This is a genomic window from Kitasatospora sp. NPDC048715 (genome assembly GCF_043198905.1).
In the GTDB taxonomy this organism is placed as follows: Bacteria; Actinomycetota; Actinomycetes; order Streptomycetales; family Streptomycetaceae; genus Kitasatospora; species Kitasatospora lactacystinica.
This window is the reverse complement of sequence record NZ_JBICVH010000028.1, coordinates 1-113,317: the sequence shown is the minus strand read 5'-3', so window position 1 is coordinate 113,317 and position 113,317 is coordinate 1. Positions and strand designations below refer to the sequence as shown.

General features: G+C 73.7%; 99 protein-coding genes, 4 tRNA genes and 1 rRNA gene (1 of these 104 cut by a window edge). 36 read left to right on the top strand and 68 right to left on the bottom strand.

Annotated elements, in window-relative coordinates; all coding sequences use genetic code 11:
• The 5 genes from ACGFSC_RS39730 to ACGFSC_RS39710 all read right to left on the bottom strand — a co-directional run.
• A protein-coding gene (locus ACGFSC_RS39730) for a hypothetical protein (RefSeq protein WP_359910031.1) crosses the window boundary here: on the bottom strand, positions 1–66 show its 5' portion. Its footprint begins 1,392 nt before the window's first position; the window shows 66 of its 1,458 coding nt (coding positions 1–66); its start codon is at positions 64–66; its stop codon lies off the left edge, out of view.
• 265 nt (positions 67–331) lie between these two features.
• On the bottom strand, positions 332–3,067 hold the full coding sequence (locus ACGFSC_RS39725; protein ID WP_359910034.1) for an SUKH-4 family immunity protein: 2,736 nt from the start codon (positions 3,065–3,067) through the stop codon (positions 332–334).
• 85 nt (positions 3,068–3,152) lie between these two features.
• Positions 3,153–4,154, bottom strand: a complete 1,002-nt coding sequence (locus ACGFSC_RS39720; protein WP_359910037.1) for an SMI1/KNR4 family protein — start codon at positions 4,152–4,154, stop codon at positions 3,153–3,155.
• A 226-nt stretch (positions 4,155–4,380) separates the two neighbouring features.
• Positions 4,381–5,544 (bottom strand): DegT/DnrJ/EryC1/StrS family aminotransferase, encoded by a 1,164-nt coding sequence (locus ACGFSC_RS39715; protein ID WP_359910040.1) that lies wholly within the window; start codon positions 5,542–5,544, stop codon positions 4,381–4,383.
• The gene (locus ACGFSC_RS39710; RefSeq protein WP_359910042.1) at positions 5,541–6,704 is read right to left on the bottom strand and encodes a Gfo/Idh/MocA family oxidoreductase; all 1,164 of its coding nucleotides are present in this window, start codon (positions 6,702–6,704) and stop codon (positions 5,541–5,543) included. Before ACGFSC_RS39710 ends, ACGFSC_RS39715 begins: the two co-directional genes overlap by 4 nt.
• Positions 6,705–7,070: 366 nt before the next feature.
• Between ACGFSC_RS39710 and ACGFSC_RS39705 the strand changes: the two genes are divergently transcribed.
• Positions 7,071–7,532, top strand: a complete 462-nt coding sequence (locus ACGFSC_RS39705; RefSeq protein WP_359910045.1) for a YwqJ-related putative deaminase — start codon at positions 7,071–7,073, stop codon at positions 7,530–7,532.
• A gap of 60 nt (positions 7,533–7,592) precedes the next feature.
• The gene (locus tag ACGFSC_RS39700) at positions 7,593–8,120 is read left to right on the top strand and encodes an SUKH-3 domain-containing protein (RefSeq protein ID WP_359910060.1); all 528 of its coding nucleotides are present in this window, start codon (positions 7,593–7,595) and stop codon (positions 8,118–8,120) included.
• Between the two features lie 21 nt (positions 8,121–8,141).
• Here the strand turns inward: ACGFSC_RS39700 and ACGFSC_RS39695 are convergent, their stop codons facing one another.
• Positions 8,142–9,407, bottom strand: coding sequence for a histidine kinase (locus ACGFSC_RS39695; RefSeq protein ID WP_359910048.1), 1,266 nt, complete (start codon positions 9,405–9,407; stop codon positions 8,142–8,144).
• A 259-nt stretch (positions 9,408–9,666) separates the two neighbouring features.
• On the opposite strand from ACGFSC_RS39695, the gene ppc reads away from it, so the two are divergent.
• Entirely contained in the window at positions 9,667–12,465 is a 2,799-nt protein-coding gene (ppc, locus tag ACGFSC_RS39690) for a phosphoenolpyruvate carboxylase (protein WP_359910051.1), read from the top strand.
• 142 nt (positions 12,466–12,607) lie between these two features.
• Here the strand turns inward: ppc and ACGFSC_RS39685 are convergent, their stop codons facing one another.
• The 6 genes from ACGFSC_RS39685 to ACGFSC_RS39660 form a co-directional block, all read right to left on the bottom strand.
• Positions 12,608–12,889 (bottom strand): hypothetical protein, encoded by a 282-nt coding sequence (locus ACGFSC_RS39685; RefSeq protein WP_359910054.1) that lies wholly within the window; start codon positions 12,887–12,889, stop codon positions 12,608–12,610.
• 187 nt (positions 12,890–13,076) lie between these two features.
• Positions 13,077–13,655, bottom strand: coding sequence for an aminoacyl-tRNA hydrolase (gene pth / locus ACGFSC_RS39680; protein WP_359910057.1), 579 nt, complete (start codon positions 13,653–13,655; stop codon positions 13,077–13,079).
• Between the two features lie 189 nt (positions 13,656–13,844).
• Positions 13,845–14,432, bottom strand: a complete 588-nt coding sequence (locus tag ACGFSC_RS39675; protein WP_380539347.1) for a 50S ribosomal protein L25/general stress protein Ctc — start codon at positions 14,430–14,432, stop codon at positions 13,845–13,847.
• A 280-nt stretch (positions 14,433–14,712) separates the two neighbouring features.
• Positions 14,713–15,690: a ribose-phosphate diphosphokinase gene (locus ACGFSC_RS39670; protein WP_359899724.1), complete on the bottom strand. Its 978-nt coding sequence runs from the start codon at positions 15,688–15,690 to the stop codon at positions 14,713–14,715.
• Positions 15,691–15,893: 203 nt separating this feature from the next.
• Positions 15,894–17,348, bottom strand: a complete 1,455-nt coding sequence (gene glmU / locus ACGFSC_RS39665) for a bifunctional UDP-N-acetylglucosamine diphosphorylase/glucosamine-1-phosphate N-acetyltransferase GlmU (RefSeq protein ID WP_359899726.1) — start codon at positions 17,346–17,348, stop codon at positions 15,894–15,896.
• Between the two features lie 143 nt (positions 17,349–17,491).
• Positions 17,492–17,562, bottom strand: a tRNA-Gln gene (locus ACGFSC_RS39660).
• A 248-nt stretch (positions 17,563–17,810) separates the two neighbouring features.
• Here ACGFSC_RS39660 and ACGFSC_RS39655 point away from each other — a divergent pair.
• Positions 17,811–18,878 (top strand): fatty acid desaturase, encoded by a 1,068-nt coding sequence (locus ACGFSC_RS39655; RefSeq protein ID WP_359899728.1) that lies wholly within the window; start codon positions 17,811–17,813, stop codon positions 18,876–18,878.
• 212 nt (positions 18,879–19,090) lie between these two features.
• Positions 19,091–19,693, top strand: coding sequence for a TetR/AcrR family transcriptional regulator (locus tag ACGFSC_RS39650; RefSeq protein ID WP_359899730.1), 603 nt, complete (start codon positions 19,091–19,093; stop codon positions 19,691–19,693).
• A 55-nt stretch (positions 19,694–19,748) separates the two neighbouring features.
• Here the strand turns inward: ACGFSC_RS39650 and ACGFSC_RS39645 are convergent, their stop codons facing one another.
• Entirely contained in the window at positions 19,749–20,546 is a 798-nt protein-coding gene (locus ACGFSC_RS39645) for a methyltransferase domain-containing protein (protein WP_359899731.1), read from the bottom strand.
• 111 nt (positions 20,547–20,657) lie between these two features.
• On the opposite strand from ACGFSC_RS39645, the gene ACGFSC_RS39640 reads away from it, so the two are divergent.
• On the top strand, positions 20,658–21,155 hold the full coding sequence (locus ACGFSC_RS39640) for a MarR family winged helix-turn-helix transcriptional regulator (protein ID WP_049660288.1): 498 nt from the start codon (positions 20,658–20,660) through the stop codon (positions 21,153–21,155).
• 75 nt (positions 21,156–21,230) lie between these two features.
• On the opposite strand, the gene ACGFSC_RS39635 is transcribed toward ACGFSC_RS39640, so the two are convergent.
• The 5 genes from ACGFSC_RS39635 to ACGFSC_RS39615 all read right to left on the bottom strand — a co-directional run bounded on the left by ACGFSC_RS39635 (position 21,231) and on the right by ACGFSC_RS39615 (position 25,356).
• Positions 21,231–22,226, bottom strand: a complete 996-nt coding sequence (locus ACGFSC_RS39635; protein ID WP_392865042.1) for a LuxR C-terminal-related transcriptional regulator — start codon at positions 22,224–22,226, stop codon at positions 21,231–21,233.
• 444 nt (positions 22,227–22,670) lie between these two features.
• Entirely contained in the window at positions 22,671–23,648 is a 978-nt protein-coding gene (gene galE, locus ACGFSC_RS39630; protein WP_359899733.1) for a UDP-glucose 4-epimerase GalE, read from the bottom strand.
• 141 nt (positions 23,649–23,789) lie between these two features.
• Positions 23,790–24,458: a response regulator transcription factor gene (locus ACGFSC_RS39625; protein WP_359899735.1), complete on the bottom strand. Its 669-nt coding sequence runs from the start codon at positions 24,456–24,458 to the stop codon at positions 23,790–23,792.
• Positions 24,459–24,628: 170 nt separating this feature from the next.
• A tRNA-Thr gene (locus ACGFSC_RS39620) sits at positions 24,629–24,704 on the bottom strand.
• A gap of 172 nt (positions 24,705–24,876) precedes the next feature.
• Positions 24,877–25,356, bottom strand: a complete 480-nt coding sequence (locus tag ACGFSC_RS39615; protein WP_359899737.1) for a helix-turn-helix domain-containing protein — start codon at positions 25,354–25,356, stop codon at positions 24,877–24,879.
• A gap of 182 nt (positions 25,357–25,538) precedes the next feature.
• On the opposite strand from ACGFSC_RS39615, the gene ACGFSC_RS39610 reads away from it, so the two are divergent.
• Complete coding sequence (locus ACGFSC_RS39610; RefSeq protein ID WP_359899739.1) at positions 25,539–26,135, top strand: flavodoxin family protein; 597 nt, start codon at positions 25,539–25,541, stop codon at positions 26,133–26,135.
• A gap of 31 nt (positions 26,136–26,166) precedes the next feature.
• Here the strand turns inward: ACGFSC_RS39610 and ACGFSC_RS39605 are convergent, their stop codons facing one another.
• The 5 genes from ACGFSC_RS39605 to ACGFSC_RS39585 all read right to left on the bottom strand — a co-directional run bounded on the left by ACGFSC_RS39605 (position 26,167) and on the right by ACGFSC_RS39585 (position 32,749).
• Positions 26,167–27,537, bottom strand: a complete 1,371-nt coding sequence (locus ACGFSC_RS39605) for an MFS transporter (RefSeq protein ID WP_359899741.1) — start codon at positions 27,535–27,537, stop codon at positions 26,167–26,169.
• A gap of 147 nt (positions 27,538–27,684) precedes the next feature.
• Complete coding sequence (locus tag ACGFSC_RS39600; RefSeq protein ID WP_359899743.1) at positions 27,685–28,974, bottom strand: S8 family serine peptidase; 1,290 nt, start codon at positions 28,972–28,974, stop codon at positions 27,685–27,687.
• A gap of 69 nt (positions 28,975–29,043) precedes the next feature.
• Positions 29,044–30,285: a S8 family serine peptidase gene (locus tag ACGFSC_RS39595; protein ID WP_359899745.1), complete on the bottom strand. Its 1,242-nt coding sequence runs from the start codon at positions 30,283–30,285 to the stop codon at positions 29,044–29,046.
• A 252-nt stretch (positions 30,286–30,537) separates the two neighbouring features.
• Positions 30,538–32,196 (bottom strand): hypothetical protein, encoded by a 1,659-nt coding sequence (locus ACGFSC_RS39590; RefSeq protein WP_359899746.1) that lies wholly within the window; start codon positions 32,194–32,196, stop codon positions 30,538–30,540.
• Positions 32,197–32,239: 43 nt separating this feature from the next.
• The gene (locus ACGFSC_RS39585; protein WP_359899748.1) at positions 32,240–32,749 is read right to left on the bottom strand and encodes a hypothetical protein; all 510 of its coding nucleotides are present in this window, start codon (positions 32,747–32,749) and stop codon (positions 32,240–32,242) included.
• Positions 32,750–33,315: 566 nt separating this feature from the next.
• Here ACGFSC_RS39585 and ACGFSC_RS39580 point away from each other — a divergent pair.
• On the top strand, positions 33,316–35,322 hold the full coding sequence (locus ACGFSC_RS39580) for an FUSC family protein (RefSeq protein WP_359899750.1): 2,007 nt from the start codon (positions 33,316–33,318) through the stop codon (positions 35,320–35,322).
• Positions 35,323–35,379: 57 nt separating this feature from the next.
• Here the strand turns inward: ACGFSC_RS39580 and ACGFSC_RS39575 are convergent, their stop codons facing one another.
• The 7 genes from ACGFSC_RS39575 to rsmI form a co-directional block, all read right to left on the bottom strand.
• Positions 35,380–37,254, bottom strand: a complete 1,875-nt coding sequence (locus tag ACGFSC_RS39575; RefSeq protein ID WP_359899752.1) for an ABC-F family ATP-binding cassette domain-containing protein — start codon at positions 37,252–37,254, stop codon at positions 35,380–35,382.
• A gap of 120 nt (positions 37,255–37,374) precedes the next feature.
• On the bottom strand, positions 37,375–38,292 hold the full coding sequence (locus tag ACGFSC_RS39570; protein WP_359899754.1) for a 4-(cytidine 5'-diphospho)-2-C-methyl-D-erythritol kinase: 918 nt from the start codon (positions 38,290–38,292) through the stop codon (positions 37,375–37,377).
• On the bottom strand, positions 38,289–39,170 hold the full coding sequence (rsmA, locus tag ACGFSC_RS39565; protein ID WP_359899756.1) for a 16S rRNA (adenine(1518)-N(6)/adenine(1519)-N(6))-dimethyltransferase RsmA: 882 nt from the start codon (positions 39,168–39,170) through the stop codon (positions 38,289–38,291). Before rsmA ends, ACGFSC_RS39570 begins: the two co-directional genes overlap by 4 nt.
• A gap of 69 nt (positions 39,171–39,239) precedes the next feature.
• Positions 39,240–40,118, bottom strand: a complete 879-nt coding sequence (locus ACGFSC_RS39560; protein WP_359899758.1) for a TatD family hydrolase — start codon at positions 40,116–40,118, stop codon at positions 39,240–39,242.
• 1 nt (position 40,119) lies between these two features.
• A complete protein-coding gene (metG, locus tag ACGFSC_RS39555; protein WP_359899760.1) occupies positions 40,120–41,742 on the bottom strand; it encodes a methionine--tRNA ligase in 1,623 nt (540 codons plus the stop codon).
• Positions 41,743–41,826: 84 nt separating this feature from the next.
• Complete coding sequence (locus ACGFSC_RS39550) at positions 41,827–42,252, bottom strand: hypothetical protein (protein WP_359899761.1); 426 nt, start codon at positions 42,250–42,252, stop codon at positions 41,827–41,829.
• A gap of 235 nt (positions 42,253–42,487) precedes the next feature.
• Positions 42,488–43,357, bottom strand: a complete 870-nt coding sequence (gene rsmI / locus ACGFSC_RS39545) for a 16S rRNA (cytidine(1402)-2'-O)-methyltransferase (protein WP_359899763.1) — start codon at positions 43,355–43,357, stop codon at positions 42,488–42,490.
• A gap of 106 nt (positions 43,358–43,463) precedes the next feature.
• Between rsmI and ACGFSC_RS39540 the strand changes: the two genes are divergently transcribed.
• Positions 43,464–45,263 (top strand): dolichyl-phosphate-mannose--protein mannosyltransferase, encoded by a 1,800-nt coding sequence (locus tag ACGFSC_RS39540; RefSeq protein ID WP_392865010.1) that lies wholly within the window; start codon positions 43,464–43,466, stop codon positions 45,261–45,263.
• 184 nt (positions 45,264–45,447) lie between these two features.
• Positions 45,448–47,196 carry a penicillin-binding transpeptidase domain-containing protein gene (locus tag ACGFSC_RS39535; protein ID WP_359899765.1) on the top strand — a complete coding sequence of 583 codons (1,749 nt, stop codon included), beginning with the start codon at positions 45,448–45,450 and terminating at the stop codon, positions 47,194–47,196.
• A gap of 82 nt (positions 47,197–47,278) precedes the next feature.
• On the opposite strand, the gene ACGFSC_RS39530 is transcribed toward ACGFSC_RS39535, so the two are convergent.
• From ACGFSC_RS39530 to ACGFSC_RS39500, 7 genes are all read right to left on the bottom strand, one after another.
• Entirely contained in the window at positions 47,279–48,712 is a 1,434-nt protein-coding gene (locus ACGFSC_RS39530) for a glycosyltransferase 87 family protein (RefSeq protein WP_359899767.1), read from the bottom strand.
• Positions 48,713–48,840: 128 nt separating this feature from the next.
• Positions 48,841–50,400: an amino acid permease gene (locus ACGFSC_RS39525; protein WP_380354743.1), complete on the bottom strand. Its 1,560-nt coding sequence runs from the start codon at positions 50,398–50,400 to the stop codon at positions 48,841–48,843.
• A gap of 177 nt (positions 50,401–50,577) precedes the next feature.
• Positions 50,578–52,032 carry a penicillin-binding transpeptidase domain-containing protein gene (locus tag ACGFSC_RS39520; RefSeq protein ID WP_392865039.1) on the bottom strand — a complete coding sequence of 485 codons (1,455 nt, stop codon included), beginning with the start codon at positions 52,030–52,032 and terminating at the stop codon, positions 50,578–50,580.
• A 50-nt stretch (positions 52,033–52,082) separates the two neighbouring features.
• Positions 52,083–53,417, bottom strand: coding sequence for an FtsW/RodA/SpoVE family cell cycle protein (locus ACGFSC_RS39515; protein WP_359899771.1), 1,335 nt, complete (start codon positions 53,415–53,417; stop codon positions 52,083–52,085).
• Positions 53,418–53,548: 131 nt separating this feature from the next.
• Entirely contained in the window at positions 53,549–54,052 is a 504-nt protein-coding gene (locus ACGFSC_RS39510; RefSeq protein WP_359899773.1) for a DUF1269 domain-containing protein, read from the bottom strand.
• A gap of 173 nt (positions 54,053–54,225) precedes the next feature.
• A complete protein-coding gene (locus ACGFSC_RS39505; RefSeq protein ID WP_359899775.1) occupies positions 54,226–54,912 on the bottom strand; it encodes an ABC transporter in 687 nt (228 codons plus the stop codon).
• Positions 54,909–55,760 carry an ABC transporter ATP-binding protein gene (locus tag ACGFSC_RS39500; RefSeq protein ID WP_359899777.1) on the bottom strand — a complete coding sequence of 284 codons (852 nt, stop codon included), beginning with the start codon at positions 55,758–55,760 and terminating at the stop codon, positions 54,909–54,911. The genes ACGFSC_RS39505 and ACGFSC_RS39500 overlap by 4 nt, the downstream gene beginning before the upstream one ends.
• Before the next feature lie 164 nt (positions 55,761–55,924).
• Here ACGFSC_RS39500 and ACGFSC_RS39495 point away from each other — a divergent pair, with 164 nt between their 5' ends.
• Positions 55,925–57,253, top strand: a complete 1,329-nt coding sequence (locus tag ACGFSC_RS39495) for a VWA domain-containing protein (RefSeq protein WP_359899779.1) — start codon at positions 55,925–55,927, stop codon at positions 57,251–57,253.
• A 2-nt stretch (positions 57,254–57,255) separates the two neighbouring features.
• Complete coding sequence (locus ACGFSC_RS39490) at positions 57,256–58,137, top strand: peptidase (RefSeq protein WP_359899781.1); 882 nt, start codon at positions 57,256–57,258, stop codon at positions 58,135–58,137.
• A 66-nt stretch (positions 58,138–58,203) separates the two neighbouring features.
• Here ACGFSC_RS39490 and ACGFSC_RS39485 read toward each other — a convergent pair whose 3' ends face one another.
• From ACGFSC_RS39485 to ACGFSC_RS39440, 10 genes are all read right to left on the bottom strand, one after another.
• The gene (locus ACGFSC_RS39485) at positions 58,204–59,820 is read right to left on the bottom strand and encodes a DUF2079 domain-containing protein (protein WP_359899783.1); all 1,617 of its coding nucleotides are present in this window, start codon (positions 59,818–59,820) and stop codon (positions 58,204–58,206) included.
• Positions 59,821–59,862: 42 nt separating this feature from the next.
• Positions 59,863–61,056, bottom strand: coding sequence for a glycosyltransferase 87 family protein (locus ACGFSC_RS39480; protein WP_359899785.1), 1,194 nt, complete (start codon positions 61,054–61,056; stop codon positions 59,863–59,865).
• 359 nt (positions 61,057–61,415) lie between these two features.
• Positions 61,416–61,489, bottom strand: a tRNA-Ala gene (locus tag ACGFSC_RS39475).
• Positions 61,490–61,571: 82 nt separating this feature from the next.
• Positions 61,572–62,573 (bottom strand): hypothetical protein, encoded by a 1,002-nt coding sequence (locus ACGFSC_RS39470; protein ID WP_359899787.1) that lies wholly within the window; start codon positions 62,571–62,573, stop codon positions 61,572–61,574.
• A gap of 150 nt (positions 62,574–62,723) precedes the next feature.
• Positions 62,724–63,350, bottom strand: coding sequence for a GNAT family protein (locus tag ACGFSC_RS39465; RefSeq protein ID WP_359899884.1), 627 nt, complete (start codon positions 63,348–63,350; stop codon positions 62,724–62,726).
• Complete coding sequence (locus ACGFSC_RS39460; RefSeq protein WP_359899788.1) at positions 63,347–63,895, bottom strand: MogA/MoaB family molybdenum cofactor biosynthesis protein; 549 nt, start codon at positions 63,893–63,895, stop codon at positions 63,347–63,349. Before ACGFSC_RS39460 ends, ACGFSC_RS39465 begins: the two co-directional genes overlap by 4 nt.
• Positions 63,892–64,332, bottom strand: a complete 441-nt coding sequence (moaC, locus tag ACGFSC_RS39455) for a cyclic pyranopterin monophosphate synthase MoaC (RefSeq protein ID WP_380635337.1) — start codon at positions 64,330–64,332, stop codon at positions 63,892–63,894. The genes ACGFSC_RS39460 and moaC overlap by 4 nt, the downstream gene beginning before the upstream one ends.
• 127 nt (positions 64,333–64,459) lie before the next feature.
• Positions 64,460–65,797, bottom strand: coding sequence for a gephyrin-like molybdotransferase Glp (gene glp, locus ACGFSC_RS39450; RefSeq protein WP_359899792.1), 1,338 nt, complete (start codon positions 65,795–65,797; stop codon positions 64,460–64,462).
• Between the two features lie 34 nt (positions 65,798–65,831).
• Complete coding sequence (gene galU / locus ACGFSC_RS39445) at positions 65,832–66,752, bottom strand: UTP--glucose-1-phosphate uridylyltransferase GalU (RefSeq protein WP_359899794.1); 921 nt, start codon at positions 66,750–66,752, stop codon at positions 65,832–65,834.
• Positions 66,753–66,802: 50 nt separating this feature from the next.
• Positions 66,803–67,738, bottom strand: a complete 936-nt coding sequence (locus ACGFSC_RS39440) for a GGDEF domain-containing protein (protein ID WP_359899796.1) — start codon at positions 67,736–67,738, stop codon at positions 66,803–66,805.
• Between the two features lie 63 nt (positions 67,739–67,801).
• On the opposite strand from ACGFSC_RS39440, the gene ACGFSC_RS39435 reads away from it, so the two are divergent.
• Entirely contained in the window at positions 67,802–68,392 is a 591-nt protein-coding gene (locus ACGFSC_RS39435; protein ID WP_359899798.1) for a 5-formyltetrahydrofolate cyclo-ligase, read from the top strand.
• 62 nt (positions 68,393–68,454) lie between these two features.
• Here the strand turns inward: ACGFSC_RS39435 and ACGFSC_RS39430 are convergent, their stop codons facing one another.
• Positions 68,455–71,175 (bottom strand): penicillin acylase family protein, encoded by a 2,721-nt coding sequence (locus ACGFSC_RS39430; protein WP_359899800.1) that lies wholly within the window; start codon positions 71,173–71,175, stop codon positions 68,455–68,457.
• 239 nt (positions 71,176–71,414) lie between these two features.
• Between ACGFSC_RS39430 and ACGFSC_RS39425 the strand changes: the two genes are divergently transcribed.
• The 5 genes from ACGFSC_RS39425 (at position 71,415) to mscL (ending at position 76,214) form a co-directional block, all read left to right on the top strand.
• On the top strand, positions 71,415–72,899 hold the full coding sequence (locus tag ACGFSC_RS39425) for a potassium/proton antiporter (protein WP_359899802.1): 1,485 nt from the start codon (positions 71,415–71,417) through the stop codon (positions 72,897–72,899).
• A gap of 395 nt (positions 72,900–73,294) precedes the next feature.
• Complete coding sequence (locus ACGFSC_RS39420) at positions 73,295–74,668, top strand: MFS transporter (protein WP_380635332.1); 1,374 nt, start codon at positions 73,295–73,297, stop codon at positions 74,666–74,668.
• 126 nt (positions 74,669–74,794) lie between these two features.
• On the top strand, positions 74,795–75,112 hold the full coding sequence (locus tag ACGFSC_RS39415; protein WP_359899804.1) for an FmdB family zinc ribbon protein: 318 nt from the start codon (positions 74,795–74,797) through the stop codon (positions 75,110–75,112).
• Positions 75,113–75,479: 367 nt separating this feature from the next.
• Entirely contained in the window at positions 75,480–75,764 is a 285-nt protein-coding gene (locus ACGFSC_RS39410; RefSeq protein ID WP_359899806.1) for a hypothetical protein, read from the top strand.
• A 30-nt stretch (positions 75,765–75,794) separates the two neighbouring features.
• On the top strand, positions 75,795–76,214 hold the full coding sequence (gene mscL / locus ACGFSC_RS39405) for a large conductance mechanosensitive channel protein MscL (protein WP_359899808.1): 420 nt from the start codon (positions 75,795–75,797) through the stop codon (positions 76,212–76,214).
• A gap of 35 nt (positions 76,215–76,249) precedes the next feature.
• Here the strand turns inward: mscL and ACGFSC_RS39400 are convergent, their stop codons facing one another.
• Positions 76,250–76,471, bottom strand: coding sequence for a hypothetical protein (locus tag ACGFSC_RS39400; protein WP_359899810.1), 222 nt, complete (start codon positions 76,469–76,471; stop codon positions 76,250–76,252).
• Between the two features lie 189 nt (positions 76,472–76,660).
• Positions 76,661–77,632 (bottom strand): sigma-70 family RNA polymerase sigma factor, encoded by a 972-nt coding sequence (locus tag ACGFSC_RS39395; protein ID WP_359899812.1) that lies wholly within the window; start codon positions 77,630–77,632, stop codon positions 76,661–76,663.
• 424 nt (positions 77,633–78,056) lie between these two features.
• Here ACGFSC_RS39395 and ACGFSC_RS39390 point away from each other — a divergent pair, with 424 nt between their 5' ends.
• Positions 78,057–78,905, top strand: coding sequence for a phosphatase PAP2 family protein (locus ACGFSC_RS39390; protein WP_359899814.1), 849 nt, complete (start codon positions 78,057–78,059; stop codon positions 78,903–78,905).
• 101 nt (positions 78,906–79,006) lie between these two features.
• Positions 79,007–79,897 (top strand): carbon-nitrogen hydrolase family protein, encoded by an 891-nt coding sequence (locus tag ACGFSC_RS39385; protein WP_359899816.1) that lies wholly within the window; start codon positions 79,007–79,009, stop codon positions 79,895–79,897.
• Between the two features lie 91 nt (positions 79,898–79,988).
• Here the strand turns inward: ACGFSC_RS39385 and ACGFSC_RS39380 are convergent, their stop codons facing one another.
• Both ACGFSC_RS39380 and ACGFSC_RS39375 read right to left on the bottom strand, forming a co-directional pair.
• On the bottom strand, positions 79,989–82,457 hold the full coding sequence (locus ACGFSC_RS39380) for an ABC transporter permease (protein WP_359899818.1): 2,469 nt from the start codon (positions 82,455–82,457) through the stop codon (positions 79,989–79,991).
• 313 nt (positions 82,458–82,770) lie between these two features.
• Positions 82,771–82,843 (bottom strand) — tRNA-Arg (locus ACGFSC_RS39375).
• A gap of 188 nt (positions 82,844–83,031) precedes the next feature.
• On the opposite strand from ACGFSC_RS39375, the gene ACGFSC_RS39370 reads away from it, so the two are divergent.
• Positions 83,032–84,570: a glycosyltransferase family 39 protein gene (locus tag ACGFSC_RS39370; RefSeq protein WP_359899820.1), complete on the top strand. Its 1,539-nt coding sequence runs from the start codon at positions 83,032–83,034 to the stop codon at positions 84,568–84,570.
• 151 nt (positions 84,571–84,721) lie between these two features.
• Here ACGFSC_RS39370 and ACGFSC_RS39365 read toward each other — a convergent pair whose 3' ends face one another.
• Complete coding sequence (locus ACGFSC_RS39365) at positions 84,722–87,214, bottom strand: hypothetical protein (protein WP_359899822.1); 2,493 nt, start codon at positions 87,212–87,214, stop codon at positions 84,722–84,724.
• A 298-nt stretch (positions 87,215–87,512) separates the two neighbouring features.
• On the opposite strand from ACGFSC_RS39365, the gene ACGFSC_RS39360 reads away from it, so the two are divergent.
• The 3 genes from ACGFSC_RS39360 to ACGFSC_RS39350 all read left to right on the top strand — a co-directional run bounded on the left by ACGFSC_RS39360 (position 87,513) and on the right by ACGFSC_RS39350 (position 89,974).
• A complete protein-coding gene (locus tag ACGFSC_RS39360) occupies positions 87,513–88,253 on the top strand; it encodes a GPP34 family phosphoprotein (protein WP_355268249.1) in 741 nt (246 codons plus the stop codon).
• A gap of 645 nt (positions 88,254–88,898) precedes the next feature.
• Positions 88,899–89,762, top strand: coding sequence for a helix-turn-helix transcriptional regulator (locus ACGFSC_RS39355; protein WP_359899824.1), 864 nt, complete (start codon positions 88,899–88,901; stop codon positions 89,760–89,762).
• Positions 89,759–89,974, top strand: coding sequence for a DUF397 domain-containing protein (locus tag ACGFSC_RS39350; RefSeq protein ID WP_359899826.1), 216 nt, complete (start codon positions 89,759–89,761; stop codon positions 89,972–89,974). Before ACGFSC_RS39355 ends, ACGFSC_RS39350 begins: the two co-directional genes overlap by 4 nt.
• A 106-nt stretch (positions 89,975–90,080) precedes the next feature.
• Here ACGFSC_RS39350 and ACGFSC_RS39345 read toward each other — a convergent pair whose 3' ends face one another.
• Together ACGFSC_RS39345 and ACGFSC_RS39340 are read right to left on the bottom strand one after the other, a co-directional pair.
• Positions 90,081–91,196, bottom strand: a complete 1,116-nt coding sequence (locus ACGFSC_RS39345) for an ADP-ribosylglycohydrolase family protein (RefSeq protein WP_359899828.1) — start codon at positions 91,194–91,196, stop codon at positions 90,081–90,083.
• Positions 91,197–91,357: 161 nt separating this feature from the next.
• Positions 91,358–93,946, bottom strand: coding sequence for a bifunctional FO biosynthesis protein CofGH (locus ACGFSC_RS39340; RefSeq protein WP_359899830.1), 2,589 nt, complete (start codon positions 93,944–93,946; stop codon positions 91,358–91,360).
• Between the two features lie 183 nt (positions 93,947–94,129).
• On the opposite strand from ACGFSC_RS39340, the gene ACGFSC_RS39335 reads away from it, so the two are divergent.
• Genes ACGFSC_RS39335 through ACGFSC_RS39325 form a run of 3 tightly spaced genes read left to right on the top strand, consistent with a single transcriptional unit; the run spans position 94,130 to position 97,358 of the window.
• Positions 94,130–95,380, top strand: a complete 1,251-nt coding sequence (locus ACGFSC_RS39335) for a DUF2092 domain-containing protein (RefSeq protein ID WP_359899832.1) — start codon at positions 94,130–94,132, stop codon at positions 95,378–95,380.
• A 3-nt stretch (positions 95,381–95,383) separates the two neighbouring features.
• The gene (locus tag ACGFSC_RS39330) at positions 95,384–96,478 is read left to right on the top strand and encodes an ABC transporter ATP-binding protein (protein ID WP_380354000.1); all 1,095 of its coding nucleotides are present in this window, start codon (positions 95,384–95,386) and stop codon (positions 96,476–96,478) included.
• Positions 96,465–97,358 carry an ABC transporter permease gene (locus ACGFSC_RS39325; RefSeq protein ID WP_359899836.1) on the top strand — a complete coding sequence of 298 codons (894 nt, stop codon included), beginning with the start codon at positions 96,465–96,467 and terminating at the stop codon, positions 97,356–97,358. Before ACGFSC_RS39330 ends, ACGFSC_RS39325 begins: the two co-directional genes overlap by 14 nt.
• Here the strand turns inward: ACGFSC_RS39325 and rarD are convergent.
• Together rarD and ACGFSC_RS39315 are read right to left on the bottom strand one after the other, a co-directional pair.
• Complete coding sequence (rarD, locus tag ACGFSC_RS39320) at positions 97,348–98,316, bottom strand: EamA family transporter RarD (RefSeq protein ID WP_359899838.1); 969 nt, start codon at positions 98,314–98,316, stop codon at positions 97,348–97,350. The two genes, ACGFSC_RS39325 and rarD, sit on opposite strands and share 11 nt — an antisense overlap.
• 218 nt (positions 98,317–98,534) lie before the next feature.
• Positions 98,535–99,383 carry an SDR family oxidoreductase gene (locus ACGFSC_RS39315; protein ID WP_359899840.1) on the bottom strand — a complete coding sequence of 283 codons (849 nt, stop codon included), beginning with the start codon at positions 99,381–99,383 and terminating at the stop codon, positions 98,535–98,537.
• A 101-nt stretch (positions 99,384–99,484) separates the two neighbouring features.
• Between ACGFSC_RS39315 and ACGFSC_RS39310 the strand changes: the two genes are divergently transcribed.
• On the top strand, positions 99,485–99,886 hold the full coding sequence (locus ACGFSC_RS39310) for a helix-turn-helix domain-containing protein (RefSeq protein ID WP_359899842.1): 402 nt from the start codon (positions 99,485–99,487) through the stop codon (positions 99,884–99,886).
• Here the strand turns inward: ACGFSC_RS39310 and ACGFSC_RS39305 are convergent.
• Positions 99,870–100,637: a TetR/AcrR family transcriptional regulator gene (locus ACGFSC_RS39305; RefSeq protein WP_359899844.1), complete on the bottom strand. Its 768-nt coding sequence runs from the start codon at positions 100,635–100,637 to the stop codon at positions 99,870–99,872. The two genes, ACGFSC_RS39310 and ACGFSC_RS39305, sit on opposite strands and share 17 nt — an antisense overlap.
• A 60-nt stretch (positions 100,638–100,697) precedes the next feature.
• Here ACGFSC_RS39305 and ACGFSC_RS39300 point away from each other — a divergent pair, with 60 nt between their 5' ends.
• Complete coding sequence (locus tag ACGFSC_RS39300) at positions 100,698–100,964, top strand: DUF6011 domain-containing protein (RefSeq protein WP_359899846.1); 267 nt, start codon at positions 100,698–100,700, stop codon at positions 100,962–100,964.
• A gap of 74 nt (positions 100,965–101,038) precedes the next feature.
• Here ACGFSC_RS39300 and ACGFSC_RS39295 read toward each other — a convergent pair whose 3' ends face one another.
• Positions 101,039–103,012, bottom strand: coding sequence for a tetratricopeptide repeat protein (locus tag ACGFSC_RS39295; RefSeq protein ID WP_359899848.1), 1,974 nt, complete (start codon positions 103,010–103,012; stop codon positions 101,039–101,041).
• Positions 103,013–103,248: 236 nt separating this feature from the next.
• On the opposite strand from ACGFSC_RS39295, the gene ACGFSC_RS39290 reads away from it, so the two are divergent.
• Together ACGFSC_RS39290 and ACGFSC_RS39285 are read left to right on the top strand one after the other, a co-directional pair.
• The gene (locus tag ACGFSC_RS39290) at positions 103,249–103,965 is read left to right on the top strand and encodes a chitinase (RefSeq protein ID WP_359899850.1); all 717 of its coding nucleotides are present in this window, start codon (positions 103,249–103,251) and stop codon (positions 103,963–103,965) included.
• A gap of 133 nt (positions 103,966–104,098) precedes the next feature.
• A complete protein-coding gene (locus ACGFSC_RS39285) occupies positions 104,099–104,326 on the top strand; it encodes a hypothetical protein (RefSeq protein WP_359899852.1) in 228 nt (75 codons plus the stop codon).
• 19 nt (positions 104,327–104,345) lie between these two features.
• On the opposite strand, the gene ACGFSC_RS39280 is transcribed toward ACGFSC_RS39285, so the two are convergent.
• Positions 104,346–105,335, bottom strand: a complete 990-nt coding sequence (locus ACGFSC_RS39280; protein ID WP_359899854.1) for an SDR family NAD(P)-dependent oxidoreductase — start codon at positions 105,333–105,335, stop codon at positions 104,346–104,348.
• Between the two features lie 70 nt (positions 105,336–105,405).
• Between ACGFSC_RS39280 and ACGFSC_RS39275 the strand changes: the two genes are divergently transcribed.
• Positions 105,406–105,855 (top strand): MerR family transcriptional regulator, encoded by a 450-nt coding sequence (locus ACGFSC_RS39275; protein WP_359899856.1) that lies wholly within the window; start codon positions 105,406–105,408, stop codon positions 105,853–105,855.
• On the opposite strand, the gene ACGFSC_RS39270 is transcribed toward ACGFSC_RS39275, so the two are convergent.
• Positions 105,825–106,694, bottom strand: a complete 870-nt coding sequence (locus ACGFSC_RS39270; RefSeq protein ID WP_359899858.1) for a hypothetical protein — start codon at positions 106,692–106,694, stop codon at positions 105,825–105,827. The two genes, ACGFSC_RS39275 and ACGFSC_RS39270, sit on opposite strands and share 31 nt — an antisense overlap.
• Before the next feature lie 51 nt (positions 106,695–106,745).
• Between ACGFSC_RS39270 and ACGFSC_RS39265 the strand changes: the two genes are divergently transcribed.
• Together ACGFSC_RS39265 and ACGFSC_RS39260 are read left to right on the top strand one after the other, a co-directional pair.
• Positions 106,746–108,092: a tetratricopeptide repeat protein gene (locus ACGFSC_RS39265; protein WP_359899860.1), complete on the top strand. Its 1,347-nt coding sequence runs from the start codon at positions 106,746–106,748 to the stop codon at positions 108,090–108,092.
• Positions 108,093–108,212: 120 nt separating this feature from the next.
• The gene (locus tag ACGFSC_RS39260) at positions 108,213–108,884 is read left to right on the top strand and encodes a DsbA family oxidoreductase (RefSeq protein ID WP_359899862.1); all 672 of its coding nucleotides are present in this window, start codon (positions 108,213–108,215) and stop codon (positions 108,882–108,884) included.
• Between the two features lie 134 nt (positions 108,885–109,018).
• On the opposite strand, the gene ACGFSC_RS39255 is transcribed toward ACGFSC_RS39260, so the two are convergent.
• The 6 genes from ACGFSC_RS39255 to ACGFSC_RS39230 form a co-directional block, all read right to left on the bottom strand.
• A complete protein-coding gene (locus ACGFSC_RS39255) occupies positions 109,019–109,276 on the bottom strand; it encodes a hypothetical protein (protein WP_359899864.1) in 258 nt (85 codons plus the stop codon).
• Positions 109,277–109,341: 65 nt separating this feature from the next.
• Positions 109,342–109,677, bottom strand: a complete 336-nt coding sequence (locus tag ACGFSC_RS39250) for an antibiotic biosynthesis monooxygenase family protein (protein ID WP_380354016.1) — start codon at positions 109,675–109,677, stop codon at positions 109,342–109,344.
• 156 nt (positions 109,678–109,833) lie between these two features.
• Positions 109,834–110,790: a GNAT family N-acetyltransferase gene (locus ACGFSC_RS39245; RefSeq protein WP_359899868.1), complete on the bottom strand. Its 957-nt coding sequence runs from the start codon at positions 110,788–110,790 to the stop codon at positions 109,834–109,836.
• A 43-nt stretch (positions 110,791–110,833) separates the two neighbouring features.
• Complete coding sequence (locus ACGFSC_RS39240) at positions 110,834–111,166, bottom strand: hypothetical protein (protein ID WP_359899870.1); 333 nt, start codon at positions 111,164–111,166, stop codon at positions 110,834–110,836.
• A 44-nt stretch (positions 111,167–111,210) separates the two neighbouring features.
• A complete protein-coding gene (locus ACGFSC_RS39235) occupies positions 111,211–111,462 on the bottom strand; it encodes a hypothetical protein (protein WP_359899872.1) in 252 nt (83 codons plus the stop codon).
• Positions 111,459–111,824, bottom strand: coding sequence for an ATP-binding protein (locus tag ACGFSC_RS39230; RefSeq protein ID WP_359899874.1), 366 nt, complete (start codon positions 111,822–111,824; stop codon positions 111,459–111,461). The genes ACGFSC_RS39235 and ACGFSC_RS39230 overlap by 4 nt, the downstream gene beginning before the upstream one ends.
• Positions 111,825–112,006: 182 nt before the next feature.
• On the opposite strand from ACGFSC_RS39230, the gene ACGFSC_RS39225 reads away from it, so the two are divergent.
• Positions 112,007–112,888, top strand: a complete 882-nt coding sequence (locus tag ACGFSC_RS39225; RefSeq protein ID WP_359899876.1) for a helix-turn-helix transcriptional regulator — start codon at positions 112,007–112,009, stop codon at positions 112,886–112,888.
• A gap of 12 nt (positions 112,889–112,900) precedes the next feature.
• The gene (locus ACGFSC_RS39220) at positions 112,901–113,101 is read left to right on the top strand and encodes a DUF397 domain-containing protein (protein ID WP_359899878.1); all 201 of its coding nucleotides are present in this window, start codon (positions 112,901–112,903) and stop codon (positions 113,099–113,101) included.
• Between the two features lie 133 nt (positions 113,102–113,234).
• On the opposite strand, the gene rrf is transcribed toward ACGFSC_RS39220, so the two are convergent.
• Positions 113,235–113,317, bottom strand: a 5S ribosomal RNA gene (gene rrf / locus ACGFSC_RS39215); the annotation flags it as partial.

The window sequence follows — 113,317 nt, the reverse complement described above, 5'->3', positions numbered from 1 at the left end:
GACCTGCTCGGGCACGTAGCCACGGCGGGCCTGGGTGAAGCCGTACTGGGGGACGGCGTCGCTCATGGGCTCTTCCCCTCGTTTCGCGGGCTGCGGAGCCCATGATCGGACGGAACGGACGGATCCGGAACCGGTTCGGTGCCCCGGGCCGGATTCCGTCGTCGTGCGGACCGGAATATGTCGAGGACGAGACGAATAGACCCATCCTCTTGACCTATTTTGCGCAGATCTGGGCGAAACCCCAACGAGGCACAGCTGTGGAGACATGCCGGAAGGGCCGTTCCGGACACCGGAACGACCCCTCCCACCTGCGAGGACCTGCGACGGTCCGCTACAGCAGGCCGTCCCAGAACTGCTCCAGCAGCACGGCCCACCAGGTGTCCGCGTTCTGCAGGGCCGCCGGGTCGATCGCGGCGAGCTGGGCCTGGAAGTCGGTCGTCCAGCGACCGGCCTGGTCCGGGGTCAGCCCGTACCGCAGCCGCCACATCCGGCCCAGCAGGGCCATCGAGCGGACGAACTCCGGTACACCGCTGTTGACGAACCGGGGCGGCTGACCGGTTCCATCGATGTCCACGGCCACCACGTGCGCGGTGCCGTACTGGACGCACAGCTGCCGTCCGTAGTCGTTGCCCAGCACCAGGTAGCCGCCGAAGTCCGGGCCCGCGGCCAGGCCGCGCTCGGCGGCCAGCTCGGCGAGCGTCGGAATCGGGCGGCCCTCCTGCGCCTGCGCCCAGAAGAACGGCCCGAAGTCGCGCGGCAGCCCGGCCCACATCAGGGTCTGGGACACCGGCTCGGGCACGCCCTGGCGGGAGACGGCGCGCTGCTCGTACCGGAACAGGTTCTGCCCGAAGGCGGCGCCGGTCTCCTGGGCGAGCTGCTGCGGCGGGAGCGGCGGCAGCGCCTGGACCGTCCCGGGCGCGGGCGGCGGCACCCGGAACGGGCGGACCCGCTGGGCGCCCGACGCCAGCTGGTGCAGCTCGTCCAGGTGGTCGAGCAGCTCGGCCATCCCGGCCTGCCGGGACGCGTGGTCGCGGCCGTACGGGGCGGTGTGGGTGAGCCGGACGTTCGGCCAGGACGCGGCGATCATGCGGTTGCAGTAGCCGCCCGGCAGGTCGCACGACTCCAGCTCGGTGTAGAGCTCCAGCACCTGCTCCGGCGGCACGTTGAGCCGGCGCAGGTCCTGCAGGATCTTCCACTCCGGGTGCGGGGTGCCGGGCTCGCTGCGGTGCAGCAGCTTCTGCTCCGAGCCGTCCGGGCCCCGGTAGCTGAGCGCGGCGAAGTACCCCGGGCCGACCGCGGGCACCCCCGGGGGCACCGGCGCGGCCTGCGGCGCACCGGGCACCACCGGCGGGACGACCCCCGCGGCACCGCCCGTGTTCGGGTAGCCGTAGCCGGCCGCGGGCGCGGCGGGGGCCGCCGGGCCGCCGGGCGGCGGCGGGACGGCGGGACCGCCGGACGGCGGGGTGCCCGGGTCCGCCGGACCGCCCAGCAGCGCCGGGTCGATCGCGCCCGCCAGCTGGGTCGCCTCGTACGCCGTACCGGAGGCGGGCGGGCCGGCGGACGGCGCGCCCTGCGGGGCCGGCGGGGCCTCGCCACCGCGCAGGCCCGCCGGCGGCGGAGGCGGCGGGGCGGAGGCGGCGCCGCGGCCGCCGGAACCGGCCGGGGCGGCGACGGGCGTACCGGAGCCCGGAGTGTGCTTCAGCCCGGCCGGCGGGGGCGGCGGCGGGCCCGAACCCGCACCGCGTCCGAGTCCGGCGGGGGCGGCGCCCGCACCGGGGGCACCGGCGGGGCCACCGCGCAGCGCGGCCGGCGGGGGCGGCGGCGGGACCGAGCCGGCACCGCGTCCGAGTCCGCCCTGCGGCGCGGCGCCCTCCAGGGCGCCGGGGACCGGGGCACCGGGCAGGCCGGCGAGGCCGGGCATGCCGCCCGGCGGGGCCAGCATCGTCGGGGCGTGCTCCGCCTGCGGGACGGCGGCGGGCGGGGCGGCCGGGGCACCCGGCAGGCCCATCAGCCCGGGCATGGCGTCCGGCGAGGCGAGCAGGGTCGGCGCCGGCTCGGCGGCCGGGGCGGGTGCCGGGGCCGGCGGGGCGACCGGGGCAGCCGGAGCGGGCGGGGCGGCCGGGGCAGCCGGAGCGGGCGGGGCAACCGGCGGCTCGGCGAACGGCGGGACCGGGGGCATGCCGTGGCCGCCGCTCGTCGGCGGCATCAGCATGGTCGCGGCCTCGGCACCCGCCGGCGCGGCGGGCTCGGGCAGGTCCGAGCCGGTGATCCGCAGCCCTTCGGGCATCAGGACGGTGGCGGCGTCGGCCCCGTCCGACGGGCCCGGCACACCGGGAACACCAGGCACACCGGGCGCGACCGGAGCCACGGGCGGCGGCACCGGCGCGACGGCCTGCGGCTGCGGCGAGGGCTGCGGAGCGACGACCGGCTCCTCGTGCCCGGGCGGCGGCGCGAGCATGGTGGGCGCGTCCCCGGCGGGCCGGCCGGAGACCGGCGGCTCGGTCAGCACGGCCGGGGCGGGCAGCGGCGCGGGAACGGGCTGCGGCGCGGGAACGGGCTGCGGCGCCGGAACGGGCAGTTCCTCGACGGGCGTGGCAGCGGCAGCAGCGGCCGCGACCGGGGCCTCGGCACCCTGCGGCCCGGCCGGGGCCGTCCCGAGCCGCTCCGCCTCCGCCGCGAGCGCCGCCGCCCCCGCCTCCTGGAGCCACTGCGGCGGGCTGAGCAGGAAGGAGGTGGCCTCCACCGGTCCGGGCGCGGGCTTCGCCGCCCCGGCCGGGTTGGCCGCCACCGGCCGCCCGTAGACCTCCTCGTACTGCCGGACCACCTCGTTGACGGGCAGCGCGGGCCACAGCGTGCTGGCGCCCGAGTCCCGGGCGATCACCAGCCGTGCCTCCCCCGTGCCGCCGCCCGCACCACCCGTGCCCTCGGCCGGGCCCGCGGGCGCCACCGCCCAGCAGACGAAGCCCAGGTCGAACTCCCGGACCCGCACCTCGCGCTGCTGCGAGCGCGGCACCCCGCCGTTGATCCACTCCTCGGCGAGCTCCTGCGCCTGCGCGTACGTCACCACGCCCGGTTCACCCCTGTCCGCATCCTCTTCGTCCCCCGTTCCACCGACACCACCGCGACCACCGAGACCACCGCGACCACGCGCCTCAGCCCACCGGGACGGCTCGGGCGAACCCGCCGTCCACCATCAGCGCCGCGACCGTCTCCAGCTCCGGCGGGCTGCCCGCCAGCCTCAGCAGGAAGGCGTCGAAGTCCTCGCCGCAGGGCAGCAGCAGCCGGGCGCAGCGGTCCTCCGGGGCCTCCGGGGCGCCGGTGTCGCGGGCGTCGTCGTGCAGGTGGAACCAGACCGAGCCGGTCCGCTCGCCGCGCACCTTGAGCGCGACCAGGCCGCCCTGGGCGTAGGCGACGGCCAGGTAGTCCTTGGTGAGGTGGTCGCGCAGGCACTTGTTGGCGTACACGACGTCCGCGGTGCCGTACTCCTCGGTGAGCGTCAGGAAGGGCTGGTCGAGCAGCAGTCCGAGCTCGGTGTCCAGCGCCACGCCGACCGGGGTGCGGCCGCCGCCCAGCTTGAGGAAGGTGCGGTAGGCGTCGGGCAGCCGGTAGCCGAGGCGCTGCTCGGCGCGCTGCACCAGGTCCTCGGGGACGCCGATCGGGTCGCCGCCGTCCCCGGCCAGCGAGAAGTGCACCGCCCGGCGCTCCTGCAGGGGGCGGGTGCCGCGGCGGGTGTGGTCGGCGGCGGAGGTGGCCAGGCCGCCGTGGTGCCGCAGCAGCGCCTTGACCTCGACCGGCACGAGCTCCATCCGCCGCCAGCCGGGGGCGGCCCGGCCGACCGCGTGGTGCCAGGTCCAGCCGGGCGGGGTGGCGACGGCGGTCGAGAGGTCGGCCCAGAGCGGGTGGCCCTGGGTGTAGAGCGCGGCGTTGGCCGACACGTAGTCGGTCAGCCGCAGCTCGTCCACGCCGAAGCCCTCCGGCGGGTCGGCCACCTCGGCCGCGGCGGCGGCGTACGGGCCGAAGTCCGGAAAGCCGTACTCGTCCACCCTGACCCCGGCGGGGTGCCGCTCCGCGCGGACCGGGTCCGGGAACTGCACCACCTGACCTGCGTACGCCGCGTTCGGTGCGGCGGCGACGCCGGGCCGACCTGTCGTCATCTGGGAGCCCCCACTGGCTGCTGCAAATACGGTGCCTGCTGGGCACCAGCCTAGGGCCTGCCTTCAACCCCCCGTCCGTCAGGCGGACGACGGGGGAGCGACGGCGGGTCCCGGGGGCGGCGCACGGCCGGGACCTCGCCCGGAGCCCTGCCCGGACCACGCCCGAAGCCTTGCCCGGCCCCCGCCCGGCCCCCGCCCGGAGCCGCGCCGGGGAGCGTCCCCGAGGTCACAACCGCACGCCCAGCGCCCGCGCCAGCGCCTCGGCCACCCGCAGCTGCCCGGCCTCGGTGAGGTGGGGGTGCAGCGGCAGGCTGAGCAGTTCGCGGGCGGCCCGCTCGGCGACCGGGAACGTCCCTTCGCGGTGCCCGAGGTGATGGAACGCGGGTTGCCGGTGGACCGGCACCGGGTAGTGCACCCCGGCGCCGATCCCGGCCGCGTGCAGTTCGGCCAGCACCGCGTCGCGGTCCCGGCCGGGGCCGATCCGTACCGGGTACAGGTGCCGGACGTGCTCGTTGCCGGGCGCGGTGCGGGGCAGGGCGATCCCGTCCAGCCCGCCCAGCAGCTCGTCGTAGCGGGCGGCGGCGGCCCGGCGGGCGGCGTTCCAGGCGGGCAGCCGGCGCAGCTTGGCGCGCAGCACGACGGCCTGCAGCGCGTCCAGCCGGGAGTTGAAGCCGAACCGTTCGTGCCGGTACCGGCCGCGGGCGCCGTGGTCGCCGATCAGCCGGACGGCGTCGGCCAGGGCGTCGTCGTCGGTGAGCACCGCCCCGGCGTCGCCGTAGGCGCCGAGGTTCTTGCCCGGGTAGAAGCTGGTGGCCGCGATCCGCCCGTACCGGCTCCGCCCGTGCTGGCGGGCGCCCTGGGACTGCGCCGCGTCCTCCACCACCGGCCGTCCGTCGGCCGCCGCCAGCAGCGGCCCCATCGGGGCGAGTTGGCCGAAGAGGTGGACGGGCAGCAGCGCGGCCGCGCCGGGCAGCGCGGCGGCGGCCCGCTCCGGGTCCATCAGCAGGTACTCCGGGTCGGCGTCGACCAGCACCGGGCGCAGCCCGGCCCGCAGCACGGCCTCGGCGGTGGCGACGAAGGTGTTGGCGGGCAGCACCACCCCGCTGCCGGGCGGCAGGCCCAGGGCGCGCAGGGCCAGTTCGAGGGCGTCGGTGCCGTTGGCGGCGCCCACGCAGTGCCGGACACCGGCGAAGGCCGCGTACTCACGCTCGAAGGCGGCCACCTCGGGGCCCTTGACGAAGGCTCCGGAGGCGAGCACCCGGTCGAAGCCGGCCCGCACCTCGTCCGCCACCTCGGCGTGCGCCGCCGCCAGATCGACCAGCGGGACGCCCTCCCGCACCGGATCCCGCACCGGATCCCGCGCCGCGCCCCGGCGCACCGGCCCGCTCACCGGGCGACCTCCGCCCCGGTCCGGGCCGCCGCGCCCACCGGGACGGTGGCGCCGCCGAGTTCGAGGCTGAGCGAGGCCGCCTCCAGCAGCTGCAGCACCCGCACCCCGGCCCGGCCGTCGGTGAGCGGGGCCCGGCCCTCGGTGATGGCGGCCGCGAACTCGGCCATCACGTTGCGCAGCGCCTCCTGCTCGACCAGCGCGGGCGCGACCATCTCGCCGACCCGGTAGGAGATCAGCGCCCGGTGCCGGATCGCGTCGGTCAACCGGTCGGGCGGGGTGAGGTCGACCCCGCGGTCGTGCACGGCCAGCCGGGCCTGCGGGTTGAGGTCGTCCCAGACCAGGGTGCGCCGCGAGCCGCCGATCAGCGTGGTGCGGACCTTGGTCGGGGAGAGCCAGTTGACGTGGCAGTGCGCCAGCGCGCCGTTGCTGAGCCGGACCGTCAGGTAGGCGACGCAGGCGCGGCCGGCCCCGATCGGGTCGGCGCCCTGGGCGGACACCCCGACCGGCTCGACCCCGGGCGGCAGCACGAAGTCCAGGATCGACAGGTCGTGCGGGGCGAGGTCCCACAGCACGTCCACGTCCGGCTGCACCAGGCCGAGGTTGATCCGCACCGAGTCGAAGAACTGGACGTCCCCGATGTCCCCGCCGTGGACCAGTTCGCGGATCCGCCGCACCGCCGGGGTGTAGCAGAAGGTGTGGTCGCACATCAGCACCAGCCCGCGCCGCTCGGCCAGGTCGACCAGTTCCTCGGCCTCGGCGGCGGAGGTGGTGATCGGCTTCTCCACCAGGACGTGCTTGCCGGCCTCCAGGGCCGCCCGCACCAGCGCGTAGTGGGCGCCCGCCGGCGTCGCCACCGCGACCGCGCCGACCCGCCCGTCCGCCAGTACCCGCCGGTAGCTGTCGGTCACCCCGACGGTGCTGTACTCCCCCAGCACCGCCCGGGCCTTGGCCTCGTCCAGGTCGCACAGCCAGTGCAGCCGCAGCGCCGGGGTGTGCTGCGCGTTGCGGACCAGCTTCGGGCCCCAGTAGCCGGCCCCGACCACGGCCAGCCCCACCGGGTGTTCGGGCACCGGCCGGGGCGGCTCGTCCGGTGCGGGCACGTGTCCGCCGGGTGCCTGGTTGGCGGTCTGCCAGTGCTCGTCCTGCGGTTCCGACGTCATCGCACGAGCCCCTTCGCTCAGCGCCGGGGCGGGCGACAGGCCTTCCCCGGCGGCCTCAACGTCCGGCGCGGGCACCGGAGTCGGGCTGCCGGCGGCTGTCCGCACGGTCGGCCGCGTCCCCTTCGGCTCGCTGCCGGAACGGTACCGGCCGGGCACCGGGCCCGGGGGCCGTTTCGGTAGATCGGCGGACAAGTCGTGACGGGCGGGTGCGCGTTCGGCCGGCATCGGGCGACCGCCGGCCGGCCGGCCGCGGCACCGGACGCCGCCGCACCCCGGTTGTGCGGTTGTCAGTACCGTTTGACAGGCTTGCCCCGGACCGGCCCGGTCACTCCGGCCGATGCCGGGTTACGAGGAGGAGGACGACGGATGACCACCGGTGAGCCGGCGGGCCCGCCCGTGCTGCGCCACCACCGCGACAGCCTGCTGCCCGCCGTCGCCGCCGCGCTGTCGCTCAAGGGCGGCGAGGTGCACACCCTGGCGGGCGACAAGGACCCGCGCCGCCCGGTGCTGCACCACCTGGTCGCCGACTTCCTGGACACCCTGCCGGCGGAGGCCCGCGAGCGGTTCACCGGCCGCTGCCCGGAGGCCGTCCTGCTCTCCCAGCACCTGGCCGCGGTCGACGGCCGGCGCTCCAAGCGCGCCGCCCGCAAGCCGATGACCCTGCAGGAGGCCCGGAAGTCGCTCAAGGGCGCCCGGATGACGACCGTGCGCATCCGCGAGGAGGACGACCCGGCGCACGGCAGCCACGCCCCGCCGTGCCGCTCCTGCGCTCCGATGCTGGAGCACTTCACCGTACGCAGCGTCGCCGTCGGGCCGCCCGCGCACTGACCGGCCGAGCGCCGGCACGTCCCCCGTCCCCCAGCCCTGGAGTCCGTCCTGAACCCGCCGATCCCGTCCCCACCGGCCACCCTCTCCCCCGCCGGCACCCGGACCCGCCCGCGCTTCCCCGCCGACGTCGCCGCCGAGCTCAAGGCGGCCGGCTGGCACCCCGGCCGCTGGGAGATCCGGCAGGCCGAGGAGTGGGCCGACGCCCTGGCCGGGTACGGCGCGCCCGCCGGCGTACGGCACGCGGTGTTCCCGGCGGCGGTGGAGGCCTGGGCCGAGTTCGGCGGCCTCGCCTTCGACCTGTCCGGCCCGGGCCGCCAGCTGGCCCGCACCCCGTTCCTGATCGACCCGCTGTGCGGGCTGCACCAGCCGCGCACCCTGCTCGACCTGGGCCGGGCGCTGGGCACCCGGCTGGCCCCGCTCGGCGAGGAGGCGTACGGGCAGGCGCTGCTGGCCGTCGACGAGGAGGGCCGGGTCTACAGCCTGGACCACACCGGCGAGTGGTTCCTCGGCCACGGCATCGACCAGGCGATCTCCACCCTCGTCCTGGGCACCGCCCCCGAGCGGCTGCGCACCGCCGAGGAGTACTGACGGCCGGGGGCCGGGGACGGCTCAGCGCAGCCGCTCGGCCCGCACCGCCAGCCGGGACGGCAGCACCGCCTCGATCCGGAACCCGCCGTCCGCCTCCGGCCCGGAGGAGAAGGTGCCGCCCAGCGCGATCACCCGCTCCCGCATCCCGACCAGCCCGTTGCCGCCGCTGGGCAGCTTCGCCGCGCCCCGCTCCCCGCCCGGGCAGGCGTTCACCACGGCCACCCGCACCCCGTTCGGCGCGTACGAGAGCAGGACGGACACCTGGGCGCCGCCCGCGTGCTTGTGCGCGTTGGTCAGGCCCTCCTGGACGACCCGGTAGGCGGTCTGCTCGGCCTCGCCGGTGAACTCCTGCCGGCTGCCGCTGACCGTCAGGGTCACCGCCATCCCGGCCGCGCGGGACTGGTCGACCAGCCGCGGCAGCCCGGCCAGCGAGTCCGGCTCCGGCTGCCGTTCGTCGTCCATCCGCAGCACCCCGAGGATCTCGCGCAGTTCGTTCAGCGCCTGCCGGCCCACCTCACCCATCAGCTTGGCGCTCTGCGCCGCCCTGTCCGGGTCCTTGCCGGCGATCCGCTCCAGCGCCCCTGCGTGCACCACCATCAGGGACACCCGGTGCGCCACCACGTCGTGCATCTCCCGGGCGATCCGGGTGCGCTCCTCCAACCGGGCCCGGCGGGCGCGCTCCTGCGCCTGCTCGGCCAGCAGGTCCAGCTCGGTCTCCAGGCCGTGGGCGCGGTCCTTGAGCGACTCGATCAGCCGCCGCCGCGCGCCGACGTACAGTCCGGTCACCACCGGGGCGACGGTCAGCCCGACCGACACCAGCAGCGACAGCAGGATCTGACCCCACAGCGGCGGCGGGTCCACCATGTCGCCGGGCGTCATCAGCGACACCGCCATCACCGCGGCCGCCTCGGCGAAGGCCAGCCCGGACAGCGCCACCACCCGGCGCCGGCGCGAGGGCCACTCCCAGGTCGAGGCCAGCGTGTACAGCGCCACCACCAGCAGCACCACGCCCAGCATGCCGGGCATCACCAGCAGCGTCACCAGTACCGGGACGGCCGGCCAGCGCCGGCGCACCACCAGCGAGCCGCCGGCCAGCGTGCCGAGCACGGCTATGCCGACCGCTCCCGCGGTGCTGACGTGTATCCGGGCGGAGAGGAAGGCGATCGTGCTGGCCGCGCACTCCACCGCGGCGAGCAGCCCCAGCCCGACGTCCAGGAAGGCGCTGCGCGGCCGCTTCCACCACCAGAACCACCGGACCGGCATGCGCTCCCCAGGCGACTTGCTCATGCCCCACAGCGTAAGCGGCAACCCCCTCCCCTCCCCACCGGGATCTCCCGGCACACCCCCCGAAGCCGTCAAGTGGTCCAGACCACAGGTGGTTTTCGGCAGCCCTGTCCGCCATCCGGCCACCTCGCGGACAGCACCCGCCCCGACACCTATGCTGGTCGCGTCGGACAGCGCGGTCCGCACGCGTCACACCCGCCACACCCGTGTGGACCTGTGACGATGAGCCGTTGCCGAACCCCACCACCAGAGGGAGCCAGCCGTGACCGCTCCGGTCCCCACCCCGGCGGACAGCCCCACGCCCGTCGTCGCCGACAATGCCGCCCTGCGTGCGGACATCCGACGCCTCGGCGACCTGCTGGGCGAGACGCTGGTCCGCCAGGAGGGTCCCCAGCTGCTGGGCCTGGTCGAACAGGTCCGCCTGCTGAGCCGCACCGACGGCGAGGCCACCGCCGAACTCCTCTCCGACATCGACCTGGACACCGCCGCCAAGCTGGTCCGGGCGTTCTCCACCTACTTCCACCTCGCCAACGTCACCGAGCAGGTGCACCGCGGCCGCGAGCTCGCCACCCGCCGCGCCCGGGAGGGCTCGCTGCTCGCGCAGACCGCCGACCAGCTCGCCGAGGCCGACCCCAAGCAGCTCCAGGACACCCTGGCCCACCTCGCGGTCCGCCCGGTCTTCACCGCGCACCCCACCGAGGCCGCCCGCCGCAGCGTCCTCAACAAGCTGCGCCGGATCGGCGAGCTCCTCGACCGCATCCACCGCGACGAGGTCACCTCCGGCCTGGCCGCCGCCGACCAGGCCCGCACCAGCAGCGCCAAGCGCTCCGCCGACCGCCGCCTGGCCGAGGTCATCGACCTGCTCTGGCAGACCGACGAGCTGCGCATCGCCCGCCCCGAGCCCACAGACGAGGCCCGCAACGCCGTCTACTACCTGGACGAGCTCTACCGCGAGGCCGTCCCCGAGGTCCTGGAGGAGCTGCACGAGGAGCTCGCCCGGGTCGGCCTGGGCCTGCCCGACGGCGTGCGGCCGCTCACCTTCGGCACCTGGATCGGCGGCGACCGCGACGGCAACCCCAACGTCACCCCGCAGGTCACCTGGGACGTCCTCAACCTCCAGCACGAGTACGGCATCAAGGACGCGCTCTCCGCGATCGACGACCTGCGCAACACGCTCTCCACCTCCGAGCGGCTGGCCGGCGCCTCGGTCGAACTGCTCGCCTCGCTCAACACCGATCTGCACCTGCTCCCCGAACTCAGCCCGCGCTACAAGCGGATGAACGCCGAGGAGCCCTACCGCCTCAAGGCCACCTGCATCCGGCTCAAGCTGGAGAACACCCGCGAGCGGCTGGCCGGCGGCACCCCGCACGTCGAGGGCCGCGACTACCTCGGCACCCGCGAGCTGATCGCCGACCTGCGGCTGATCCAGGACTCGCTGCGCGCCCACCGCGGCGAGCTCATCGCCGACGGCCGCCTCGCCCGCGCCATCCGCACCGTCGAGGCCTTCGGACTGCAGCTCGCCACCATGGACGTGCGCGAGCACGCCGAGGCCCACCACCACGCCCTCGGCCAGCTCTTCGACCGGCTCGGCGAGGAGGCGTGGCGCTACGCCGACATGCCCCGCGAGTACCGGCAGAAGCTGCTCGCCAAGGAGCTCCGCTCGCGCCGCCCGCTCGCCCCCACCCCGGCCCCGCTGGACGAGGCCGGCACCAAGACCCTCGGCGTGTTCAACACGATCCGCCAGGGCTTCGAGCGCTTCGGCGACGAGATCGTCGAGAGCTACATCATCTCCATGTGCCAGGGTGCCGACGACGTCTTCGCGGCCACCGTGCTGGCCCGCGAGGCCGGTCTGATCGACCTGCACGCCGGCATCGCCAAGATCGGCATCGTGCCGCTGCTGGAGACCACCGACGAACTCCAGCAGGCCGACCGCATCCTCGACGAGATGCTCTCCGACCCGTCCTACCGCCTGCTCGTCTCGCTGCGCGGCGACGTCCAGGAGGTCATGCTCGGCTACTCCGACTCCTCCAAGTTCGGCGGCATCACCACCTCCCAGTGGGAGATCCACCGCGCCCAGCGCCGCCTGCGCGACGTCGCCCACCGCTACGGCATCCGGCTGCGCCTGTTCCACGGCCGCGGCGGCACCGTCGGCCGCGGCGGCGGCCCCTCGCACGAGGCCATCCTGGCCCAGCCCTGGGGCACCCTGGAGGGCGAGATCAAGGTCACCGAGCAGGGCGAGGTCATCTCCGACAAGTACCTGCTCCCCTCGCTGGCCCGGGAGAACCTGGAGCTGACCATCTCCGCCACGCTCTCCGCCTCCGCGCTGCACACCGCCCCGCGCCAGGCCCCCGAGTCGCTGGCCCGCTGGGACGCCGCGATGGACCAGGTCTCCGAGGCCGCCCACACCGCCTACCGCGGCCTGGTCGAGCAGGAGGACCTGCCGAAGTACTTCTTCGCCGCCACCCCGGTCGACCAGCTCGCCTCGCTGCACCTGGGCTCCCGCCCGTCCCGCCGCCCCGACTCCGGCGCCGGCCTGGACGGCCTGCGGGCCATCCCGTGGGTGTTCGGCTGGACCCAGTCCCGGCAGATCGTCCCCGGCTGGTTCGGCGTCGGCTCCGGCCTCGCGGCCGCCCGCGCGGCGGGCCTCGGCGGCGTGCTGGACGAGATGTACGGCGAGTGGCACTTCTTCCGCAACTTCCTGTCCAACGTCGCCATGACACTGGCCAAGACCGACCTGCGGATCGCCCAGCACTACGTCGAGCAGCTGGTGCCCGGCGAACTGCGCCACGTCTTCGACGAGATCAAGGCCGAGCACGCGCTCACCCTGCGCGAGGTGCTGCGGCTCACCGGCGAGAACGAACTGCTGGAGCACAACCCGGTGCTGAAGCAGACCTTCGCCGTCCGCGACGCCTACCTCGACCCGATCTCCTACCTCCAGGTCGCGCTGCTGCGCCGCCAGCGCGAGGAGCTCTCGGCCGGGCGCCAGGACGACCCGCTGCGCGCCCGCGCGCTGCTGCTGACCGTCAACGGCATCGCCGCCGGCCTGCGCAACACCGGCTGACGGCCGCCCGAGAACGGCCGATGGGCCGGTGTCCCGTCCGGGACACCGGCCCATCGCCGTGAGGCTCCCGCTCCGCACGGAGGGGGTGCTGCCCAGTGCGGAACTCCCGCTCCGCGCAGGGCTCCTGCTCCGCGCGGGGGTGCTACTCCGCCACCTCGCCCGCGCGCCTGCGCTTCAGCCACAGCGCCGCGCCGCCGGCCGCCACCACCAGGCCGCCGCCGACCGCCAGCAACCCGGCGTCGGGGCCCATCGAATCGCCGAGCACCGGGCCGAACTGCGCCGCCGCCGGCTCCGGGGAGACCGCCGGGTCCGACTCGGCCACCGGCTCCGCGTGCGCCAGCGCACCGCTCGACAGCAGGACGCCGGCCGCCCCCAGCGCGCCGGCCGTACCGACCCGCCGCCCGAGCCGCTTCAGCTCGACCACCCGGCTCCGCCGCACTCGGCGGACCGGACGCAATCCCCGCATCGAGAACTCCCCAGGACTCGTTCGCGTACCCGGCCGACGCTATCCGATCCCGCACGGGGTTCTCACACCGATTCAGGTGTGGACGGGCAAGCGTTGTACGACCGTTGCGTACCCGCGCACGGTCCTGACGGACGGTCAGTGGCGATCAGGAGTTGTACGTGCCCTGGGCCCGCTCCAGCCCTTCGGACAGCAGCGCCTCCACCGCGTCCGCCGAGCGGTCCACGAACCACTCCAGCTCCTTGCGCTCGGTCGAGGAGAAGTCCTTCAGCACGAAGTCCGCGACCTCCATCCGGCCCGGCGGACGGCCGATCCCGCAGCGCACCCGGTGGTAGTCCGGGCCCAGCGACTTGGTGATCGACTTCAGGCCGTTGTGGCCGTTGTCCCCGCCGCCCAGCTTCAGCCGCAGCGCCGCGTAGTCGATGTCCAGCTCGTCGTGGACCGCGATCAGCGCCGAGGCCGGCACCTTGTAGAAGTCGCGCAGCGCCGTCACCGGCCCGCCGGAGAGGTTCATGAAGGACATCGGCTTGGCCAGCACCACCCGCTTGCCCGACAGCCGTCCCTCGGCCACCTGCGCCCGGCTCTTGTGCGCCTTGAACCTGGCACCCATCCGCTGCGCCAGCAGGTCCACCACCATGAAGCCGATGTTGTGCCGGTTCCGGGCGTACTGCTCCCCGGGGTTGCCCAGCCCCACCACCAGCCAGGGGCCGTCGTAGTCCTCGCTCATGCGCCCACCTCGCTGCGCTCGGCGGCCGCTTCGCGGACCGCGCACCTCTCCATGGCTCGCTCGCTGCGCTCGCTCACGCTTCTCTCCTCGACTTCGCGCTCGACGTCATCATCCCGGACACACCGCTGCCCCGGTCGCTCCAGCGGGAGCGACCGGGGCAGCGGTCTCAGCAATTGGGCGTCAGGAGGCTCAGGCCTCGGTGCCCTCGGCCTCGGCGGCCTCGTCCTCGACCGGGGCGGCCTGGGCGGCGATGACCTGCAGCACGACGGCGTCGGCCTCGACGGCCAGCGAGACGTTGGCCGGCAGGACGATGTCCTTGGCGTGGATGGAGGCGCCGGCCTCCAGGCCCTCGACGGAGACGGTGACCGACTCGGGCAGGTGGGTGGCCTCGGCCTCGATCGGCAGGGACTGCAGGACGTGCTCCACCAGGTTGCCGCCCGGGGCCAGCTCGCCCTCGGTGTGGACCGGGATCTCGACGGTGACCTTCTCGCCGCGCTTGACCAGCAGCAGGTCGACGTGCTCGATGGTGCGCTTGATGGCCTCGCGCTGGACGGCCTTCGGCAGCACGTACTCGTCCTTGCCCTCGATCGGCACGACCAGCAGGGCGTTCGGGGTCTTCAGGGCCATCATCAGGTCGTGGCCGGGCAGGTTCAGGTGAACCGGGGCGTGGCCGTGGCCGTAGACGACACCGGGGACGAAGCCGGCGCGGCGGGCACGACGGGCGGCACCCTTGCCGAACTCGGAACGGGTCTCAGCGGCAATACGGATCTCGGACACGACTGCACTCCTCGTGGAAATGGCGCGGGGGTGCAGGCAACGCGAAAAACCGCCGGGACCACACCCTCAGTACGTTCGGGGGTCACTCGGCGGCAACGGCCTGCCGGGCGGACGGGAATCCGGCACCGGCAGCGCGTCGATCACGGATCGGGCACCCGTCGAACGGGCGCACGGCATCCCTCGCCGAGCAGTTTCACGAGTCTAACCGCACCTGCGGCCTCCCGCGAAATCGGCGGCGGCCCCGGTCCGTCCGGACCGGGGCCGCCTGCACGGGCCTTCGTCAGTGCACGCCCTCGAAGAGGCTGGTCACCGAGCCCTCCTCGAACACCTCGCGGATCGCGGCGGCGATCGACGGGGCGATGGAGAGGGTGGTGATCTTGTCCAGCTGGAGCTCCGCCGGGGTGGGCAGCGTGTTGGTGAACACGAACTCGCTGACCCGCGAGTTCTTCAGCCGGTCCGCGGCCGGGCCGGAGAGGACACCGTGGGTGGCCGCGACCACGACGTCCGCGGCGCCGTTGTCGAACAGCGCGTCGGCCGCGGCGCAGATGGTGCCGGCGGTGTCGATCATGTCGTCGACCAGCACGCAGACCCGGCCCTTGACGTCACCGACGACGTCGGCCGACAGGATGGTGTTGGCCTGGGTGATGTCGCGGCGCTTGTGGATGATCGCCAGCGGGGCGTCCAGCCGGTCGCACCACTGGTCGGCGACCTTCACCCGGCCGGCGTCCGGCGAGACGACGGTCAGCTTGGAGCGGTCGACCTTCCCGCCGATGTAGTCGGCCAGCAGCGGCAGCGCGAACAGGTGGTCCACCGGGCCGTCGAAGAAGCCCTGGATCTGCGCGGTGTGCAGGTCCACGGCCATCAGGCGGTCCGCACCGGCCTGGCGCAGCAGGTCGGCGATCAGCCGGGCCGAGATGGGCTCGCGGCCGAGGTGCTTCTTGTCCTGGCGGGCGTAGCCGTAGAACGGCAGGATCGCGGTGATGCTCTTGGCGGAGGCCCGCTTCAGCGCATCGATCATGATCAGCTGTTCCATGATCCACTGGTTGATGGGAGCCGTGTGGCTCTGCATCACGAAGCAGTCCGCGCCGCGCGCGGAGTCCAGGAAGCGGACGTAGATCTCGCCGTTGGCGAAGTCCAGGGCCTTGGTGGGGACCAGCTCGGTCCCGAGCGCCTCGGCCACCTCCTTCGCCAGCTCCGGGTGGGCACGGCCGGAGAAGAGCTTCAGCTTCTTCTCACCCGACGTCGTGATCCCGCTCACTGCACCGTCTCCTCGCGTTGCGAACGCTGAACCCTCGACCCGGTGGCGGGCAGGCAGGGCCCGCTCGTGGCACGGGTAGGGGGAATTGTCGGTACGCCCGGACACGGGCGGTAAGCCCAGTGGCGCACGTATGTCCCCAAGGTTACGCGCCCGCGCAGAAACCGTCCGCCTCGGGACCGCCCCCGGCCCCCGGGCCCGCCCGCTCAGGCCTGCTCGGCCCCGTCCGCCGCAGCCTTCGCGGCCTGCGCGGATGCCGTCCCGGGGCGCTTGCGCTCGACCCAGCCGTCGATGTTGCGCTGCGTGGCCCGGCTCACACCGAGTGCCCCGGCCGGGACGTCACCGGTGATCACCGAACCGGCGGCGGTGTAGGCGCCGTCACCGATGGTGACCGGGGCGATGAACATGTTGTCCGAGCCGGTGCGGCAGTGCGCGCCGATGACCGTGCGGTGCTTGTTCACGCCGTCGTAGTTCACGGTGACCGAGGCCGCGCCGACGTTGGTGCCCTCGCCGATCGTCGCGTCGCCGATGTAGGACAGGTGCGGCACCTTGGCGCCCTCGCCCAGCTCGGAGTTCTTCACCTCGACGTAGGTGCCGACCTTCGCCTTGCGGGCCAGCCTGGCGCCGGGCCGCAGGTAGGCGTACGGACCGGCGGTGGCCAGCTCGCCCACCTCGGCGCGGTCGGCCGTGGTGTTGCTCACCCGGGCGCCGGCGCCGACCAGGGTGTCCTTGAGGGTCGAGTTCGGGCCGACCTCGCAGCCCTCGCCCAGGTGCGTGGCGCCCTGGAGCTGGGTGTTCGGCAGCACCACGGCGTCCGGCTCGTAGCTGACCTGCACGTCGAACCAGGTGGTCGCCGGGTCCACCACGGTGACGCCCTCGCGCATCGCCCGCTCCAGCAGGCGGTCGTTCAGCAGCCGGCGGGCCTGCGCCAGCTGGACCCGGTCGTTGATGCCCAGGATGTCCCGGTGGTCCTCGGCCACCACGGCGCCGACCCGGTGGCCCGCCTTGCGCAGGATCTCCAGGGTGTCGGTCAGGTACTCCTCGCCCTGCGAGTTGTCCGTGGTGAGCTCGCCCAGCGCCGCGGTGAGCAGCTTGGCGTCGAAGGCGAAGACGCCGGAGTTGATCTCGGTGATCGCGCGCTGGGTGGCGCTGGCGTCCCGCTCCTCGACGATCGCGGCGACGGTGCCGTCCTCGTCCCGCAGGATGCGGCCGTAGCCGAAGGGCTCCGGGACGACGGCGGTCAGCACGGTGACGCCGTTCTGCTGGGCGATGTGCGCGTCGGCCAGCCGGCGCAGGGTCTCCCCGGTCAGCAGCGGCGAGTCGCCGGCGGTGACGATGACCGTGCCGTCCAGCGCCACGCCGTCGGCGGCCAGCGACTCCAGCGCGGTGCGCACCGCGTGCCCGGTGCCGTTCTGCTCCACCTGCACCGCGGTGCGGGTGGCCGGGTAGTGCTCCGCCAGGTGCGCCTCGACCTGCTCGCGCTGGTGGCCGACCACCACGACCAGCTGGCCGGGCGTCAGCTCCCGGGCCGCCGAGACCGCGTGACCCACCAGCGAGCGCCCGCACACCTCGTGCAGCACCTTGGGCAGCTTGTTCGACTTCATCCGGGTCCCGCCACCGGCGGCGAGCACGACAACGGCGGCAAGCGAATTGGCACCCATGCGGGGAGGCTCCTCGGTAAGTTCACAGAGAGGGCAGAGCAGGCCCGGCCCGGACCCAGGCCGGTCGCCATTCGCACAGTCCGCCGAGCAGCACCGACAATACCGGCGCGAGGGAAAACGCCCGAACCCGAGGCGTGCAGAGGCTCCGCCGCTAGGATTCGAACCCAGACAAAGGCCTCCAAAGGGCCCTGTGCTGCCATTACACCACGGCGGACAGTCGTGTCAGACCCTACCGGAGAGGGCCCTGCCGTGGGTATCGGCTTGCGTCGATCCGCGGGCCCGATTCCGCCCCCGGCGGCCGAACGCGCCGGGCCCCCGGTTCATCCATCCAGTCGGGTGAATTCACTCAAGCGCCGCGCGGCGGAGTGTTCCCCTGGACACGGAGCGCAACCTACGATGCCGTAGGTTACGCCAACGTAGCTCCGCTTCTCTCCCGCTCCGGGACGCCGCAAAGGGACCCCCATGACCATCCAGGCCGGCGAGGCGCGCGCGGGGAACGCCGCGTCCCGCACCCCGTCTTCCGACTCCGATCCCGCCGATCCCACCGGCCCGGCCGAACCGGCTGATTCGGCCCTGATCACCGAGACCGCCGGGACCACCGACGCCGACGCCGCGGCCACCCGGCTGTCCGCCACCCGTGGCGGGGAGAAGCAGGGCCTGGCCGAGCGGATCGCGCTCTCCCTGTTCATCCTCGTGCCGTTCACCGCCCTGGTCGCCGCCGTCCCGGTGGCCTGGGGGTGGGGACTGGGCTGGACGGACCTCGCGATCACCGTCGCGATGTACTACCTCACCTGCCACGGCATCACCATCGGCTACCACCGCTACTTCACCCACGGCGCCTTCAAGGCCAACCGCCCGATGCGCCTGGCGCTGGCGATCGCCGGGAGCCTCGCGGTCGAGGGCCCGCTGGTGCGCTGGGTGGCCGACCACCGCAAGCACCACCGGTTCAGCGACAAGGACGGCGACCCGCACTCGCCGTGGCGCTACGGGGAGAGCGTCCCGGCGCTGATGAAGGGCCTGTGGTGGGCCCACATGGGCTGGATGTTCGACGAGGAGCAGACCTCGCAGGCCACGTACGCCCCCGACCTGGTGCGCGACCCGGCCATAAGGCGGATCTCCCGGCTGTTCTGGCTCTGGACCACCATCTCGCTGCTGCTCCCCGCGCTGATCGGCGGCCTGGTGAGCCTGTCCTGGGAGGGGGCGCTGTCCGCCTTCTTCTGGGGTTCGCTGGTCCGGGTGGCGCTGCTGCACCACGTCACCTGGTCGATCAACTCGATCTGCCACGCCGTCGGCCGCCGCCCGTTCCGCTCCCGGGACCGCTCCGGCAACGTCTGGTGGCTCGCCGTGCTCTCCTGCGGGGAGTCCTGGCACAACCTGCACCACGCCGACCCGACCGCGGCCCGGCACGGGGTGCTGCGCGGGCAGATCGACTCCTCGGCCCGGCTGATCCGCTGGTTCGAGCTGGCCGGCTGGGTCCGGGACGTCCGCTGGCCGGACGCGCAGCGGATCGCCGCCCGCCGCGCCGCATGAGGCGGCGCTTCCAGCATGATGTAGGGGTGAACGGGAGCAGCGCAGACAGCACAGGCGGTCACCACGGCACGCGGACGGACGCGGCGCCCGCCACGGCGCCGGCCCGTCCGCGGGCCGCTGCACCGGCGGCCGGCACCGGCGACGGGGGTCCGGACCGGGGCGCCGGCGGCGGCTCGACCGCGGCCCCGCGCCGCCGGGGCGGCCGGGTCAGGATGACCGGCAAGCAGCGGCGCGAGCAGCTGCTGGAGATCGGCCGGACGGTCTTCGCCGAACGCGGCTACGACGGCACCTCGGTGGAGGAGATCGCCGAGCGCGCCGGGGTGTCCAAGCCCGTGGTGTACGAGCACTTCGGCGGCAAGGAGGGGCTGTACGCGGTGGTCGTCGACCGCGAGATGCAGCTGCTGCTGGACATGGTGACCGGGGCCCTGACCGGCGGGCACTCGCGCGAGCTGCTGGAGCAGGCGGCCTTCGCCCTGATGGACTACATCGACACCTCGACGGACGGCTTCCGGATCCTGGTCCGGGACTCCCCGGTCGCCCAGTCGACCGGCACCTTCGCCTCGCTGATCAGCGACATCGCCACGCAGGTCGAGGACATCCTGGGCCTGGAGTTCAAGTCCCGCGGCTTCGACGCCCGGCTGGCCCCGATGTACTCGCAGATGCTGGTCGGGATGGTCGCGCTGACCGGGCAGTGGTGGCTGGAGGTCCGCAAGCCGGACAAGGCGACGGTGGCGGCGCACCTGGTGAACCTCGCCTGGCACGGGCTGGAGGGCCTGGAGCGGCACCCGCGGCTGGTCGGCGAGCGCACGGCCTGACCGGCCGGGGCCGGAACGCCCCGGCCCGGCCACGGCCCGCCCGGATCAGCCCGGATCAGCCCGACCGCCCGGTCCCCACGGCGAAGATCCGCCGGAACGGGAACACCGTCCCGTGCGGCCCGGCCGGATAGGCCTCGCGCAGCAGCCGCCCGTACTCGGCGAGGAAGGCCGCCCGGTCCGCCGGGTCGGCGAGCCGGGTGAGGACCGGGCGCAGCGCGGTGCCCTTGACCCATTCCAGGACCGGGTCCGGCCCCGGCAGAAGGGTCAGGTAGGTGGTCTCCCAGACGTCCGGGCGGCAGCCGGCGGCGGCCAGGGCGTCGAGGTAGCGCTCGGGCGGATGGACGCCGGCCCGTACGGCCTCCTCGCCGAGCGCGTCCCGCCAGCGGGCGCTGCGGCGCAGGTCGGCGAGCAGGGTGTGGCTGGGGGCGTCGAAGTTGCCGGGCACCTGGAAGGCGAGCACCCCGCCGGGTTCGAGGGCGTCCGCCCAGCGCGGCAGCAGCGCCAGGTGTCCGTCCACCCACTGGAGGGTGGCGTTGGAGACGATCAGGTCGGGCCCGGCCGGGGCCGGGTCGTAGTCGCGGGCGTCGGCGAGCAGGTACTCGGCGTCGGGCTCGCCCTCACTGCGGGCGGCGGCCAGCATCGGGGCGGAGTTGTCGACGCCGGTGAGGCGGGCCCGCGGCCAGCGCTCGCGCAGCACGGCGGTGGAGTTGCCGGGGCCGCATCCGATGTCCAGGATCACCTCGGCACCGGGGTGCGGGAGGGCGGGGACGCGGGCGAGCAGGTCGCGCAGCGGGCGGGTGCGTTCGTCGGCGAAGCGCAGGTACTGCGCCGGGTCCCAGACGGGGGTGGTCACGGTTCACCTCGCAGGTATCTCGACATCAAGATATCTCGCGTTAGCCTCACTGGCACATTTCTCGATGTCAAGAGACTTCACATCGACACATCCACCGATACACTGATCGTCATGGAGGACGAGGTCGACAGGCTGGTCGCAGCGTGGCGCCGGGAGCGCCCCGACCTCGACGTGGAGCCGCTGGAGGTGCTCAGCCGGGTCAGCCGGCTCGCCCGGCACCTGGACCGCGCCCGCCGCACCGCCTTCGCCGAGCACGGCCTGGAGCCCTGGGAGTTCGACGTCCTGACCGCCCTTCGGCGGGCCGGCTCCCCCTACCAGCTCTCCCCCGGCCAACTGCTCACCCAGACCCTGGTCACCTCCGGCACCATGACCAACCGGATCGACCGGCTCACCGGCAAGGGCCTGGTCAAGCGCCTGCCCGACCCGGACGACCGGCGCGGCGTACTGGTCCGGCTCACCGACGACGGCCGCGACCGCGCCGACCAGGCGCTCGCCGGACTGCTCGCGCACGAGCGCGAACTGCTCGCCCAGCTCACCTCCGGCCAGCAGACCGAACTCGCCGCGCTGCTGCGGGTGCTGGTCGCCCCGTTCGACAACATCCCGGGCTGACGACGGCTCCCGCCTCCCGACCTGTGGGCCCGCCTCGCGGGTCCCGGCCCGTGGGGCCGCCTCGCGGGTCCCGGCTCAGGGCCGTTCGACGGTGCCGACCACCGAGGGCGGCGCGGGCACGGCCGGCTCGGCCGGACTGACCCCGGCCCGGCGGGCGACCGCGACGGCCGCCAGCGTGGAGTGCACCCCGAGCTTGCCCAGCACGTTCTGCATGTGCGTCCGGACGGTGTGCGGCGACAGGTAGAGCCGCTCCGCGACGGCCTGCCGGCCGAGGCCCGCGACCATGCAGCGCAGGATCTGCTTCTCCCGCGGGGTCAGGGTGTCCACCAGCCGCTCGCTCTCGGTGCGGTCCCGCCGGGCGGTGGTGAGCTCGCGGATCACCCCGGTGAGCAGCGCGGGCGGCAGGTGCGTCTCGTCCCGCAGCACCCCCCGGACCACCGCGAGCAGCCGGGCCAGCGAACTCTCCTTCGCCACCCAGCCGGTGGCGCCCGCGTGCAGGGCGCGGGCGGCGCGGTGCGGGTCGTCGGCGGTGGCCAGGACGATCGCGCGCAGTCCGGGATGGGCGCGGCGGAGGCGGGCCAGCAGGGTGATGCCGTCGGGCGGCTGGGCGGAGGGTCTGAGCTGGTCGCCCCGCAGCGGGTCCACCGCGGACCGGGCGACCGGCGGCAGGCCGCCCGACAGCGGAACCGGCGGCCCCGGCGGTACGGCCGCCCGGCGCGGCTGCGGCACGGGCGGGGCGGCACGACCGCGCCGGGCCTCGTCGCCGTGCTCCGCGGCGGGCCGGCGGCGGGCGTGCGCTCCGACTCCCGATACCCCCGGTGCTCCCGGCGCTCCCAGTACTCCCGACGCACCGTGCGGACCGGGGCCTCCGTACGGACCGGCGGCACCGTACGGACCGGAGCCTCCGTACGGACCGGCCGCTCCGGGCCCGCCGGGTAATCCGGCCGGGCCCGCTGTTCCGATCGGCCCGGCCGCACCCGCGGCGGCGCCGGCACCCGACGCCTCGACGCCGAGGTCGGCGTCGATCAGTGCCACGTCGTAGGCCCGGCCCTCGCCGGCCGCACGCTCCAAGGCCCGCTCGGCGGCGGCCGCGCTGCCCGCCGCCCCCACCTCCACGTCCGGCTCGGCGGCCAGTGCCGCGGCCAGCGCCTCGGCGAAGATCCGATGGTCGTCGACCACCAGGACGCGAATCCGCCCCATAGTCCCTCCCCCTGCTCAGACCGCCCGAGCCCGGGGACGGGGACCGGCCCGGCATCCGCGTTCCGGACCCGCCGTTCCGCCCGCCCACCGGTGGCCGGTGAGGCCGAACGGTCGCCGGCCCCCACCGGTACCGCACTCAGCCTACGGGGCGGGAAACGCGCTCGTGGCGATTCGGTGAAGTTTCGTCAGAAGATGCGTGAGTGACCGGACTTGGACCACCCGAGGGCCGTTCCGGGCGCCGCTCCCGGAGGCCCGGGAGACCCCGGGAGCGGCGGCCCGCGGCGGCCGGTCCGGCCGTCGCCCGCCGGCCGTCACTCACCGGCCGTTCTTCGTCAGGGTGAACTTCCAGGCGTCGGCGACGATCTCGTCCAGGTTCGGGCGGCGCGGGGTCCAGCCCAGCGCCTCGTGGGCACGGGCGGCCGAGGCCACCAGCACCGCCGGGTCACCGGCCCGGCGGCCCTCGACCCGCACCGGGATCTCCCGGCCGGTGACGCGCTGGACCGACTCGATCACCTCGTGCACCGAGAAGCCGCTGCCGTTGCCCAGGTTGCAGATCAGGTGCTCGCCCGGCTCGGCCGCGTCCAGCGCCAGCAGGTGCGCCTCGGCCAGGTCTGCGACGTGGATGTAGTCGCGGATGCAGGTGCCGTCCGGGGTCGGGTAGTCGTCGCCGTACACCGCGATGTGCGGACGCTGCCCCAGCGCGGCCTGGAAGACCAGCGGGATCAGGTGCGACTCGGGGTCGTGCCGCTCACCGAAGGCGACACCGGACGAACTGCCGTACGCACCGGCCACGTTGAAGTACCGCAGCGAGACGGCGGCCAGGCCGTGGGCGACGGCCTCACCGGTGATCAGGTGGTCCACGGCGAGCTTGGTGGCGCCGTAGGTGTTGGTCGGCGCGGTGCGGGCGGTCTCGGCGATCGGCACGGCCTCCGGCTCGCCGTAGGTGGCGGCGGTGGAGGAGAACACCAGCTTGCGCACACCCGACGCGCGCATCGCGCTGATCAGCTCCAGCGAGCCGGCCACGTTGTTGCGCCAGTACTTCTCCGGGTCCGCGACCGACTCGCCGACCTGCGAGGAGGCGGCGAAGTGCAGCACGCCGTCGAAGGAGCCGTCCAGCACCTTGCCGGCCTCCTGGATCCGGCCCTCGACGAACTCGGCACCGGCCGGGACACCCTCGCGGAAACCGGTGGAGAGGTCGTCCAGGACGGTCACTTGGTGACCCGCCTCCAGCAGGTGGGCGGCGACCACACTGCCGACGTAGCCGGCGCCACCCGTGACCAGGTACTTACTCATGTTGCGACCTCCAGCGAACGACGGTCCGCCCGTTCGGGCGGAAGCCATCGACGGAATGCGTACGACTGGGGTCATTCTCCCAATGCCACCGGGGTGCTCCGCGCCACACGGGCGACTGCTTCCAGCCTTCTCACCAAGTCCTCAGCCGCCGGCCATCCGCTCCAGCAGGCCGGTGCGCGCCGCCACCGCGGCCGCCTCCAGGCGGGTCCGCGCACCGAGCTTCATCAGCACCCGCTGGACGTGCGTCCGGGCGGTGCTCGCGGCGATCCGCATCCCGGAGGCGATCGCCGCGGTGTCCTCGCCGTCCGCGATCCGGGCCAGCACCTGCACCTCACGGCGGGTCAGCAGCCGCAGCAGCCGGACGGCCTCGTCGTCCGGCTCGACCGCCGGGCGCAGCAGTTGGTCGAAGGCCCCGCGCAGGATGTCCACCGCGACCGCGGCCTCGCCCGCGCGCGCCCGCCCGATGGCCCGCTCGACCACCTCGATCCGCTCGTCACTGGGCACGTACCCGGCCGCACCGGCCGCGAACGCCCCTGCCACTCCGCGCAGTTCACCCACCGGACCGAGCACGATCACGGCCACCTCGGGCCGCTCCCGGCGGATCCGGCGCAACCCGTCGAAGGCCCCCGACTCCCCCGGCGCGGCCACCCCCAGCAGACAGACCTCGGGCCGCCGTCCGACCACCAGATCGGCGGCGACGCCGGCCGGGGAACCGACCGCGAGCACCCGGTGGCCGCGCAGTTGAAGTGCGGTGGCCAGCGCCTCGGCCAGCAGCCGGTGGTCGTCCACCACCACGAGTCGAACACCCATGACGCCCTCCAGGTCGGGGTCCGGCTCGCGCCCGCACCCCTCGGGCGGGCGGCCGATGACGCACCATCACAGCGCATTCCGTACCCGACCCGCTAGGCCGGGGCGCATCGGCGGTACGGAACCGGCCGGAGAACGCGAAAGACCCCCGCCGCCAGGCGAGGGTCTTTCAGTGGAGCCCCCATGCGGAATCGAACCGCAGACCTTCTCCTTACCATGGAGACGCTCTACCGACTGAGCTATAGGGGCTTGCTCGCTTGTCCGGGTGTTTCTCCCGGCCGCTCGAACAAGGAAGACATTACACGGCTCCGGGCCGGGAAGGGAAATCGGCCTCCGCCCGGAGCGCTCCGCCGGTCCGGCCCTCGCCATCGGCCGATCCGACCCCACGGCGCGGGGCGGTCCTGCCCTCGCCGCGGCCGGCTCAGTCCTCGCCGTGGGCCGCGTCGAACTCCTCGCGGGCCACCACCATCCGCCCGGCGCGGTGCTCCGCCCACCGGCCGACCGGCGCGAGCAGCTCGGCCAGTTCACGGCCGAGCGGCAGCAGGTCGTAGACCACCCGCGGCGGCGTCTCCGGGAAGACCGTACGGAGCACCAGTCCGCTGCGCTCCAGGTTGCGCAGGGACTGGGTGAGCATCTTGCGGCTGACCCCGCCGACCCCGCGCTGGAGTTCGGAGAAGCGCTGCGGCCCGCAGCCGAGGAGGCTCATCAGGATCAGCATCGACCACTTGTCGGCCAGCTCCGCGAACACGTCGCGGCTGGGACAGAGCCGGGCGAACACGTCGTACTCCTGCCCGCCCTGCTCGTCCCGCTCGTCCCGACCTTCCTGCCCGTTCCGCTCGTCCTGCTCGTCCCGCTCCGCGGGGTGGCCGGGCCGGACCCGGGCCGCTTCCTCCGTCGTCATGCTTCCAGGGTAGTCCCGAGGTCTCCAATCCACCCTTGGTAACCAATAGAGACCTGGTCTATATTGGAGACCAGCCGAGGCCGGGGCTGCGGACCACCTCGGTGCGCCCGGCCCCGCCCTGCCCCGTCCCGTCCCGTTCCCACGCTGGCCGCCGGCCCGCGCCCGTCCCCCTGGAGTGCCGCATGACCGCCGTCCGTCCGACCGTCGCCCTCGCCTACCACTCCGGCTACGGCCACACCGCCGTGATCGCCGAGGCCGTCGCCCGCGGCGCCGCCGCCGCAGGTGCCGAGGTCGTCCCGATCGCCGTCGACACCATCACCGAGGAGCAGTGGGCGCAGCTGGACGCCGCCGACGCGATCGTCTTCGGCTCCCCCACCTACATGGGCACCGCCTCCGGCGCCTTCCACGTCTTCGCCGAGGCCACCAGCAAGCGCTGGTTCACCGACGCCTGGAAGGACAAGGTCGCGGCCGGCTTCACCAACTCCGCCTCCAAGAGCGGCGACAAGGCGGGCACCCTCGCCTTCTTCCAGACCCTCGCCGCCCAACACGGCATGAGCTGGGTCAACCTCGGCCTCAAGCCCGGCTGGAACGCCACCACCGCCTCCGAGAACGACCTCAACCGGCTCGGCTTCTTCAACGGCGCCGCCGCCTCCTCCCCGTCCGACGCCGGCCCGGAGGCCGTCCACAAGGCCGACATCGCCACCGCCGAGCACCTCGGTGAGCGCGTCGCCCGGCACACCGCCGTCGTGCTGGCCGGCCGCGCCGCCCTGGCCGGCTGAGCACCGGGCTACCGCGTCCGCCCACGGGCGACTACGCCGCCGGGTCCGCCCCCAACCGGGGCGCCCGGCGGCGTTCGCCGTCCGCGGACCCGTCCACCGGGCCATCCACCGAACCGCCTACCGACCCGAGCTCCGCACCGGTGTTCTCCGGCAGCATCCGCAGACACCCCAGGGCCAGCACACCCAGCACCGCCAGGTACCAGCCCACCGGCTGCGCCGTCCCGTACGCCCCGGTCAGCCGGGTGGCCACCAGCGGCGTCGTCGCCCCGCCGACCACCCCGCCCAGGTTGTACGTCAACGCCGCGCCCGTGTAGCGCACCCGGGTCGGGAACAGCTCCGGCAGGAACGCCGCCAACGGCCCGAACATGGCGCCCAGCACCACCATCGCCCCCGCCAGCGCCACGAACATCAGCGGCCGGCTCACCGTCTCCAGCAGCGGGAACAGCACCAGCGACCAGACCGCGGCCAGGCCCGTCGCCCACCGCAGCGTCCGCCGCCGCCCCCACCGGTCACTGCACGAGGCACTCAGCCACACCGTCGCGGCCATGCCCGCCGCGCCCACCAGCAGCATCGACAGCACCAGCGTGCTCGCCACCCCGAGCCCGGTGGTCGCGTACGCCAGGGCGTACGTCGTGGTCAGGTAGAACAGCGCGTACCCCACCGTGATCGCCCCACCGCCCGCCAACACCGGGCGCCAGTGCTCGCGCAGCACCTCCAGCACCGGCAGCCGCTCCCGCCGCACCCCCGTCCGGAACAGCGGCGACTCCTCGACCCGCAGCCGGACGAACAACCCCACCGCGACCATGACGAACGAGGCCAGGAACGGCACCCGCCAACCCCACGCGCGGAACTCCCCCTCGTCCAGGACGAGTTGCAACGCCAGGAACACCCCGTTCGCCAGCACGAACCCGATCGTCGGCCCCAGCTGCAGGAACCCCCCGTACCGCCCCCGCCGCCCGGCCGGCGCGTTCTCCGCGATCAACAGCGCCGCCCCGCCCCACTCCCCGCCCAAGCCGACGCCCTGACACACCCGCAGCACCACCAGCACCGCCGGCGCCCACCACCCCCACATCCCGAACCCCGGCAAAAGCCCCACCCCCGCCGTCGCCAGCCCCATCAGCAGCAACGACACCACCAACGTCGCCCGCCGCCCCACCCGGTCCCCGAAGTGCCCGAACACCACCGCCCCCACCGGCCGGGCCAAGAACGCCACCGCGTACACCGAGAACGCCGCCAGCAACGCCCCCACCGTGCCCAGCCCGGGAAAGAACACCGGCCCGAACACCAACGCGGCCGCCGTCCCGTAAAGGAAGAAGTCGTAGAACTCGATCGCCGTCCCGATCAGCGCCGCAGCCGCCGCCCGCCGCACCTGCCCGACCCGCCCAGCATCCTCCGCATCCATACCACCACCCTCACCACCCCCGCCCCACCCCACCATCCGCCACCCGAGTGACCCCGGCGCACCCCACCGCCCCCGCGCCCCCACCACGCGCGAAGGGCGCCAGGCTTCCCTGGCGCCCTTCGCGCACGGCCCTGCTCACGCAGGCGACTACCTCGCGTACGGATTGTCCTCCGGCGGCACCGGCGGCTGGTACGACGGCAGGGGCGGCGGCGGAACCTGCGCCAACTCCGGCTGCGTGACCGGCTTCCGACGCCGCATCACTGCGAACACCACGCCCGCCACCAGCACCAACCCGGCCGCCACACCCCCCACGATCGGCAGCGCGCTGCTCGAACCCGACGACTTCCCCGCCCCCGGCTGCGCCGACGGCGCACCAGCGGCCACATCGGTCGGACTCTCCAGCGGAACCGGCACCGCCGAAGCCGGCGCACTCGCCGCGGGGGACAGGGCCTCCGAAGGCGTAGCCGCGTCAGCCGGCAGCGGCGAAACATTCGCCGGGCCCGGATCCCCCGGATCCGTCAGCGCGATACGAGGCCGCACCGCACCGAACCCGATGAGGTCGTTGCGACCAGCCCCATCATTCGCCTTGCCCGCGGTGTTGATGAGGACTCGGAGGATCTGATGCGCCGTCCAATCCGGGTGCACCGACCACAGCAGAGCCGCCGAGGCCGACACAATGGCGGTCGCATCCGATGTGCCATGGCCCTTGCAGTACCCGGTAGCGCCCGTGCAGGCCCCGATCATGTCCACACCGGGAGCGATGAACACCACTTGCGGCCCGCGCTCGGACTCGGCGGTGACCGTACCGTTCCGGTCCGAAGCGCCCACCCCGACCACATTGGGCAGAGCTCCCGGGTATTCGACGACGTTCCCCTGATCTCCCGAGTTTCCAACGCTGGAGACCACCAGCGATCCCTTTGCCCGGGCCCACGCCAAGACCTTGTTCAACTTCACCACATCGGCCGGCGAAGTCGTGACGGCAGCCATTCCTTGCGAAATATTGATGACCTTGGCGCCCTGCTCGACCGCATACGTCACCGCCTGCCCGATCTGGTCCAGGAAATCAGCCGAAACCACTGCCCGCTCGGACCCATTGGAAATCTTCAACGGGAGAATCCTGGCTCCCGGGGCGAGGCCATAGGCCCCCTTGCCCCCATCTGATTTCCCGGTTCCCGCAATGAGGCTGACCATCTGCGTGGCATGACCGTCCGCAAAGGATCCGACCCCGCCCGGACTTCCGCTGAAATCCTTGCCGGGTAGAAATTGTCCGACCAGATCCGGGTGATCCAGCTTGAAGCCTCCATCGATCACGGCAACCGTGACATTCGCCCCTTTGGAGACCTTCCACATCTCCGGAGCGTGCATCGCGTCCAAATGCCACTGAGCGGCGCGAATCGAGTCATCGGCGGTGGCCGGTGTCGCCGCGATCCCCACCACGCACAGGCCCACAGCTCCAAGAGCCACAAGCCGACGAGCCCACATCCCGCGTTCCCCCAACAACGTGAACTACCTCGCGTACGGGTTGTCCTCCGGCGGCACCGGCGGCTGGTACGACGGTGGAACCGGAGGCATCGCCCCCAACGGCTGCTGCGACGGCACCGGCGGCACCTGGGCCGGCTCGGGCTGCGTGGCCGGCTTCCGACGCCGCATCACCACGAACACCACGCCCGCCACCAGCACCAACCCGGCCGCCACACCCCCCACGATCGGCAGCGCGCTGCTCGAACCCGACGACTTCCCCGCCTCCGGCTGCGCCGACGGCGCACCAGCGGCCACACCGGTCGGACTCTCCAGCGGAACCGGCACCGCCGACGCAGGAGCGGACGCACTCGCCGTCGGCTGCGGAACCGCCGACGGCGTAGCCGCATCGGCCGGCAGCGGCGAAACGTTCGCCGGGCCCGGATCCCCCGGATCCGTCAACGCGATACGCGGCCGCACCGCACCCCAGCCGGCGTCATCCGTACGGACCGTTCCCCCGTTCGGCCTGCTCGCCGTGTTGATGAGGACCCGCAGAACCTGATTCGCCGTCCAGTCCTTGTGGACCGACCAGACCAGTGCCGCCGAGGCGGAGACCAGAGCTGCCGCATCCGACGTCCCGTGACTCTTGCAGTACTCCGTCTCCGAGGTGCAAGCCGCGAGGATTTCCGCACCTGGGGCGACCAGTGCGACGTGCGGACCGGTTTCCGACTCGTCCGTAACGGTCCCTTGGCGGTCGATGGCCCCCACGCCCACGACGTTCGGCAATCCGCCCGGGTAGGACACCAGGTTTCCGGATTTCGCCTCGTTCCCGACACTGGAGACCACAAGGACACCCTTGGAGCGCGCAGTGGCCAGAATCCCGTCCAGCTTGGCCACAGCATCCCGCGAAGCCGTCACGGCTGGAATCCCCTGCGAGATGTTGACGACCTTTGCCCCTTGGTCGACCGCGTAGTTGACGGCTTGCCCGATCTGATCCAGGAAATCCGCCGAGACAACGGACTCGGCCGTCCCGTTGTTGATCTTGAGTGGCAGGATCTTGACGCCGGGTGCCAAACCGGACGCGCCAGTCCCTCCCACGCCCTTTCCGGTACCGGCGATCAAACTGGACATCTCCGTGCCGTGGCCGTTCTTGAACGACCCCACCCCGCCGGGAATTCCGCTGAAATCCTTTCCTGGCAGGAACTGCCCCACCAGGTCAGGATGGTCCAGCCTGAATCCTCCGTCGATCACCGCAACGGTGACTCCCTGCCCCGTGGAGACCTTCCACATCTCCGGAGCGTGCATCGCATCCAGGTGCCACTGCCGCGCGCGGACCGTATCGTCCGCGACTGCGGGTGCTGCGACCGGGCCGACCACGATTCCCGCTGCCAGAAGTGCCGCAGCAGCAGCCCGCCAACGCCCTCGCGCGTTCGTCCGCCCCATCACAACTCCTCGTCAATCTCTCCGTCGACCGGGAAGCGTGCCCCGAACAAGCCTGCCCGGCCACTGGGGATGCCCAGTGGCCGGGCAGTCGTTGCCGTCCTACTCAATCACGTCCGGGTTGCTGTGCGGCGTACCGCTCGTCCAGGTCTCCTCGTCCTCGTGCAGGTAGTCGGCCCGCTTGCGGCGGTCGCGCTCGTTCCGGCTGCCGTGGCCCGAGGACCCGGGGGCCATCATGCCGTTCTGCCTGGACTGCGCACCGCCCTCGGCAGCGCCCGCCGCGCGATTGCGCAGGCCGGTACCGCCGGGCGTGAACTCCCCGCCCGCGCTCGGCCCCTTGCGACCGCCGACCGTCCCGCCGGTGGTCGAGGACAGGCCCCGGCCACGCGAACCGCCGCCGGCCCCGACCGCGCCGCCGTGGGCACCGCCCATGCCGGGGTGCATGCCGCCCGCACCGCCGGGCCCACCGACCCGGCCGCCGCCCGGACCCGCCTCGCGGGCGCCGAAGACCGTCCCGCTGGGCAGTCCCGGAGTACCGCTCCTCCCCTGCCCCGGGCCGCCGCCGAACGGGGTCGTCCGCGGCTGGATCTGGCCGCCGCCCTTGCCGGGGACGTACCCGCTGCCGCCGCCCTTGGTCGGGACGGTGCCGCCGCCCGGTCCGCCCGGGAAGCCCGTGATCGGGCCGCCGCCGCCGGGGACGCCGGGCCCGTTGTTCGGGCCGCCCGTCCCGTTCGGGTAGCCGGGGAGAGTGGTCGGCCCGTCCGTGGGCAGCTGGCCGCCGCCCGGACCGTACGGGCCGGTCTGGGTCGGGAGGGTCGGCAGGGTGGGCACGCTGTTGAGATCGGTGCCCGGACGGTTGACCGGGTCGGACGGGTAGGACGGCGGGATCGAGGTCCCCGGGTCCTGCGGCGCGGGCGGCACCTGACCGCCGCCGTGCGGCGGGGGCGGGGTGTTGCCCGGGTTGCCCGGGCCGGGACCGCCCGAACCCGGGTCACGGGGCTGGACCGTGCCGCCCCCGTAGTTTCCGCCACCGGGCGGGCCGTAGCCCCCGCCGCCTCCACCGCTCATTCGGGGACTACGGACGGTGCCACCACCGCCACCAGCGCCTCCGCCGCTCCCGTTGGATGCCGAGCTGGAGTCGTTCTGGTCCTTCCCGTTCCCCGGCGTCCCCGGCAGCGAGACGTTGTCGTCGATCCCGTTCAGCGTCGTCGTCGCCGCACTGTACGCCTGCGCCAGCTTCTCCAGCTGGAGAATGGCTTCCTGCCGTTCCTTCTCGATCTTCGCCTTGGCCTGCTTGGCCGCGTCCGCGGTCACCCAGTTCTTGTCGACGGAAGCCATGTACGAGTCGACCGACTGGCCGACGATGTTCTGTGCCGCAGCCGGCGGGATGTACACCGTCTGCGAGTTGTGCCTGGCAACCGCGTCGATCTCCGTCTGGGGAAGTACCGGCACAGCGGCCCTGGCCGTGCTGAGCGCCTCACCGGCCTGGGTCATCGCACTGCCCGCGGTCGTGGAGTGCTGGGCGATGATCGCCGCGGACTTGTACAGGTTTCCGACCCAGGTCTTGAAGTTCTCGGCTGCCGGCCCTTCCCAGCTGACCTGGCCCAGGTGTGCCTGGAGAGCCTTGCTGAGCTCCGACAGGACGCGGCCGGCGTCCTGGAGCTGCGCTGCCCGCTTCAGCACCTCTGCCGGCTTCGCGCCGTCGACCATTCCCTTGAGGACGGCATGGTCGATGCCGTCGAAGTCTGTCGTTCCTGCCATGATTCGCTCCCCGTCTCCCCGTAGGTCTCGCCCCGCACCGCTGTCAGAGGTTCAGCCCCGTGGACTTCGGTGCCGTCCCGTTCGACCCCGCCGACGGCGAGGCGACGCCTGCTTGCTTCGCTACCGCGTTCTGATTCGCCGTCGTCTGCTCTTCGTTGTTCGCGTACTGGGTGGCGGTCTTCGAGACCGCCTCCGTCATCGCCTCGATCTGAGCCACGAAGTCCTTGTGGAGCTTGACGAGCTGCCCGTGCACCTTGCCGTAGGCGGTGTTCAGCGCCACGGCCTCCGGGAACTTCCCGGCGTCCGCCCCGTTGACGAAGCTGCCCTGGGAGACCTTCTGCTCCTCCAGCTTGTACGGCGCGGCCGCCGACCCTTCCATCGCGGCGAGCAGCGCCTCGATCTTCGCGGCGAATGCCGACAGGGTCTGCAGCTCGACCTTGACGTTCTGCTGGCCGAAGGCCGACACCAGGTCACTGGCAGTGAAGTTCGTCTGTGCCGTGCTGACAATGCGATTGATCCCGAACCCGAAGGGACCGAACGGATCGCTCAGCATGAACGGCGTCGCGTCGCCGGAAGGCGCCTGACCGTTCGGGTCGGTGCCCGACGCGCTGGGCGCGGGGTTGGACGACGCGCTGGGCGCGGGACTCGCCGATGGGTTGGGCGTAGCGCTCGGCGAAGGATTCGCCGACGGACTGGGCGTAGCGCTCGGCGAAGGGTTCGCCGACGGCGTCAGCGTGGGACTGGGTGACGGACTCACCGAAGGAGTCGGCGTCCCCGGACTTGTTGCACCATTGCCTGCCACAGCAGTTCACCTCTCCCCCGTACGGCCCGCCGCGCCCGGGCCTCCCGGGCTTCCGCGTGCCGCAACACACCGTCAACTTCTGGTTCGTACCGTCCTGGTCGGAGCACCGACCGCCCTGTGGACGGTTTTCGCCTCCGTCATGGTAGCCACCACCTCTGTCGGCCCGGCAGGGACCTTGGCCCGCCCGTACGCGATCGGTACGAACTTGACACGTACGAGGCTGCCGCGGCGGCCCTGGGTAGACTGACCCGGTACGCCCCATCTGCCGCGCAATGTCGCACAGCAGCGACCCAAGGCCGCAGAACGGACGTGACCGCGTGAGCTCTTCCGACGTCTCTCCTTCCCCCTGGTGGGCCCGTGCCGCGCGGCCCGCGCGGCCGCCGGTGCCGGTGGCGCTGATGGTGCGGGCGGCGGTGGGCATGGCGGTGCCGTTGACGGTGGGGCTGCTGACGCACCGGCTGGATCTGGGGGTGTTCGCCGGGCTCGGGGCGATGCACGCGACGATGAACGACCGGGTCGAGCCGGGCAGGCTGCGGGCCGCCCGGATCGGGACGGCGGTCCTCGCCTCGGCGCTCGGCTTGCTGATCGGCACCGCGCTTCAGCACGCGGACGTGGACGGTCTCGTCCTGGGTGTCGCGCTGACGCTGACCGCCTTCGTCTCCGGCGCGCTGAGTGCGACGGGTCCGCGCGGTTCGGCGGCCGGGATGCTGTTGCTGGTGTCGGCCGCGCTGGGCAGCGGGATGCCGCTGCCGGGGCCGTGGTGGGCGGCGGCGCCGATGCTGCTGGTCGGGGCGGCGTTCGTGGTGCTGCTGGGGCTGCCGGCGGGTGCGCCGAACCGGCCCGCCGCGGATCCGCGCAACCGGGCGCTGGCCGCCGCGTACGACGCGCTCGGCCGTACGCTCGCCGATCTGGGCGGGCCGCGGGCGGGGGTCTCGCGCCAGGTGCTGACGGCCCGTCTGAACCAGCTCCAGGACCTCCTCGGCACGAACCGGCGGAGCCGACAGAACCGGCGGAGCCAGCGGGCCAGAAAGGACGGCCGGACCGCACAGGACGACCACCGGACCGCACAGGACCGCCGCGGCCGGATGTACGAGGCCGCCCTCGCCGCCACCGAGGCGGCGACCGGTCTGGTGTGGGCCCGCCGTCCGGTCCCGCCGGAGGTGGCCGAGGTGCCGAACCGGCTGGCGGCCGCCGTGCGGCAGGGCGGCGGCGAGGTCGCCGTACCCGACTGGCGGCCGGACACCCCGTCGCGGCAGGCCCTGGACGTGGCCCTGCGCGCCGCCGCCGACACGGTGGCCGGCCGCGATACCCGGCTCGGTACGGCGCCCGCGCCGCCGCCGGACCCGTGGCGGCTGCGGGTGCGGCTGCTGTCGCGGGGTTCGGTGCGGTACGGGCTGCGCGTCGCGCTGTGCATCGCGGTCGGTTCGGCGGTCACGGCCAACTACCCGCTCAGCAAGAGCTACTGGGTGCCGATGACGATCGCCTTCGTGCTCAAGCCGGATCTCGGGTCGGTGTTCCTGCGCGCGGTGAGCCGTTCGGTCGGCACGGTGCTCGGGGTGGCCGTGACCGCGGCGCTGCTCACGGCCGCCACCGACGAGTGGGCGCTGACCGCGATGGCCGCGGGCTGCGTGGCCCTGCTCCCGTACGCGACGGCGGCGCACTACGGGTTGAACACCGTGGTGATGACGCCGATGGCGCTGGTCCTGCTCCAGCTCGGCGGGCAGAGCGGCGCCGCGGAGTTCTGGCCGCGGGTCCTGGACACCGTGCTGGCCAGCGCGATCGTCCTGCTCTTCGGCTACCTGCTGTGGCCGGAGCGCCCGCGCCATCGGATCGAGCCCAGGCTGGTCGACGCGACGACGGCGCTGCGGGCCTACCTCGACGCCGTGGTCCAGGACGCCACCACCGGCGCCGACCACGGCGGCGACTCCACCGCCCGGAACGGCAACGCCCAGGTGTGGCTGCGCCGCTCGGCCTACCGGTCGCTGGCGGACGCCCGCCGGGAGGTCCAGCAGGGCCTGGCGGAGCCGCCGCCCACCGGCCGGCTGGCCGAGCGGTGGCTGCCGGCCACGGCGGCGCTGGAGCGGCTGGGCGGCGCGGTGGCGGCCTTCGCCGCGCAGATCCGGTACGGCGGCCGGCTGCCGGACCCGGGCGAGGTGGGCCGGGTGCGGCGCGCGCTGGACGAACTGACCGCCGCCGCCCGGGCGCACCGCCCGCCGACGACCCCGGCGGCCCGTCCGACCGCCCCGCACGACCCGGCGCGCAGTGCGCTGGGCCGTGCGGCGGAGGAGCTCGAAACGCTCCTCGGCGGCCACCCCGGCAGGTGATCCGGCGCGGGCCGCCCCGACCGGCAGCCGGACCAGCAGCCCGACCGGCGACCCGCCTCAGACCTGCTCGGCCAGCTCCAGCCAGCCCATCTCCAGCTCCTCCTTCTCCTCCCGGACGGCGCGCAGCTGCGCGTCCAGCTCCGCGACCTTGGAGAAGTCGGCGGCGTGCTCGGCGAGTTGGGAGTGCAGCTTGGACTCCTTCTGGTCCAGCTTGGCGATCTGCCGCTCCAGCTTCTGCATCTCCTTCTTCGCCGCCCGCAGGTCCCCGCCGGACAGCGCGGGGGCACCGCCCTCGGCACCCGGGCCACCTGCGGCACCCGCGCCGGCCGAAGCCGCACCGGCCGCGCCACCCGAGCCCGCACCCGAGCCCGCCGGAGCGGCAGCGGGAGCCGCGGCGGCCATCCTGGCCCGGCGCTCCAGGTACTCGTCCACGCCGTTCGGCAGCATCCGCATCTTCCGGTCGCCGAGCAGCGCGTGGACGGTGTCCGTGGTGCGCTCGATGAAGAAGCGGTCGTGGCTGATGACGATCATCGAGCCGGGCCAGCCGTCGAGCAGGTCCTCCAGCTGGTTGAGCGTCTCGATGTCCAGGTCGTTGGTGGGCTCGTCCAGGAACAGCACGTTGGGCTCGTCCATCAGCAGCCGCAGCAGCTGGAGCCGGCGCCGCTCGCCGCCGGACAGGTCGCCGACCGGCGTCCACTGCTTGTCCTTGCCGAAGCCGAACTGCTCGCACAGCTGGCCGGCGCTCATCTCCCGGCCCTTGCCGAGGTCGACCCGCGAGCGGACCTGCTCGACGGCCTGGAGCACCCGGGTCGCCGGGTCCAGCTCGGCGACCTCCTGCGACAGGTAGGCCAGCCGCACGGTCTTGCCGACCTTGATGACGCCCGACGCCGGCTGGACGTCGCCCTCGGAGGTGTACGCGTCGCGCAGCGCGCGCAGCAGCGAGGTCTTGCCGGCGCCGTTGACGCCGAGCAGGCCGATCCGCTCGCCGGGGCCGAGCTGCCAGGTGATGTTCTCCAGGAGCAGCTTCGGGCCGGCGGTGACGGTCACGCCCTCCAGGTCGAAGACCGTCTTGCCGAGCCGCGCGTTGGCGAACTTCATCAGCTCGGACGTGTCGCGCGGGTCCGGCACGTCCGCGATCAGGGCGTTGGCGGCCTCGATCCGGTAGCGCGGCTTGGAGGTGCGGGCGGGGGCGCCGCGGCGCAGCCAGGCCAGCTCCTTGCGGGCCATGTTCTGGCGCTTCTGCTCCTCGACGGCCTCGATCCGGGAGCGCTCGGCGCGGGCGAAGACGTAGTCGGAGTAGCCGCCCTCGTACTCGTGCACCTCACCGCTCTGGACGTCCCACATGCGGGTGCAGACCTGGTCGAGGAACCACCGGTCGTGGGTGACGCAGACGAGCGCGGAGCGGCGCTTCTGGAGGTGCTCGGCGAGCCAGTTGATGCCCTCGACGTCGAGGTGGTTGGTGGGCTCGTCGAGGACGATCAGGTCGGGCGAGCCGAGCAGCAGCTTGGCGAGCGCGATCCGGCGGCGCTCGCCGCCGGAGAGCGGGCCGATGACGGTGTCCAGGCCGTCGGCGAAGCCGGGCAGGTCGAGGCCGCCGAAGAGGCCCTCGATGATGTCGCGGATGCGGGCGTCGCCGAGCCACTCGTGGTCGGCCCGGTCGGCGATCACCTCGTGCCGGATGGTCGCCGTCGGGTCGAGCGAGTCGTGCTGGGTGAGGACGGCCATCTGGAGGCCGCCGGAGTGGGTGATCCGGCCGCTGTCGGGTTCCTCCAGCTTGGCGAGCATCCGGATCAGGGTGGTCTTGCCGTCGCCGTTGCGGCCGACGACGCCGATCCGGTCGCCCTCGCTGACGCCCAGGCTGACCGCGTCCAGCAGGGCGCGGGTGCCGTAGACCTTCGTGACGGACTCGATGGTGGCGAGGTTGACGGCCACGTGTGCTGCGCTCCTGGGTTCGGCGGTCGCGGGGCGGTCCGCCGCTCAACGGCCGGGTGCCCCTGTCGGGACACCCCGATCTCTCCAGCCTAATGGGCCCGCCGGAGCGCCCTCACCGCGTCAGTCCGCCAGGGAGGCCCCCGGCACCGGTCCGTGGGTGGCGTGGGCGGTCCGGCAGGTGCCGGAGGCCCGCAGCGCCCCGGCCACCGCGGCGGCGGCCTCGGCGTCCTTGACCAGGAAGGCGCAGGTCGGCCCGGAGCCGGAGACCAGGGCCCCGAGCGCGCCCGCCTCGGTGCCGGCGCGCAGGGTGGCGGCGAGTGCGGGGCGCAGCGAGAGCGCGGCGGGCTGGAGGTCGTTGGCGAGCGCGTCGGCCAGGGCGACGGCGTCGCCGTGGGCGAGGGCGGCGAGCAGCGCCGGGTCGGCGTCCGGGGTGGGGACGTCGGTGTCGCTGGAGCCGGTGCCGGCTTCCTCGCGCAGCCGGTCGCACTCGCGGAACACGGCGGGGGTGGACAGGCCGCCCTCGGCGACCGCGAAGACCCAGTGGAAGGTGCCCCCGGTGGTCAGCGGCTCCAGGATCTCGCCCCGGCCGCGGCCGAGCGCGACGCCGCCGAGCAGGGCGAACGGCACGTCGGAGCCGAGTTCGGCGGCCAGTTCCAGCAGCACCGGCAGCGGGGTGTCCAGCTGCCAGAGCGCGTCGCAGGCGACGAGCGCCGCCGCGCCGTCGGCGCTGCCGCCGGCCATGCCGCCGGCCACCGGGATGGCCTTGGCGATGTGCAGGTGCACGCCCGGGTCGGCGATGCCGTGGTGGGCGGCGAGCAGCCGGGCGGCGCGGGCGGCGAGGTTGCTGTCGTCGAGGGGGACGACGGCGGCGTCCGGGCCGGTGCAGCTCAGTGTCACGCCTTCCCCGGCGGTGGCGGTGACCTCGTCCCCGAGGGCGACCGCGAAGAAGACGTTGGCCAGGTCGTGGAAGCCGTCGGCGCGCAGGCCGCCGACTCCCAGCTGGACGTTGACCTTGGCCGGTACCCGTACGGTGATCACACGGCGTCCTTGGCGGGCTTGTGCTCGGCGATCGCGGCGAACTGCTCGACCGTCAGCATCTCGCCGCGCAGCTTGTGGTCGATGCCGGCCGCCGCGAGCGCCTGCTCGGCCCCGGCGGCGGAGCCCGCCCAGCCGGCCAGCGCGGCGCGCAGGGTCTTGCGCCGCTGGGCGAACGCGGCGTCGACGACCGCGAACACCTCCTCGCGGCTGGCGGTGGTCCTCGGCGGCTCGCGGCGGATCAGCGAGACCAGCCCGGAGTCGACGTTGGGGGCGGGCCAGAAGACGTTCCGCCCGATGGCGCCGGCCCGCTTCACGTCGGCGTACCAGTTGGCCTTGACCGACGGGACGCCGTACACCTTGTTGCCCGGCTTGGCGGCGAGCCGGTCGGCGACCTCGCTCTGCACCATCACCAGGGTCCGCTCGATGCTGGGGAAGGTCGCCAGCATGTGCAGCAGGACGGGCACGGCGACGTTGTACGGGAGGTTGGCGACCAGCGCGGTGGGCGCGGGCCCGGGCAGCTCGGTGACCTCCATGGCGTCGCTGAACACCAGGTCGAAGGAGTCCGCCTTGCCCGGCATCCGGGCGGCGACGGTGTCCGGCAGGTGCCGCGCCAGCACCGGGTCGATCTCGACCGCGGTGACGTGCCGCGCCACTTCCAGCAGTGCCAGGGTGAGCGAGCCGAGCCCGGGCCCGACCTCCACCACCGTGTCCTGCTCCGTCACGTCGGCGGCCCGGACGATCCGCCGCACGGTGTTGCCGTCGATGACGAAGTTCTGCCCGCGCTGCTTGGTCGGCTTCACGCCGAAGGCGGCGGCCAGCTCCCGGATGTCGGCGGCGCCCAGAAGGTGGCTGTCAGGGGTGGGGTCGGTGGTGCTCACGCGCCAAGGATACGGGCGCGGGGGCCGCCGTCCGGACGCGCCGATCCGGACGGGGCCCCGGCCTCGGGCTCAGTACCCGAAGGCCCTGGCGGTGTTCGCCGCGACGGCCGTGCACAGCTCGTCCTCGGCCAGGCCCAGGGTGGCGGCCATCGAGCGGACCGTGACCGGGATCAGGTACGGGGCGTTCGGGCGGCCGCGGTAGGGGTGCGGGGTGAGGAAGGGGGCGTCGGTCTCGACCAGGATCCGGTCCAGCGGGGTGGCGAGCAGGGCGTCGCGCAGCGGCTGGTTGGCCTTGAAGGTGACCGGGCCGGCGAAGGAGAGGTACCAGCCGTGCTCGGCACAGGTCTTGGCCATCCCGGCGTCGCCGGAGTAGCAGTGGAAGACCGTCCGCTCCGGGGCGCCTTCGGCCAGCAGGACGGCGATGACGTCCTCGTGGGCGTCGCGGTCGTGGATGACCAGGGCCTTGCCGTGCCGCTTGGCCATCTCGATGTGGCGGCGGAACGACTCCTTCTGGATCTCCACGCCCTCCGGCCCGGTGCGGAAGTAGTCCAGGCCGGTCTCGCCGACCGCCACCACCTGCGGGAGGGCGGCGAGCCGGTCGATCTCGGCGAGCGCCTCGTCCAGCGCGGCGGCGCCGCCGGCCTTCCGCTGCTGCCCGGACCAGCCGTCGGCGTCGCCGAGGAAGATCCGCGGCGCCTCGTTCGGGTGCAGGGCGACGGCCGCGTGCACCTGCTCGTACTGGGCCGCCAGTTCGGCGGCCCAGCGCGAGCCGGGCACGTCGCAGCCCACCTGGACCACCGTGGTGACGCCGACCGAGGCGGCCTTGGCCAGGCCCTCGGCCGGGGTGCCGGACTGCATGTCGAGGTGGGTGTGCGAGTCGGCCACCGCCACGGCCAGGGGTTCCGGCAGCGGCGGCGGGGTCGACCGGGCGTCGTCCTTGGCGGCCATGTCAGGCGGTCGGCTTCTCTTCGAGGCGCGGGAAGAGGATCTCGCCCTTGGTGACGGTGGCGCCGACGGGCAGCCGGCCCCAGTCGGCCGCGGTGGCGACGGTCTGCGCGCCGAGCGCGCCCAGCCCGGCGGCCTCGGCGCCCAGCGAGGCCCACAGCTTCTCGGCGGTGGACGGCATCACCGGGTTGAGCAGCACGGCGGTGGCGCGCAGCGCCTCGGCGGCGGTGTAGAGGATGGTGGCCAGGCGGGCCTGCCCCTCCTCGGACTCGTCCTTGGCGACCTTCCACGGCTCCTGGGTGGTGAGGTAGCCGTTGACCTGCTTGACGAACTCGAAGATCGCCGCGAGGCCGCCGGCGAAGTCCAGCTCCTCGCCGATCTTCAGGTCGGCGGCGGCGACCGCCGCGGTCAGCCCGTCCGCGACGGCCTGCTCGGCGTCACCGGCGGCGGTGGCGGCGGGCAGCACCCCGTCGAAGTACTTGCCGACCATCGCGGCGACCCGGGAGGCCAGGTTGCCGAAGTCGTTGGCCAGCTCGGAGGTGTACCGGGCGGTGAAGTCCTCCCAGGAGAACGAGCCGTCGGTGCCGAACGGGATCGCCCGCAGGAAGTAGTAGCGGTACGCGTCCACGCCGAAGTGCGAGGTCAGGTCGGTGGGCGCGATGCCGGTCAGGTTGGACTTGGACATCTTCTCGCCGCCGACCATCAGCCAGCCGTTGGCGACGACCCGCTTGGGCAGCGGCAGCCCGGCGGCCATCAGCATGGCGGGCCAGATGACGGCGTGGAAGCGGAGGATGTCCTTGCCGACCAGGTGGACCGAGGCGGGCCACAGCTCGGCGAAGCGCTCCGGATCGCTGCCGTAGCCGGCCGCGGTGATGTAGTTCTGCAGCGCGTCGACCCACACGTACAGGACGTGCTTCTCGTCCCAGGGCAGCGGGACGCCCCAGTCGAAGGTGGAGCGGGAGATCGAGAGGTCCTTGAGGTCCTGCTCGACGAAGCGCAGCACCTCGTTGCGGGCCGAGGCGGGCTGGATGAAGTCCGGGTTCGCCGCGTAGAACTCCAGCAGCCGCGGGCCGTAGGCGGAGAGGCGGAAGAAGTAGTTCTCCTCCTCCAGCCACTCGACCGGCCGCTTGTGCACGGCGCAGAGCTTCTCGTCCGCGGTCGCGCCGTCGAGCAGCTCGGCCGGGAGCTTGAACTCCTCGCAGCCGACGCAGTACGGGCCGGAGTAGCCGCCCTTGTAGATCTCGCCCTTGTCGAACAGGTCCTGGACGAACTCCTGCACCCGGGCGGTGTGCCGCTCCTCGGTGGTGCGGATGAAGTCGTCGTTGGCGATCTCCAGGTGCTCCCAGAGCGGCTTCCAGGCCTCCTCGACCAGCTTGTCGCACCACTGCTGCGGGCTGACGCCGTTCGCCTCGGCGGTCCGCATGATCTTCTGACCGTGCTCGTCGGTGCCGGTCAGGTACCACACCTTCTCGCCGCGCTGGCGGTGCCAGCGGGTGAGGACGTCGCCCGCCACGGTGGTGTACGCGTGGCCCAGGTGCGGGCGATCGTTGACGTAGTAGATCGGGGTGGAAACGTAGTACGCCGGGGCGGTCGCCCCGGTGGTGCTGTGGTCTGCAGTGGCCGCCATGGTCGGAAAGCTTAGTCGGGCGCGCGGACCGCCCTCGACCGAGTTGTTCCCGGCCGGGGGCGGTCCCTCCTCGTCGCCCCGGTGTCAGCCCAGCAGCCGCGACCAGAACCGGGCCCAGCGTCCGCGCGGCCGGACGGGCTCGGCCACCGGGGGCGGCCCGGCCGGCTCGGCGTGCGCCGGGTAGCCGGGGGCGTGCTGCCACTGCTGGTCGGCGGTGGCCACCCGGCCCTCGCGCATGATCCGCACGGTGTGGCCGCCGCACCCCGGGCAGGTCGGCTTGAGCAGCGGGGACGGCACCCGGACGCCGTTGGCGTGGTACTCGAACACGACGTGGCCGTCCTTGCCCACGTGGTGCTCGATGTCGTACGCCTGCTCCCATCCGTACCCGCAGCGCAGGCACGCGAAGGAGTAGGCCTCCCGTACGGTTTCGACGGGAGTGTGCGGCCGGCCGGCCAGACCGGCGGTGCTCAGTGCGTTGCCACTGCGCGGGCTACCGACAACATCGCTCATGGCCGTCTCCCAGCGCCCGCCGGACGCTCGCCCGGCTGGGTCTTTCCCTTCCAGGAAATGCCCGGACATCCCCGGGTGACGCCCCACTTGTGAAGACTTGGATGCCGGTTGGGGAGCCCTATACGAAGGGCCTCCCCGGGACCGAAAACCGCGACCGAAGCTTCAGCTCAGCGGGTGTTTACCGGGGCCTTCCCTCCACGGTACGACTCCCCGTGAGCAACGCAACCCCCGGTATTCACCCCTGTCCCGGGGCTCCTCCCAGGCCTTCCCGCTTCGCCGCCACGACCGCGTCGAAGACCTCCCGCTTGGGCAGCGAGAGCTCCACCGCGACGGCCGCGATGGCCTCCTTGCGGCGCTCCCCGGCCTCCTCGCGGACGGCGACCAGCCGGGCCAGCTCGGCCGGGGTCAGCTCCTGGGGCGCGGCCGGCGGGGCGCCGGCGACCACGACGGTGATCTCGCCCTTGACGCCCTCGGCCGCCCAGGCCGCCAGTTCGCCGATCGGCCCGCGCTTGACCTCCTCGTAGGTCTTGGTGAGCTCGCGGCAGACGGCGGCCGGACGCTCGGGCCCGAACGCCTCGGCCATCGCCGTGAGCGCTTCGGCGATCCGGTGCGGCGCCTCGAAGAAGACCATGGTGCGCGGCTCGGCGGCGATCGTGGCGAGCTGCCGGGCGCGGTCGCCGTTCTTGCGCGGCAGGAATCCCTCGAAGGTGAAGCGGTCCACCGGCAGGCCGGACAGCGCGAGCGCGGTGAGCACCGCCGAGGGCCCGGGCACCGCGGTGACCTTGACGTCGGCGGCGACGGCGGCGGCGACCAGCCGGTAGCCGGGGTCGGAGACCGAGGGCATGCCGGCGTCGGTGACCAGCAGCACCCGGGCGCCGCCGAGCAGCGCCTCGACCAGTTCGGGGGTGCGGCCGACCTCGTTGCCCTCGAAGTAGGAGACCACCCGCCCGGCCGGGGTCACCCCCAGGGCCTGGGTGAGCCGGCGCAGCCGCCGGGTGTCCTCGGCCGCGATCACGTCCGCCGTGGCCAGTTCGTTGACGAGCCGGGGCGGGGCGTCCGAGACGTCGCCGATGGGGGTGCCTGCGAGAACGAGTACTCCTGTCACGGTCCCCATCCTTGCAGCTGTCGCGCGCCCGGGGCTTTTGGTGACGATTCGGTCAGCTTCCGAGGGAGCGGACACGCGTACGAAGAGCGCCCCTACGATGTGGCGGATGAACGGCGACACGGCGGCCCAGACGCCCACTGGTACGGACCACTCCGCGTACGGCGGTGTCGGCCTGCCGTCCCCCCGCTCGCCCCAGGCCGGGACCGCGCCGCGGTCCGGGCCGGCCGGCTGGCGCGAGCACCTGGCCGGGCACGGCTGGACCGCCCGCGCCGCGGCGACGCTCACCGAGCGCCTGGCGCCGCCGATGCCGGACGGCCCCCGGGTGACGCCCCGGGACGTGCCGCAGTCGCCGCTGCTGCTGCGGATGGGCGTCTCGCTGCCGCAGGGCCTGTGGTTCTTCCTCTGCCGCTGGGCCGGCTGGCTCGGCCCGGTCGCGGTGGCGGTGTTCGCCGGCCTGCTGCGGTTCACGAACCTCGGGCAGCCGCACGCGATCATCTTCGACGAGACGTACTACGCCAAGGACGCGTACGCGCTCTGGCACGGCGGCTACGAGATCAGCTGGCCGGAGGACGCCAACGCCACGATCATGACGCCGGGCGCGGCCGTCCCGTACCGGGCGACGCCCTCGTACGTGGTGCACCCGCCGGTGGGCAAGTGGATCATCGGTGCGGGCGAGCAGTTGTTCGGCATGAACCCCTTCGGGTGGCGGTTCGCGGTGGCCCTGCTCGGCACCCTGTCGGTGCTGATGGTGGCCCGGATCGCCCGCCGGATGTTCCGCTCCACCCTGCTGGGCTGCGTGGCGGGCCTGCTGCTCTCGGTGGACGGCCTGCACCTGGTGCTCAGCCGGGCCGCCCTGCTCGACCTGGTGGTGATGTTCTGGACCCTCGCCGCCTTCGGCTTCCTGCTGCTGGACCGCGACCGCACCCGGGCCCTGCTGGCCCGGAGGCTGGGCGGCGTCGAGGACCCGCGGCTCGCCCAGCGGCTGAACCTGGGCTGGCGCCCGTACCGGATCGCGGCCGGCGTCTGCGTCGGCCTGACCTGCGCCACCAAGTGGAGCGGCCTGTACGTGGCGGCGGCCTTCGGCCTGATGACGGTGCTCTGGGACGTCGGCGCCCGCCGTCTGGCCGGCGCCCCGCGCCCGTTCCTGGCGGTGCTCGCCCGGGACGTGGTGCCGGCCTTCGTCTCGGTCGTCGTGGTGTCGGTCGCGGTCTACATCGCGTCCTGGTGGGGCTGGTTCGCCAGCAGCACCGCCCCCGGCCAGGGCGGCTGGGGCCGGGACTGGGCGGTCGGCCGTTCCACCGACTTCCCGTGGATACCCGGGGCCCTGCGCTCGCTGTGGCACTACCACTCGACGGTCTACGACTTCCACGTCGGCCTGAGCGACCCGCACACCTACCAGTCCAACCCGTGGTCCTGGCTGGTGCTGGGCCGGCCGGTGTCCTTCTTCTACGAGTCCCCCAAGTACGGCCAGGCCGGCTGCACCGCCGCCGACTGCGCCCGCGAGGTGCTGGGCATCGGCACCCCGCTGCTGTGGTGGACGGGCCTCGTGGCGCTGGCCTACTGCCTGTGGCGCTGGGCGGCCCGGCGGGACTGGCGGGCCGGCGCGCTGCTCTGCGGCCTGGCCGCCGGCTACCTGCCCTGGTTCGCCTACCAGCAGCGGACGATCTTCCTCTTCTACGCGGTGGTCTTCGTCCCGTTCCTGGTGCTCGCGGTGACCATGCTGATCGGCGCGCTGATCGGGCCGCCCGGCGCCTCCCGGGACCGCCGGATCATCGGTTCCGCGGCGGCCGGCCTGCTGATCCTGCTGATCCTCTGGAACTTCCTCTTCTTCTTCCCGCTGTTCACCGGGCAGACCATCCCGCTGGAGGACTGGCGCCGCCGGATGTGGTTCAACACCTGGATCTGATCCGCCCCGGGCACACCGGGTTCCCGCGATTCGTCCGTATGCGGTGCACAACACGTACCAGATCCGTCACAAGTGCCGGGCGATTCGCCGGCGCACCGATCCGTGCTGCCTAGGGTGGGGGGGTACCGCGTTTCCGGCCCCGGCCGGTTGCGCCCGGCCGCGAGACCCCTGGGGGACCTGCACCATGCGCAGTGGCGCGAAGATCGGCATCATCACCGGCGTGTCCATCGCCGTCCTCGCGGGCGGCGGCTACGGCGCGTACAGCCTGATGAACGACTCGGACGGCGGCCCCGGCGGCAAGAAGCCGCGCACCGTGGTCGCCGAGCCGCCGTCGGCCGAGCAGGCGACAGCCGGTCTGAAGGACTTCCTGACGGCCTGGGCGGCCGGCGACATCGCCAAGGCGGCCTCGCTGACCGACGACCCGGCCGCGGCCACGGCCGGTCTGACCGCCTTCCGCGACCAGGTCAAGCCGAGCGCGCTGACCCTCACGCCGTTCGGCCCGACCACCCAGCAGGTCTTCTCCGCCGCCACCGGCACCCCCGCCCCCGCCGCCAAGCCGTCCGCCGGGGCCTCCGCGACGCCGGGCGCGACCGACACGCCGTCCGCCACCGCCACGCCCGGCCCCACCGGCACCCTGATGTCGTACAAGGCGCGCGCCGAGTTCGCGGGCACCAGCCGGGCCTGGGACTACCAGGGCTTCCTCGGCGTCGTGAAGATGAGCGACAACACCCCGGCCGTGCACTGGGCGCCGTCGGTGATCCACCCGCACCTGTCCGGCAACGAGACCATCGCCGTCCAGCCGGTCTTCGCCCCGCCGTCCACGGTGGTGGACCGCAACGGCAAGCCGGTCCAGGGCGCCTCGCTCACCCAGGCGCTGATGACCACCCTCCAGGAGAACGCCAACAAGCTGCTGCCGCCGGACCCGGCCAAGGACCAGGACGCGGGCAGCGCCGTGGTGATCTCCGACCCGGCCGGCAAGGGCGCCCAGGACAAGCTGTTCACCATCGTCGAGCCGAAGCCCGGCAAGCCGTTCAAGCTGACCATCGACAACACCCTGCAGGCCGCCGCCGAGAAGGCGATGACCGACCTGGGCGGCAAGCCGGCCTCCGTCGTGGCGATCGAGCCGAGCACCGGTCAGGTGCTGGCCTTCGCCAACTCGCCGGCCAACGGACAGAACCGGGCCTTCACCGGGCTGCTCGCGCCGGGCTCGACGATGAAGATCATCACTTCGGCGGCGCTGCTGGAGAACGGGGTCAACCCGGACACCGTGGTGGCCTGCCCGGAGAAGAGCGGCAACGCGCACCCGATCCCGAACTCGTTCCCGGGTGCCTTCCCGAACAACACGCTCCAGCAGGACTTCATGATGTCCTGCAACACCGCCTTCATCAATCAGGGCCTGGCCAGCCTCAAGCCCGAGACGCTGTCCGGCACGGCCAAGGACGTGTTCGGCATCGGCCTGGAGTGGAAGACCGGCCTGCCCAACACCGACGGCAAGGTGCCGGCGACGCCGGGCAGCAAGGACGAGCAGGCCATGAACTACATCGGCCAGGGCAAGGTCCAGATGAACCCGCTGGCCATCGCCTCGGTCGCCGCCACCGTGCAGAGCGGCGAGTTCAAGCAGCCGATCCTGGTGGCGGAGCTGCCGCAGCAGAAGGCCGCCCGCCCGCTCTCCCCCGACGTGGACGCCAAGCTGAAGGCGATGATGGCGGCCACCGCCACCGGCGGCACCGCCAAGGAGGTGATGGCCGGCATCACCGACAACGCGGGCGCCAAGACCGGCTCGGCCGAGGTCGCCGGGGTCGACGTCACCAACAGCTGGTTCACCGCCTACCGGGGCAACCTCGCGGTGGCCGCCGAGGTCCAGGGCGGCGGCCACGGCGTGGACGCGGCCGGCCCGGCCGTCGCCTCCATCCTGAAGGCCGCCGGCCGGTAGGCCCCCGGGCAGACGGCCCCGGGCGAACGGCCCCCGAGCGAACGGCCCGCCCGGCCTCACGGCAGGGCGGGCCGGTGCTTTCTCATCCGCGCGGCAGCGCGGGCTGCGGCCTCCCCCGCACCCGGCCGGGCGGGACCGGGCGCCGGCTGCTCCAGCGGCGGGCCGCCAGCCGGGGCCAGATCATCAGCACCACCGGCAGCGCCAGGTACCCGAACCGCCCGGCCGGGGCCAGCATGAAGGCGATGGCGAGCCCGGCGGCCAGCAGGTCCGCCGCGGCGATCGCGGAGACCGGCGGCCGGGCCAGCAGCCAGATCGCCACCGCGACCAGGGCCACGGTCATCAGCGCCAGCGAGATCGCGTGCCCGGTCGGTCCGAAGCCGGCCAGCACCTTGCCGGGCAGCGGGCTGCCCGCCGGGGTGCGGATCGCCGTCATCCCGAGCGGGAAGCGCACCACCTGTTCGCGCAGCGCGTCCGGCTGGGCCAGCGCGGAGGGCAGGATCACCAGCGTGCTCACCCCGACCCCGATCAGCGCGGTCCGGGCCGCGGGGCGGCGGCCGTACAGCCGCCAGAGCAGCAGGACGGCGACCGGCAGCGCGGGCCAGGCCGTCCACTTCAGGGTGCAGGCGAGGGCGAGCACCAGTCCGGCGCCGACGGTGCGGTCCCGCTCGGCGAGCGCCATGGCCAGGCAGCAGACCCCGATCAGCGGCAGGTCCACCCCGCCGACCGCCAGGGCGAGCGCGATCAGCGGCGAGGCGGTGAGGACGGCCAGCGGCAGCAGCGGCGCGCGCGGGTCGCCGCCGCCGGGGCGGGCGGGCCGCAGCAGCCGCCAGGCGGCCAGCAGGCAGACGAAGAAGGTCAGCGCGAACCAGATCCGGGCGTCCCCGGCGACCCTCGCGAAGGCGGTGGAGTCGCCGAGCAGCTGGCGCGGCATCCCGAACAGGGACATCGCCGGCAGGTACGGGTTGTAGTCGGTGACCACCACCGGGTGCGGCAGGTACGCGGTGCCGGTGGTGAGCAGCAGGTGGGCCGAGCGTTCGACCACCATGACCTCGGACTGGTGGCGACCGTTCAGGGCGAGCAGGGCCAGCGGGACCAGGACGGCCCCGACGAGGGCGACCGAGGCGGCGGCGCGGGCCGCGAAGCGACGCGGCAGGGTCAGGCAGAGCAGTCCGGCCAGGACGTAGGCGGGGGCCGCGATCAGGCCCCACAGCCGCTGGTTGGCCAGGTCGGACACGAGCGGGAAGGCGGCGGCCCAGCCGGCCGCGACCAGGCAGCCGAGCAGTTGGACGGTCCGCATCGAGGCGAGCCCGGCGAGCCGGGCGCCGTTCAGCCGATCGGGCGTGGGCGGAAAGGTGCTCTCGCCACGCTGTCGGGGGAAGGGGCGGACGGAGAAGCCGCGCGGCGGTCGTCCGGGTCCGGACGACGCCTCGGTCGCGGAGGTCTGGGCCGGCGTTCTGCTGCGGCCGGTGAAGCGGCCGCGCGGGCGGAAGTAGCCGGGCGTGCGGGTGCTCACCATGGTGGAAGGTTATGGGTGGGAGCCGGGCCCTGTCGCCATGGCGTTGGACACCGGACGGGCGTTGGCGGGAAAAGGGCCGTCGGCCGCCTCGGCGGCCGGCGGCCCTTCACCCGGGTTTTGCTTCCGGGTCAGTCGGCGGAGCTGTCCGAGGACACGGACGGCTGCCCGGCCTGCTCCAGCCGGGAGTGCCTGATGCTGTAGCCGAAGTAGACGACCAGGGCGACGGCGAGGGCGATCGCCCCGGCCCGGAAGGTGTCGGCGTGCAGACCGGTGATCAGGTAGATGCAGAAGCCGACGCTGATCAGCGGGACGACCGGGTAGCCGGGCACCTTGAAGCCGCGCGGCAGGTCGGGCTGGGTGCGGCGCAGCACGATCACGCCGATCGAGACCACCGAGAAGGCGATGAGCGTGCCCAGGCTGGTGATGTCGGCCAGGACCCGCAGCGGGATGAACGCGGCCAGCGCGCCGACGCCGAGGCCCACCACGATGGTGTTCCAGATCGGGGTGCCGGTGCGCGGGGAGAGCTGGGCGAAGCGCTTGGGCAGCATGCCGTCGCGGCCCATCGAGTACAGGATGCGGGTCTGGCCGTAGATCACCACGAGGGTGATGCTGAAGATCGAGACGATCGCGCCGAAGGCGAAGACCATCGCGGGCCAGCTCTGGCCGGTGATGTCCTGGAGGATCTGGGCGAGGCCGGCCTCCTGGCCGTCGAACTTCTGCCAGGGCTGGGCGCCGATGCCGGCCAGGGCGACCAGGATGTAGAGCAGGGTCACCACGACCAGCGAGATGATGATCGCCATCGGCAGGGTGCGGCGAGGGTTCTTGACCTCCTCACCGGCGGTGGACACGGCGTCCAGGCCGATGAAGGAGAAGAAGATGCTGGACGCGGCGATCTGGACGCCGCTGAAGCCGAGCGGCATGAACGGGCTCAGGTTGCCGGAGTGGAAGCCGGTGAGCGCCACGCCGATGAACATCAGCAGGATCAGGATCTTGATCGCGACCATCACCGCGTTGACCTTGACCGACTCGCTGACGCCGCGGATCAGCAGGACGCAGACCATGGCGACCAGCAGCAGCGCCGGCAGGTTGAACCAGTGGGTGCTGTCCGGCGCGCCGGAGAGCTCCTCGGGGATCGTGAACCCGAAGGCCAGGTCGAAGAACTTGTTCAGGTACTCGGCCCAGGTCACCGCGATCGCGGAGGCGGAGACGCCGTACTCCATCAGCAGGCAGATGCCGACGCCGAAGGCGACGCCCTCGCCGAGGGTGGCGTAGGCGTAGGAGTACGAGGAGCCGGAGACCGGGATCGCGGAGGCCATCTCGGCGTAGCAGAGCGCGGTGAGTCCGGCGGTGACCGCGGCGATCACGAAGGACAGGATGACGGCCGGGCCGGCCGAGGGCACCGCGGTGTTCAGCACGAAGAAGATGCCGGTGCCGATGGTGGCGCCGATGCCGATCGAGGACAGCTGCCACAGCCCGATCGAGCGGCGCAGGTGGATGCCGGAGCGCCCGCCCTCCTCGGGCGCACCGGCCGGGAGGGAGTTCTTGCCTTCGGTCTCGGCGATCAGTGTCGAGACGGGCTTGCGTCGCAGCAGACGCGCACCAAGGGTGTTGCTGGCCAAAACTGCGGTCCTTCTGGGCGGGGGAGGGTGTCCTGGTGGCTGGTCACCCGAAACACCCTGGGGTGTCATCGGGGATCAACCGAACAAACATGGGACAGTACCCGGCGAAAGCACCAGTGTCGCAAACGAACAGTCCCAACCGGCGCATTGTCCGAATTGGCGCACAGTGATGTACAAACCGGACACTTCGTAAACGGCGCTTCTACCTCCCGGCGATTAAAGCAGCAGGCCGGCGCCCTGCGGCGATCACCCGCCGAGCACCGCCCGCATCACCGACCGGGCGATCGGCGCGGCCAGGGCACCACCCGTCACATCGGTGGCCCCGCTGTCCGCGACCACCACGGCCACCGCCACCGGCGGCACCGCGTCCGAGCCGGCCGGCCCGGCCCAGGCGATGAACCAGGCGTACGGCGTCCCACTGTTGTCCACCCCGTGCTGGGCCGTCCCGGTCTTGCCGCCGACCACCGCCCCGGCGATCCGGGCGTTGCCGCCGGTGCCGTTCTCCACCACGTCCGTCATCAGCCCGCGCACCTGCTCGGCCACCGCCGGGGTCATCGCCCGCTTGTACACGGACGGCCGCATCAGCTGCACCGTGGTGCCGTCGCTCCTGGTCAGCCTGTCCACAAGCTGTGGACGCATCACCGTCCCGTCGTTGGCGACCCCCGCCGCGACCATCGCCATCGTCAGCGGGGTGGCCGCCGTGTCGAACTGCCCGATCGAGGAGAGCGCCAGCTGCGACTCGTCCATCCGGGTGTCGAAGTTCGACCGGGCCGCGCGCACCGGGACGTCCAGCCCCGGGTCGTTGAAGCCGAAGTTCGCGGCCATCCCGGCCATCCGGTCCAGCCCGGTCCGCACCCCCAGGTAGCCGAGCACGCTGTTGCAGCTGGCGGTCATCGCGGCGGCCAGCGACAGGCCCGGCCGGTCGCAGACCGGGGTGTCGTTGACCAGCGGCGTGGTCGTGCCGGGCAGCACGTACGGGAAGGGCGCCCCGGTCGGCGCGTCCGGGTCGGTGACCACCCCGTCGGCCAGCGCGGCCGCGGCCGTGACCACCTTGAAGGTCGAGCCCGGCGGGTACGTCTGGCGCAGTGCCCGGTTGAGCATCGGCTCGTCGGCGTCGGCCTGCAGGCGGTTCCAGGCCTCCTGGTCGTCGGCGCCGTGCCCGGCGAAGGCGCCCGGGTCGTAGGAGGGCGTGCTGGCCAGCGCCAGGATCCGCCCGGTGGCCGGCTCGATCGCGGCGACCGCGCCCTTCCGGTCGCCGAGCCCGCGCATCGCGGCCTGCTGGGCGGCCCGGTTCAGCGTGGTGCGGACGTCCCCGCCGGGGTTCTGCCGACGGGCCACGGCGTCCAGGAGCGACCAGCCCGCCAGCCGGCCGTCGGTGCCGGTCAGCAGCTCGTCCTCGGTCCCCTCCAGCTGGGTGGTGCCGTACGCCTGCGAGGCGAAGCCGGTGACGGCCGCGTAGGTCGGGCCGTCGGTGTAGCTGCGCCGGTACGCGTACCGGCCGCCGGTCGGTACGGAGCCGGTCACCGGGTCCGCGCCGACCAGGATGTCGCCGCGCGGCCGGGCGTACCGCTCGATGGTGAGCCGCTGGTTGGCGCTGTTGCGGTCGAGCTCCTTCGCCTGGAACACCTGCACCCGGGTGGCCTGGGCGCACAGCGCCGCGACCAGCAGCAGGCAGAAGGTGCCCGCCCGCCGCCCGGTCACCGAGATGCCCGGCAGCCCCTGCGGGCCGTTGCCCCGGGGGCGGGCGCGCGTCACCGGACCTCCCGGGGCCCGGGCCCGCGCGCGGTGTCACTCATCCGCACGAGCAGCGCCACGATGATCCAGTTGGTGACCACGGAGGAACCCCCCTGGGCGATGAACGGCATGGTCATCCCGGTCAGCGGGATCAGCGCGAGCACCCCGCCCGCCACCACGAACACCTGGAGGCCGACGATCGCGGCCAGCCCGATCGCCAGCAGCCGCCCGAACGGGTCGCGCAGCGCGATGCCGGTCCGGAAGCCCCGCGAGACCAGCACCGCGTACAGCAGGAACACCGCGATCAGCCCGGTCAGCCCGAGCTCCTCGCCGATGGTGGCGAGGATGAAGTCCGACTTGGCGGCGAAGCCGATCAGCACCGAGTGCCCGTTGCCGAGCCCGGTGCCCAGCTCACCGCCCCAGGCGAAGGCGAACAGCGACTGGGCGATCTGGTTGGCGCCCCGGCCCGCCTCGATCGAGCCCAGCGGGTCCAGCCAGTCCGCGACCCGGCTGTGCACGTGCGGCGACAGCCGTCCCACCGTCACCGCCCCGACCGCGGCCAGGCCCAGGCCGATGGCGATCCAGCCGGTGCGCGCGGTGGCCACGTAGAGCATCACCACGAACAGGCCGAAGAACAGCAGCGAGGTGCCGAGGTCGGTCTCCAGCATCAGGACGCCGACGAACGCCGCCCAGATCAGCAGCACCGGCCCGAGCACCCGCCCCGGCGGCAGCCGCAGGCGCCGGATCCGGCGGCCGGTGAGCGCCAGCGCGTCCCGGTGCACCGCCAGGTAGGCGGCGAAGAAGACCGCCAGCAGGATCTTGGCGAACTCCCCGGGCTGGAAGGAGAGCGGCCCGATCACGATCCAGATCCGGGAGCCGTACACCGGCGGGAAGAAGATCGGCAGCACCAGCAGGACCAGGGCCACCAGCGCCCCGATGTGGGCGTAGCGCTGCAGCCGCCGGTGATCGCGCACCAGCAGCACCACGGCGATGAACAGCGCCACCCCCAGGGCCGACCAGAGCAGCTGGGTGGGGGCGGCGGCGCGTCCCGGGGTGGCCCGGTCGAGCCGGTGGATCACCACCAGCCCGATCCCGTTCAGCAGCACCGCGATCGGCAGCAGCAGCGGGTCCGCGTACCGGGCCCGCCACCGGACCACGGCGTGCGCCGCCAGGGCGAGCACGCCGAGCGCGGCACCGTACTCGGCCGCGTCGGCCGGGACGCGGCCGTCCAGGTCGACGCCGACCTCGACGTAGCCGAACACGGCGATCAGGACGGCGCCGACCACCAGGACGAGCTCGGTGGTGCGTCTGGGCGGCACCGGCCGGCTCGGCCCGGCGGCGGATCTCGACACGGCGGAGGGTGTCGCCACGGACCGTCCTGGGGATCGGGAAGGGCCCGGTGCCGCCGGCCGGGGGATGCCGATCGGGGCGGACCGGCGCCGGGGCCGGTCCGCCCCGACGGGAGCGGCGGTCGGGCAGAGGGTCAGACGGCGGCCTGGGCCCGGGAGGCCTCGACGGTCGCCTTCAGCTCGGCCTCGGCCTCGGCCGAGAGCGAGGTCTGGATGATCCGGCCGCCGAACCGGGCCAGCGCCGGGACGACCTTGTCGGCGGTCGCCTTGCGCACCAGCAGGAAGACCGCGGCGGTGCCGGGCTGGAGGTGCTCGCCGACCTGGCGCATGAAGTCGTCGTCCACCCCGATGTCGGTGGAGGCGCCGACCGCCGCCCCCGTCGCTCCACCGACCGCCGCGCCCACCAGGGGCATGAAGAACAGCAGGCCGATGACCCCGCCCCAGAGCGCGCCGCTCGCGGCGCCCGCCCCGGTCGTGCTGACCTGCTGGTGCAGCTTGATCCTGCCGTCCGCGCGACGCTCGACGACGACCGCGTCCTCCAGCTCGATCAGCTTCTGCTTCTGGAGCCCGATCGCCTCGTCGCGCACCGCCTGGGCGGTGGCGAGGTCCGGGTAGGCGATCGCGAAGAGGTTGCTCACTGCGGGGTCCTTCCAGGGTGTCGGACAGGCCGGCCGGGTCCCGGTGCCACCGCGGTGGCACCGTGTCCCGATTCCGCACCCTAGCGAGGGTTATCCATATTTATGGACTATTCGCTGCGGTGTGTCCGCCATTGGCGGAATCGTCCGGGCCCGCCGGTCCGTCCCCGGGGCCGTCACTCCGGCCGCCGCCCGGCCAGCGCCGCCACCCCCGCCCCCACCGCGGCCAGCAGGACGACGGCGGCCGACAGGCTCGCCCACGGCACCTCGATCCGTCCGGTCCGGGCCGCCGACACCAGACCGCGCACCGCCGTGTTGGCCGGCGAGACCGGCACCACCAGCAGCAGCGTGGCCAGCCCCAGCGCCGTCGGGATGCCGTACTGCGGGCGGAGCAGCACCGGACGGTTCGCCAGCGCCCCGGCCAGCACCCCCAGCAGCGCGCTGACCACCGAGGCCGCAAGACCGGCCGCCACCGCCGCCCCGGCCCCCGGCTCCTGCCGCGCCCCCGGGTCGGCCACCGGCCCACTGGTCCACCAGACCGCCGCCACCTGGCCGGCCGCCAGCACCAGCGACACCGTCAGCGCCGCCAGCAGCGCCCCCAGGTGGACCCGGACCGGGCCCGCCGCCGCCACCAGGCAGGCCCGCGAGGCCGGCGGCTCCGCGCTCAGCACGCTGCGCACGTACCAGGCGCTCACCGGCAGCAGCACCCCCGCGCCGAAGCCGAGGCCGCCCAGCAGCGGATCGCCCGCCGCCACCCCGACCACCAGCAGCAGCGCGTACGCCAGGAACGGCGGCAGCCAGGCGTGCGAGCGCAGCAGCAGCTCCAGGTGGTAGCGGGTCAGCGCCCCGATCCGCGCCGTCACCGCTGCCCCTCCTCGCGCCGCCGCACCGCCAGCACCCGGACGGCCGGGCGGCCCAGCAGCAGCCGGCGCAGCAGCGCGTCCGAGTGCGCGGCCGGCACCGCCAGCCGCACCGCCGTCCCGGCCAGCGCGGTGACCTCCGGCGCCCCCGGCAGCAGCGGAGGAAGCGGGGCACCGTCCGGGACGTCCACCTCGACCTCCATCACCGGCCCGTCCCGCGGCGGCTCCTGGGGACCGTCCTCGACGGGCCGCAGCACGCCGTCCGTGCCGACCCCGTAGGCGGCGCTGGTCAGCCCGGCCAGCCGGGCCGGGTCGTGGTCGACGAACAGCACCGTGCCGCCCGCCGCCGCCCGCTCGGCGGCCGCCTCGTCCAGCACCGCCCGCGCCTGCGGGTCCAGCCCGGTCCAGGCCTCGTCCAGCAGCAGCACCCGCGCCTCGGGGAGCAGCGCCTGGGCGACCGCGACCTTCTGGCAGGTGCCCTTCGACAGCCGGCTCAGCGGCGTGCCCGCCCGGTCCGCGACGCCGAACCGGTCCAGCCACTCCCCCGCCCGCCGCCGCGCCCGCTCCGCCGACAGCCCGTGCACCCGGCCCACCCTCAGCAGGTAGGAGGAGGCGTCGAAGGGCAGCGCCGGCGGGAAGCGCTCGGGCACGTACGCCGCCGGGCCGGGCCTCACCACCCGCCCCGTGCTCGGCCGCTCGATCCCGGCGACCAGCCTCAGCAGCGTCGACTTGCCGCTCCCGTTGCGCCCGGCGATCCGCACCAACTCCCCCGGCCCGAGCGCCAGGTCCACCCCGCGCAGGATCCACCGCCCGCGCCGCCCGTACCGCTTGCCGACCGCCGCCAGCTCCATCGCGCCCCCTCCGCCGTCCGATGCGTACGGAAGGCTATCCACGACGCGTAAGCCCGGCGTCAGCGAATTGCGCACCGATGCGCCGGAGTTCGCGCCGGAGCTGGTTGAGGCACGATCCGGACTCGTTTCGCCACGATGAACTGATGATCCCTAGGATCGGCCGGGTGACTACCGGACGACGACCACAGACCAGGCTCGGCAGCCTGCTGGCGGCCCTGGCGATAACGGGCGCCTCGCTGCTCCTCGGCCTGCCCGCCCACGCCGACGAACCATCAGCCGGGGCCGCCCCCGCATCCAAGGAGGCCCCCCGGGTCGACCTCGTCCTGGACGTCAGCGGCTCCATGACCGCCACGGACATCCAGGGCAAGAGCCGCATCGCGGTGGCCCAGCAGTCGCTGAACGAGGTGATCGACGCACTGCCCTCGGAGACCGAGTTCGGCATCCGCACCCTGGGCGCGAACTACCCCGGCAACGACAAGGCCCAGGGCTGCCAGGACACCAAGCAGCTCTTCCCGGTCGGCAGGACCAACAAGGTCGAGGCCAAGACCGCCGTCGCCACCCTGCGGCCCACCGGCTGGACCCCGATCGGTCTGGCCCTGCGCGGCGCCGCCCAGGACCTCGGCAAGGGCGAGACCACCCGCCGCGTGGTGCTGATCACCGACGGCGAGGACACCTGCACCCCGCCCGACCCGTGCGACGTCGCCCGCGAGCTCGCCTCCCAGGGCATCCACCTGGTGGTCGACACCCTGGGCCTGGCCCACGACGACAAGACCCGCCAGCAGCTGCTCTGCATCGCCAACGCGACCGGCGGCACCTACACCGACGTCCGCACCCAGGAGCAGCTCACCGACAAGGTGAAGCAGCTGGTCGACCGCTCCAACGACACCTACACCGTGGCCCCGGTCAAGACCGCCGGCACCGACAAGTGCGAGAGCGCCCCCGTGCTCGCCCCGGGCGTCTACACCGACCGCGAGAAGTTCTCCGAGCACCGCGTCTACAAGGTCCCGGTCAAGTCCGGCCAGGAACTGCGCGCCTCGGTCAGCGTCGCCCTCGACCGCCCGGTCGCCCGGGACTACGGGGTGCTGCTCCAGGCCACCAGCGCGGCCGGCCAGGAGCTGGTCCGCGGCACCGACGCCGGCAGCGGCCGCACCGACGTGGTCTCCACCGGCCTGCGCTGGTCCACCGACGACTCCAAGGGCTACGTCACCGCGAGCCCCACCGCCTCGAAGGGCTCCAAGGAGAAGCCGGAGACCACCGTCTGCCTGGTCGTCAGCAACTCGCTGGCCCCGCAGAACGGCGTCCTGGCCGACCCCGGCATGCCGCTGGAGCTGACCGTCGACCTGGCCTCCGCCTCGCCCGCCCCGGAGGGCGCCGCGATGGGCCTCGGCCGCGGCTGGATCCTGCTGCTCACCCTCACCCTGGCCGGCCTGGCCTTCGGTCTGGTCTTCGGCTGGATCGCGCGCTGGCGGATCGCCGTCTGGCGGGAGAACTGACCATGCGTACGACGATTCGCGGCGCCCTCGCCGCCCTCGCCCTGCTGCCCGCCCTGGCCCTGAGCGCCCTGGGCGCCCCGGCGGCCTCGGCCGCCTCGCCGTCCCCCTCGGCGAGTGCCAACGGCACCCCCGCCCCGGCGACCAAGGCCGGCACCTCGTTCCTGACCGCGGTCAACCTCTCCCCCGGCCAGGACGCCAACGTCTCCGTCTCCACCGGTGACTACCTGTACTGGGCGTTCGGTGCCTCCGAGGGCCAGACCCCGACGGTCGACCTGACCGTCAACCTGGCCCCCACGGCCGACCGGCACGGCCCGCAGACCTGGTCCGTCGAGGTCTTCGACGGGCTGCGCCGGCGGCAGTCGTGCACCGCCGGCACCCAGAACGCCACCGCCGAGCAGAGCACGGCCGCCCTGGCGCTGAACTGCACCCTGCGCGAGGTCCGCACCTGGGCCGAGCCGTGGTCCGGCGACCCGCTGCCCGGCACCTACTACGTGCGGCTGTCGGTCAGCGACGTCCCGCAGCCGGACCTCGGCCTGGCCTCCTCGGTCCAGCTGCACGTCGCCGCCAAGGGCGACGCCGACAACGCCCAGCCGGAGGGCGGCGAGCTGAAGGCCCCGCTGGTCCCGCCGGTCGGCGGCGGCGCGAGCACGGCCAAGGCGGCCGCCCCGGTCGCCCAGGAGGAGCACTGGTACACCGGCTGGTTCTCCGGCTGGAACAGCCGCTGGTACTGGACGATCGCCGGCGGCTTCCTGGCCGCGCTGGCCGGCGTCCTCGGCTACAAGCTGACCCGGCACCCGCGCGGCCACCGGCCCGGCCACTACGGCGCCGTCCCGGCCCAGGGCTCCCACCACAGCGGCAGCTACAACGGCTCCGACCGCCCCTGAGGCAACCCCGCGGGGCCGGCCGGACGTCGTTCCGGCCGGCCCCGCGGCGTGTTCGGGCGGCGGCCGTCAGCCGCGGAAGAGGTTGTGCCCCACGTCGGACGGGACCTCGTCCTGGACCGGCTCGCTGCCCGGCCCCGGCACGTGCTCGCCGGGGATCGGCTCGTCGCCCTCCCGGTGCAGCAGCACCACCCCGTCCTCGGCCCACAGCTGCCGGTAGCCGTGCGCCAGCAGCAACCGGATCCGCTCGGCCTGCTCCTTGTCCGCCTTGAACGGGAAGGACCGCTTGTCGCCCCGGGTGAGCACGTACTCGCGCCCGCGCGGCGTGCCGTCGACCAGCACCACGTCCGCCCGGGCGGTCAGCCGCGGCGCGATCTGGTTGTCCGCCTCGACGGACGCCCCGTCCGGGATCAGCGCGGCCGCCCGCACCAGCGCCGCCTCGCTCGTCTTCGGCGCCCAGGACGACGGTACGGCCAGCGGCAGCAGCCCGATCGGCACCGCGGCGACCAGCGCGATCCCGGCCGCGCCGAGGCCGAGCCGGCGGGCCCGCCGCACGCTCCGCTCCGGCCGCCCGGCGGCGCTCAGCCGGCCCAGCACCTCGATCGCGGCGGTGAGCAGGATCGGCCACAGCAGCGAGTCGTAGTGCCGGGCGATCGACCAGTGGTTGGGGTTGCTGGACAGGATCCGCTCGGCCAGCAGCGGCAGCGCGCACAGCACGGTGGCCGAGCGCAGCGGCAGCAGCAGCGTGGTGCCGAACAGCCACAGCAGCAGCAGCGGCTTGAGCGGCTGGTCGAAGGCGGCCTGCACCAGCAGGAACGGGTCGTGCAGCAGGTTGCGCAGCGCGTCCCCGCCGTCCGTGCCGAGCGAGCCGTAGTTCCAGTAGTAGCCCGGCTGCCCGCCCATCGCCGGGATCAGCCAAGTGATGGCGACGGCCGAGGCGACCGGCCCGCCGAGCAGCAGCCCCAGGCCGGTGAAGCGGCCCGCCCGGTCCTCCGTACGGCGGGTGCGCAGCAGCAGCACCAGCCCGTACGCCCCGACCATCAGGCCGAGGTCCTCCTTGGTGCAGCACAGCAGTACGGCGGCGAGCACCACCGTGCCGTACCGGCGGGCCAGCCCGCGCTCCAGCATCAGCAGGGTCAGCGGCACCGCGAAGGCGACCTCGTGGAAGCCCACCCGGGCGGCGACCAGCAGCGGCCAGCCGAGGCCGTACACCAGGCCGGCCAGGTCGGCGGCCCGGCGGCCGGTGCGCGGCTCGGCGGCGGCGAAGGCGTACCCGGCGATCCGCCGGACCAGTGGCACCCCGGCCGCGAACAGCAGCGACTGCCCGATGATCAGCGAGCGCGGGTCGTCCCAGATCCAGTACAGCGGGGCGAGCAGTGCCAGCACCGGCGAGAAGTGGTCGCCGAGCAGCGAGAAGCCGGGCGGGAACTCGTGGTGGAAGCTCTTCAGCGTCGAGACGGGCAGCCCGAAGTGGGCGTAGCCGCGCACGCCCTGGTCGAAGATGCCGAGGTCGAAGCCGCCGAGCGACACGGACGTCCAGCCCTGCAGGCCGATGGCGCAGGTCACCGCGAAGCAGAGCGCGGTGAGCAGCAGGGTTCGCCGGGCCGGGCCGAGCAGGACGGCCTCGGCCAGCCGGCGGGCGGCGGGCACGGCGGCCGGCGGCGGGGGTGCGGTCTGGGTGGTCACGTCGGGTCCGATCCGTCCGGTCTGGGTCCGTGGGTCCGGCCGTCAGGTCCGGTTCGTCAGTGCGGGATCGCGGTCCAGCCTGGCGCCCAGCAGGGCCCGGACCCCTCCGCCGGCGGCCTCCACGGCCTGCCGCCGGGCGCGGTACAGCCGCACGCCCAGGACGACCAGGACGGCGATGGCGATCGGCGGGTAGATCGCGCCGGGCAGCTGCCAGTACCAGGCGACCCCGCGGCCCCAGCGGTGCGGCACCGTCCACATGACGTGCGAGAGGAAGACCAGCAGGGTCAGGCCGAACAGCACCCTCCGGGCCGTGGTCCTGGCCTCCACCGCCAGCAGGGCGAGGAGCGGGATGCACCAGACCCAGTGGTGGGTCCAGCTGATCGGCGAGACCAGCAGCGCGGTGAGCGCGGCGCAGACCGCGCCCCAGGCGTCGGCCCGGCGCAGCACCCGCGCGGAGCGCCCGGCCAGCACCGCGACGCCGAGCCCGAAGGTCGCGACCAGCGCCGAGGCGATCAGCCCGACCAGGCCCGGGTCGTTGACGTCCAGCAGCCGGCAGACGGCGCCGCGCAGCGACTGGTTGTCCACCAGGACGGTCACGCCGACCCGGCTCGGGTCCCAGAGGTAGGTGGTCCAGAACCCGTACGAGGCGTCGGGCAGCACGGCCCAGCCGATCAGGCCCGCCGCCAGGAAGGTGCCGGCCGAGACCAGGGCGGCCCGGACCCGGCCGGTCAGGAACAGGTAGACGGCGAACAGGCCCGGGGTGATCTTGATGGCGGTGGCCAGGCCGATGCCCACGCCCTTGAGGCGGTGGCGGTCCGGGCGGGTCAGGTCCCACAGGACCAGGCAGAGGATGCCGAGGTTGACCTGCCCGTACTGGAAGGTGGTGAAGACCGGCTCCAGCCAGATGCCCAGGCCGGTCGCCAGGATCACCACGGCCGCCCGGTGCTGCTTCGGCCAGCCGGCCAGCTTGAGCGACAGGTGCACGGCCGCGGCGAGCAGCGCGTAGTTGAGGAGCATCACCAGGACGCGCAGGGTGCTCACGTCGAACCAGGTGCTCGGCACGAAGAGCATCGCCGCGAACGGCGGGTAGGTGGCCGGCAGGTCCCAGCCGGGCAGCCGCATCGCGTAGAGGTCCTCGCCGCGGACGACGGCCTGGCCCTCGGCCCGGTAGACCAGCATGTCGACCATGGTGGCCCCGTGGCTGTGCCGGAACCAGGCGAACACCGCCAGTGACACCGCCGCCACGCAGACTGCCGGGAGGGTCCAGGAATTCGGTCTTCCGGTTTCCGCTGCGCCTCCGGGATTCTCCGGACCCGACCGCCGCACCCACCGTTTCAGACCGAACTCGCGCACCGCGATGGCACCCCGTTGAGATAGACCAGATCGTTCCCTCGTCAGCGTCTGGGCCCACCCACCATAACCGACCCCTCCGAGCCCCAAACCGCGTCAGAAACGGGCCCGGAAGGGTGATGTGATCTCCCCCACAGCGAACCCCGGGTGGCGGCGGCCCCGGACCTGGAGCCCAAAACGCGAAATCCCGCCGGGAGTTGCCTCCCGGCGGGATTTCGTCGACCGGCCTGAGCCGGTCCGTTGGGTGGAGCTGAGGGGATTCGAACCCCTGACCCCCTCGATGCGAACGAGGTGCGCTACCGGACTGCGCCACAGCCCCAACGAGAAGAAACTCTAGCACCTTTCGGAGGGGGTCCGTGACCACCCCCCGGGTCGCGGTGCCGGTCGGGGGGCGGCCGGGGCTATTCGTTGGCCGCGCGCGGGCGCGACTCGGGGGCGTGCGGCTCGGCGTACTGGTCGAACAGCGGGGTCTTGCGGGACTCGGCGGGGCGCCCGGCGGTCCAGGTGCCGGGGGCCGACAGGTCGAGGCCGCGGGAGACCCGGGGGGCGACCGGGGCTGTCACGTAGGTGGGCAGCGGGACGGGCACCGGTTCCCAGGAGTCCGGGCCGGCCGCTCCGCGCTCGCGCATGCCGTCGACCCACTCCTCGTGCTCGGTCGCCTCGGCCACCGCGGAGGCGGAGGACACCGAGACGGTGGCCTGCTCCGGGTCGGCCGCCAGCCGCAGGTGCGGCCGGCGCGCGGCCCGCCCTCCGGCGGGCGCGGCCGGGGCGGGCTCCGCGGCGGCGGGGGCCTCGGCCGGGGCGGCGCCGGGCGCCGCGGCCTCGGCGCGCTGCTGCTCGCGCTTGCGCAGCCGCTCGGCCGCCTGGGCGGCCCGGACCCGGTCGAGCTTCACCTCGTACCGCTGGCGCTCCAGCTTGCGCAGGTGGCCGATGTACACGGTGAGGAGGACCGCCGGGACCGCCGGGACCCAGAGGAAGGCCAGTCCGGCCACCGCGGCGACCACCGCGCCGAGCGCGAAGGAGAAGAAGAGGGCGGTGACCATCCGGCGCCGGCGGGCCAGCAGCCGCGCCCGGCGTTCGGTGCCGGCCCGCGGCTCGGGGGCCGGCCGTTCGGCCGGGCGCCGCACCGGGGGTTCGGGCTCCCGCGCGGGGTCGCCGGAGGAGGTCCCGTCCCGTTCGGGAGGACCGTCGTCGCTCTGTTCGCCGTCACGCGGTTCGTCGCCCAGGGCCCGGGCCGCCCGCCGTTCCAGCCCCGAACGCCCGGCCAGCAGGCGGATGGCGGTGCTGAAGCGTTCCGTCGGGCGCGCCTCGTTGAGTTCGTCCTGCCTGCGGAGCCACATCGGCACCAGATAGGCGGCCCAGGCCCCTACGATGACGGCGTAGATAAGGCCGCTACTGCTCACGATTCACACCGTACGGGCGCCGGGGAAGGCCTGGCAGCAATTTGGCGCGGCGTGTCGTGTGATCAAGCTGATTCTCCGACTATTTTGCCGCTATTTGTGGGGGTCCGGTGCCCCTCCGATGCCATATCGATATTTCTTTCGAACATGTATTCAATTACTGCGCTCGCGCCCGGAACTGAGCGCCCGCCAGCGCTCCAGCATCCCCTCCGGGACCTCCTCGTCGGTCAGCGCGTAGACGAGGTGGTCGCGCCAGTCGCCGTCGATGTGGAGATAGCGCGGCCGGATTCCCTCCGAGCGGAAGCCGAGCTTTTCCACCACGCGCCGGCTCGGGACGTTCTCCGGGCGGATGCAGACCTCGATCCGGTGCAGCCCGAGCGTACGGAAGCAGTGGTTCACCGAAAGCGCCACGGCGGTCGGGATGATGCCGCGGCCGGCCACGTCCTCGTCCACCCAGTACCCGATGTTCGCCGAGCACATCGAGCCCCAGGTGATCCCGCCGACGGTCAACTGGCCGACCAGGCGGCCCTTGTGGAGCACGACGAAGGGCAGCATCCGGCCGGCCGAGGCCTCGCCGCGCAGGAAGCGGACCATCTGCCGGTACGTCGGCCGGGGGCCGCTCACCCGACCCGCCGGGCCGGGCGGCACGGTGGCCTCCCAGCGGCGCAGCCAGTCCCGGTTGCGGCGGCTCACCTCCTGCCACTCGCGCTGGTCGCGCGCCCGGATGGGGCGCAGCACGACGTCCCCCTCGTGGAGTTCTACCGGCCAGCCGGCGTTCAGTGCCCGCTCCTGGATGCTGGAGCCCCGGTCGCTGGGGCGTCGGGCCGGGGGTGGTCCCCGCCGCCGAGCTGGTCGACGGCGTGGGCGAGCAGCGGCTCCAGGACGGCCAGGCCGTCCCTGACGCCGCCGGTCGAGCCCGGCAGGTTGACGATCAGGGTACGTCCGGCGAGCCCGGCGAGCCCGCGGGAGAGCGCCGAGGTCGGCACCTTCTCCCGGCCGTACGCACGGATGGCCTCGGCGATGCCGGGGACCGCCCGGTCGATCACCCGGGCGGTCATCTCGGGGGTGAGGTCCATCGGCGAGATGCCAGTGCCGCCGGTGGTCAGCACCACGTCGTAACCGGCCGCGACGGCCTCCCGCAGCACGGCCTCCACCGGCTCGCCGTCCGGGACGACCCGGGGGCCGTCGGCGGTGAAGCCCATCGCGGTCAGGCCGGCCACCAGCAGCGGGCCGCCGCGGTCCGCGTAGACCCCGGCCGAGGCCCGGTTGGACACCGTGACGGCCAGCGCCCTCCCGGCGGGCACCGCGCCGGCCGGCGCCGTCACGCGTCCACCTCCGGCGCGAACCAGTCGCCGCTCTTGCCGCCGGTCTTGCTCAGCACCCGGACGGACTCGATCGTGGCACCCTTGTCCACCGCCTTGACCATGTCGACGACGGTCAGCCCGGCCACCGCGACGGCGGTCAGCGCCTCCATCTCGACGCCGGTGCGGTCGGCGGTCCGCACGGTGGCGGTGATCTCGACCGCGTCGTCCGCGACGGCGAGGTCGACCTTGACGCCGGAGACCGCGATCGGGTGGCAGAGCGGGATCAGGTCCGGGGTCTTCTTGGCGCCCATGATCCCGGCGATCCGGGCCACCGCGAGGGCGTCGCCCTTGGGCACGCCCTCGCCGCGCAGCAGCTCGACCACCTGCGGGGAGACCCGCACCCGGCCGGCCGCCACCGCGGTGCGCGCGGTGGTGGCCTTCTCGGAGACGTCGACCATCCGGGCGGCGCCCTGGTCGTCGACGTGGGTGAGGCGGTCGCCGGGGAGAGGTGTCGTCACGGGGAACTCCAGGGGCGCGCAGGTCGAATACCGCGCTACCGTACCGTTCCCCGGTCCGGGGAGCCGATCAGGAGTCCAGCAACACCACGTCCACCTCGCTGCCGGCCGGCAGCGCGGTGGTGTCCTCGGGGACGGTGATCAGGCAGTTCGCCCGGGCCAGCGCGCCGACCAGGTGCGACCCGGCGCCGCCCACCGGCTCCACCGTGCCGTCCGCCGCCGAGTAGCGGCCGCGCAGGAACTGCCGCCGGCCGGCCGGGGAGCGCAGCGCCGCCGGGCAGAGCGCGCGGACGACCGGGCGGTGCACCTGCGCGGCGCCGAGCATGGTGCGGATGACCGGACGGACGAAGAGCTCGAAGGAGATGTAGGCGCTCACCGGGTTGCCGGGCAGGGCGAGCAGCGGCACCCCGGCCGCGCCGCCGATCCGGCCGAAGCCCTGCGGCTTGCCGGGCTGCATCCGCAGGCGCCGGAAGTCGACGCCCCCGTAGGACTCGAAGACCTCCTTGACCACGTCGTACGCGCCGACGCTGACCCCACCGCTGGTGACGATCAGGTCGGCCCGGCCGAGCTGGTCCTCCAGGACGGCGCGCAGCCGCTCGGCCTCGTCCGGGACGGCGCCGACCCGGTAGGCGATGGCGCCGGCCTCCTGGGCGGCCGCGGTGAGGGTGAAGCTGTTGGAGTCGGCGATCTGCCCGGGGCCGACCGGCTCGCCGGGCTGGACCAGCTCGCTGCCGGTGGACAGCACCACGACCCGGGGCCGCGGGCGGACCTTCACGGTGGGCCGGCCGATCGCGGCGAGCAGGCCGAGCTGGGCGGGACCGAGCCGGGTGCCGGCCTCCAGCACCCGGGTGCCGGCCGTGACGTCGCTGCCGCGGCGGCGGATGTGCGCGCCCTCGGCGACCGGGCGCAGGACCCGGACCTCCTCGTCCGGGACCGGCGCGGTCATCGCGGCGGCGGCCACCCCGGTGCCGGTGCCGCCGTCGGTCCACTCGACCGGGGCGACGGCCCGGGCGCCGGGCGGCAGCGGGGCTCCGGTCATGATCCGGGCGGCCTGGCCGGGGCCGACCCTGGGCAGTTCGTCGGCGCCGGCCGCGATGTCGCCGACCACCGAGAGCACCGACGGGTAGGTGTCGGTGGCGCCCTCGGTGTCGGCGGTGCGGACCGCGTAACCGTCCATCGAGCTGTTGTCGAAGGGCGGCAGGTCGCCGTCGGCGATCACGTCCTCGTCGAGCCGGCAGCCCTGGGCGTCGAGCAGCTGGAGCTCGATCGCGGGCAGCGGGCCGACCGCGGCCAGCACGTCGGCGAGGTGCTCGTCCACCGTCCAGAGGCGGGGGGCCGCCGGGGCCGGGTCCGCTCCGGCGTCGCAGCAGGCGCTGGGCGTGGTGCTGGGCTCGGTGGACCCGGTCATCGGCGGCTCGCTCTCTGTCGTGGTCGGTCCTGCGTCAGGCCTGCATCTCGGAGCCGACGAACTCCCGCAGCCAGGAGCGGAACTCCGGGCCCAGGTCCTCGCGTTCGGCGGCCAGACGGACGATAGCGCGCAGGTAGTCGGCGCGGTCGCCGGTGTCGTAGCGACGGCCCTTGAAGAGCACGCCGTGCACCTGGCCGCCGTCCGCGGCCTCGCGGTTGGTCAGCTCGCGCAGGGCGTCGGTCAGCTGGATCTCGCCGCCGCGGCCGGGCGGGGTCTCCCGCAGCACGTCGAAGACCAGCGGGTCGAGGACGTAGCGGCCGATCACGGCGTAGGCGGACGGGGCCTCGCCGGGCTCGGGCTTCTCGACCAGGTCGGTCACCTGGAAGACGTCCTCGCCGAAGCCGTTCGCCTTGACGGCGGCGCAGCCGTAGAGGTGGATCTGGGAGGGGTCGACCTCCATCAGGGCGACGACCGAGCCGCCGAGCTGCTGCTGCACCTCGATCATCCGGGAGAGCAGCGGGTCGCGCGGGTCGATCAGGTCGTCGCCGAGCAGGACGGCGAAGGGCTGGCCGGCGACGTGCTGCTCGGCGACCGAGACGGCGTGGCCGAGGCCCTTCGGGTCGCCCTGGCGGACGTAGTGCATGTTGGCCAGCTCGACGGACTCGCGCACCCGGGCCAGGCGCTGCTCGTCGCCCTTGCGGACCAGCAGCTCCTCCAGCTCGTAGGCGCGGTCGAAGTGGTCCTCCAGGGCGCGCTTGTTGCGGCCGGTGACCATCAGTATGTCGGACAGGCCCGCGGCGGAGGCCTCCTCCACGACGTACTGGATCGCCGGCTTGTCGACGACCGGGAGCATCTCCTTCGGGGTGGCCTTGGTCGCCGGGAGGAAGCGGGTGCCCAGTCCGGCCGCGGGTACCACGGCCTTGGTTACCGGAACTCGGGAGTTGGTCGTCGTCATGCGTTTACCTTACTCAGGCACGTTTTCGCCCGGCCGAGCGCAGGCGGCGGCTAGGACAGCACGTCGCGGGGCCCGGCCACAGTGGCTGGCGTATGGGTCGCGACCGGCTGGGCGAGGGGGTCCCGGCCGACACAGGCCGACAGACTACCCGCCTTTCCCGAACGGTCACGTTCGGCATCCGGTCCGTGATCGGACGGGCAACCGGCCTGCTCGGAACGGTCGGTTCGGGGGCCATCGGTTCCCGGGCGGTCGGGTTCCCCGAGTTGCCGGGACGAGAGCCGCCAGCAGTCGCCGCCGGCCGCCCGGGCCGCGGCGAGCGCGGAGTCGGCGGCGCGCAGCAGGACGGCCGCGTGGGTGCCGTCCTCGGGCAGCACGGCGATGCCGGCGGCGGCGGTCAGGCCGTTGCCGGCGGCTTGGCGGGACTCGCGCGGGCCGGAGGACCAGTCCAGCAGCAGGTGCCGGCGGACCGACCAGACCAGCCGCTCGGCGACCTGCGCGGCGCCCTCGGCCCCGGTGTCCGGCAGCACCACCAGGAACTCCTCGCCGCCGTAGCGGCCGAGGGTGTCGGCCCGGCGGATCTCCATCGCGAGCCGCTGGGCGAGGTCGCGCAGCACCGCGCCCGCCCGGCCCCGGCCGTGCTCGGCGACGACCGCGTCGAAGCCGGTGATGGCCAGCATCAGCACGGCGAGCGGGCGCGGGCCGTCGGCCTGCTCGGTGTGCTCGGCGCGGCGGGCCCGTTCGATCTCCCGGTCCAGGGTGAGCTGGAGGTGGCGGTAGTTCCACACACCGGTGAGCGGGTCGCAGGAGGCGGTGCGCTCCAGCTCGGCGCAGCGCTCCTCCAGTTCGGCGATCCGCCCGCGCAGCCGCTGGGCCCCGGCGGCGGCCCCGGCCCGCTCCCGCCGTCCGCGCAGTCCGAGGGCGGTGGCGCCGGCCAGTGCGGGGACGCTCAGTGCGGCCAGGGCCTGGACCAGCAGCGGGGTGGTCAATGGGGGGTGCCCTTTCGCGTGTCAGGCTCTGCGCGTCGACGGTGCGCAGGCCAGGAGGATCGGATGAACGAGGATCGGATGCCCAACGAGAAGAGCGGCCTCAGGACACGGCTGTTGACGCAACGGCGCGAACTGGCCGCCGAGGAGCGCGCGGCGGCCGCTCGCGCGCTGGCCGCGCACGCCGGGGAGCTGGCCGCCGCGGGCGCCACGGTGGCCGCCTACGTCTCGGTGGGCGCCGAGCCCGGGACGCGGCCGCTGCTGGACGCGCTGCGGGCGCGCGGGGTGCGGGTGCTGCTGCCGGTGCTGCTGGCGGACAACGACCTGGACTGGGCCGAGTACGCGGGGCCCGACGCGCTGGCCCCGGCCGGACGCGGGCTGCTGGAGCCGGTCGGCCCGCGGCTCGGGCCGCAGGCGGTGACGGGGGCCGCGGTGGTGCTGCTGCCGGGCCTGGCGGTGGACCGCTCCGGGCTGCGGCTGGGCCGGGGCGGCGGCAGCTACGACCGGGTGCTGGCCCGGCTGGCGCGGGCGGGCGCGCGGCCGGTGCTGGCGGTGCTGCTGTACGAGCACGAGCTGCTGGAGCGGGTGCCGGCCGAGCCGCACGACCGGCCGGTGGACCTGGCGGTGCTGCCCTCGGGGGTGCGCAGGCTGGGGTGAGAACGGCGGCGGCCCCGCTCCCTCGGGGGAACGGGGCCGCCGGTGGCCGGGCCGCCCGGGCGTCAGCCGGTGGTGAGGACCAGCTTGTGCTTGGTGGCCTTCTCGACCGCGTCGGGCGAGTAGGACCAGGTCAGCAGCTTGCCCTTGAGCCAGAGGTCGGTCTGGTCGTTGTAGTTGTCGTGGAAGGCGTGGCCGGAGGCGCCGCCGACGTTGATCCAGCGCGAGGAGTCGAGGTCGTTCAGGTCGACCACCATGCGCATCGACGGGATCCAGTCCACCTGGTAGCCGGCCGCCGCGTTCCAGCCGGCCGCGTCGACCGCCGCCGAGCCGCCGGAGAGCCGGTACGGGCCGCGGTTGAGCAGCTTGTGCACCGCGCCGGAGGCGATCGAGGAGTTGTCGGTGCCGAGGGTCTGCTCGCGCAGCTCCAGCTTGTGCAGGCGGCCCCAGCTCCAGGTGGAGACGTCCTTGCTGAGCAGCGAGGTCAGCTCCTGGCGGGCGTTCTTCATCGCCTCCTGGAGCAGGTTGTTCAGGCCCTTCTGCTCCTTGTGCTGGTCGTCGATGTACGTCCACCACGAGCTGTCGGGCTTCTCCAGCTGCTGGCGGACCACCTCGGTCCAGCGGTCGCCGCCGTCCGGCTGGGCCTTGCCCGGCTCGCGGGTGCCGCACTCGGTGACGATCTTGGTGGAGCTGTCCGGCTTGGTCGGGTCGTCCTGCTGGCGGACCAGCAGGCAGTTGTCCTTGGCCCGCAGGTCGGCCGGGAACTTCTGGCCGAAGGCCAGGATCAGCAGCTGGCGCCAGACGCCGTTGTAGTAGGCGGCGGCGGCCGAGTCGGCGTCCTGGTGGAAGTTCCAGTCCTTCAGCAGGTCCTGGGCCTCGCGCACGTACGGGTCGCTGATCGGCTGCTTGAGCAGCAGCGGGACGAGCGTCTTGGCCATCACGCTGGTGTTGTCCAGCTGGAGGGTCTGCATGTCGTCCGGCGAGATCTTGCCGTTGTTCTTGAGCAGGCCCTCGATCTGGTCGGTGATCTCCTTGGCGCGGGTGCCGTACTCCCAGTCCTTGGTCAGGTTGTACTTGTAGCTCGGGTCCACCACGGCCTGGTTGGCGGTGACGATGTAGCCGGCCGAGGGGTTGAGGCTCCAGGGCAGCGCGGTGAAGGGGATCGGGTCCTTCCACTGGTACGCGGAGTCCCAGCCCGGCGAGGGGAGGGTGCCGTCGCCCTTGCCGCGGACCGGGATGCTGCCCGGGGCCTGGTAGCCGATGTTCTTGGCGTCGGCGTAGATCAGGTTCTGCGCGGGGACGGTGAAGTCCTTGGCGGCGGCGCGGAACTCGTCCCAGTTCTTCGCCTTGTCCAGTTCGAAGACGGCGTCCATGGTCTTGCCGGGGCTGAGCGCCGTCCACTGCAGGGCGACGCCGTAGCCGCTGGTGCCGCGGTCCGGGGCGGACTGGCCGTTGGGTGCGTACTTGCCGACGTTCTGCTGCTCGCTGCTCTGGTCGGAGATCAGCGGGGCGCCGGTCTGGGTGGTGCGGACGGTGATGGTACGGTCCTCCCCGCCGGCGACCTTGATGGTCTCCTTGCGGAGGTCGAACTTCACGTCCTTGCCGTCCACCTGGTAGGTCTCCGGGCCGGTGACCTTCTCCAGGTAGAGGTCGGTGACGTCGGCGCCGAGGTTGGTGAAGCCCCAGGCGATGTCCTTGTTGTGTCCGATGATCACTCCGGGCATGCCCGCGAAGGTGAAGCCGGAGACGTCGAACTGGCAGGCCGGGGAGGCGGTCCGGCAGTGCAGGCCCATCTGGTACCAGACCGAGGGCAGGCCGGGGCCGAGGTGCGGGTCGTTGGCCAGCAGCGGCTTGCCGGTGGTGGTGTGCGAGCCGGCGACCACCCAGGAGTTGGAGCCGATGCCCTGGCCGGGGCGGCCGAGCAGCTGCGGCATCGAGTCGACCCGGTCGGTCAGGCCCTGCAGCATCGCCTTGGTGGCCGCCGCGCCCTGGGCGGTGGCGGCCGTTCCGGCGGCCGTCCCGGACAGCGGGGAGCCGTCGGCGGGACGGTAGTTGTCGCCGGTCACGGCGCCGGTCTTCACGATGGTGCCGTTGCGGGCGTACGGATAGTCCGGGTACAGCTCGGCGATCTTGTCGGGGCCGAAGTCCTGGGCCAGCAGCGAGCGGTCGATCTCCTCCTGGAGGTTCCCGGAGAGGTTCCAGGCCATCGCCTTGAGCCAGGCCACCGAGTCGACCGGGGACCACTGCTCGGGCCGGTAGCCGCCGTTGACGACGCCGAGCAGGCCGTACTCCAGCGAGGCCTTCGCGCCGCCGGGGTGCTCGGCGAGCCACGCGTTCACGCCGTCCGAGTAGGCCTGGAGGTGCTTCTTGGTCTCCGGCGACAGCTTGGTGTCGAACTCCTTCTGCGCCACCTGCCGCCAGCCCATGGTGCGGATGAACGCGTCGGTGTCGACCTGGCCGTCGCCGAACATCTCGGAGAGCCGGCCGGCCGTGATGTGCCGGCGGACGTCCATCTCCCAGAAACGGTCCTGCGCCTGGACGTAGCCCTGGGCACGGAAAAGGTCCTCGTCGGTGTCGGCGTACAGCTGCGGGATGCCGTTGGCGTCCCGCTTGACGTCGACGGGCGCGCTCAGGCCCGGCACCTTGACGCTGCCGTCGACCTCCGGGAAGGAGGCGCGGACCGCGGAGACCCCGCGGTAGCCGCCGTAGCCGGTGCCGGCCACCAGCAGCACGACCAGCACGATCACGATCAGACGGGCGCGCCGGAACTTCTTCGAGCGGGGCATCTGGGTCCTTGCGGTCCTGACTTCGGGGCGGGCGGGCGTGTCCAGGGCCTGCGGCCGTGACAGGGCACCACATTAGGCCGAGTCGGCCGGGCACCGTGAACGGGGGACCAAGCTAAAGATATGGCAAAATGTTAGACTGCGTAACGATCCGCAAGAGGAGCATTGACGACTTCTTAACGGGTCACCCCACAGCACCACCAGACACCCCGCCCGCCCATGCCTGCCCGAGGTGCCCCTGCGTGAACGTCTCCCATCTGAACCAGCTCCTGCTTGAGTCCTCCGTGATCCTGCTGTTCGCGGTGGGCGCCGTCCGCCTCTCCACCCGATCAGGGCTGCCCAGCCTGCTGATCTATCTCGGGATCGGCGTGGCGCTGGGACAGAACGGGATCGGCGTCACGTTCAACAACGCCGAACTCACCCAGGTGCTCGGCTACGCGGCACTCGTGGTGATCCTCGCCGAGGGCGGCCTCAAGACCAGCTGGCGGGAGATCAAGCCGGTCATGCCGGCCGCGACCGTGCTCGCCACCGTCGGCGTCGGCATCAGCGTCTTCGCCACCGCCGCCGGCGCGCACTGGCTGGTCGGCCTGGACTGGCGCACCTCACTGCTGCTGGGCGCCATCGTCTCCTCGACCGACGCGGCCGCCGTCTTCTCCGTGCTGCGGATGGTCCCGCTGCCGCACCGGCTCACCGGCCTGCTGGAGGCCGAGTCCGGCTTCAACGACGCGCCCGTGGTCATCCTGGTCGTCGCCTTCGCCACCACCGGGGAACTGGACACCTGGTACGTCCTGATCGGCACGATCGCCGCCGAACTGGCGATCGGCGCCGCGGTGGGCCTCGCCGTCGGAAAGATGGGCTCCTACGGGCTCAAGCACGTCGCACTGCCCTCCTCGGGCCTCTACCCGATCGCCGTGATGGCGCTCACCGTGCTCGCGTACGCCGGCGGCGCGCTGCTGCACGGCTCCGGCTTCCTCGCCGTCTACATCAGCGCGGTGATACTCGGGAACTCCAAGCTGCCGCACGGCCCCGCCGTCCGGGGCTTCGCCGACGGACTGGCATGGATCGGGCAGATCGGCATGTTCGTGCTGCTCGGGCTGCTCGTCACGCCCGAGACCATGGGCGACGCGGTGGTGCCCGCGCTGGTGATCGGCGGAGTGCTGGTGTTCCTGGCACGACCGCTGTCGGTGATGGTCTCGCTCACCCCGTTCAAGGTGCCGGCCCGCGAGCAGGCACTGCTGAGCTGGGCCGGACTGCGCGGGGCGGTGCCCATCGTGCTGGCCACCATCCCGGTGGTGTCCGGCGCGCACCGGGCCGAGGACGTCTTCAACATCGTCTTCATCCTCGTCGTCGTCTTCACCCTCCTCCAGGGGCCGACCCTGCCGTGGGTGGCCAAGCGGCTGCGGATCGACGAGGGCGACATGGGCCAGGACCTGGGCATCGAGTCCGCCCCGCTGGAGAAGCTGCACGGGCACCTGCTGTCGGTCGCGCTCTCCCCCACCTCGAAGATGTCGGGCGTGGAGATCGGCGAACTGCGGCTGCCCAAGGGGGCCGCGGTCACCCTGGTCGTGCGGGAGGGGAACTCCTTCGTGCCGGACAAGGCGACGGTGCTGCGCGGCGGGGACGAACTGCTGGTGGTCACCACGGACGAGGTCGGCGAGGCGGCGGAGCGGCGGCTGCGGGCCGTGGACAAGGGCGGCAAGCTCGCGGGGTGGCTGAACGGGCGGTGAGCGCGGGGGTCGGCTCGGCTCGGCCCCTTCACTGCTCGAAACCGGCTGGGGCGGGCCGTCACGGCCGCTCCGGCTCGCCCGGCCCGCCAGGCTCCTCCGGCCCGTCACGGCTGGGGCGGGCCGGAGGAGCCTGGGTCGGCCGAGGGTCGGCCGAGGGTATCTACGCGCGTAACTGATACGATGGTTCGATCATCCGTATAACCACCGCTAGACCACCCCCAATTTCTGCCTGACGCAGAGTTGGCGCGACCGCTCGGCGGCCGCGGTCCGGCTCCCGGCCACCACGCCGGACCGGCCCGGTATCTACCCCGGTCGACGCGCGAGAGGACGACTCTCGGCGCCGTCGGGGCCACACCATGCCCTGCCGCGCTACCAGGCAGCAGGAAGGACCGACCGTGACGGCGCGCCGAACGGTCGACACCGCCGCGGACCACGCGGCCACCCCCGCAGCTCCGGCCCCCGCCCGCGTCGGGTACGGCGAGCTGCTGCGCACGCCCGGGGCCTGGACGTTCCTGTCCCCCGCCCTCGTCGCGCGGCTGCCGTACGCGATGCTCAGCATGGGCATCCTGCTGCTCGTCACCCGGACCCACGGCTCGTACGGCACCGCCGGTACGGTCACCGCGGTCGCCGCCGTCGCCCAGGCCCTGGTCGGGCCGCAGACCGGGCGGCTCGCGGACCGCTACGGCCAGGCCGCGGTGCTCGTCCCGACCGTCCTGGTGCACGCGGCCGCGGTCGGCGCGCTGATCGCGCTCGCGCTCGGTCACGCGCCCGCCTGGAGCCTGTTCCTGGCCGCCGTCCCGGCCGGTGCGAGCGTTCCGCAGGTCGGCGCGATGGTCCGGGCCCGCTGGGTGGCCACGTTCACCGCGGACGGCGCCTCCGACGCCTCCGCGGCCCGGGTGAGCACCGCCTTCGCCTTCGAGTCCGTGACGGACGAGTTCACCTTCGTGATCGGCCCGATCCTGGCCTCCGGCATCGCCGCCCTCGCCAACCCGGCCACCGCCCTGGTCGCCGAGGCCGCGCTGACCCTCGTCGGCGGCCTGGCCTTCGCCGCCCAGCGGCGCACCGCCCCGGCCCGGATCGTGCCGCAGCCCGGCACCAAGCGCGCCTCGGCGCTCGCCTCCCCCGGCGTCCGCCTGCTGGCCGGGACCTTCCTCGGGGTCGGCGCGGTGTTCGGCGGCATGCAGGTGTCGGTGAACGCCTTCGCCGACTCGGTCGGGCAGCACGACGCCGGCGGCACCGTGTACGGGATCTTCGCCGGCGGCTCGATGCTGGCCGGCGTGCTGTACGGCGTGATCGCCTGGCGGCGGCCGGTGCAGCAGCGGATGCTGATCAGCTACACCCTGCTGGTGCTGGGCTGCTCGGTGCTGTGGGCGATGCCCAACCTGGTCGCGCTGACCGTCGCCGGGCTGGTCTGCGGACTGGCCATCGCGCCGACCCTGATCAGCGGCTACACCCTGGTCGAGACGCTGGTCGCGGACGGGGCCAAGACGGAGGCCTTCACCTGGCTGACCGGCGCGATCGGGCTGGGGCTGGCCGTCGGCTCGATGGCGGCGGGCCGGCTTATCGACGGGCACGGGCCCTCGACCGGGTTCCTGGTGCCGGTGGCCGGGGCCGGACTGGGGCTGATCGTGCTGCTCTCGCTGCGGCACCTGCTGGTGGCACCGGGACCCGGGGCGGCCGTCGCGGGCACCGCTCCGGCCCGGGGTTCGGGCGACGTCCCGGCGGAGCACGGCGGTGCCGGACGGCTGGTGGGCGCGGCCAAGGGCTGAGCGGGAGGCGGTCCGGTGGCCGGGCCCGGCCCATCTCACACCGGAGTCGCTGGACTGATCCCGCGGAATGCCGCATCATTGACCATCGTTAGCACTCATCAGGCGAGAGTGCCAGGAGGAAGACAAGTGCCCACGTACCAGTACCAGTGCACCGAGTGCGGCAACGGCCTGGAGGCGGTGCAGAAGTTCACCGACGAGGCGCTGACCACGTGCCCCGACTGCCAGGGACGACTCCGCAAGGTCTTCTCGGCCGTGGGCGTCGTGTTCAAGGGCTCCGGCTTCTACCGGACCGACAGCCGCTCGTCCTCCAGCAGCACGGTGGGCGCCGGGTCGTCATCGACCCCCTCGACGTCGTCCGCCACGTCCACGTCCTCCTCGGCTTCGTCCTCGTCGTCGAGCTCCGGCTCCTCGTCGTCGTCCAGCCCGGCTCCCGCCGCGAGCTGACCTCGGCACCGGGCCATCGGCCCGGGACGGCCCGCAGACCTCGGAGAGGCCCGTCGGCCCCGCTTCCACGCGGGGACGGCGGGCCTTTCCGCGTTCCCGTCGGCTCCGGCCGTCGGCCTCCCCGCTTTCCCCTCTTTCCCCTCTTCCCCCGCTTCCCCCCTCCTCCCCTTCTTGCCCCGCTGCGGCCCCATGGGCTTTCCGTCACCCCGGACGGGCCGGAGCAACTCGTGCGGGTGAACGAAGTTGTCCACAGGGCCCGGTTGTCCACAGGCCTGGGGAAATTGCTGTCCGAGTTCGCCGGAAACGCTCATCGTGTGGGCATCCGGTCCGCGAGGGGCCGGGCCGCCGACACTCCGGAGGTGCGTCGATGACGACCGCGAACTTCTCCCTGCCCCTGCCCCTCCCGCTGCCCGCGCCCGCCGTGCCGCCCCGGCAGGAGCTGCCGGGCTTCCCGCCGATCCGGCGCGGGTGCGGCGGGTGGCACCGCTGGCGCAGTGCGGTGCGACGGCGGGCCGGGGTGCCCGTCCTGGTGCTGCTCGCGGTGGCGGCGGCGCTGGCGCTGGGGCCCGCGCGGGCCGGTCTGCCGCCGCCCCAGGGGGGCGCGCTGGGCCGGACGGGTTGTCAATCCGGGACTGCGGAAGATCACCCGTAACCGGGGGGCGACTTCGTCGTTCGAGGCGGCATGAAGGGCTTCAAGGAATTCCTGCTGCGTGGAAATGTCATCGACCTCGCCGTGGCCGTGGTCATCGGCGCGGCTTTCACCAACATCGTCAACGCCTTCGTCAAGGGCGTGATCAATCCACTCGTCGGCGTCTTCGGGACGAAGGACCTCGCGTCCTACAGTTCCTGCCTCAAGGGGCCCTGCGAGGTGAGCCCGACCGGCGAGGTCACGTCCGGAATCCTCATCCTGTGGGGATCGGTGCTCAGCGCCGCAATCCAGTTCCTGATCACCGCGGCGGTCGTCTACTTCGTTCTGATCGTGCCCATGAACAAGCTGGCGGCCCACCGCAAGACCCTCGCCGAGAAGGCGGCGGACCTCGAAGCCAAGGAGGTCACCCTGCTGACCGAGATCCGCGACGCGCTGGTCGCGCCGCTGCGCTGACCGACGGGTGCCGGTCGGCGCCCGGTCCCCGTTCCTCAGCCCCCGTGGTGCGGCGGGCGCTGGCTCAGGTACCAGTCCAGCCCCCGTCCACCACCCTCCCCCGCCCCGGGGCGGGCACCCCAGCCCGCATCGGTGTCGTCGCTGGACTGCTGGTCCAACGGGTCCCGGAAGACCAGCCGGGCCTTGGCGGCCGCAGCCTCCCGGGGCTCCTGCGCCCGGTCCTGCTCCTGGCCCTTTTCCTGCCCCTGCTCGCTCACGCCGTCCACTCCGTCCACTCGTCCCTCCCCTCCAGCCTAAGAGCCCCGCGGCACGCCTCGGGCCCCGGTGCGGAACGCTCCGCGCCAGGGCCCGGATGAGGGCTCGGCCAGCGGGCCCGGCCGGCCCGTCGGACGGGCTGTCGGGCGGCCTGCCAGGCGGAACTGCCGGGTGGCCTGTCGGGTGGCCTGTCAGGCGGCTTCGAAGCCCGCGTGGTCGGCGATCTTCTTCAGCTCGGCCAGCGCGTGCTTCTCGATCTGGCGGATCCGCTCGCGGGTGAGGCCGTGCTGCTTGCCCACCTCGGTGAGGGTGCGCTCGCGGCCGTCCTCCATTCCGTAGCGGGAGCGGATGATCGAGGCGGTGCGGTCGTCCAACCGCCCGATCAGGTCGTCCAGTTCCTCGCGGCGGAGCATGACCATCACGGCGTCCTCGGGGGACGTGGCCCCGGTGTCCTCGACGAGGTCACCGAACTGGGTCTCGCCCTCGTCGTCGACCGACATGTTGAGGCTGACCGGGTCGCGCGCCCAGTCCAGCACGTCCTTGATCCGGGCCTCGGTGGTGTCCAGCTCGGCCGCTATCTCGGCCGGCTCCGCCTCACGGCCCAGCTCCTTGGACTTCTCCCGCTGCACCCGCCGGATCCGCCCGAGCTCCTCCACCAGGTGCACGGGCAGCCGGATGGTGCGGGACTGGTCGGCGATGGACCGGGTGATCGCCTGCCGGATCCACCACGTCGCGTACGTGGAGAACTTGAAGCCCTTGGCGTAGTCGAACTTCTCGACGGCGCGCACCAGGCCCGCGTTGCCCTCCTGGATGAGGTCCAGCAGCGGCAGGCCGCTGCGCGGGTAGCGACGGGCGACGGCGACCACGAGCCGGAGGTTGGACCGGATGAAGACGTCCTTGGCGCGCTCGGCGTCGGCGGCTATCGTCTCCAGCTCCTCGCGCGTGACGCCGTCGGGGAGTCCGCCCTCGTCCATCAGGTGCTGGGCGTACACGCCGGCCTCGATCCGCAGCGAGAGCTCGACCTCCTCGGCGGCATCGAGCAGGGGTGTCCTGGCGATCTCGTCGAGGTACATGCCGACCAGGTCGCGGTCGGCCTCAAGGTTGGTCGGGCGGGCCGCGCGACTCCGGTCGGCCCTGTCGCGAACGACGGCACGGGTGGCCATGCTTGCTCCCTTTGCTGGTATTGCCGAGGTCTGCCTGCCTGCCTCGTGAGGGCAAGAAGTGCGGGCCCCTGGAGGCACACACGTAACGATCCAACGAACAGAATCCGGACAACATTCCCAAGTCACTCAGATTCTTCCCGGCGATGCAGTATCCTGCCGGTTTTCACCCCGGCCTCGAACGCTGAGTGACCGGTCGGACGCATCCCGTACCATCGGCCAACTATCCCGGGAGCGATGTCTTCACTCGACCGACACGCTGCCGCCGCCCACCCGTTGAACCCGCGAACGGCCGCCGACGTTCCCCGCGTTCCCCGCTTTCCGCGGCCGCACGCACCCCGGCACACGCAGGTCCTCCTCACAAACGATGCCGAATCGCTATCACTCCGGCTCTTGCCCGGCACGGGACACTGGGAAGGTGTCAGTCATGCACCTGACCAACGGCACGAACCGCCTCACTGCGCGTAACCGCAGTCTCCTTCGGGACACCGCGCTCGCGCTGGGCTGTGCCGCACTGTTCGGCCTGCTGGCCGCTCCGGTGACCGGCCAGTGGCACCCGCTGGTCCGCTTCGACCAGGAGTGGATCGGCGAACTGCACACCTACGCCCGGGAACACCGGGTGTGGACCGCCTCCGTGCAGACGCTCTCGGACATCGGCGGCACCGTCACGATGCGGATGCTGCTCGGAATCGCCGCCGGGTGGCTCTGGTTGATCGGCGCACGGGTGCTGGCCGGCTGGGTGGCCGCCCAGGCGCTGGTCGGCTGGGGCGCCCAGTGGGCGCTGAAGCTGGCCTTCGGCCGCAGCCGCCCCTCCTTCACCGATCCGGTCTCGCACGCCGACGGCCCGGCCTTCCCCTCCGGACACGCCATGGCCTCGGCGATCACCTGCGCCGTCCTGGTCGGCCTGCTCTGGTACCGGGTCGGCCGGCGCGGCCGCACCGCCGCCTGCCTGGTGGCGGCGGCCACGGTGCTGACCATCGGCTGGACCCGGATCGCGCTCGGGGTGCACTGGCCCAGCGACGTCCTGGCCGGCTGGCTGGCCGCCGGCATCGTGCTGGGCACCGTGACCGCCGTGATCCAGGTCTGGCGCCCCGGCGCCCTGGCCCGGGACGTACGGCGGGTCAACTGGCGCACCAGGGACCGGGTCCAGCGGGTCGTCGTGTCGGGCGGGCGCTCCTCACGCACGGCCGCCCCGCTGGACGAGGACGGGCCGCACGGCCCGCCGGAGGAGGTCCCGGGCGACCCGTCCGGCCGGGCCGACGAGACCGTCCGCTGAGGCCTCGTCAACCCACGGCCCGCTCCCGGCCACCGCCGACCACCGCCGACCACCGCCGACCACCGCCGACCACCGCCGACCACCGCGCTAGCGTGGCGGCCATGCCCGACACCACCGCCCCCACCGCCCCCATCTCCTCCGCCGCGCCCGCCGGTTACCCCGTGCGCCCGCTGCGGATCGCCACCGTCCAGGCCCAGGCCGTGGCCGGTGACATACCCGCCAACGTCGCCCAGGCCGCCGAACTGATCCGCGAGGCCGCCCGGGCCGGCGCCCGGCTGGTGCTGTTCGCGGAGAAGGTCCTCTCCGGGTACGAGCCCGAGCTGATCAGCGCCGACCCCGTCAAGTACGCCGTCCAGACCGGCGATCCGCGCCTCACGCCGATCGCCGAGGCCTGCCGCGAGACCGGCACCGCCGCCATCGTCGGCGCCGCCGTACGGGACGGCGCCGACCTGCGCGTCTCCGCCCTCGTCCTGGGCCCGGACGGCGAGTTCGTCACCCGCTACGACAAGCAGCACCTGTTCATGACCGAACGCGAGCACTACCGCCCCGGGACGGCCGGCTGCACCCTGGAGCTGGACGGCTGGCGGCTCGGGCTCGGCGTCTGCTACGACTCCGGCTTCCCCGAGCACGCCCGGGCCGCCGCGCTCGACGGCTGCCACGCGTACCTGGTCGGCGCGCTGTTCAGCATGGGACACGGCCACCACGAGTCCCGCACCTGGTTCCCGGCCCGCGCGCTCGACAACACCCTCTACACGGTGCTCGCCAACCACATCGGCCGCACCGGCGGCTGGCACACCTGCGGCGGGAGCGCGGTCTGGGGCCCGGACGGCCGGCTGATCGCCGAAGCGAGCGAGGACCGGCGCGAACTCGTCGTCGTCGACCTCGACCCGGACGTCCTGCGCCGCACCCGCGAAACCGAGTCCCTCCTCGCCGACCTCGCCCTCGCCACCGCCCGCCCGCAGGCCCCCCGAGCCCGCTTCACCCTGGCCTGACGCACCTCGGCGGCCACCCCGGCCGGCCACCCCGGCCGGGAGCGTCGGGGCACGGGGCGCGGTCGGCTCCGGCGCACCGGCCACGGCCCGGTCAGGAGGCGCGCATCGCCGCCACCGCGGTCATCCGGCCGACCCGGCGGGCCGGCAGCACCGCGGCGGCCAGGCCGACCAGGACGGTCAGGGTCAGGGCGGCCAGCACCGGCAGGACCGGCGGGGTGCCGACCGTTCCCAGCGTCGAGGTGATCGAGCGGGCGGCCGCCCAGCCGTAGGTGACGCCCAGGCCGGTGCCGACCAGCGCGCCGGCCAGCGAGAGCAGCAGCGCCTCCAGGGTGAGCATCCGGCGCAGTTGCTCGCGCGACATCCCGATCGCGCGCAGCATGCCGATCTCGCGGGAGCGTTCGCTGATGCTGAGCATCAGGGTGGCCGCGACGCCCAGGCCGGCGATGGCGACGGAGAAGGACAGCAGGGCCATGCTGACGGTCTTCAGCCGGTCCAGCAGCGAGCGCAGGGTGTCCGCCTGGGCGGCCGTGTCGGCGACGGTCACCTGCGGGTGGTCGGCGAGGGCGCGGTCCAGGGCCCGGCGGGCGGTCGGCCGGTCGTCGCCGGCGGCCGGGGAGATCCAGGCCGTGGTGACGGGCGCGCCGGGGGCGAGGCGGTCCAGGGTCGTGGGCGTCACCAGCAGGGTGGCGCCGCTCTGCAGGGTGAACGGCAGGCTGCTGCGGCCGGGTTGGAGCCTCAGCTCGACGCCGCCGGCCCGCCGCACCCCGGTCTCGCCGAGTCCGCTCAGTGCGGTGCCCTCGGTGAGTGCGCGGGCCCGGTCCACGTCGTCCGTCGAGGAGTTGAGCCGGGTGGGGTCGACGGCGGCGACCACGGTGGGCCGGCCGTCGAGGTCGACGGTGGCCGAGCGGACCGGGGTGACGGTCAGCCCGTGGTCGGCGCCGAGGGCACCGAGTGCCCCGGTGGGCAGGGCGCCGCCGCCGGTGGCGGCCGCCGAGAAGACGCCGGGCTGGCGCGCGGACATCACGGGCACCAGCGACTGCGAGGTGATGTCGAGCGCGGTGACCGCGCCGACCATCACGGTCACGCCGAGCAGCAGCGCCGAGCCGGTGGCCCCGGTGCGGCCGGGGTTGAGCCGCAGCTGCTGGGTGGCGAGCCGGCCGGCCGTCCCGCCGAGCCTGCGGGCGGGGCGGCCCAGTACGGCGACGACCGCGGGCAGTACCCGGTGGGACAGCCGCAGCACCCCGAAGAAGTTGGCGATGGCACCGACGGTGACGGCGAGCAGCGACAGCGGCGGCGGGGTCAGCGCCCCGGCCACCAGCAGCACCGTGCCCGCGAGCAGCAGCCCGGAGGTCCACACCGCGGCCCGCGCCCTGGCCGCCCCGCCGGCCGGCGCGGGGGTGCCGCCGAGCGCGGCGATCGGCGGCACGGCCGCGGCGGCCTTCGCCGGACCGCGTACGGCCAGCAGGGTCAGCAGCACGCCGAACAGTCCGGCCAGCAGGCAGGTCAGCGGGGAGGGCATCAGCGACAGGTGCACCGGTCCGAGGTCGAGCCCGCCGACCACGGCCGTGCCGAGCGCGCCGAGGGCGACCCCCAGCAGCACGCCCGCCGCCGAGGCGCCCGCCCCGAGCAGCAGTCCCTGGCGGCGGATCAGCCGGCGCAGCTGCTGCCGGTCGGCGCCCACGCAGCGCAGCAGGGCGAGCTGGCGGGTCCGCTGGGCGAGCACGACCGTGAAGGTGTTGCCGACCACCATCCGCGCCACCGCGAGCGCGATCAGGACGAAGGAGAGCGCGGCGACCAGCACCACGCCGTACATGGTGCTGCTCTGCCGGGTCGCCTCGGTGACCGAGGCCGCGCGGGTGTGCACCTGGGCGTCGGCGCCGAGGGCGGCGCGCAGGGCGTCGACGGTCCCGGTCCGGGAGGCGCCGGGGGTGGCCCTGACGTCGAGTCGGTCGGTGGTGACGCCGGTCGCGTAGCCGGCGACCGCGCTCGCCGGGACGCCGATGATCGGGGCTCCGGCGAGGCTCGGGGCGCCCCGCTCGTCCAGGGTGCCGACCAGCCGGGCGGTGGCGGCGGTGCCGTCGGCCCGGGTCAGGTGGACCTCGGCGCCCACGGCGGCGTCCAGCCGGTGCGCGGTCCCGGTGTCGAGCAGCACCTCGCCGGGGCCGGCGGGCCAGCGGCCGTCCTTGAGCAGTTGCCATCGCAGCGCCGGGTCCTCGGCGACGGCGCTGACCGCGGCGGTCCGGTCGAGCGGCCGCCCGTCGGCGGCCAGCACGGCGCTCCTGCCGGTCAGCCGAGGGGCCACCGCGGCCACCCCGGGGGTCTGCCGCACCCGCTCGGCGGCGGCCGCGTCCAGCCCGCCGGCCGCGGGCTTCCCGGTCACCTGGATGTCGCCGGGGCCGACCTCGGCGGCCGCGGTCTGGCTGTAGGAGTCCACCAGCGCCCCGCTGCCGCTGACGGAGGCGATCAGGAAGGCCACCCCCAGGGCGATCGCGGCGCCGCTCAGGAGCAGTTGGCGCAGCTGGCCGCGCAGCTCGGCCACGGTGTATCGGTAGGTCGTCATGGTTCCCCGGCTCGTCCGCCCTGACCGGGAACGGTGCTCCGGCAGGGGTCTCGACGAGCCTAGGAGCGCGGCGGCCGCGCCCCGTCGGCACGAGGTCTGTTTCATGATCAAACCGTGGGCGCACGGCGGCCTCCGCCGTCTCCTCCCGGAGAGGTACGCCGCCCCTGACGCCGGCCGGTCCGCCCGCCGCCGGTCGCACCCGGCGGTCGGCGGCGGGCAGCGGGCGGCGAGCCAGCGGGCGGCGCCGGGCCCGGGAACGCCGCAGGCCCCCCGCCCGGAGTGGGCGGAGGGCCTGTGACCTGCTTGTTCGCTGTGCCCCAGGCAGGATTCGAACCTGCGACACCGGCTTTAGGAGAGCCGTGCTCTATCCCCTGAGCTACTGAGGCGCGGCCCGGGTGCTACCAGGCCGCTCACAGCGTACCGGATCAGGGGTGGGGCGCGGGGTGACGGAGGGGGTGCGGGCGGGGTGCGGGCGGGGTGCGGGCGGCCGACGGGGCGTCAGGGCGGTTCAAGTAGCCTGCCGGGCAGGGTGGGATCCGCCCCGGAACGCCTCGCTAAGGAGACGAAGGACCTGATGAAACCTGCTGTGCACCCGGTGGGCCGGCTGTTGGGGCAGGTGTGGGTGTGGCCCTCGGTGGTCATGCTGGCGGTGGGCGGGTACCGGCTGGGGACGCCGGACCTGTGGCGGGACGAGATGGCGACCTGGACGGTGGCCACCCGCTCCCTGGGGGACCTGCTGCGGCTGCTCCAGCACGTCGACGCCAGCAACGGCGCGTACTACCTGCTGATGCACGGCTGGACGGCGGTGTTCGGCGACTCGACGGTCTCGCTGCGAATACCCTCCGTGCTGGCGATGGCCGGGGCGGCGGCGTTCGTGGCGCTCACCGCCGAGCGGCTGTTCGGCAGCAGGGTGGCGGCGGTCGGGGCCGGGCTGCTGTTCACCGTCCCCCCGGAGATCTCCCGCTACGCCCAGGAGGCGCGCTCCTACGCGCTGGTGACCTGCGCGATCGCGGCGGCCTCGTACTTCCTGCTGCGGGCGCTGGAGCGGCCGACCTGGCGGCGCTGGGCGCCGTACTGCGTGGCCATGGCGCTGGCCGGCGCCGGGCACCTGGTGTCCTTCAGCACGGTCGCCGGGCAGGTGGCGCTCCTGGCGCTGCACCTGTGGCGCACCCGCCCGGAGACGGACCGGCGACTGCTGTGGCACTACCCGGTGGCGGTCGCGGTGGCGGCGCTGCCGGTGCTGCCGGTGGTGCTGCTGGGCAGCCGGCAGTCGGACCGGCAGCTGGGCTGGATACCGACCCCCTCCCTGCGCGGCCTCGCCTACTTCGGGGAGCGCCTGTTCGGCTCGGACGTCGTGTTCTACGCCTTCGTCCCGCTGGCGCTGCTGGCACTGGCGCTGCCCGGCCGGCGGATCCGGGCCTGGCAGGCACTGCTGCTCGCGGAGCTGCCGGTGGTGGGCGTCTGGCTGGTGTCCCGCCTGACCGACACCTCGTACTTCCTCGGGCGGTACCTGCTGTTCACGGTGCCCGCCTGGGCGGTGCTGGCCGGCGGCGGCGCCGGGGCGCTGTACGGCGCGGCGGCGGCCCTGGCCCGGCGACGCGGCCGGGCCCCCCGGGGGGCCGTCGCGGCGGCCGGGCTGCTGACGGTCGGGCTGCTCGCGGTACCGGCCGTGGCGTCGCTGCCGCGGCAGCCCGAGGTTCGGTACGTGGGCTCGCACAACGGCTCGGAGGAGCCGTTCAAGGCGGCGGCCCGGGAGATCTCGGCCGGCTACCGCTCCGGGGACGGGATGGCGGCCCCGCTGGGCGACCAGTCCTGGGCGCTGGCCTGGCCCGGCGTCGACTACTACCTGCCCTCGGACGTGCGCCCCTATCCGGTCTTCGTCGCGCAGAGCGCCGACGACGCCGGGGAGCTCTCGCCGATGCCCTGCCCGCAGCCGGCGGACTGCCTGGGCGGGGTGTCCCGGATCTGGCTGCTGGTCCTCGGCGACACCCAGGACCCGCTGGGCGCGATGCCCACGGACCAGGCGCAGGTGCTCCGCGCCCAGTACGGCGACCCGGACCGGGTGACGCCGCTCGGCGGTCTCACGCTCGCGCTGCTCGACCGGGACGCCTAGCCCCGGCGGAGAAGGAGGAAAAGGAGGAAGGGGAGCCGGTGCGGACCGGCTCCCCTTCTTCTTTCGATGCCTCAGCGGCTCAGTGGCTCAGCAACTCGGCGGCCCAGCGGCTCGGCGGCCCAGCGGCTCGACGGCTCGACGGCTCGACGGCTCACAGCGTGCGCAGCAGCCGGGACTGGATGGACGGCGGGTTCAGGTCGGACTGGAGGGCCACCGGGACCTCCGCCTTGCCGTCGCCCGCGCCCACCCGCAGCACGCCGACCTCCATGCCGGCCGTCCCCCTGTGGTCGATCTTCGAGGTGTCCAGGGTGACCGTGCCGGAGATGCCGGGGAAGCCCGCCACCACCAGGTCCTTGGTCGCGACGACCGCGACCTTGCCGCCGAGCCCGTCCTCCACCGAGCCGACGACGTCCCCCTTCTTCACCACGACCTGGCCGGTCACGCCGTTCTGCGCGGCCTGGATCTGCTTGCCGCTGACCTTCAGCACGGTCGGCAGGATGCCGTCGCCCGGGTTGGGCGAGGTGGCCTGCTGGCCCAGCGTGACGCCGAGGATCAGCCGCTGCACACCGCCGATCTCCTTGTAGGCGGCCCACATCAGGCAGCCGCCGGCCGGGGTGCTGGAGCCGGTCTTGACGCCGATGACGCCGGTCTTCGGGTTGATCAGGTTGTTGGTGTTGGAGATCTTCGCGTTGTTGAAGTTGGTCTCCGGGGTGGAGACGATCTGCCGGAAGATCTCGTCCTGCATGACCTGCTCGGCCAGCTTCAGCTGGTCCTTGGCGGTGGACTTGGTGTCCGCGCTGAAACCCGCCGGGTCGGCGTAGATGGTGTTGGCCATGCCGAACTTGGCCGAGGTGTCGTTCATCAGCTTGACGAACTCGGCCTCGGAGCCGGAGTGGAAGCGGGCGAGGAGCCGGGCCACGTTGTTGGCCGAGGGCAGCATCAGCAGTTCCAGTGCCTGGTACTCGGTGAGCACCTGGCCCTCGGTGAGCGTCACCCGGGACTCGTCGACGTTGCCGGACTCCTGCGCGGCCTGCTTGTCGACGGTGATCTTCGGGCCGCTCTCCCCCTTCTTCAGGGGGAACTTCTGCAGGATCAGGTAGGCGTTCATCACCTTGGTGACACTGGCGATCGAGGACGGCGTCTCCTGGCCCGAGCTGCCGAGGCTGCCGACGCCGACCACCTCGGCGGCGGACTGGCCCTTGGCCGGCCAGGCGAGGTCGAGCACGTCGCCGGAGAAGCTGTAACTGCCCGCGGCGGTCATCTTCAGCTTGGGGTCGGGCAGCGGGCGCAGCAGCTGGGCCACCGCGAGCGCGCCGAGCACCACGGCGAGGAAGACCGTCCAGATGGTCACCCGCTTGAGGGCGCGCCGCAGCGGTGAGACCGGGCGGGCGTTGAGGGAGGCCAGGACCTCCATCGCCTCGGCGGTGTTCTCCGGCGACGGCAGCGGCTCCGGTGCGGGCAGCGGCTCGGGCTTGGGCAGCGGCGGGACCGGCGGCACCGGCCGCGGGTCGGGCTCCGGCAGCGGCTTCGGGGCCGGCACGGGCGCGGGCACGGGGGCCGGCTTCGGCAGCGGCGTCGGGCCGGGGGTCGGCTCCGGCTCGGGAACGGGCCCGGGCTCCGGACGCGGCTCGGGCTTCGGCTCCGGCACGGTGCCGGCCGGGGCGGCGGTGCCCGCGGCGGAGGCGCGCGGCGGCGCGGGCTTCTCCAGCTTCTCGGCCCGGTCCGGCCGCTGACCGGGCTGCCCGGTCCTGGTCAGCGCGAGGGTCACGGAGCCGATGGCGGGAGCGTCCTCGGCGTCGGCGTCCTCGGGGTCCCCGGTGTCCTCCGGGTCGTCCTCGGTTCCGGCGTCCCCGGTCTTCTCGGTCTGCTCGCTCTTCTCGGCGGGGCCGGTCTGCTCGGCCTTCCCGGTCCGCTCCGCGCCGCCGGCCCCGTCGGTGCCGTCGGCCTTGCGGGAATTGTCCGTGTTACGAGCGTTGTCGGCATTGTCGGCGTTGTCGGCCGCTTCGTCGGCCGCCTTCTCCGCCTCGTCCGCGGTCCCGGCCGGTGCGGCCGAGGACCCCGGGCCGCCCTCGGAGTCGCCCTCGGAGCCGGTCTCCCCGGACGGCTCGGCCGCCTTCCGCCCGGCCTTCCCGGCCGCCGTGGCACCCGTCCGCATGGCGAGACGCGGGTCGGCGGCGACCGGACGCCCGGCGGGCTCGGTCTCCTCCGCGGTTTCCGGCGACGTCGCCTTCTCCCCCTCCCCACCTTCGGAACTCCCCTTGCCGGCGGCCTTCACCAGCTCGTCGGGCAGCCGCAGCGCGGTGGTGCTGCTGTCCACCGGCAGCCGCAGCATCGTCGTCCGGCTGTCCACATCCCGGACGCGGAGCTGTACGGTCGAGCCGCCCTTGGGCGCCGCCTCCGGAGCGTCGGCGGGCGCCTTCGGGGCCGCCTCGCCGGAGGCCTCCGCGGGGCTGTCCGAGGAGGTGTCGGAGGAGGTCTCGGCGGTCGCCTCGTCGGCGGCCGTTGCCGACGGCCCGTCAGCAGCCGTACCGGAGCCGCCCTCGGCCGGCCCGGCGGCCGACGCCGCCGTACCGGTCCGTTCGCGCTCGCGGTCGCGCTGCCGCTCGTCGCCGTCCCTCAGCACCCTGTCGGGGGACTCGCCCACGTATCCCAGCCTCCTCAACGCCCGGCGGGGCACCGGCGAACCCGATTTCGGGAAGCCGACGCCCCGCCCCGTGTACCTGTACAGTCTCCGCCACCGGCGGCCGTTCCGGCCGCACACACCCCGCCCGACCGGCGCTTATTGTCGCCACCCGGTCGCGCCGCGGCCTGTTCACCGATCAGACGCAAGGCCCGCCGCCGCCGGTTCCGCACCTTCACCGCAAGGTCACGATTCGGAGGCGTACTCGACAAGCCCGTGTGAGAGGCGTCACCCTGTCTCTCATCCACGCGGGGAGGCTTGGATGGGCAAGAGCCGCAGAACTGTTCCCGAGGAACTCTTGCTGCTCGCTTTGGACCCGACCACGGGTACCACGGCGCAGCCGCAGACCCTCGACCTCGGACTCGCCGGGGCGCAGCTCGTCGAGCTGTCCCTGGCCGGACGGATCGTACCGGAGGGAGACCGGATCGCCGTCGTGCTCGCACGACCGACCGGCGACCCGACCCTTGACCACGCACTGGAACTGCTGCGCCGACGCGGCAGTCCGGTCCGCGCGGCGCACTGGATCGGCGGGCCCCGGCTGGGGCTGCGGCAGACCTATCTGGCGCACCTGGAGCGCTGCGGCATGGTCACGGCCGTGCCGGGCCAGGTGTGCGGGGTGCTGCCGACGACCCGGTACCAGGCGTCCGACGACTGCACCAACGCCGCGATCAAGCAGCGGCTGGACACCGCGATCCGCACCGGTGTTCCGCCGGATCCGCGGACGGCCGCGCTCGCCGCGCTCGCCCACTCGGTCGGGCTGGGCAAGCACCTGTACCCGGGCAACGAGGGCCGGTCCTCGCGGTCGCGGTTGCGCGACCTGATCCGGTACGACCCGCTGGGCGGGATGGTCGCGCACGCCGTGATGGACGTGCAGAACGGCCTGCCGGCGCAGCAGAACCGTTCTTCCCAGGGTTCCGGGGCCGCTGCCGGCCGCCCCGGCGCCCGTACGGCGGGCCGGGGTTCGGGCGGGCGGGTCCCCGCCTCCCGGGTCGGCGTCCGCTGACCCGGGAGGGCACCGGACCCCGGGGGTGCACCGGACCCCGGGGGTGCACCGGACCCCGGGGGTGCACCAGAACCGGGGAGGGCAGCAGACCCCGGGAGGGCACGAGGGCCGGGAAGTCCTGGAGGGCTTCGACGGCCGCAGCGGTCTGCACGGCCCGGCGGGCAGCCACCACGGCGCCCGACACCACCGGCCGCGCACCCGGCGGCGCACACCGTCCCCCTCGCACCGCCCGAAGGCGCTGAGCGCCCCGACGCACCACCGGTGCCACTGGCACCACCGGCACCACCAACAGCACCGAGGGGCGGTCGCCCCGCGACGCGAGTCGCCCGGCGACCGCCCCTTCGCCGTCCCCGGACGCCCGGCAACCGCCCGCCCCCGCACCTGCCGGGGCAGGTGCGGGCCGGTCCGGGGGCGGCCTCCGCAGTACCTGTCCGAGTCGTCCGAGCCGCATTACCACCTGGGGGCTTTCGCTGTCTCGCGGAAGTGCTTTTCCGATGATCTGTGCTACCGCGCTGCTGTGATTCCCCGGCGCCGACCTGGCCCAAGGTGACATGCTGCTCCAAGTCAGGGGGGTTGGTCCCAATGTCCGAAGTGTTCCGAGGGCTGCCGCTCCAACGAGCACCAGAGGTCCGGCCGGAGGTCGAAGTGTCCGCCAACGTCAATCCCACCGTGCGCCGCCGGCGCCTCGGTTCGGAGCTGCGCAAGCTCCGCGAGGGCCTGGGCATGACGGCCGAGGAGGTCGCCGGCCGGCTGATGGTCTCCCAGTCGAAGATCAGCCGGCTGGAGAACGGCCGCCGCAGCATCAGCCAGCGCGATGTGCGCGACCTCTGCGACGTCTACAACGTGCCCGACGACCAGCTGCGCGCCAGCCTGATGGAGATGGCCAAGGAGTCGCGCCAGCGCGGGTGGTGGCACGACTTCAACGACATGCCGACCCCGTACAGCGTCTACATCGGACTGGAGGCCGAGGCCTCCTCGATCCGCGCGTACGAGTCCTCCTTCGTCCCCGGCCTGCTGCAGACCGAGCACTACGCCCAGGCCGTGGTCGAGGGCACCCAGCCGGACACCGACGCGGTCGCCGTGCAGCGCCGGGTGCAGGTCCGGATGAAGCGCCAGGAGCGCATCCACGGCGAGAACCAGCTGGGCAGCCTGTGGACCGTCATAGACGAGGCGGTGCTGCGCCGCGAGGTCGGCAGCAAGGCCGTGATGGCCCAGCAGTTGCAGCAGATGCTGGAGCTCAGCCAGCGCGCGAACATCACCATCCAGGTGATCCCGTTCTCGCACGGCGCCCATCCCGGCATGACCGGGACATTCTCGCTGCTGGAGTTCCCGGAGTCAGCCGATTCCACAGTTGTCTACTTCGAAGGTGTGACGAGCGATCTGTACCTGGAGAAGGAGGCGGACGTGCGCCGCTATACCGGTCTGTACGACTACCTGAGAGCGGCCGCACTCGGTGTCGCGGAGAGCCGGTCGCTGATAGCCGACATCGAGAAGGAATTCCACGAATGATCACCCCGTCCGAGTACGGAACCCGTTGGCGCAAGAGCAGTCACAGCGGGGGCCAAGGCGCCTGTGTGGAGATCGCCGTCCCAGGCGCGGGGGAGGTGGCCGTCCGGGACTCCAAGGACCCCAGGGGGCCCCAGCTGCGCTTCTCGGCCGATGCCTGGAACGCCTTCGCCTCGGCGGTGGGGGACGGTGCCTTCGGCGGCCTCCCGGACTGACCCTCCCGCCCGGTTCCGCACTCGGACCAGTTGCCCGTAGCGGTGGCCGTCGCCCTCGGCGGCGGCCACCGCTACGGGCAACTCCCGTTCCGGGGTCCCGGGTCGCTCAGCCCGTCACCGGGTAGCGGGTGGCCCAGTTGGCGCCCTCCGGGGTCCGCCGGTCGTGCAGTTCGGTGCCGTGCACCAGCTCCAGCACGAAGTCGTCGGCGAGTTCGAGGATCGCCCCGCGCCCTTCCAGCCCGGCCAGCAGGCCCGGCGGCAGCGCGGTGTCTCCGTGCAGCGCCCCGAGCAGGTTGCCGCAGATCGCGCCGGTGGAGTCGCTGTCCCCGGAGTGGTTGACCGCGAGCAGCAGGCCCGAGCGCACGTCGTGGGCGACCAGGGCGCAGTAGACGCCGATCGCCAGCGCCTCCTCGGCCACCCAGCCCTCCCCCAGCGCCTCGACCCGGTCGGCGGACGGTTCGCCGGCCCGCACCGCGTCCAGGGCGGCCCGCAGCGCGGCGGTGGTCTCCTCGTGCGCCGGCCGCTCGGAGAGCAGCGCGAGCGCCAGGTGGACGCCCTCCTCCAGGGTGCCGCCGCGGGCGACGGACTGGACGATCACCGCGAACGCGCCCGCCGCGAGGTATCCGGTGGGGTGGCCGTGGGTGAGCACCGAGCACTCCACCGCGAGTTGGAACACCAGGCCCGGCTCCCAGGTGGTGAGCAGCCCGAAGGGCGCCGCCCGCACCACCGTGCCGCAGGCCTTGGAGTGCGGGTTCTTGGGGACCTCCAGGGTGCCGAGCCGCTCGGCGTGGACCCCGCTGAGGCCCGACAGGCAGCCCTGTCCTGGGGCGCGCTGGGCGTAGAGCCACTCCTCGCGGCCGAGCCAGCCGAGGTCGGGGCGGCGCTCGTCCGGGCCCCAGTCGCGCTGGGTGGCGGCCCAGCGCAGGTAGGCCAGGTGGAGGTCGGTGGGCGGGTGCCAGCTTCCGGTGTCGCGCCGGATGTGGGCGCGGATCAGCCCGTCGACGGTGAAGAGGCTGAGCTGGGTGTCGTCGGTGACGGCGCCGGTGCGCCCGTACGCGGGGACGTAGCCGGTGACGCCCTGCGGGCCGTGCTGGGCCCGGATCTTCTCCAGCGACTCGAACTCGACGCCGGCGCCGAGCGCGTCCCCGACGGCACCGCCGAGCAGACAGCCCCGCACCCGGCTGCGGTAGTCCTGCTGCTGGGCGCGTGACCACAGTGGCATCACGACGGGGCGCCTTTCCTCGGGTGTGGGGTCCGCGCGTCGCTCGGCCGGGAGCGCGCCCTGGCACTGTATTCGAAGAGCCGATCGAATCGGCCCCTCCCCGGGAGTTCGGTGCCCCCGTCCCGGCCGCCGTGCGGGCGGCGGCCGGGACGGCACGGGTCTCAGTCCAGCACCGGCAGCAGCTCCGGCAGGTGCCCGTCCGAGGCCAGCGCCGCGGCCCGCCGCTCGGCCGGCACCTCGCCGTAGGTGGTGGTGCGCTGGCGGTGCGGGCGGCCCGCGGCCTCGGCGATCGCCTGGAGGTCGCGCACCGACTTGTAGCTGCCGTACGCCGAGCCGGCCATCCGCGAGATGGTCTCCTCCATCAGCGTGCCGCCGAGGTCGTTGGCGCCCGAGCGGAGCATCTCGGCCGCGCCCTCGGCGCCCAGCTTGACCCAGCTGGTCTGGATGTTGGGGATGTGCGGGTGCAGCAGCAGCCGGGCCATCGCGACCACCGCGCGGTTGTCCCGGGCGCTCGGGCCGGGCCGGGCGATGCCGGCCAGGTAGACGGGCGCGTTGGTGTGGATGAACGGCAGGGTCACGAACTCGGTGAAGCCGCCGGTCCGTTGCTGGATCCCGGCGAGCAGCCGCAGGTGGCCGAGCCAGTGCTGCGGGGTGTCCACGTGCCCGTACATCATCGTGGACGAGGAGCGCAGGCCCAGTTCGTGCGCGGTGGTGACCACCTCGACCCAGGTGGCGGCCGGCAGCTTGCCCTTGGTGAGCACCCAGCGGACCTCGTCGTCCAGGATCTCGGCGGCGGTGCCGGGGATGCTGTCCAGGCCCGACTCCTTGGCCCGCTGCAGCCAGTCCCGGATCGACAGCCCGGTGCGGGTCGCGCCGTTGACGACCTCCATGGGCGAGAAGGCGTGCACGTGGATGCCGGGCACCCGCTCCTTCACCGCGCGGGCGATGTCGAAGTAGGCGGTGCCGGGCAGGTCCGGGTGGATGCCGCCCTGCATGCAGACCTCGGTGGCGCCCACCTCCCAGGCCTGCGCGGCCCGGTCGGCGACCTGCTCCAGGGAGAGGGTGTAGGCGTCGGCGTCGGTGCGGCGCTGGGCGAAGGCGCAGAAGCGGCAGCCGGTGTAGCAGACGTTGGTGAAGTTGATGTTCCGGGTGACGCAGTAGGTGACGTCCTCCCCGACCGTGTCGCGGCGGACGTCGTCGGCGATCCGGCAGAGCGCGTCCAGGGCCGGGCCGTCCGCGTGGAACAGGGCCAGCGCCTGGTCGTCGGTCAGTCCGGTCGGGTCGTCGGCGGCCACCGCGAGGGCCTCCCGCAGGTCTCCGGCGAGGCGCTCGGGCGCGCCCTTCGCGAGCACCTGCTCGCGCAGCACCTCCCAGTCGCCGTACACGTCCTCGAAGTCGGCCCGGCGGTCGCCGGTGCGGCCCTCGGTGTCGATGGTGGCGTGCAGGTCGGTGCGGCCGTACGACTCCGGCAGGTCCTCGGGCTCCTGCCAGGGCAGGCCGCGGACCACCACGTCCGGGTCGGCCAGGCCGGTGGCGGGGTCGGCCAGGGCGCGCACGTGCGGCAGCACCCGCGGGTCCAGCCAGGGTTCGCCGCGGCGCACGTACTCGGGGTAGACGGCGAGGCGCTCGCGCAGTTCGAAGCCGGCCGCCGCCGAGCGCTCGGCCAGCCGCTCGATCTGCGGCCAGGGGCGCTCGGGGTTGACGTGGTCCGGGGTGAGCGGGGAGACCCCGCCCCAGTCGTCGATGCCGGCCGCGATCAGCCGCTCGTACTCGCCGTCCACCAGGTTGGGCGGGGCCTGGAGGCAGGCGGCCGGGCCCATCAGGTGCCGGGCCACCGCCACCGTGGCCACCAGTTCGTCCAGTTCGGCGTCCGGCATGCCGCGCATCGCGGTGTCCGGCTTGGCCCGGAAGTTCTGCAGGATCAGTTCCTGGACGCCGTGGTAGGCGCGGGAGACCTTGCGCAGCGCGAACAGCGACTCGGCGCGCTCCTGGTACGTCTCGCCGATGCCGATCAGCAGGCCGCTGGTGAACGGGACGGAGCTGCGCCCGGCGTCCTCCAGCACCCGCAGCCGGACGGCCGGCTCCTTGTCCGGGGAACCGTGGTGCGGGCCGCCGGGCTCGCTCCACAGCCGGGTGGCGGTGGTCTCCAGCATCATGCCCATGGAGGCGGAGACGGGCTTGAGCCGCTGGAAGTCCGTCCAGCTCAGCACCCCGGGGTTGAGGTGCGGCAGCAGGCCGGTCTCCTCCAGGATGCGGATCGACATGGCGCGCACATAGGCGATGGTGTCGTCGTAGCCGTGCGCGTCCAGCCACTCGCGGGCCTCCGGCCAGCGGTCCTCGGGCTTGTCGCCGAGCGTGATCAGGGCTTCCTTGCAGCCGAGTTCGGCGCCCCGGCGGGCCACGTCCAGCACCTCGTCCGGGGACATGTACATCCCGTGGCCCTCCCGGCGCAGCCGGCCGGGGACGGTGACGAAGATGCAGTAGTGGCACTTGTCGCGGCAGAGCCGGGTGAGCGGGATGAAGACGCTCTTGGAGTAGGTGATGACGCCGGGACGGCCGGCGGCTTCGAGGCCCGCGTCCCGGACCCTGGCGGCACTCGTACAGAGGTCCAGCAGGTCGTCGCCTCTGGCCTGGAGCAGCACGGCGGCCTCGGTCGTGTCGAGGGCGACGCCGTCCCGGGCGCGGCGCAGGGCTCGGCGCATCGCGTTCTCGGTCGGCGGGGTGCTGGCGTCCATGGCGGTTCCGTCCATGGCGCGACCCTACGCCAGGCGGTGGTACCGCGGGTGGAGACAACCCTGAGGCCGTCTCAGGGTCGGCGTACCCAAGAAGGTCAACCCGATCTGGCCCCACAGGGCGATGACGGCGGCGCCGCGGCGGCCTCTAATGGACGGGCAAGGCCAATCACACGTGTTCGCGGAGGAGTTGAGGACGCCATGACCAACGAAAAGGCGGCGGGGGACGATCTGGACGGCGGTGCGCCGTACCGCTCCCGGCGACGCGTCCTGATGCGCGCCGGGGTGCCGGTGGCGGTGGTCGCGGTGATCGCCGCAGGGGTGGGGCTGGTCCCGGCGCTGGCCGCCGACGGCGCGCCCGACCTGCCGACGCTGACGTCGGAGCAACTGGTCGCCAAGGTGCTCGGGTCGGAGACCCAGACGCTGTCCGGGACGGTGTCGATCAGCACCGACCTCGGGGTGCCCGGCCAGCTGCTCGGCGCGGCCGGCGGCCTCGGCGGGGCGGTCGGCGGGCACGGCGGTGACGGCCGGGGCTCCACCGCGGACCCGCAGTCCAAGCTGCTCGGCCTGCTCGGCGGGGACCAGACGCTGCGGGTCGCGGTGGACGGCCCGGACCGCCAGCGGGTGGACGTGCTGGAGAACATGGCCGGCTACACCCTGGTCCGCAACGGCGACCAGGCCTGGGCCTGGGACAGCTCGTCCAACTCCGCGGTGCACATGACCGGGCGGGCGGCCGCCGCCGAGCAGCACGGCAAGGCGCCGCTGTCCGAGCTGCCGACCACCCCGCAGGAGGCCGCGAAGCAGTTCCTGACCGGGAGCGCCGGCACCACCTCGGTGACCGTCGCCGGGACGGCCAAGGTGGCCGGGCAGAACGCCTACGAGTTGAGCGTGAAGCCCACCCAGTCCGGTTCGACGCTGGCCGAGGTCCGGATCGCGGTGGCCGCCGACAACGGGGTGCCGCTGGCGGTGGCGGTGAAGTCCGTCGACGGCAGCACCGTGCTGAACGTCCGCTTCACCCAGGTGTCCTTCGCCAAGCCGGCCGACAAGACCTTCGACTTCTCCGCCCCCAAGGGCGCCAAGGTGACGGAGCAGAAGGCCGGGGACGTGGCCGAGGGCGCGCCGGGCGACGCCCGGGAGCGCCGCGGCACCGGGGCGCCCGAGGGCGTCGACGTGATCGGCGAGGGCTGGACGACGGTCGTCTCCACCCGGCTGCCCGACGCGGCGGACGGGGCGCCGAAGGCCGACGCCAAGGGCGGCAAGCACGGCGGCCGCGGGAACGGGGCGGCGCAGTCGCTGAACCCGCAGGCGATGGTGAAGTCGCTCGGCAAGCCGGTCGCCGGCGGCACCCTGGTGAGCACCAAGGTGCTCAACGTCCTGCTCACCGACGACGGCCGGGTCCTGGCCGGCGCGGTGACCCTGCCGGTCCTCCAGCACGCCGCCGGGGTGAACTGACGGATGACCAAGGCTCCCGTAACGGGGGACGTTACGGAGTCGGCCGGGGGTACGGGCGCGGTGCCGCGTCCGGCCCCCGCGCCCGTTCCATCCGCTTCCCCCGCCTCCTCCCCCGTCTCCGCCGCTTCCCCGGCCGCTCCGGCCCCGCGTGAGGCCGCCGACGACGTCATCCGGACCCGCGGCCTGACCAAGCGCTTCCGCGGCGGCCAGCTCGCCGTGGACGGCCTGGACCTGGCCGTGCCGCGCGGGTCCGTCTTCGGCTTCCTGGGCCCCAACGGCTCCGGCAAGACCACCACCATCCGGATGCTGATGGGCCTGATCGCCCCCACCTCGGGCGCGGCCAGCGTCCTCGGCGAGCCGATGCCGCAGTCCGTCGCCACCGTGCTGCCCCGGGTGGGCGCGCTGATCGAGGGCCCGGCCCTGTACGGCTTCCTCTCCGGCCGGGACAACCTGGTGCGCTTCGACGCCGCCGACCCGACCGCCGACCCGCGCACCCGCCGGCAGCGGGTCGAGGCGGCACTGGAGCGGGTCGGCCTGGGCGCCGCGGCGGGCAAGAAGGCCCGCGCGTACTCGCTGGGCATGAAGCAGCGCCTGGGCCTGGCCTCCGCGCTGCTGCAGCCGCGCGAACTGCTGGTGCTGGACGAGCCGACCAACGGGCTGGACCCGCAGGGCATGCGGGAGATCCGGACGCTGGTCCGGGAGGTCGCGGCGGAGGGCACCACGGTGTTCCTCTCCTCGCACCTGCTGGACGAGATCGAGCAGGTCTGCACCCACGCCGCGGTGATGTCCCGGGGCCGGCTGGTGGTGCAGGGCACCGTCGCCGAGCTGGCCGCCCGGGCGCAGGGCCGGCTGGTGGTCCGGACCCCGGACGTGGCGCGGGCCGCGGAGGTGCTGGCGGCCCACCGGGTCACCGCCCTGGTGCCGGGCGAGGACCGGGTGGACGGCGAGCCGGGCGTCCTGGGCGAGGAGGCGCTGCCCAGGCTGTGCGCGGCGCTGGTCGAGGCCGGGGTGCGGGTGCACGGCTTCGGGCTGGAGCGGGGCACGTTGGAGGACGCCTTCGTGGCGCTGACCGGGGAGGGCTTCGATGTCGCGGGCTGAGGCACTGTCGCGGGCCGGGGCGCCGCCGACCGGCACCGGCCGCCGGCCGCAGACGGCGGCCGGGTTCCTGGCGCTGTTCCGCAGCGAGCTGCACCTGACCTTCCGCCGGATGCGCACCAAGGTGCTGCTGGGCATCCTGGCGGCACTGCCGGTCCTGATCGGGGTGGTGGTCAAGCTCAACACGGACAGTCCGCACGAGGGCGGCGGCGGTCCGAGCTTCATCGCGCAGACCACGCAGAACGGGCTCTTCCTGGTCTTCACCGCGCTCGCGGTGGCGCTGCCGGTCTTCCTGCCGATGACGGTCGGCGTGGTCGCCGGGGACTCGGTGGCGGGCGAGGCGGCCGCCGGGACGCTGCGCTACCTGCTGGTCGCCCCGGCCGGGCGGACCAGGCTGCTGGCCGCCAAGTTCACCGCCGGGCTGGTGTTCTGCGCGGCCGCCACGGCGACCGTCGCGGTGACGGCGCTGGCCGCGGGCGCCGCGCTCTTCCCGCTCGGCCGGGTCACGCTGCTCTCCGGGGACACCATCGGCCTCGGCGACGCGCTGCTGCGCGCGCTGCTGGTGGCCCTGGTGGTCGCGGCCTCACTGGCCGGGCTGGTGGCGATCGGGCTGTTCGTCTCCACCCTCACCGGCAGCGGCATCGCGGCGATGGCCGCCACCGTCGGGCTGGTGGTCACCGTCCAGATCCTGGACGTCTTCCCGCAGCTGCACGCCGTCAGCCCGTTCCTGTTCTCCCACTACTGGCTGAGCTTCGCGGACCTGCTGCGGGCGCCGATGTACTGGGACGGCGTGCTGAAGGACCTCGGCCTCCAGGCCGCCTACGTCGCCGTGTTCGGCTCGGCGGCCTGGTCCCGCTTCACCAGCCGGGACATCAGCGTGTGACGGCCGCCTCGGCGGGTGCGGGCTGCGGCCGTGCCGCGGCCCGCACCGCGCGGTCGGCCCGCACCTGGCGCAGCGCGTCCCAGGTCAGCAGCGCGAGCGCGGCCCAGACCAGGCCGAAGCCGGCCCAGCGGGCGGGCGGCATGGACTCGTGGAACACCGCGACGCCGATCAGGAACTGGAACACCGGCGCCAGGTACTGCAGCAGCCCGAGCACGGTCAGCGGCACCCGGACGGCGGCCGCGCCGAAGAGCAGCAGCGGGATCGCGGTGATCACCCCGCTGAGCATCAGCAGCCCGGAGTGCCCCCAGCCGTACGAGCCGGCCACCGTGTGCCCGAAGGTGCCGCGCCCGCTGACCTCCAGGTAGACCAGGTAGCCGAGGGCGAACGGGAACATGAAGGCGCTCTCGGCGGCCAGGCTCTCCAGCCCGCTCAGCCCGACCTGCTTCTTCAGCAGGCCGTAGGTCGCGAAGGAGAGCGCCAGGGTGAGCGCGATCCAGGGCAGCTGCCCGTACGCGACGGCCAGCACCGCGACGGCGGCGGCGCCGATGCCCACCGCCGTCCACTGCGCGGTGCGCAGCCGCTCCTTGAGCACCAGGACGCCGAAGGCGATGGTGACCAGGGGGTTGATGAAGTAGCCGAGGCTGGTCTCGACCACGTGCCCGGCGTTGACGGCCCAGATGTAGACGCCCCAGTTGACCGAGATCACGGCGGCCGCGCCGGCCAGCATGGCGAGCCGGCGGGGCTGGCGCAGCAGCGGGCGTATCCAGCCCCAGTGCCGCTGGGCGATCAGCAGCAGGACGACCGCGACCAGGGACCAGACCATCCGGTTGGCCAGGATGTCGTCGGCGGCACCCGGTTCCAGCAGCGGCCAGAACAGCGGGAAGAGCCCCCAGATGCCGTAGGCGGCGACGCCGGACCAGAGGCCCCGGCCGTAGTCCTGCTGGTCTGTTCCCGCCATGGCCGAGTGCCTTCCCGCGCGCGTGTGTCGAGGCGACGGTAGCGGGCGGGAGGGCGGGCTGTCATCTCCGTTTCCGGATTTTGGTCATGACATTGCTCGCGGGCCGGACGGCTCCGCCGCTCCGGGGGCCGCAGCGGCGGCGCGGGAGTCCGGGGCCGCGGCGCCTCAGGGGTTCGAGGAGAACTCCGGCGGCGCGGCGGTCCCGGCCCGCGGGTGCCTCAGGAGTTCAGGGCCGCGCGGACGGACTCGGCCAGCGGGACGGTCGGACGGCCGATCAGCCGGGCCAGGTCGCCCGGGGTGCCGGCCAGCTCGCCGCGCGCGATGCCCGCGTCCACGTCCACCAGGGCCTCGGCGAAGCCCTGCGGCAGGCCCGCGCCGACCAGCGCGTCCAGGTGCTCGGCCGGGGTGACGTCCCGGTGCTCGACCGGCCGGCCGGAGGCCTTCGCCAGCTCGGCGGCCAGCTCGGGCAGGCTCCAGGCGGCGTCGCCGCTCAGCTCGTACACCTCGCCCCGGTGCCCCTCGCCGACCAGGACGGCGACCGCCGCGGCCGCGTAGTCCGCGCGCGGGGCGGTGGCGACCCGGCCCTGCCCGGCGCTGCCGAGCACCACGCCGCGCGCCACCGTGCCGGCCGCGTCGCCCAGGTAGTTCTCGGTGTACCAGCCGTTGCGCAGGAAGGCGTGCGGCAGGCCGGAGGCGAGGATCAGCTCCTCGGTCGCCTTGTGCTCGTCGGCCAGCCGGAAGGTGGCCGCACCCGGGATGCTGGTGTAGGCGAGCAGCGCGACCCCGGCGGCCTTGGCGGCCTCCACCACGGCCCGGTGCTGCGGGATCCGGCGGCCGACCTCGCTGCCCGAGATCAGCAGCACCCGGTCGCCCCCGGCGAAGGCGCCGGCCAGGGTCTCCGGCTTGTCGTAGTCGACCACCCGGACGGTCACGCCGCGGGCGGCCAGGTCGGCGGCCTTCTCGGCGGAGCGGACGGCGACGGCCACCTCGCTCGCGGGGACCTCGGCCAGTAGGCCCTCGACGACGAGACGGCCGAGCTGGCCGGTGGCACCGGTGACGACGTACATGGTGTGCTCCTCAGGGGTTGCTGCGGGGTTCTGGCCTCGAAACTCACCCTAGGGGTTGCACTAACCTTTCGAAAGTACGCACTTCAAAGTAGGGTACTGATATGAAGGTAAGCGAGCTGAAGGCCGGCGGGCTGCCCCCCGCCGACGTCTTCGACCGGATGTGCCCGTCCCGGGGCGTGCTGGAGCACGTCACCAGCCGCTGGGGCGTGCTGGTGCTGGGCGCGCTGAACGAGCGCGGCTACCGGTTCAGCGAACTGCGCCGCAAGGTCACCGGGGTCAGCGAGAAGATGCTCGCCCAGACCCTCCAGACCCTGGAGCGGGACGGCTTCGTGCTGCGCGAGGCCCACCCGGTGATCCCGCCGCGGGTCGACTACAGCCTCACCCCGCTGGGGCGGGAGGCGGCGGAGCTGGTCGCGGCGCTGGCGCACTGGTCGGAGCGGCGGGTGCCGGAGGTCGAGACGGCCCGCCAGGAGTACGACGGGCGGGCTACCGCCCCGCGATGAGGGCGTCGAGCCCGTCCAGGACCCGGGCCAGACCGAAGGCGTAGGCGTGGTCCGGGCTGTACGCGCCGCCGTGCGCCGCACCGGCCGCGGCACCCACCCGGGCGGCGACCGGGTAGCGCTCGGGGTCGAAGACCCGGGCGAGCAGCCCGGCGTTGGCCGCCCACCACTGCGCGTCGGTCATCGCGCTGTCCTGCCGGGCGGCGCGCTCGTCGGCGGCCATCCGGGCGCAGGTCTGGACGAAGCCGAGCAGGTGGGTCAGCGCGGCGTCCAGGTCGACGTCGGAGAGCCCGGTGCCCTCGAAGGCACGCAGCTCGTACTCGTACTTGGCCATCAGGCCGGGCCCCAGCGGCGGACGGCTGGTGGAGACGGCGGCGACCCACGGGTGGGCGCGGTGCAGCGCCCGGTTGTCGTCCGCGACGGCGGTGACCCGGGAGCGCCAGCCCTCGTCGGCGGGGGTGCTGCGGGGCATCGTGGCGTAGACGGTGTCCAGCATCAGGTCGAGCAGCTCGGCCTTGCCGGGCACATAGGTGTAGAGCGCCATCGGGGAGAGCCCCAGCTCCTGCGCGACCCGGCGCATGGTGACGGCGTCCGCTCCTTCGGCGTCGGCGAGGGCGATCGCGACGGTGGCGATCTCACCGGTCGAGCGCGCCTGCCGGGGCCCGCGCCGGCCGGGCTTCTCCTCGGCGGTGAGCCCCCAGAGCAGGGCGAGGGTGCGTGCCGGGTCTCCTGCGCTGCTGCGGTCGCTCGCCATGGGGCCATCGTTTCACGCACCGGCAGCGGCCTTGACGGCGTGGGCGGCTACCGTCTCAGCATGACCAGCCCGACCAACCCTCCCGGCTCGTCCGGCCTGCCCGGCTCGACCGGTCCGACCCGCGCGTCCGGCGCGTCCGGCCCGGAGCCGCTTCCCGGGACGGACACCGCGCAGACCCTCCGCCCGCGGGTGACCTGCCGCCGCTGCCACCGGCCGCTGCACGACCCCGAGTCGCGGATGCTGCGGCTGGGACCGGAGTGCCGGGACCCGGCGGAGCGGGTCGCGCGGTACGACGTCGACCAGGAACCGCTGCCGGGGATGGGTTAGGGCCGGCCCGGGCCTCAGACCTCACCTCAGACCTCGTCTCAGACCTGGCCTCAGGCCTCGTCTCAGCCCCTGCCTCAGCCCCGGCCGAAGAGGCGGCGCAGGCGGCCGGGACGGGGCTCCTCCCCAGCGGCCCGCTCGGCCTCCGACCGCTCCGCCGCCTCCGGTTGCCCCGCGGTCCCCGGGCGCTCCGCCGCCTCGGCCTGGTCCGCCGCCTCCGGTGCGGCCTCCGCCCCCGCGTCGGCGGCGTCCTCCTGCTCCATCAGGTGCCGGGCGAGCGCGCGGTCCTCGTCGGACGTCCAGGGCGCGGCGAGCACCAGCGCGGACAGCGAGCGGAGGATCGTCACCGCCCGGGTGCGGCGGGCCCGGGCGCCGTGGTGCAGCCGCTGCTGGAGCAGTGCGGCGACGTCGGCCCGGGTCTGCGGCTGGGTCCAGCCGATCGCGACCAGCGCGAAGCCGGCCGCCTCGACCACCCAGTCCTCCGGCCCGAGCAGCAGGTCGCGCAGCACCCGGCGGCGCTCGGAGCCGGCCCAGGGCTGGTCGGTTCGGTGGTGGGCGATGCCGAGGCAGGCGAAGACCTGGACGGCCCGCACCCAGAGTTCGGGCTGGTGGGCGAGCAGGGCGCGGCCGAGTTCGTCCTCGCGCGGCGCGGGCGGGTGGACCAGGACGCCGAGCAGGTCGTCCAGCGGCAGTCCGGCCAGCCGGACGGCGTGGTCGTAGGCGGCGGGGACGGTCGGCCAGAAGATCTCGGCGGTGGCGCGGACGAGTTCGGCGCTCCGCGGCGCGGGCGGGGCGACGGCCGGGCGCGGGTCGGTACCGTCCCAGGCCCAGATCCGGGTGGTGGGTTCGGTCAGCGGCAGCCGGGGGTCGGGCTCGCCGACGGCCCGGTAGCCGACGGTGGAGCGCGGCAGCGCGAGCCGGACGGCCAGCACCGAGCTGGGCGGCTCCACGGTGGAGGCCGTGCAGTCGATCTCGGTGTCGCGGCCGGTGTCGGGGGCGGCGAGCACCTGGTGCAGCACGTTGACGGTGGCCTCGGTGGCGCCGGAGACCAGGCCGAGCCAGGGCTCCCGGTGGCTCAGCCGTTCCAGCAGTTCCTGGGCGTACTCGTGCTCGGGGTGGGAGCGGTGGTGGTCGGCCAGGCCGAGCAGGTGCGCCGGGTCGCCGTCGAGGGCGTGGCGCAGCCCGTACCGGGCCGGGCCCGCCTTGGGGTGGTCGGGCTCGGCGGCGAGCACCCGGTCGAGCCAGGGCAGGCCTTCGGCGGGGCGTCCGAGGGCGCCGTACAGCTCGGCGACGTCGACGGCGAGGTAGCTGCTGGAGTCGTCGCGGTCCGGCGCGACCCGGGCCAGCTCGGCCTCCCAGACGGCGAGCGCCCGTTCCGGCCGGCCGGCCGAGCGCAGGGCGTTGCCGAGCATCACTGCGGTCAGGTAGCCGGGGGCCAACCGGTGGGCCCGATCGGCGAGTTCGACGGCGCGGTCGGTGTCGCCGAGCCGGCGGGTCAGGCCGGAGGCCATCGCCAGCAGCGACACGTGGTCCTCGTGCCGGGCCAGGACGGCCTGTACGAAGTCGTGGAACGGCCGTACGGCTCCGGCCGGTTCGGCCGGGAGCGGGTCGGGCAGCGCGCCGGTGGCGCGGGCCACCGCCTGGGCGACGGCGTCCGGGTCGACCAGGCCGGGCAGGTCCTCGCGGGCGAGCCAGGCGGCGTGCGCCCAGGGGCGGGCCGGCTCGTGCTGGACGGCGGAGGCGAGCAGGCCGACGGCGGTGTCCCAGTCCCCGGCGGCGGCCTCCACGTGGGCCCGGCAGGCCACCGTGCCGAGGTACACCTGGCCGTCCAGCGGGAACAGCTCGCGGGCCGCGGCCGGTCCGCCCGCCGCCGCGCACAACTCGGCCAGTGCCTCGTGCAGTTCGGGCAGCTGGGGGTCGGCGAGGATCGCGTCGCCGAGGTGGTCGGCGGCGTGGGCCAGGTCGCCGGAGTCGATCGCCAGCCGGGCGAGGGCGACGTCGCCCTCGGCGGCCAGGCGGTCGTCGCCCGTGTCGTCGGTGTGCCCGCTCATTCGCCCCTGCTCCCCGTTCCCCCGGTGGTGCCGTCCCGCTCGGAAGGAGGCTATCCGGTGCGACCGACAGCCCGGTGGGCCCCCGCCGGCGGGCGGCGTCCAGCGACCGGACCGGATACGACCCGTACGAGTGGTTTAGACCTCCGATAGCCATATTTGACGTTTTCCGACCGCGAGGATGACGGAGGCTCTTCGCACGCGAAATGCCAATCCCGCTACCGGAATCGAGGAGATCGATGAAGCTCTCGCGCACCCTGTCCCTGGCGGCCTCCGCCGCCGTGCTGAGCACCCTCGCCGTCGCCGGCCAGACCGCCCCCGCCTCCGCCGCCGGGTCCTTCGTGGTCAGCGAGGCCCAGTTCAACAAGATGTTCCCGAGCCGGAACTCCTTCTACAGCTACCAGGGCCTCACCGACGCCCTGGGCGCCTTCCCCAAGTTCACCACCACCGGCGACACCGCCACCCGCAAGCGCGAAGCCGCCGCCTTCCTGGCCAACGTCAGCCACGAAACCGGCGGCCTGCGGTACGTCGTCGAACAGAACACCGCCAACTACCCGCACTACTGCGACAGTTCGCAGTCGTACGGCTGTCCGGCCGGGCAGTCCGCGTACTACGGGCGCGGGCCGCTCCAGCTGAGCTGGAACTTCAACTACAAGGCGGCCGGCGACGCCCTGCACATCGACCTGCTGCACGACCCGTACCAGGTCGAGAAGAACCCGGCGACGTCCTGGAAGACCGCCCTCTGGTTCTGGAACACCCAGAGCGGCGCCGGGCGGATGACCGCGCACGACGCCGTCGTCAACAACAAGGGCTTCGGCGAGACCATCCGCACCATCAACGGCGCGCTGGAGTGCGACGGCAAGAACCCGGACCAGCGCAACGACCGGATCAACCTCTACAAGCAGTTCGTCGGCGTGCTGGGCACCGACGTCGGCGGCGGCAACATCTCCTGCTGACGGCCCGCCGGGAGCGGGGGCCGGGAGCGGGGGCGGGCCCTGCGGAGTGGGAGGTCGGTCGGACCGACTTCCCACTCCCTGTCGGTGCCGGCTGCTTCACTGGCGCCCGACGTCGAACGAAAGGGCGGCCGCGATGGGTGTGCTGACCGACTACTTCCGCGCGGCCGACGCGGCCACGGTCGTCCGGGCGCTGGAGCTCGGGGACGGCGGGCTGCCGCCGCTCGACGGCGACGGCTCCTCCGAGAAGGCCGCCGACGGCGCCGACCCGTCCGACCTGCTGCCGCTGGCAGAGGAGTTGATCGCCCTCGCCCGGCGGGCGCGGGCCGCCGGCGAGCAGCTGTACTGCTGGATGTCCCTGTAGCGGCGCCCGGTCCGGCGCCTCAGCGCGGCACCGGGGTGGCGCCGGTCGCGGCCAGCGAGAGCTCCCAGAGGCGGGCCGCCCCGTCCGGGTCGAGGGCGTACGGGCGGACGCCGCCGTCGTCCATCGGGGTGTCCGGGCCGCTGACGCGGGCGACCTCGCAGTCCTCCAGGTAGAGCCCGCCGCGGCCGTCGAGCAGTGGGGAGGTGGCCGCCCACAGGCCGGTGGCCGCGCCCTGGGAAGGGGACTTGAAGTCCGCGCCGATCACGTTGCCCCGGTCGTCCACCCAGCCGCGCTCGACCTGCTCCCGCCGGGTCATCTCCCGCTGGAGCCCGGTGATGATCTTCCCGGGGTGGAGCGCGAACGCCCGAACGCCGTCTTCCCGGCCGAGCGCGTCGAGGTGCACGGCGAACAGGGAGTTGGCGGTCTTGGACTGGCCGTACGCCAGCCACTTGTCGTAGCCGGTGCGGAAGTGCGGATCGTGCCGGCGGATGTCGGTCAGGGCGTGCCCGGCGGAGCTGTTGACGACGACGCGCGCGCCGTCCGGGGCGGCGGCCAGCAGCGGGTACAGCTCGCAGGCGAGGAGGAAGTGTCCCAGGTGGTTGGTGGCGAACTGCCCCTCCCAGCCCGGCCCGACGCGCCTCTCGGGGGTGGCCATGACGCCGGCGACGGCCAGCAGCAGGTCGAGGCGGTCCGCGGCCTCGCGGATCAGCCCGGCGGCGGCACGGACGCTCACGGGGTCGGCGAGGTCCATGGGGACGACCCGGCCGCCGGTTCCGGCGAGTGCGGCACGGGCGACGTCCGGGCGGCGGGCCGGAACGATCACGGTGGCCCCGGCGGCGGTCAGCGCCCGGGTGGTCTCCAGGCCGAGGCCGGAGTAGCCGCCGGTCACGACGGCGGTGCGGCCGGAGAGGTCGAGGCCCGCCAGGACGTCCTCGGCGGTGGCGGCGGCGGAGAAGGGCGAGCCGGTCGGCTGCTGCCGGCCGGCGGTGGCCTTGCTGGTGGTGGTCATGGCGACGACGGTAGGAAGTGGAGCGCGGTCTAGATCAAGCCCCGCGGGTCCGCTCCTATGCTCTGACGCCATGACGGAACTCAGCATCGGCGAAGTGGCCGAGCGCACCGGGCTCAGCGTGCACGCCCTGCGCTTCTACGAGCGCGAGGGCCTGCTGGTCGGCCCGGTGCGGCGCACGGCGGGCGGACGCCGGCGGTACGCCGTGCTCGACGTGCAGTGGCTGGAGATCTGCATCAGGCTGCGCGAGTCCGGCATGCCGCTCGCCGACCTCCGCCGCTTCGCCGACCTGGTGCGGCAGGGGCCGGGCAACGAGGCCGAACGGCTGCGACTGCTCGACGCCCACCGGCAACGGGTCGACGAGCGGATCCGGGAGCTGGAGGAGTGCCGCTCGCTGATCGCCTGGAAGACCGCCGTCTACGCCGACCACCTGGAGCGCGGCGAGGCCGCCGGGCTCTGGGACCCGACGGCGGGCTCTCCGGCGGCTCCCGGTCAGTCGTCCTCGCTCTCGTCGAGGTCGTAGGGCGGGATGGTCCAGCGCAGGACCGTGCCGCCGGCCCCGTCGGCTTCGAGGGTGACCGGGAAGACCTGGCCGCAGTCCCGCCCACCGTGGTGCCGGACGGCGTGGTCGCCCGGGTCCCAGTCGATCCCGAGCACCTGGCAGCCGCCGACCTCGATCGCGCCCACGTGCAGCGGGTGGTGCAGGCCGGCCCGCCGGAAGCGGAGGTAGTCGACGTGCTTCTCCACCATGGTGGCCACTCCCCTGCCGCGCAGGCCGCCCTGCCAGGTGCTGATCTCGACCTCCCGCGCGACGGCCTCCGCGACCGGGAGGTCGAGCCACCCGTACGGCCCGTCCTCCCCGCCGTGCGGGGAGAGCGGCTCGCCGCCGAACCGCTCGTGGGCGTCCTTCCCGTACCGGCCCCAGAAGGAGAGGTCGGCGAGTCCGTCGGCCGGTTCGTGCTCCAGCCCCGTCCAGGCGTCCAGCCCCACGGCGTCGCCGACCGCCATGCCGCCCCGGTCGACCGGCAGGTCCCCGAGCAGCACCGGCACCGCCGGGTCCGCGGCCGCGGGCCAGGGCAGGCCGAGGGCGATCTCCAGCGTCGCGATCGTCGGCTCCTCGTCGAAGGCCGAAGGCTCCGTGGTGGCCCGCACCGCCAGCGGCCGGTCGGCGGCGGCCGGAACGGCGACCGCCTCGTACTCCCACTCCTGGAGGTGCCCGCCACCCGCCTCCGCCGCAGCCGCGGCCCGCACCGACAGCGGCTCTCCCACCCTCGGCCACTCGTCGATCCAGCTGGCCATCGCCAGCACCACCACCCCGGAGGGCGCCGTGACAAATCCCAGGTCAACGAAGGCTTCGGACATCCGCCGATTATCTCCGGGCAGGATGTCGGCCCCGTCCCATAGCCTGGCCCGGTGAATCTCGACGATCTCGCCTGGCAACGGCAGTTCGACGGCGGGATAGAGCCCGCCATGGCGGAATACCTGGCCAGCCAGGGGCAGTTGGATCTGCTGATCGAGACCGCCCGGGACCGCGGTGAGTGGTTCTGCGCCGAGGTGGCGGTCGGTGAGCTGTGCGCGGTGGGGGAGTTCGAACGGGCCCTGACGGTCCTGGAGCCGTTCGTCGCGGTCGGCTGGCCGTTCGCCGTACGGGAGTCCGCCACGATCATGGTCCAGCAGGGCCGGATCGAGGAGGGGCTGGCGCTGGTGCGTCCGGACGCGGCCGGCCTGAAGTCGGCGCACGACTGCCACTGGTTCGCGGAGGCACTGGTGGAGGCCGGGCGGGTGGACGAGGCCATCGAGGTGCTCACGCCCCACCTCGGGGAGCCCTGGATCCTGGAGTCACTGGTCGATCTGACCAGGGGGCAGAACCGTGACGCCCGCGTCCTGGAGCTGCTCGCCCCGTGCGCCGAGCGGGCCCTGGGCGGCACGGCGGACTGCCGGTGCTCCGCGGCCGGGGGTCGGCGCGAGTGCCGGCACCAGCCGTCGGAGGTGCTGGCGCTGTACGGGCGAGCCCTGGAGCGCATGGGCCGGGCGGACGAGGCGATCCGGCTGCTGGGCCCGGTCCTGCCCGTCGTCCCGCGCATCGCCTGGCTGTACGCGGACCTCCTCGCCGGCCAGGGCCGGATCGACCGGCTCCGCGAGCTGGCCGCCGGCGAGCACGCGCGGCTCACCCGGAACCGGTGCGCGGAGGCGCTGGAGGAGCAGGGGCGGGTCCAGGAGGCCGAAGCCGTCCTGCACGAGGCCGTCGAAGCGAACGGCCGGCACGCCCGTCGGCGCCTCATGGCCTTCCTGGCCCGCCAGGGACGCCTCGACGAGGCCGTCGACGTCGGACGGCCCACGTACGAGCGTGCCAGGGGAAACCTCCTCCACGAGGCGATCGAACTGCTGATCAAGGCGGGCCGCCCGGAGCGGGCGCTGGAGCTCGTCGACGGCCTCGGCACCGCGTACGTCGGCGCGCATTCCGATGTCCTGCGCTACACCCGGCTGCGCCTGCTCGCGAAGGCCGGGCGCCGTGCCGAGGGCATCGCGGAGGCGCGGGCCCTGAGCGAGCGGGAGCCCGGCCAGTGGGACACCACGCTGGCCTGGCTGCTGGATCAGGACGGCCGGGCGGACGAGGCCCTCGACCTGCTCCGGTCGTCCACCGAGCACGGGGCCCACCGAGCGGTTGCCGAGATCCTGAGCAGGAAGGGCCGCTACGCCGAGGCCGTCGCCGCCGTCCCCACGGTGTCCGCCCAGCGCGAGGCCTGGGATCGGCGCTGAGACAGGAGGCCGCCGCCGACCGACCTGGATATTTCAGTGAGAGAAATATCCAGGTGGACGGAGGCGTTCCGGCAGGAGCAGGCGCGGGAGGTCCGCGCGAGCTGGAAGGAGTGCGGCGCCGTGCGCGTGGAGATCTGGAGCGACATCAACTGCCCGTGGTGCTACATCGGCAAGGCCCGGTTCGAGCAGGCGCTGGCGGCGTTCCCGCACCGCGAGGAGGTGGAGGTCGTCCACCGCTCCTTCGAGCTGGACCCGCGGGCGCCGCACGAGGCCCGTCCGGTGCTGCCGCTGCTCGCCGCCAAGTACGGGATGAGCCTGGAGCAGGCCGAGGCGGCGGAGGCCCGGATCGCCGAGAACGCGCACGCCGAGGGCCTGCCGTACCTGCGCGAGGGGCGTGACGCGGCGAACTCCTTCGACATGCACCGTCTGCTGCACTTCGCCGAGGAGCACGGCCGGCAGGGGCAGCTGCTGGACGCGCTGTACCGGGCGAACTTCGCCGAGGAGCGGTCGGCCTTCGAGGCGGGCCGGCTGGTCGAGCTGGCGGTCGACGCGGGGCTGGACGGCGAGGCGGCCGCGGCGGTCCTGGCCGACCCGGAGGCGTACGCGGAGGCGGTGCGCGAGGACGAGGCCACGGCGAGCGCCATGGGGGCGACGGGCGTGCCGTTCTTCGTCCTGGACCGGCGGCTGGGCGTCTCGGGCGCTCAGCCCGCGGAGACGTTCTGCCGGGCGCTGGAGCAGGCCTGGGAGAGCCGGGTCGCCCTGCCGCTGACGCCGCTCGTGCCCAAGGACTGAGCAGCCGCGGAGCGGGAGGTCGGCCCGGCCGCTCCGGCGGGCCGGCCTCCAGGTGATCCCGAACGCCGTACCGGCGGGCACGATGCCGTTCGTCCGCGGTTACGGTCCCGGGGACGGACCGACCTGACGAAGGACTACCCGCGGTCGAGGGACCTCAGGAACTCCGGCCGCAGCCGCCAAGGAAGGCCGTCCTCGGTATCGACCTGGTACACGGGCCCGACGTGGCCACCGTCGCGGTCATCGGCCTCGACGACGCATTCGACGACCACGCCCCGGGTGCCGAGGATCTCGCCGCCCAGGTGGCCGAGTTCGGGCCGCGGCGGGTCCGGGGTGGTCAGTGCCACCCGCTCACCGCGGGCGAACGTGGCCTCGTCGGGCCAGGGAGTCGTCATACCACCAGGTTATGGGCCTCGCCCCGCCGTCCCGGACCCGACGACTGCGGCCGGGCTCCGGGGAGCTACTCCCGCACGAACCCGTGGCTCCGCTCCACCTTCGCCACGTGCAGCGTGTAGCGCTCGTACCACTCGGCCCGCCCGCGCTTCTGCGCCGCGCGGTGCTCGGCGTTGGTCCGCCACTCCGTGAGGGCGTCGGCGTCACGGAAGTACCCGACGGTGATGGACAGCCCGCCGGGAGTCTGCGCGTGGTCCATCCCCAGGTACCCCGGGATGTCCTTCACCAGGTCTTCCATGCGGTCGTTGGTCTCGCTGTAGCCGGCCCGCTCCTGGGTCGACACCGCGGTGAAGACCGCCGCGTAGTAGGGGGTTTCAAAGGCCTCGACGGGCACCGCAGTCACATTCGCATCATTGCTCACGGCGTCACCGTAGGGCGGGACCCGCCCGGCGTACCAGCGTCTTTGCCGAACGGGATCCACAAGGGATCCAGATCTTTGCCAAGCCGCTCGGGTCCCTCCGACGAGGAACACCGGGGCGCACGCCGGCCGGTGCGGGTCCTAGTCGTAGAAGAACTGGCGGAGGTCCTCGACCGAGCCCGGGCCGAAGAGGAACGCCTCGAACCCGTTGACCGCGCGAAGCGGTGGCGGTCCGTCAGCGGAGAGCCGCCGCAGCCAGGCCTCGCCCTGCTCGCCCACCGCGTGGACGGCGGAAAGCAGTTCGGCCATCCCCGCAGGGCGGGGTGGGACCACTCCGGTGACCGGGACGAGGTCCCAGCCGCCCGCCCCGGCGGCGAGCCGGAGCGCGCCCGCCCAGGTGGCGATCCGGCAGAGCCGGTTGCGCAGGGGCAGCTCGACGGACGGGTCCAGGTATCCGAGTCCGACGGTCGCGGCGGCGAGGTCGTCCATCACCTGCCGTTCGAGGGCGGTGCGGACCCAGCGGCCCTCCTGGGCGTCCTCGATGGCGGCCTGCCACCACTCCCAGGCGCTGTCGAGACGCGCCGTGAACTCGTCCACCCGGCCGGGTCGCAATCCGCTCTGCGACGGAGATCCGGCCGTGCCGCTCCGCGGTCGGTGGAGGTAGAACAGTTCCGGGTCGCCCTCGTCGAGGCCGTGGAGAAGGCCGACCGGCCGCCACCCGGCCCGCTGCAGCAGTCGCCGCATCGGATGGTTGGAGACATTGGTCGAGGTGAACAGCTTCGGGGTCTCGCAGGAGGCCGCCACGGCGTCCAGCAGCCGGCGGCCGACGCCGGTGCCCCGAGCGGACGGTCCGACCATCAGCATCGTGACGAAGCCCTGCTCGAAGAACGTGTACTCGACGACGCAGTAGCCGAGCGGGCCGGTCGCGCCTTCCGCCACGAACAGCGGGCTGATCGGGCCCTGCCGGCACCACCTGCGGATGCTCGCCGCCCGGTCCTCGTCGCCTTCGAGCGCGACCGAGTCGATACCGACCAACGCGTCCGCGTCGGCCTCCCTGCCGCGCCGCACGACGAACTCGCCCAGGTCCACTGCTTCCATGGGGACATGCTGCCAGTCCGGACCGATGCCCCCGCGCCACCGCCTACCGCGGGCCGGGGATCGCGTCGGCGCGGGGGTTCAGACGGGTGGCCAGCCAGGGGGAGTTACGGCCGGCGGCCTCGCGGTAGGCGACGCGCTGGACGGCGAAGAGCAGACGGTAGAGATTGAGAGCGGTGTCGGAGTCGTCGGCGGCGAAGCCCAGGTGGTGGACGAAGTCTTCGAGCTTGGGCCAGTCGAAGTCGTCGGGGACGGGCGGGGCGACGGCGACGCCGAAGACCGTGTTGAAGGCGGCGGCCACGGCGTAGTTGGCGGCAGCGAGGGCGTTGACGACGTCGGGGTCGGCGGCGGGGCTGGCGGCGGGGTCGGGGACGCACATGGGGGGCTCCTGTTCGTCGGGCTTTGCAAGGTTGCGCGCGGAGGTCACCGGCGATCGCGGTCGTGGCCGACGTCGAAGAGGAGCGTGAGGAGGTTGAAGAGAGTGGAGGCGGGGGCCGCGTTGAAGCGGACGAGGACCCGGCCGTCCAGGGTCCTGCCCGTGCCGGCCGACGGGAAGACCAGGCCGAACTCGCGGCCACGCTCCTGGAGTTCACCGAGGAGGCTGCGGACCTGGTCCTCGGTGTAGGCCCGGATGCGGGGGTCGGTGGGCTGCATGGGGTAGCGGCGGCGGTTCACGCGGAGGCCTCCAGTTCGAACCAGACGACCTTGCCCTGCTTGCGTGGCTCGGCGCCGAAGCGGTGGGTGAGGGCCTGGACGAGGAAGAGGCCCCGGCCGGAGAGGGAGAGCAGGTCATCGGGGAGGCGGGGCTCCGGGAGGACCGGGCTGTTGTCGGCGACCGAGACCCGGAGGCGGTGATCGGCGAGGGCCAGCACGACCACGGGTGCAAGGGTGCCCCCGTGCCGCCAGGCGTTGACGAAGACTTCATGGAGGGCGAGTTCGGCGTCGGAGATGACGGACGGTCGCCACCCCGCGGAGGTGAGCAGGTCGGAGAGCTCGGTACGAGCGCTGGACCAGTCGGGAAGGTTGCAAGCACGCATGAGACACCCCAGGGGAGGAAGAGGGGAATCGACGAAGTAGACACTCCGTCATGTGATCGGTGCAACACTGAGAGTAGGGCTATAGGTGTTACGCGTGCAACCAGATCGCCGAGATACCTCGCCCAACTTGGCTAAGCTCACTCGTGTGGGTGGAGACTGGCCCGACACGGAAGGAATCCCCCTTGGCACTCAGGACCCAAATCAGCGAGCGACAGCGGCGGTTCGGCGCTGAGCTGAGGAGGTTGCGCGAGGCTGCGGGCCTGGCAGTCAAGGACGCCGGCGCCCTCATCGGCATCGCAGGCCCACAGCTCAGTCACATCGAGGCGGCTCGAACGGCACTCGACCCGGAGCGACTCTCGGTCTTGCTCGGTGGCTATGGGTGCACGGATGAGACCTACGCCGGGCTGCTACACGCTCTTGGAGCCAGCAGCGGCAAGGGTTGGTGGAGCAAGTACAAGGGCCAGGTTCCCGACCTATCGCTCGATCTCGCCGAGCTCGAAGACCGAACTGCCCGTCTGGACAACTTCGAGACCCTGTACATTCCCGGGCTGCTCCAACTACCCGAATACGCCGAGGCCATCTACAAGGACGCCTACCGCAACGGGCGCTGGGATCTGGCGACAGCCATCCAGTTCCGCATAGATCGCCAGCGCATCCTGGAGAACGAAGAGCAACGGCAGTTTCGATTCGTCATCCATGAAGCGGCCCTGCGGATGCTCTTCCCTGGCGTAGAAGTCATGAGGGCTCAGCTGGACCACCTGGTCAGCCTGGCCGAACGCCCCAACATCACCATCCAGGTCCTCCCCTTCACGGCTACGAGGAAGCCTCCCCAATCAGGCCCCTTCGTACTGTGCGACCCCGGATGCGTTGACCTCGCAACCATCCTGCTGGATGTGCCCGGGCGCGCCGAGCACCATGGCTCCCCTGAGACCATTGCGGCGTACGGATGGAAGTTCCAACAGTTGAGCGAGATCTCACTGCCAGCCGTCGATGCAACGGCGCCGACCAGCTCGCGAAACTCCTGGGGAATTCTTCAACATCTCCTCTACACCCTACATACCTGAGAGGCACCTCGGATGGCTGGATTCTCCTGGCAGAAGTCATCGTTCAGTGGCGGCGATGCCGGCAATTCCTGTCTGGAACTAGCCCATGGCACCGACGATCTCCGCCACGTTCGCGAATCGGACGACCCCTCCGTCGTCCTGACCACCACGACCACCAAGCTCCGCGCCTTTCTCCTCGGCGCCCAGGCCGGCGAGTTCGACCACCTCGTCTGAGCCCGGCCCCGCCCGCTCGCCGCTCCGGCGAGCGGGCGGTCCTCATCCCAGTCCCTGTTCCGAGGCATTCGACCGTCCCGGAAACGCGAAGAACCCCCATCCGGATCCCGGATGGGGGTTCTTCTGAATAATTGTTCGGCGGCGTCCTACTCTCCCACAGGGTCCCCCCTGCAGTACCATCGGCGCTGTAAGGCTTAGCTTCCGGGTTCGGAATGT

What these genes read in the sequence shown, in the direction of transcription:
- ACGFSC_RS39720 (WP_359910037.1), bottom strand. Translation starts at nt 4,154, where the DNA reads ATGACGACAGGTCGGCCCGGCGTCGCCGCCGCACCGAACGCGGCGTAC.
- ACGFSC_RS39710 (WP_359910042.1), bottom strand. Translation starts at nt 6,704, where the DNA reads ATGACGTCGGAACCGCAGGACGAGCACTGGCAGACCGCCAACCAGGCA.
- ACGFSC_RS39705 (WP_359910045.1), top strand. Translation starts at nt 7,071, where the DNA reads ATGACCACCGGTGAGCCGGCGGGCCCGCCCGTGCTGCGCCACCACCGC.
- ACGFSC_RS39695 (WP_359910048.1), bottom strand. Translation starts at nt 9,407, where the DNA reads ATGAGCAAGTCGCCTGGGGAGCGCATGCCGGTCCGGTGGTTCTGGTGG.
- pth (WP_359910057.1), bottom strand. Translation starts at nt 13,655, where the DNA reads ATGAGCGAGGACTACGACGGCCCCTGGCTGGTGGTGGGGCTGGGCAAC.
- glmU (WP_359899726.1), bottom strand. Translation starts at nt 17,348, where the DNA reads ATGGGTGCCAATTCGCTTGCCGCCGTTGTCGTGCTCGCCGCCGGTGGC.
- ACGFSC_RS39655 (WP_359899728.1), top strand. Translation starts at nt 17,811, where the DNA reads ATGACCATCCAGGCCGGCGAGGCGCGCGCGGGGAACGCCGCGTCCCGC.
- ACGFSC_RS39650 (WP_359899730.1), top strand. Translation starts at nt 19,091, where the DNA reads ATGACCGGCAAGCAGCGGCGCGAGCAGCTGCTGGAGATCGGCCGGACG.
- ACGFSC_RS39640 (WP_049660288.1), top strand. Translation starts at nt 20,658, where the DNA reads ATGGAGGACGAGGTCGACAGGCTGGTCGCAGCGTGGCGCCGGGAGCGC.
- galE (WP_359899733.1), bottom strand. Translation starts at nt 23,648, where the DNA reads ATGAGTAAGTACCTGGTCACGGGTGGCGCCGGCTACGTCGGCAGTGTG.
- ACGFSC_RS39625 (WP_359899735.1), bottom strand. Translation starts at nt 24,458, where the DNA reads ATGGGTGTTCGACTCGTGGTGGTGGACGACCACCGGCTGCTGGCCGAG.
- ACGFSC_RS39615 (WP_359899737.1), bottom strand. Translation starts at nt 25,356, where the DNA reads ATGACGACGGAGGAAGCGGCCCGGGTCCGGCCCGGCCACCCCGCGGAG.
- ACGFSC_RS39610 (WP_359899739.1), top strand. Translation starts at nt 25,539, where the DNA reads ATGACCGCCGTCCGTCCGACCGTCGCCCTCGCCTACCACTCCGGCTAC.
- ACGFSC_RS39605 (WP_359899741.1), bottom strand. Translation starts at nt 27,537, where the DNA reads ATGGATGCGGAGGATGCTGGGCGGGTCGGGCAGGTGCGGCGGGCGGCG.
- ACGFSC_RS39595 (WP_359899745.1), bottom strand. Translation starts at nt 30,285, where the DNA reads ATGTGGAAGGTCTCCACGGGGCAGGGAGTCACCGTTGCGGTGATCGAC.
- ACGFSC_RS39590 (WP_359899746.1), bottom strand. Translation starts at nt 32,196, where the DNA reads ATGGCAGGAACGACAGACTTCGACGGCATCGACCATGCCGTCCTCAAG.
- ACGFSC_RS39585 (WP_359899748.1), bottom strand. Translation starts at nt 32,749, where the DNA reads ATGCTGAGCGATCCGTTCGGTCCCTTCGGGTTCGGGATCAATCGCATT.
- ACGFSC_RS39560 (WP_359899758.1), bottom strand. Translation starts at nt 40,118, where the DNA reads ATGGCCGCCAAGGACGACGCCCGGTCGACCCCGCCGCCGCTGCCGGAA.
- metG (WP_359899760.1), bottom strand. Translation starts at nt 41,742, where the DNA reads ATGGCGGCCACTGCAGACCACAGCACCACCGGGGCGACCGCCCCGGCG.
- ACGFSC_RS39550 (WP_359899761.1), bottom strand. Translation starts at nt 42,252, where the DNA reads ATGAGCGATGTTGTCGGTAGCCCGCGCAGTGGCAACGCACTGAGCACC.
- ACGFSC_RS39540 (WP_392865010.1), top strand. Translation starts at nt 43,464, where the DNA reads ATGAACGGCGACACGGCGGCCCAGACGCCCACTGGTACGGACCACTCC.
- ACGFSC_RS39535 (WP_359899765.1), top strand. Translation starts at nt 45,448, where the DNA reads ATGCGCAGTGGCGCGAAGATCGGCATCATCACCGGCGTGTCCATCGCC.
- ACGFSC_RS39530 (WP_359899767.1), bottom strand. Translation starts at nt 48,712, where the DNA reads ATGGTGAGCACCCGCACGCCCGGCTACTTCCGCCCGCGCGGCCGCTTC.
- ACGFSC_RS39525 (WP_380354743.1), bottom strand. Translation starts at nt 50,400, where the DNA reads ATGACACCCCAGGGTGTTTCGGGTGACCAGCCACCAGGACACCCTCCC.
- ACGFSC_RS39500 (WP_359899777.1), bottom strand. Translation starts at nt 55,760, where the DNA reads ATGGAGCTGGCGGCGGTCGGCAAGCGGTACGGGCGGCGCGGGCGGTGG.
- ACGFSC_RS39490 (WP_359899781.1), top strand. Translation starts at nt 57,256, where the DNA reads ATGCGTACGACGATTCGCGGCGCCCTCGCCGCCCTCGCCCTGCTGCCC.
- moaC (WP_380635337.1), bottom strand. Translation starts at nt 64,332, where the DNA reads ATGGTCGACGTCTCCGAGAAGGCCACCACCGCGCGCACCGCGGTGGCG.
- glp (WP_359899792.1), bottom strand. Translation starts at nt 65,797, where the DNA reads ATGACCGGGTCCACCGAGCCCAGCACCACGCCCAGCGCCTGCTGCGAC.
- galU (WP_359899794.1), bottom strand. Translation starts at nt 66,752, where the DNA reads ATGACGACGACCAACTCCCGAGTTCCGGTAACCAAGGCCGTGGTACCC.
- ACGFSC_RS39435 (WP_359899798.1), top strand. Translation starts at nt 67,802, where the DNA reads ATGAACGAGGATCGGATGCCCAACGAGAAGAGCGGCCTCAGGACACGG.
- ACGFSC_RS39430 (WP_359899800.1), bottom strand. Translation starts at nt 71,175, where the DNA reads ATGCCCCGCTCGAAGAAGTTCCGGCGCGCCCGTCTGATCGTGATCGTG.
- ACGFSC_RS39410 (WP_359899806.1), top strand. Translation starts at nt 75,480, where the DNA reads ATGACGACCGCGAACTTCTCCCTGCCCCTGCCCCTCCCGCTGCCCGCG.
- mscL (WP_359899808.1), top strand. Translation starts at nt 75,795, where the DNA reads ATGAAGGGCTTCAAGGAATTCCTGCTGCGTGGAAATGTCATCGACCTC.
- ACGFSC_RS39395 (WP_359899812.1), bottom strand. Translation starts at nt 77,632, where the DNA reads ATGGCCACCCGTGCCGTCGTTCGCGACAGGGCCGACCGGAGTCGCGCG.
- ACGFSC_RS39390 (WP_359899814.1), top strand. Translation starts at nt 78,057, where the DNA reads ATGCACCTGACCAACGGCACGAACCGCCTCACTGCGCGTAACCGCAGT.
- ACGFSC_RS39385 (WP_359899816.1), top strand. Translation starts at nt 79,007, where the DNA reads ATGCCCGACACCACCGCCCCCACCGCCCCCATCTCCTCCGCCGCGCCC.
- ACGFSC_RS39380 (WP_359899818.1), bottom strand. Translation starts at nt 82,457, where the DNA reads ATGACGACCTACCGATACACCGTGGCCGAGCTGCGCGGCCAGCTGCGC.
- ACGFSC_RS39370 (WP_359899820.1), top strand. Translation starts at nt 83,032, where the DNA reads ATGAAACCTGCTGTGCACCCGGTGGGCCGGCTGTTGGGGCAGGTGTGG.
- ACGFSC_RS39360 (WP_355268249.1), top strand. Translation starts at nt 87,513, where the DNA reads ATGGGCAAGAGCCGCAGAACTGTTCCCGAGGAACTCTTGCTGCTCGCT.
- ACGFSC_RS39350 (WP_359899826.1), top strand. Translation starts at nt 89,759, where the DNA reads ATGATCACCCCGTCCGAGTACGGAACCCGTTGGCGCAAGAGCAGTCAC.
- ACGFSC_RS39345 (WP_359899828.1), bottom strand. Translation starts at nt 91,196, where the DNA reads ATGCCACTGTGGTCACGCGCCCAGCAGCAGGACTACCGCAGCCGGGTG.
- ACGFSC_RS39340 (WP_359899830.1), bottom strand. Translation starts at nt 93,946, where the DNA reads ATGGACGGAACCGCCATGGACGCCAGCACCCCGCCGACCGAGAACGCG.
- ACGFSC_RS39335 (WP_359899832.1), top strand. Translation starts at nt 94,130, where the DNA reads ATGACCAACGAAAAGGCGGCGGGGGACGATCTGGACGGCGGTGCGCCG.
- ACGFSC_RS39330 (WP_380354000.1), top strand. Translation starts at nt 95,384, where the DNA reads ATGACCAAGGCTCCCGTAACGGGGGACGTTACGGAGTCGGCCGGGGGT.
- ACGFSC_RS39325 (WP_359899836.1), top strand. Translation starts at nt 96,465, where the DNA reads ATGTCGCGGGCTGAGGCACTGTCGCGGGCCGGGGCGCCGCCGACCGGC.
- rarD (WP_359899838.1), bottom strand. Translation starts at nt 98,316, where the DNA reads ATGGCGGGAACAGACCAGCAGGACTACGGCCGGGGCCTCTGGTCCGGC.
- ACGFSC_RS39315 (WP_359899840.1), bottom strand. Translation starts at nt 99,383, where the DNA reads ATGTACGTCGTCACCGGTGCCACCGGCCAGCTCGGCCGTCTCGTCGTC.
- ACGFSC_RS39310 (WP_359899842.1), top strand. Translation starts at nt 99,485, where the DNA reads ATGAAGGTAAGCGAGCTGAAGGCCGGCGGGCTGCCCCCCGCCGACGTC.
- ACGFSC_RS39305 (WP_359899844.1), bottom strand. Translation starts at nt 100,637, where the DNA reads ATGGCGAGCGACCGCAGCAGCGCAGGAGACCCGGCACGCACCCTCGCC.
- ACGFSC_RS39300 (WP_359899846.1), top strand. Translation starts at nt 100,698, where the DNA reads ATGACCAGCCCGACCAACCCTCCCGGCTCGTCCGGCCTGCCCGGCTCG.
- ACGFSC_RS39295 (WP_359899848.1), bottom strand. Translation starts at nt 103,012, where the DNA reads ATGAGCGGGCACACCGACGACACGGGCGACGACCGCCTGGCCGCCGAG.
- ACGFSC_RS39290 (WP_359899850.1), top strand. Translation starts at nt 103,249, where the DNA reads ATGAAGCTCTCGCGCACCCTGTCCCTGGCGGCCTCCGCCGCCGTGCTG.
- ACGFSC_RS39285 (WP_359899852.1), top strand. Translation starts at nt 104,099, where the DNA reads ATGGGTGTGCTGACCGACTACTTCCGCGCGGCCGACGCGGCCACGGTC.
- ACGFSC_RS39280 (WP_359899854.1), bottom strand. Translation starts at nt 105,335, where the DNA reads ATGACCACCACCAGCAAGGCCACCGCCGGCCGGCAGCAGCCGACCGGC.
- ACGFSC_RS39275 (WP_359899856.1), top strand. Translation starts at nt 105,406, where the DNA reads ATGACGGAACTCAGCATCGGCGAAGTGGCCGAGCGCACCGGGCTCAGC.
- ACGFSC_RS39270 (WP_359899858.1), bottom strand. Translation starts at nt 106,694, where the DNA reads ATGTCCGAAGCCTTCGTTGACCTGGGATTTGTCACGGCGCCCTCCGGG.
- ACGFSC_RS39255 (WP_359899864.1), bottom strand. Translation starts at nt 109,276, where the DNA reads ATGACGACTCCCTGGCCCGACGAGGCCACGTTCGCCCGCGGTGAGCGG.
- ACGFSC_RS39245 (WP_359899868.1), bottom strand. Translation starts at nt 110,790, where the DNA reads ATGGAAGCAGTGGACCTGGGCGAGTTCGTCGTGCGGCGCGGCAGGGAG.
- ACGFSC_RS39240 (WP_359899870.1), bottom strand. Translation starts at nt 111,166, where the DNA reads ATGTGCGTCCCCGACCCCGCCGCCAGCCCCGCCGCCGACCCCGACGTC.
- ACGFSC_RS39230 (WP_359899874.1), bottom strand. Translation starts at nt 111,824, where the DNA reads ATGCGTGCTTGCAACCTTCCCGACTGGTCCAGCGCTCGTACCGAGCTC.
- ACGFSC_RS39220 (WP_359899878.1), top strand. Translation starts at nt 112,901, where the DNA reads ATGGCTGGATTCTCCTGGCAGAAGTCATCGTTCAGTGGCGGCGATGCC.